At 69.2% G+C, this 115,343-nt stretch carries 93 protein-coding genes (1 of these 93 running past the window's edge); 29 read left to right on the top strand and 64 right to left on the bottom strand.

Going from position 1 to position 115,343, the window contains the following annotated elements; translation table 11 throughout:
- The 10 genes from IT359_21690 to IT359_21645 all read right to left on the bottom strand — a co-directional run.
- Positions 1-2,311, bottom strand: partial view of a serine hydrolase gene (locus IT359_21690; protein ID MCC6931618.1) — the 5' portion only. The gene continues 137 nt to the left of window position 1, outside the view; 2,311 of the gene's 2,448 nt are visible here — the first part of the coding sequence; it begins with the start codon at positions 2,309-2,311; its stop codon lies off the left edge, out of view.
- A gap of 119 nt (positions 2,312-2,430) precedes the next feature.
- The gene (locus IT359_21685) at positions 2,431-3,711 is read right to left on the bottom strand and encodes a RagB/SusD family nutrient uptake outer membrane protein (GenBank protein MCC6931617.1); all 1,281 of its coding nucleotides are present in this window, start codon (positions 3,709-3,711) and stop codon (positions 2,431-2,433) included.
- Between the two features lie 32 nt (positions 3,712-3,743).
- Complete coding sequence (locus IT359_21680) at positions 3,744-6,788, bottom strand: SusC/RagA family TonB-linked outer membrane protein (GenBank protein ID MCC6931616.1); 3,045 nt, start codon at positions 6,786-6,788, stop codon at positions 3,744-3,746.
- A gap of 183 nt (positions 6,789-6,971) precedes the next feature.
- Positions 6,972-8,285, bottom strand: a complete 1,314-nt coding sequence (locus tag IT359_21675) for an amino acid permease (GenBank protein MCC6931615.1) — start codon at positions 8,283-8,285, stop codon at positions 6,972-6,974.
- Between the two features lie 85 nt (positions 8,286-8,370).
- Positions 8,371-8,946: a nucleotidyltransferase family protein gene (locus tag IT359_21670; protein MCC6931614.1), complete on the bottom strand. Its 576-nt coding sequence runs from the start codon at positions 8,944-8,946 to the stop codon at positions 8,371-8,373.
- Positions 8,943-9,338 carry an iron-sulfur cluster assembly scaffold protein gene (locus IT359_21665; GenBank protein ID MCC6931613.1) on the bottom strand — a complete coding sequence of 132 codons (396 nt, stop codon included), beginning with the start codon at positions 9,336-9,338 and terminating at the stop codon, positions 8,943-8,945. Before IT359_21665 ends, IT359_21670 begins: the two co-directional genes overlap by 4 nt.
- 2 nt (positions 9,339-9,340) lie before the next feature.
- Positions 9,341-10,324 carry a hypothetical protein gene (locus tag IT359_21660; protein ID MCC6931612.1) on the bottom strand — a complete coding sequence of 328 codons (984 nt, stop codon included), beginning with the start codon at positions 10,322-10,324 and terminating at the stop codon, positions 9,341-9,343.
- 53 nt (positions 10,325-10,377) lie between these two features.
- Positions 10,378-11,517 (bottom strand): XdhC family protein, encoded by a 1,140-nt coding sequence (locus IT359_21655; protein ID MCC6931611.1) that lies wholly within the window; start codon positions 11,515-11,517, stop codon positions 10,378-10,380.
- Positions 11,518-11,593: 76 nt separating this feature from the next.
- Positions 11,594-12,769, bottom strand: coding sequence for a VWA domain-containing protein (locus IT359_21650; protein ID MCC6931610.1), 1,176 nt, complete (start codon positions 12,767-12,769; stop codon positions 11,594-11,596).
- Positions 12,770-12,777: 8 nt separating this feature from the next.
- Positions 12,778-13,668, bottom strand: a complete 891-nt coding sequence (locus IT359_21645) for a MoxR family ATPase (protein ID MCC6931609.1) — start codon at positions 13,666-13,668, stop codon at positions 12,778-12,780.
- A 250-nt stretch (positions 13,669-13,918) separates the two neighbouring features.
- On the opposite strand from IT359_21645, the gene IT359_21640 reads away from it, so the two are divergent.
- Positions 13,919-15,259, top strand: coding sequence for a porin (locus IT359_21640; protein ID MCC6931608.1), 1,341 nt, complete (start codon positions 13,919-13,921; stop codon positions 15,257-15,259).
- A gap of 190 nt (positions 15,260-15,449) precedes the next feature.
- A complete protein-coding gene (locus IT359_21635) occupies positions 15,450-16,205 on the top strand; it encodes an SRPBCC family protein (GenBank protein MCC6931607.1) in 756 nt (251 codons plus the stop codon).
- A 117-nt stretch (positions 16,206-16,322) separates the two neighbouring features.
- On the opposite strand, the gene IT359_21630 is transcribed toward IT359_21635, so the two are convergent.
- The 8 genes from IT359_21630 to yjjX all read right to left on the bottom strand — a co-directional run bounded on the left by IT359_21630 (position 16,323) and on the right by yjjX (position 25,334).
- Positions 16,323-17,186 (bottom strand): xanthine dehydrogenase family protein subunit M, encoded by an 864-nt coding sequence (locus IT359_21630; GenBank protein ID MCC6931606.1) that lies wholly within the window; start codon positions 17,184-17,186, stop codon positions 16,323-16,325.
- 2 nt (positions 17,187-17,188) lie between these two features.
- The gene (locus tag IT359_21625) at positions 17,189-19,564 is read right to left on the bottom strand and encodes a molybdopterin-dependent oxidoreductase (GenBank protein MCC6931605.1); all 2,376 of its coding nucleotides are present in this window, start codon (positions 19,562-19,564) and stop codon (positions 17,189-17,191) included.
- 9 nt (positions 19,565-19,573) lie between these two features.
- A complete protein-coding gene (locus tag IT359_21620; GenBank protein ID MCC6931604.1) occupies positions 19,574-20,062 on the bottom strand; it encodes a (2Fe-2S)-binding protein in 489 nt (162 codons plus the stop codon).
- A 227-nt stretch (positions 20,063-20,289) separates the two neighbouring features.
- The gene (locus IT359_21615) at positions 20,290-21,951 is read right to left on the bottom strand and encodes a D-aminoacylase (protein MCC6931603.1); all 1,662 of its coding nucleotides are present in this window, start codon (positions 21,949-21,951) and stop codon (positions 20,290-20,292) included.
- Positions 21,952-21,965: 14 nt separating this feature from the next.
- The gene (locus IT359_21610; protein MCC6931602.1) at positions 21,966-22,997 is read right to left on the bottom strand and encodes a hypothetical protein; all 1,032 of its coding nucleotides are present in this window, start codon (positions 22,995-22,997) and stop codon (positions 21,966-21,968) included.
- Positions 22,994-24,256 (bottom strand): 4-hydroxy-3-methylbut-2-enyl diphosphate reductase, encoded by a 1,263-nt coding sequence (locus IT359_21605; GenBank protein MCC6931601.1) that lies wholly within the window; start codon positions 24,254-24,256, stop codon positions 22,994-22,996. The genes IT359_21610 and IT359_21605 overlap by 4 nt, the downstream gene beginning before the upstream one ends.
- A complete protein-coding gene (locus tag IT359_21600) occupies positions 24,253-24,753 on the bottom strand; it encodes an acyl-CoA thioesterase (GenBank protein MCC6931600.1) in 501 nt (166 codons plus the stop codon). The genes IT359_21605 and IT359_21600 overlap by 4 nt, the downstream gene beginning before the upstream one ends.
- Complete coding sequence (gene yjjX / locus IT359_21595; GenBank protein ID MCC6931599.1) at positions 24,750-25,334, bottom strand: inosine/xanthosine triphosphatase; 585 nt, start codon at positions 25,332-25,334, stop codon at positions 24,750-24,752. The genes IT359_21600 and yjjX overlap by 4 nt, the downstream gene beginning before the upstream one ends.
- A 248-nt stretch (positions 25,335-25,582) precedes the next feature.
- Here yjjX and IT359_21590 point away from each other — a divergent pair, with 248 nt between their 5' ends.
- Positions 25,583-26,254: a CGNR zinc finger domain-containing protein gene (locus tag IT359_21590; protein MCC6931598.1), complete on the top strand. Its 672-nt coding sequence runs from the start codon at positions 25,583-25,585 to the stop codon at positions 26,252-26,254.
- Between the two features lie 73 nt (positions 26,255-26,327).
- On the opposite strand, the gene IT359_21585 is transcribed toward IT359_21590, so the two are convergent.
- Complete coding sequence (locus tag IT359_21585) at positions 26,328-26,897, bottom strand: sigma-70 family RNA polymerase sigma factor (protein ID MCC6931597.1); 570 nt, start codon at positions 26,895-26,897, stop codon at positions 26,328-26,330.
- The gene (locus IT359_21580) at positions 26,894-27,490 is read right to left on the bottom strand and encodes a TetR family transcriptional regulator C-terminal domain-containing protein (GenBank protein ID MCC6931596.1); all 597 of its coding nucleotides are present in this window, start codon (positions 27,488-27,490) and stop codon (positions 26,894-26,896) included. The genes IT359_21585 and IT359_21580 overlap by 4 nt, the downstream gene beginning before the upstream one ends.
- A gap of 168 nt (positions 27,491-27,658) precedes the next feature.
- Between IT359_21580 and IT359_21575 the strand changes: the two genes are divergently transcribed.
- Complete coding sequence (locus tag IT359_21575) at positions 27,659-28,198, top strand: GNAT family N-acetyltransferase (protein MCC6931595.1); 540 nt, start codon at positions 27,659-27,661, stop codon at positions 28,196-28,198.
- Positions 28,199-28,211: 13 nt separating this feature from the next.
- Here the strand turns inward: IT359_21575 and IT359_21570 are convergent, their stop codons facing one another.
- From IT359_21570 to IT359_21555, 4 genes are all read right to left on the bottom strand, one after another.
- Complete coding sequence (locus IT359_21570) at positions 28,212-31,091, bottom strand: DEAD/DEAH box helicase (GenBank protein MCC6931594.1); 2,880 nt, start codon at positions 31,089-31,091, stop codon at positions 28,212-28,214.
- A gap of 8 nt (positions 31,092-31,099) precedes the next feature.
- Positions 31,100-31,468 (bottom strand): hypothetical protein, encoded by a 369-nt coding sequence (locus IT359_21565; protein MCC6931593.1) that lies wholly within the window; start codon positions 31,466-31,468, stop codon positions 31,100-31,102.
- Between the two features lie 209 nt (positions 31,469-31,677).
- On the bottom strand, positions 31,678-32,757 hold the full coding sequence (locus IT359_21560) for an ATP-dependent 6-phosphofructokinase (GenBank protein MCC6931592.1): 1,080 nt from the start codon (positions 32,755-32,757) through the stop codon (positions 31,678-31,680).
- Positions 32,758-32,937: 180 nt separating this feature from the next.
- Entirely contained in the window at positions 32,938-33,246 is a 309-nt protein-coding gene (locus IT359_21555) for a hypothetical protein (GenBank protein MCC6931591.1), read from the bottom strand.
- A gap of 289 nt (positions 33,247-33,535) precedes the next feature.
- Between IT359_21555 and IT359_21550 the strand changes: the two genes are divergently transcribed.
- Positions 33,536-33,961 (top strand): type II secretion system protein, encoded by a 426-nt coding sequence (locus tag IT359_21550; protein ID MCC6931590.1) that lies wholly within the window; start codon positions 33,536-33,538, stop codon positions 33,959-33,961.
- Positions 33,962-34,012: 51 nt separating this feature from the next.
- Here IT359_21550 and IT359_21545 read toward each other — a convergent pair whose 3' ends face one another.
- From IT359_21545 to IT359_21535, 3 genes are all read right to left on the bottom strand, one after another.
- Complete coding sequence (locus IT359_21545) at positions 34,013-35,359, bottom strand: DEAD/DEAH box helicase (GenBank protein MCC6931589.1); 1,347 nt, start codon at positions 35,357-35,359, stop codon at positions 34,013-34,015.
- Between the two features lie 67 nt (positions 35,360-35,426).
- Positions 35,427-36,323, bottom strand: a complete 897-nt coding sequence (locus tag IT359_21540; GenBank protein MCC6931588.1) for an alpha/beta hydrolase — start codon at positions 36,321-36,323, stop codon at positions 35,427-35,429.
- Between the two features lie 64 nt (positions 36,324-36,387).
- Positions 36,388-36,879: an Hsp20/alpha crystallin family protein gene (locus IT359_21535; GenBank protein MCC6931587.1), complete on the bottom strand. Its 492-nt coding sequence runs from the start codon at positions 36,877-36,879 to the stop codon at positions 36,388-36,390.
- 447 nt (positions 36,880-37,326) lie between these two features.
- Between IT359_21535 and IT359_21530 the strand changes: the two genes are divergently transcribed.
- The 3 genes from IT359_21530 to IT359_21520 are packed head-to-tail and all read left to right on the top strand — an operon-like array spanning position 37,327 to position 39,019.
- Entirely contained in the window at positions 37,327-38,148 is an 822-nt protein-coding gene (locus IT359_21530) for an alpha/beta hydrolase (GenBank protein MCC6931586.1), read from the top strand.
- Complete coding sequence (locus tag IT359_21525; protein MCC6931585.1) at positions 38,145-38,468, top strand: tetratricopeptide repeat protein; 324 nt, start codon at positions 38,145-38,147, stop codon at positions 38,466-38,468. Before IT359_21530 ends, IT359_21525 begins: the two co-directional genes overlap by 4 nt.
- Positions 38,465-39,019 (top strand): hypothetical protein, encoded by a 555-nt coding sequence (locus IT359_21520; GenBank protein ID MCC6931584.1) that lies wholly within the window; start codon positions 38,465-38,467, stop codon positions 39,017-39,019. Before IT359_21525 ends, IT359_21520 begins: the two co-directional genes overlap by 4 nt.
- A gap of 34 nt (positions 39,020-39,053) precedes the next feature.
- Here IT359_21520 and IT359_21515 read toward each other — a convergent pair whose 3' ends face one another.
- The 3 genes from IT359_21515 to IT359_21505 are packed head-to-tail and all read right to left on the bottom strand — an operon-like array spanning position 39,054 to position 44,931.
- Positions 39,054-40,784 (bottom strand): amidohydrolase, encoded by a 1,731-nt coding sequence (locus tag IT359_21515; protein ID MCC6931583.1) that lies wholly within the window; start codon positions 40,782-40,784, stop codon positions 39,054-39,056.
- Between the two features lie 21 nt (positions 40,785-40,805).
- On the bottom strand, positions 40,806-42,938 hold the full coding sequence (locus IT359_21510) for a protein kinase (protein MCC6931582.1): 2,133 nt from the start codon (positions 42,936-42,938) through the stop codon (positions 40,806-40,808).
- A gap of 55 nt (positions 42,939-42,993) precedes the next feature.
- Complete coding sequence (locus IT359_21505) at positions 42,994-44,931, bottom strand: protein kinase (GenBank protein ID MCC6931581.1); 1,938 nt, start codon at positions 44,929-44,931, stop codon at positions 42,994-42,996.
- A gap of 312 nt (positions 44,932-45,243) precedes the next feature.
- On the opposite strand from IT359_21505, the gene lon reads away from it, so the two are divergent.
- The 4 genes from lon to IT359_21485 all read left to right on the top strand — a co-directional run bounded on the left by lon (position 45,244) and on the right by IT359_21485 (position 51,322).
- Positions 45,244-47,787, top strand: a complete 2,544-nt coding sequence (gene lon / locus IT359_21500; protein ID MCC6931580.1) for an endopeptidase La — start codon at positions 45,244-45,246, stop codon at positions 47,785-47,787.
- A 158-nt stretch (positions 47,788-47,945) separates the two neighbouring features.
- Positions 47,946-49,196: an ABC transporter permease gene (locus IT359_21495; GenBank protein MCC6931579.1), complete on the top strand. Its 1,251-nt coding sequence runs from the start codon at positions 47,946-47,948 to the stop codon at positions 49,194-49,196.
- Positions 49,197-49,387: 191 nt separating this feature from the next.
- Positions 49,388-49,918 carry a PAS domain-containing protein gene (locus tag IT359_21490; GenBank protein MCC6931578.1) on the top strand — a complete coding sequence of 177 codons (531 nt, stop codon included), beginning with the start codon at positions 49,388-49,390 and terminating at the stop codon, positions 49,916-49,918.
- A 54-nt stretch (positions 49,919-49,972) separates the two neighbouring features.
- Positions 49,973-51,322 carry a methyl-accepting chemotaxis protein gene (locus IT359_21485; GenBank protein ID MCC6931577.1) on the top strand — a complete coding sequence of 450 codons (1,350 nt, stop codon included), beginning with the start codon at positions 49,973-49,975 and terminating at the stop codon, positions 51,320-51,322.
- A 73-nt stretch (positions 51,323-51,395) separates the two neighbouring features.
- On the opposite strand, the gene IT359_21480 is transcribed toward IT359_21485, so the two are convergent.
- Complete coding sequence (locus tag IT359_21480) at positions 51,396-53,501, bottom strand: PBP1A family penicillin-binding protein (GenBank protein MCC6931576.1); 2,106 nt, start codon at positions 53,499-53,501, stop codon at positions 51,396-51,398.
- Between the two features lie 136 nt (positions 53,502-53,637).
- Here IT359_21480 and IT359_21475 point away from each other — a divergent pair, with 136 nt between their 5' ends.
- Both IT359_21475 and IT359_21470 read left to right on the top strand, forming a co-directional pair.
- Positions 53,638-55,602: an NAD+ synthase gene (locus tag IT359_21475; protein MCC6931575.1), complete on the top strand. Its 1,965-nt coding sequence runs from the start codon at positions 53,638-53,640 to the stop codon at positions 55,600-55,602.
- Between the two features lie 4 nt (positions 55,603-55,606).
- Positions 55,607-55,981: a hypothetical protein gene (locus IT359_21470; protein MCC6931574.1), complete on the top strand. Its 375-nt coding sequence runs from the start codon at positions 55,607-55,609 to the stop codon at positions 55,979-55,981.
- Here IT359_21470 and IT359_21465 read toward each other — a convergent pair.
- Positions 55,978-57,486, bottom strand: coding sequence for a M56 family metallopeptidase (locus tag IT359_21465; GenBank protein MCC6931573.1), 1,509 nt, complete (start codon positions 57,484-57,486; stop codon positions 55,978-55,980). The two genes, IT359_21470 and IT359_21465, sit on opposite strands and share 4 nt — an antisense overlap.
- On the bottom strand, positions 57,483-57,866 hold the full coding sequence (locus IT359_21460; GenBank protein ID MCC6931572.1) for a BlaI/MecI/CopY family transcriptional regulator: 384 nt from the start codon (positions 57,864-57,866) through the stop codon (positions 57,483-57,485). Before IT359_21460 ends, IT359_21465 begins: the two co-directional genes overlap by 4 nt.
- A gap of 112 nt (positions 57,867-57,978) precedes the next feature.
- Here IT359_21460 and IT359_21455 point away from each other — a divergent pair, with 112 nt between their 5' ends.
- Positions 57,979-58,467 carry a hypothetical protein gene (locus tag IT359_21455; GenBank protein ID MCC6931571.1) on the top strand — a complete coding sequence of 163 codons (489 nt, stop codon included), beginning with the start codon at positions 57,979-57,981 and terminating at the stop codon, positions 58,465-58,467.
- A gap of 90 nt (positions 58,468-58,557) precedes the next feature.
- Here IT359_21455 and IT359_21450 read toward each other — a convergent pair whose 3' ends face one another.
- The 4 genes from IT359_21450 to IT359_21435 form a co-directional block, all read right to left on the bottom strand.
- On the bottom strand, positions 58,558-59,592 hold the full coding sequence (locus tag IT359_21450; protein MCC6931570.1) for an OmpA family protein: 1,035 nt from the start codon (positions 59,590-59,592) through the stop codon (positions 58,558-58,560).
- Positions 59,589-69,011, bottom strand: coding sequence for a DUF11 domain-containing protein (locus tag IT359_21445; GenBank protein ID MCC6931569.1), 9,423 nt, complete (start codon positions 69,009-69,011; stop codon positions 59,589-59,591). The genes IT359_21450 and IT359_21445 overlap by 4 nt, the downstream gene beginning before the upstream one ends.
- A gap of 548 nt (positions 69,012-69,559) precedes the next feature.
- Positions 69,560-69,928, bottom strand: a complete 369-nt coding sequence (locus IT359_21440) for an HNH endonuclease (protein ID MCC6931568.1) — start codon at positions 69,926-69,928, stop codon at positions 69,560-69,562.
- Positions 69,929-70,262: 334 nt separating this feature from the next.
- Complete coding sequence (locus tag IT359_21435) at positions 70,263-70,745, bottom strand: HIT family protein (protein MCC6931567.1); 483 nt, start codon at positions 70,743-70,745, stop codon at positions 70,263-70,265.
- Positions 70,746-71,302: 557 nt separating this feature from the next.
- Here IT359_21435 and IT359_21430 point away from each other — a divergent pair.
- The 3 genes from IT359_21430 (at position 71,303) to IT359_21420 (ending at position 75,349) form a co-directional block, all read left to right on the top strand.
- A complete protein-coding gene (locus IT359_21430; GenBank protein MCC6931566.1) occupies positions 71,303-73,411 on the top strand; it encodes a dehydrogenase E1 component subunit alpha/beta in 2,109 nt (702 codons plus the stop codon).
- A gap of 158 nt (positions 73,412-73,569) precedes the next feature.
- Positions 73,570-74,970, top strand: a complete 1,401-nt coding sequence (locus IT359_21425; GenBank protein ID MCC6931565.1) for an Ig-like domain-containing protein — start codon at positions 73,570-73,572, stop codon at positions 74,968-74,970.
- A gap of 205 nt (positions 74,971-75,175) precedes the next feature.
- Entirely contained in the window at positions 75,176-75,349 is a 174-nt protein-coding gene (locus tag IT359_21420) for a hypothetical protein (GenBank protein ID MCC6931564.1), read from the top strand.
- Positions 75,350-75,498: 149 nt separating this feature from the next.
- Here IT359_21420 and IT359_21415 read toward each other — a convergent pair whose 3' ends face one another.
- The 3 genes from IT359_21415 to IT359_21405 all read right to left on the bottom strand — a co-directional run bounded on the left by IT359_21415 (position 75,499) and on the right by IT359_21405 (position 78,908).
- Positions 75,499-76,545, bottom strand: a complete 1,047-nt coding sequence (locus tag IT359_21415; GenBank protein ID MCC6931563.1) for a DUF4412 domain-containing protein — start codon at positions 76,543-76,545, stop codon at positions 75,499-75,501.
- A gap of 141 nt (positions 76,546-76,686) precedes the next feature.
- Positions 76,687-78,393 (bottom strand): amidohydrolase, encoded by a 1,707-nt coding sequence (locus IT359_21410; GenBank protein ID MCC6931562.1) that lies wholly within the window; start codon positions 78,391-78,393, stop codon positions 76,687-76,689.
- Between the two features lie 185 nt (positions 78,394-78,578).
- Positions 78,579-78,908 carry a hypothetical protein gene (locus tag IT359_21405; GenBank protein ID MCC6931561.1) on the bottom strand — a complete coding sequence of 110 codons (330 nt, stop codon included), beginning with the start codon at positions 78,906-78,908 and terminating at the stop codon, positions 78,579-78,581.
- Between the two features lie 498 nt (positions 78,909-79,406).
- On the opposite strand from IT359_21405, the gene IT359_21400 reads away from it, so the two are divergent.
- A complete protein-coding gene (locus tag IT359_21400) occupies positions 79,407-80,249 on the top strand; it encodes a zinc metalloprotease HtpX (protein ID MCC6931560.1) in 843 nt (280 codons plus the stop codon).
- A 38-nt stretch (positions 80,250-80,287) separates the two neighbouring features.
- On the opposite strand, the gene IT359_21395 is transcribed toward IT359_21400, so the two are convergent.
- Complete coding sequence (locus IT359_21395; protein MCC6931559.1) at positions 80,288-81,394, bottom strand: hypothetical protein; 1,107 nt, start codon at positions 81,392-81,394, stop codon at positions 80,288-80,290.
- 69 nt (positions 81,395-81,463) lie between these two features.
- The gene (locus IT359_21390; protein ID MCC6931558.1) at positions 81,464-81,790 is read right to left on the bottom strand and encodes a (2Fe-2S) ferredoxin domain-containing protein; all 327 of its coding nucleotides are present in this window, start codon (positions 81,788-81,790) and stop codon (positions 81,464-81,466) included.
- A gap of 116 nt (positions 81,791-81,906) precedes the next feature.
- On the opposite strand from IT359_21390, the gene IT359_21385 reads away from it, so the two are divergent.
- Entirely contained in the window at positions 81,907-82,797 is an 891-nt protein-coding gene (locus IT359_21385) for a sulfurtransferase (protein MCC6931557.1), read from the top strand.
- On the top strand, positions 82,794-83,237 hold the full coding sequence (locus tag IT359_21380) for an OsmC family protein (GenBank protein ID MCC6931556.1): 444 nt from the start codon (positions 82,794-82,796) through the stop codon (positions 83,235-83,237). Before IT359_21385 ends, IT359_21380 begins: the two co-directional genes overlap by 4 nt.
- A 288-nt stretch (positions 83,238-83,525) precedes the next feature.
- On the opposite strand, the gene IT359_21375 is transcribed toward IT359_21380, so the two are convergent.
- The 6 genes from IT359_21375 to IT359_21350 all read right to left on the bottom strand — a co-directional run bounded on the left by IT359_21375 (position 83,526) and on the right by IT359_21350 (position 88,037).
- Positions 83,526-83,951 carry a metal-sensitive transcriptional regulator gene (locus IT359_21375; protein MCC6931555.1) on the bottom strand — a complete coding sequence of 142 codons (426 nt, stop codon included), beginning with the start codon at positions 83,949-83,951 and terminating at the stop codon, positions 83,526-83,528.
- A gap of 49 nt (positions 83,952-84,000) precedes the next feature.
- Positions 84,001-86,367 (bottom strand): copper-translocating P-type ATPase, encoded by a 2,367-nt coding sequence (locus IT359_21370; GenBank protein ID MCC6931554.1) that lies wholly within the window; start codon positions 86,365-86,367, stop codon positions 84,001-84,003.
- The gene (locus tag IT359_21365; GenBank protein ID MCC6931553.1) at positions 86,364-86,753 is read right to left on the bottom strand and encodes a cupredoxin domain-containing protein; all 390 of its coding nucleotides are present in this window, start codon (positions 86,751-86,753) and stop codon (positions 86,364-86,366) included. Before IT359_21365 ends, IT359_21370 begins: the two co-directional genes overlap by 4 nt.
- Positions 86,750-86,959, bottom strand: a complete 210-nt coding sequence (locus IT359_21360; GenBank protein ID MCC6931552.1) for a heavy-metal-associated domain-containing protein — start codon at positions 86,957-86,959, stop codon at positions 86,750-86,752. Before IT359_21360 ends, IT359_21365 begins: the two co-directional genes overlap by 4 nt.
- 183 nt (positions 86,960-87,142) lie before the next feature.
- Positions 87,143-87,403: a zf-HC2 domain-containing protein gene (locus IT359_21355; GenBank protein MCC6931551.1), complete on the bottom strand. Its 261-nt coding sequence runs from the start codon at positions 87,401-87,403 to the stop codon at positions 87,143-87,145.
- Positions 87,396-88,037 (bottom strand): sigma-70 family RNA polymerase sigma factor, encoded by a 642-nt coding sequence (locus tag IT359_21350; protein MCC6931550.1) that lies wholly within the window; start codon positions 88,035-88,037, stop codon positions 87,396-87,398. Before IT359_21350 ends, IT359_21355 begins: the two co-directional genes overlap by 8 nt.
- Before the next feature lie 172 nt (positions 88,038-88,209).
- Between IT359_21350 and IT359_21345 the strand changes: the two genes are divergently transcribed.
- Together IT359_21345 and pdxH are read left to right on the top strand one after the other, a co-directional pair.
- Complete coding sequence (locus IT359_21345; GenBank protein ID MCC6931549.1) at positions 88,210-90,174, top strand: PAS domain S-box protein; 1,965 nt, start codon at positions 88,210-88,212, stop codon at positions 90,172-90,174.
- A gap of 37 nt (positions 90,175-90,211) precedes the next feature.
- Positions 90,212-90,847, top strand: a complete 636-nt coding sequence (pdxH, locus tag IT359_21340) for a pyridoxamine 5'-phosphate oxidase (protein ID MCC6931548.1) — start codon at positions 90,212-90,214, stop codon at positions 90,845-90,847.
- Positions 90,848-90,853: 6 nt separating this feature from the next.
- Here the strand turns inward: pdxH and rsgA are convergent, their stop codons facing one another.
- The 10 genes from rsgA to fadI form a co-directional block, all read right to left on the bottom strand.
- Positions 90,854-91,774, bottom strand: a complete 921-nt coding sequence (rsgA, locus tag IT359_21335) for a ribosome small subunit-dependent GTPase A (GenBank protein MCC6931547.1) — start codon at positions 91,772-91,774, stop codon at positions 90,854-90,856.
- Positions 91,774-92,190: a hypothetical protein gene (locus tag IT359_21330; GenBank protein ID MCC6931546.1), complete on the bottom strand. Its 417-nt coding sequence runs from the start codon at positions 92,188-92,190 to the stop codon at positions 91,774-91,776. Before IT359_21330 ends, rsgA begins: the two co-directional genes overlap by 1 nt.
- A gap of 2 nt (positions 92,191-92,192) precedes the next feature.
- Positions 92,193-93,128, bottom strand: coding sequence for a proline dehydrogenase family protein (locus IT359_21325; protein ID MCC6931545.1), 936 nt, complete (start codon positions 93,126-93,128; stop codon positions 92,193-92,195).
- A 133-nt stretch (positions 93,129-93,261) separates the two neighbouring features.
- Complete coding sequence (locus tag IT359_21320) at positions 93,262-93,906, bottom strand: transglutaminase-like cysteine peptidase (GenBank protein ID MCC6931544.1); 645 nt, start codon at positions 93,904-93,906, stop codon at positions 93,262-93,264.
- Complete coding sequence (locus IT359_21315) at positions 93,903-95,000, bottom strand: hypothetical protein (protein ID MCC6931543.1); 1,098 nt, start codon at positions 94,998-95,000, stop codon at positions 93,903-93,905. Before IT359_21315 ends, IT359_21320 begins: the two co-directional genes overlap by 4 nt.
- A 117-nt stretch (positions 95,001-95,117) precedes the next feature.
- A complete protein-coding gene (locus IT359_21310) occupies positions 95,118-95,903 on the bottom strand; it encodes a hypothetical protein (GenBank protein ID MCC6931542.1) in 786 nt (261 codons plus the stop codon).
- 3 nt (positions 95,904-95,906) lie between these two features.
- Positions 95,907-96,530 (bottom strand): glycogen-binding domain-containing protein, encoded by a 624-nt coding sequence (locus IT359_21305; protein MCC6931541.1) that lies wholly within the window; start codon positions 96,528-96,530, stop codon positions 95,907-95,909.
- Complete coding sequence (locus IT359_21300) at positions 96,527-97,042, bottom strand: RNA polymerase sigma factor (protein MCC6931540.1); 516 nt, start codon at positions 97,040-97,042, stop codon at positions 96,527-96,529. Before IT359_21300 ends, IT359_21305 begins: the two co-directional genes overlap by 4 nt.
- Before the next feature lie 381 nt (positions 97,043-97,423).
- Positions 97,424-99,574: a fatty acid oxidation complex subunit alpha FadJ gene (gene fadJ / locus IT359_21295; protein MCC6931539.1), complete on the bottom strand. Its 2,151-nt coding sequence runs from the start codon at positions 99,572-99,574 to the stop codon at positions 97,424-97,426.
- A gap of 19 nt (positions 99,575-99,593) precedes the next feature.
- A complete protein-coding gene (gene fadI, locus IT359_21290; GenBank protein ID MCC6931538.1) occupies positions 99,594-100,886 on the bottom strand; it encodes an acetyl-CoA C-acyltransferase FadI in 1,293 nt (430 codons plus the stop codon).
- A gap of 273 nt (positions 100,887-101,159) precedes the next feature.
- Here fadI and IT359_21285 point away from each other — a divergent pair, with 273 nt between their 5' ends.
- Positions 101,160-102,710 carry a hypothetical protein gene (locus tag IT359_21285; GenBank protein MCC6931537.1) on the top strand — a complete coding sequence of 517 codons (1,551 nt, stop codon included), beginning with the start codon at positions 101,160-101,162 and terminating at the stop codon, positions 102,708-102,710.
- 15 nt (positions 102,711-102,725) lie between these two features.
- Positions 102,726-104,444 carry a glycerol-3-phosphate dehydrogenase/oxidase gene (locus IT359_21280; GenBank protein MCC6931536.1) on the top strand — a complete coding sequence of 573 codons (1,719 nt, stop codon included), beginning with the start codon at positions 102,726-102,728 and terminating at the stop codon, positions 104,442-104,444.
- Positions 104,445-104,467: 23 nt separating this feature from the next.
- On the opposite strand, the gene IT359_21275 is transcribed toward IT359_21280, so the two are convergent.
- From IT359_21275 to IT359_21265, 3 genes are all read right to left on the bottom strand, one after another.
- Positions 104,468-105,106, bottom strand: coding sequence for a hypothetical protein (locus tag IT359_21275; protein MCC6931535.1), 639 nt, complete (start codon positions 105,104-105,106; stop codon positions 104,468-104,470).
- A gap of 150 nt (positions 105,107-105,256) precedes the next feature.
- Complete coding sequence (locus IT359_21270; GenBank protein ID MCC6931534.1) at positions 105,257-105,997, bottom strand: carboxypeptidase regulatory-like domain-containing protein; 741 nt, start codon at positions 105,995-105,997, stop codon at positions 105,257-105,259.
- Between the two features lie 128 nt (positions 105,998-106,125).
- Complete coding sequence (locus tag IT359_21265) at positions 106,126-106,602, bottom strand: GreA/GreB family elongation factor (protein ID MCC6931533.1); 477 nt, start codon at positions 106,600-106,602, stop codon at positions 106,126-106,128.
- 213 nt (positions 106,603-106,815) lie between these two features.
- Between IT359_21265 and IT359_21260 the strand changes: the two genes are divergently transcribed.
- On the top strand, positions 106,816-107,694 hold the full coding sequence (locus IT359_21260) for an MBL fold metallo-hydrolase (GenBank protein ID MCC6931532.1): 879 nt from the start codon (positions 106,816-106,818) through the stop codon (positions 107,692-107,694).
- A gap of 88 nt (positions 107,695-107,782) precedes the next feature.
- On the top strand, positions 107,783-108,241 hold the full coding sequence (locus tag IT359_21255) for a hypothetical protein (GenBank protein ID MCC6931531.1): 459 nt from the start codon (positions 107,783-107,785) through the stop codon (positions 108,239-108,241).
- A 71-nt stretch (positions 108,242-108,312) separates the two neighbouring features.
- On the opposite strand, the gene IT359_21250 is transcribed toward IT359_21255, so the two are convergent.
- Together IT359_21250 and IT359_21245 are read right to left on the bottom strand one after the other, a co-directional pair.
- The gene (locus IT359_21250) at positions 108,313-109,614 is read right to left on the bottom strand and encodes a deoxyhypusine synthase (GenBank protein MCC6931530.1); all 1,302 of its coding nucleotides are present in this window, start codon (positions 109,612-109,614) and stop codon (positions 108,313-108,315) included.
- Positions 109,611-110,531 (bottom strand): TIGR00730 family Rossman fold protein, encoded by a 921-nt coding sequence (locus IT359_21245; GenBank protein ID MCC6931529.1) that lies wholly within the window; start codon positions 110,529-110,531, stop codon positions 109,611-109,613. The genes IT359_21250 and IT359_21245 overlap by 4 nt, the downstream gene beginning before the upstream one ends.
- 247 nt (positions 110,532-110,778) lie before the next feature.
- On the opposite strand from IT359_21245, the gene IT359_21240 reads away from it, so the two are divergent.
- Positions 110,779-112,230, top strand: coding sequence for an alkaline phosphatase family protein (locus tag IT359_21240; protein ID MCC6931528.1), 1,452 nt, complete (start codon positions 110,779-110,781; stop codon positions 112,228-112,230).
- A 113-nt stretch (positions 112,231-112,343) separates the two neighbouring features.
- Positions 112,344-112,781, top strand: a complete 438-nt coding sequence (locus IT359_21235) for a hypothetical protein (GenBank protein MCC6931527.1) — start codon at positions 112,344-112,346, stop codon at positions 112,779-112,781.
- A gap of 188 nt (positions 112,782-112,969) precedes the next feature.
- Here IT359_21235 and IT359_21230 read toward each other — a convergent pair whose 3' ends face one another.
- Positions 112,970-114,982, bottom strand: coding sequence for an Ig-like domain-containing protein (locus IT359_21230; protein MCC6931526.1), 2,013 nt, complete (start codon positions 114,980-114,982; stop codon positions 112,970-112,972).
- Positions 114,983-115,343 lie beyond the last annotated feature (361 nt).

Below are 115,343 nucleotides of genomic sequence, written 5' to 3'. Positions count from 1 at the left end.
GCAGCGCACGCTGCCGGGACGTCCCGCCCGGATACTCGGGATACGAGCGGTCCGACATCTCGTCGTAGCCGCCCGTGGTGACCACCGGCTCCCCCGTGCGCAGGTCGTACATCGTGAGGTCGACCGCACAGCCGCGGTTGTGTCGCGAGCCGCGGCTCGGATCGGCGACGAACTGGTGCTTGTCGACGGGGGTCCCGTCCCAGAACATCTTCGTCACGTACCACGGCCGGTATCCGTCGTGGATCAGGAGGCCGTAGCCTGACGCCTTGAGCCGCTGGTGCGCGCGCGCCAGCGCTTCGGCCGCGGGGCGCTGCAGGAAGGCGCGCGCCTGCGTGTAGACCGGGACGCTCAGGAAGTTGCGGTCGGTCGCATAACGAACGTCGAGCCGGATGGTCGAGTCCAACTGCACGAGCTCCACCAGGTCGCTGGCGCGGAACGTCCCCTGCTCCACCGGCGGCGATGCGGCGAGCGCCGCGGCGCGAAGCTCGTCCACCGGGCGCTCGGGGGTGATGCGGAAGACATCGCCATCCTCACCCACCCACGTCCGGCGCTTGAACGTCACGCTCGCCGCGACCACCTGCGTGGCGCGCCCCTTCGCATCACGCGTGAAGACCAATCGCTCTCCCGCATACAATCCGCTGTTAGGGAGGGCGTACACGTCGTCCGAGATGCGCGTGAGCGGGTACTCGAAGAACCACTCGATCAGCGCCGTGAGGCGCCCGCCCTTCTCGAGAACGTACAGGACGTTGTGGTCCCATCCGTACTCACCCACCAGCCCGCGCCACGCGACCGGCGGCAGCGCGGGAAGTCCCTTCGTCCCTGCACGCCGCGCGTAGGCCACGCCGTCGATCATCAGCGCGCTGCCGCGACGCCAGACGCGCGTCCCATACGACATCCCGTCGTCGGCGATCAGCGTGTCGCCGCGCCACGTCCGCAGCCCCATCGGGTGGTCGATCGCCGTCGACGACAGCGTCACCGTCGAGTCGCGCGACACCACGTCCACCACCGTCGTGCCGCGTGCGTACGTCCCCGCGATGGCCCGCGCCGCCGCCAGCGACGGCTGGCCGTTCACCACGACCGGCGCCAGCGCGCGCTTGTGTCGCATGGCCAGCATCAGCCGCAACGCCTCCTCGGCGATGCGCGTGGTGAGTGCGTTCATCCCGTCCTTGGATGCGCTCACCGCCACGCCGAGCTTCTCGTCAGGCAGCGCCGCGAGCTCCGTTGCAAAACCGTAGATCGCCCCGCCATGGCTCACCATGCGACGCCCCTCGAAGCGGGACAGCTGGAAGCCCAGCCCGGCCCCCTCCCTCGCCCCCGCGCGCGCGAACTGCGGACGCCACATCGACTCCAGCGTCTCGCGGCGCACCACGTCACCCCCGGGACCGCGACCGCCCGCGAACAGGACGCTCATGAAGCGCCCGAGGTCGGGCATCGTGCTGTACATGCTCCCCGCCGGCGACATCCCGAGCTGAAACGTCGGCGCCTCGAACGATCGCTGGTGCAGCGTCCACATCTCGCCCTTCGCCAGGCGCGACACCAGCGCTGGTTCCGGCTCGAACGCGCTCGTGCCGAGCCCGAGTCGCTGCAGCACGTTGGTCTTGAGGTACGTCGCGAACGGCTGGCTCCCCTGGCGCTCCAGCACGTACCCTACCACCGCAATGCCGGCGTTGGAGTGCTTGCGCCTCGTCTCCGGCGGATAGACGAGCGACGTCCCGTTGAGCGAGGCCACCGTCGCCGCCAGCGACGTCCCGCTGTCGTCGAAGTAGTGTCCCGCCGGCGGCTCGCGCACGAGCCCCGAGTAGTGCGACATCAACTGGCGCAGCGTGATGGCCTTGCCTGACGAGTTGCGCGGCGCGAAGTCCGGCACGTAGCGCTGCACCGGCGCGTCGAGGTCGATCGCCCCCCGCTCCACCAGCTGCATCACGCCCAGGTCGGTGAAGAGCTTCGACACCGAGCCCACGCGATACACCGTGTTGGCGTCGGCGGCGCGATGCGTCGCGGGATCCTCCTCCCCGAAACCGGCCGACCAGACGATGCGCTGGTCGTCGACCAGGGCCACGCTGAGCGCACGGATCCCCTTCGCCACGCGCTCGCGTTCGATGAACGCCGACAGGGCGCGCGCCACCGGCTCGTACGACGCCTCCGGCCCGATCGCCGCCGGTCGCGCCACAGGCTGCGCCAGGTCGGCGCGTCCCCCCGCCGTAACGGCGAGCAGCGCCGCGGCCAGCGATGCGGAGCGCCAGTGCCGCGCCGTCCTGCGCGCGTCGCTGCACTCCCTCGTTATGCCCAGCCATTCCCGCACGCAATGCATGACCAACCTCGAGTTCGGGTTCACCCCGGCGAAGTTGCCCGCGCCAGGCGCTCGCAGCCACAAGGGCCCGCACCCGCACGTTCGCGGATGCGAGCCCCTGTCATTCCATCCGGTACGGTTCAGCCGCCGATATTCGGGTTGTTCAGTCGCTCCACGTCGGGCAACGGGAGGCACTTGTTGTTGCCGTACGTGCCACCGCCGTTCGGGAACGCCGCACCAGCCGCCGGCTTGAGCGGAATGTTGAAGCGATTGATATCGAACAGGCGCTGCCCTTCCAGGAACAGCTCGCGACGACGCTCCTCCTGGACCTGCGCCGCGATCGCCGCCGCGTCGGTCGACTGGAACGGCGGGAGGTTCACCCCCGCACGGGCGCGCAACGCGTTGATGATGTTGACCGCCGTTTGGCCACCCGCGGCCTCAGCCTGGATGAGACGGGCCTCGCGCCACGTTGCGATGGGAAGCGGATCGGTGAGCGCCTTGTACTTCTGCTGCGACCACAGGCGCACCGACGGCATCGACGCGCCACGCCCCGCATCCACCACCGGGACGCGCGGATCGGCGACACCGTTCACGGTCTGGTTGCGGAACTGTGAATCGACGGTGACGGTCCCGTTGGTGTTGTTGAATCGGAAGATGCGGTTCTCGGCACGCGTCGCGGCGGCGGTGGTGCGGGCGTTGAAGATGAAGCCGTCAGGGACAAGCGCCGCGTCGGCCGCCGCCTCGGCCTTCTTCCCCTGGTCCAGGCGCGCGCGGGCACGGCCGACCAGCGCCATGTTCTTCACGTCGGACGGAACGCCCGCCGCGTCGATGGCCTTCGTGAACCGCTGTTCCGCCAGCGCGAACACCGCCGCCGGCTGCATCTCCGGGCCAAGGTCGAAGGCCGCCGAACAGAACATCTCCCCCATCATGATGTAGGAGTAGCCGGCGTAGGCCGACGAACGCGCGAGCAGCGCCGCGCGGTCCGTGACCTCGGCGTCCGTCCACTTCTCCAGCAGCTTGATCGCCTGGTCGGCCTGGAAGCGCGCCGTCGACACCGGCGTGTAGGTGCCGAAGCCGTTGCAGCCGCCAGTCGAGTAGAGCGACGTGGACGGGAAGTTCGTGCGACGATCGATGTCCCACGTGGCGGCATTCGCCTGCGAGTCCGAGAACTCGTCACCGAGCGTTGCGCCTGTAAGGATGAAGTTGCCGTACGCGCACTCGAAGTCGGCAATCGCGCCCGCCACCAGCACTGGCGCGTTGGACGGGACAAGGAGCGTCGACTCGAGGATGCGGCTCGGGGCGTCGGCCTCGAGCAGGGTGCTGCACGCAGTCAGGACTCCGCTGCCGAACGAGGCGGCCACCAAGGCCGCGCCGGTCCGGGCGATCCGCCGCGCGCTCGAAAAGGAGCGATGGGTCTTCATGCGATTTCTCCTGGCATGTCGGGCGGAAGGGATCAGAACGTGAGTGAGAGCGAGAACATCACCTGCGCGAGCGGTGGCACCTGCGCCTGTTCGGTGCGGGCAAACTGCTCGAGCGAGAAGAAGTTCTCCGGATCCGTCCCACCGTACGACGTCCACAGCGCCAGGTTGCGCCCCGACAACGTGAGCGTCCCGGTGCGCGCCCCCACCAGTTGCACCCAGCGGGGCGCCATGGTGTAGGCGAGCGAGACTTCGCGCAGGCGCGTGAAGCTCGCGTCCTGGTAGATCCAGTGGCGAAGGATGTTCGACGACTGGATCTGCGCCACGTAGACCGGATCGTACTTGTCCGGCTCGAGGTTGCCGAGACACTGCTGGAACACCTGGCAGCGCGCACGATCGTTGTTGTTCAGGATGCGATTGCCACCCTTGAAGTCGAACTGCGCGTACACGCGCCACGCACGATACAGCGTAAACGTCGAGTTGAACGATCCCTCGAGGCTCGGGTCGGGCCGGCCGATGTAGACGCGCGGCGCGTTAGGCTGTCCCGCCGACGTGAGGCACGCGATGGTGCCACCCTTGCCATCGTCGCACATCATGTTGATCGCGCGCTTTGACACGGGATCGTAGGCGGCCGACACAACCTTGAGGTCGTAGTACGAAGCCACCGGCTTCCCGACAATGTGGCGCTGGGCGCCCACCTGGATGAACTTGTTCCCGTTCTGGTCCAGCGCCAGCGGCAAGTCGCCCAGGTCCGTGACCTGGTTGTCGTTCTTCGAGATGTTGAAGCCGAAGTCGAGATTGAAGCGGTTGCTCGAGTACGCGTTGAAGCGCGACGCAAGCTCGACCCCCTGACTCTGGATCCCGCCAATGTTGATGAAGCGCGACCCCGAGAATCCCGACGATGGCGACACGGACTGCGACAGGATGCCATCGCTCGTGTTGCGACGATAGAACGTGAGGTCGGCGCTGAGGCGCTCGTTGAAGAAGGCGCCGTCGAAGCCGAACTCCACTTCGGTCCCGCGCTCGGGCTTGAGGTTCGGGTTGCCGAGCGACTGCGGCGTCACCGCCGAGCCACCGTCGCCGCCGGTCGTCGCCGAGTAGGTGCGCAGCGCGGAGTTGACCGCCGGCTGCTGCCCCGTCTGGCCGTAGGCGGCGCGCAGCTTGAGCTGGTTGATCCAGCTCACCTTGAACCACGGCTCCTCGTTGATGACCCAGGTCCCGGCAACCTTCGGGTAGGTCGTCCACGAGAAGTCCTCGCCGAACGCCGAGTTGTTGTCGACCCGGAGTGCCGCCGTCACGTACATCCGGTCGTTCAGGTTGAACTGTTCCTGGCCGTAGAAGCCCAGCGTTGAGTTCTCGAAGAAGTCCTCGCCGCCAAACGTCGTGGCCGCGGCGTCGACGAGCGTCAGTCCGCCCGCCGGGAACCCTTCACCGCGCGCTGCCAGTGCGTAGGTCTGGCGCTTGAAGTACTGCGCCCCAAACGACGTCGACGTCTGGAAGCCGAAGAGGACCTTCTTCAGCGTCGCGGCGTAGTCGACCGAGGTGACCGCCAGCTCGCGACGACGAGTAAGCTTGGTCCCGTTCTGGTCGGTGGGGTTGCCGAAGAACTGGCGGAAGAATGGCCCCATCCGCTGCGTCTGGTTGACGTTGTTCTCACCCGTGAAGTCGTTGCCGACGATGAGGCGCTGCGACAGCCACGTCCCGAGGCGATGGTTGAACTGGATCGACCCGGTGGTGCGCTTCACGTCCTGGTACTGCTTGAACGCCCCCCAGAATGCCTCTGGCGGCGCCGAGTAGTAGCCGCGACGCAGCTTCTCGGCGTCGGTCACCGGCGTCTGGCCGAAGTAGAGCGAGAACCATGCGCCACCGCCCGCCTCGAGCGGGACGTTGATGCGCCCCTGCGTCGTGTTGAACGACGCCTGGATGTCCAACGACTTGTACGGCGAGACCGAGATGTTCCCCGCCCCGCTCCATCGCCACAGGTGGTTGGTCGGCTCGATCCCCTTGTCGTTGTCGTAGGTGCCGCTGAAGTTGTAGCGGACGATGTCCGTCCCACCGTTGATCCCGGTGTTGTAGCTCTGCGAGAGGCCCGTGCGGAACAGCTCCTCGCCGCGCGCCGCCTCCACCGCCACCGGATTCCACGCCGAGATCGATCCGTCGGCCAGGCGGCGATACGTCCTGCCGATGCGCCCCTCGGCGCCCTGGAACCAGTTGTTGCCAAGTCGCGTGTTGAGCGACGTCACCGCGCGCCCTGCTTTCCCGCGCTTGGTCACGATCTGGATGACGCCGTTGTTCGCCTCTGTCCCGTACAGCGTGGCCGCCGACGGGCCCTTGATCACCTCGATGCTCTCGATGTTCTCGGGATCGAGGTCGTTGAGGCGCGAGATGACGCCTGACGAGAAGAACTGCGACTGCGGCCCCTGCGACACGTCGTTGGGGACGCGAATGCCGTCGATGTAGATCAGCGGCTGGTCGCTCAGTGACAGCGACGCGGCGCCACGCACGCGAATGCGCGGCCCCGAGCCCACGGCGCCCGATCCGCCCATCAGGACCACGCCCGGCGCACGCCCGTTGATGAGGCCGGAGACGTCCGGTGACGGGGCGATCTGCTGGACCGTCGCGGCGTCGACCTTGGTCACGGAGTTGCCGATCGCGCGCTTCTCGACCGGCTCCGCCGTTCCGGTGATGACCAGCTCGCTCAGCGTCGCCACCTGCTCGGTGATGGTGATGCGCACGTCGGTCTGCCCTACGCGCACCACCTGCGTCGTTGGCTTGTACCCGATGCGTCGCACCGTAAGCGTGACTTGCGCCCCACTGAGCCCGGTGATGCGGAAGCCGCCGCTCGCATCGGTCATCGCGCCCTGGCTCGCGCCTTCGACGGCGAGCTGGACGCCGTCAACGCCGCGCAGCGTGCGGGCGTCGACCACGGTGCCGGCAACCACGCCGGTGGCCTGTGCGCCCAGGACGGGCGGGCGCGCCGGAACGAGCGCGATTGCCGCGATGAGAGCCAGGGTCCAGCGTCGCGCGAAACGCACCCCGGGTGATGGACCGGCCCGCTGCGTCAGACAGTCACGCGTCATGTAGCGCCTCCACAAGCGTTTGGGGGGAATCATCGCCCGAGGGGGTGGTTCCGCGGGCGGGCGTGCAGGTACGCGAAAGTGTATACAAATAAGGACGTCCCAACGTTGAGGACCGGGCGTCGAGCCGTCAACACGATTTTTCCCGGACTCCGCAAAGGGGGCCGGCATCCACCTCCCGGGCCGCTACCGGTTCCCGCCCGGGGAGGCGCCGCGACGCCAGCCGTAGTACGCGGGGACCCCCAGCAGGACCACGCCAATACCGATCGCCGACTGCGTCGGTTGCTCGATGATCGTGTTGAGCACGATGGCGGCTGCGGCCAGGACGAACAAGAGCGGGGTGAACGGATAGCCAGGGACGCGGAAGGGGCGCGGCGCGTTGGGTTGCTTGATGCGTAACGCAATCACGGCGGCCGCCCCCAGCGCGTAGAAAATCCACCCCACGAAGACCACGTACGTGAGCAGCTGCTCGAACGTCCCCGTCAAGGCGAGGATCGCGGCCCAGGCGCAACTCGCGATGATGGCCAGTGCCGGCGTTCCGAAGCGCGGATGCACCTCCGCCAGGCGCTTGAAGAAGAGGCCGTCCTGCGCCATGGCGAAATAGACACGCGGCGCGGTGATCACGGTGGCGTGCGCGGCGCTGTACATCGAGATGATGATCGCCAGCGCGATCGCGCTCCCGGCGGCCGGCCCCAGCACCTGCGCCACCGCTTCACTCGCCACGCGCTCCGACGCCGCCACGCGCTCGGGACCGAGGGCCGCGAGATAGCCGAAGTTCGCCAGCAGGTAGATCGCGATGAGCGCCGTGGTACCCAGGGCAATGGCGCGAGGGAGCGCGCGCTGCGGGTTGGTCGACTCCGCGGCCACGAACGTCACGTACTGCCACCCCTCATAGGCCCAGAGGACCGAGATGATCGACAGGCCGACGGCGCTGAACTGCGGGGTGACCGGAGCCGCCGGCGCTTCGTTCCCGGTTCCCAGGGCGAAGAACAGCGCGCTCATGGCAAGAATGGCGAGCACCTTGATCCCGGTCGCGACGTTCTGCACCGACGCACTCTCGCGCGTCCCGCGCACGTTGATCACTGCCATCATCGCGATGAGCGCGGTCGAGATGACCTTCCTGGCAATGGGCGACAGCTCGGCGAATTGCCCCATGTAGTTCGCCGCCGCCACCGCCAGCGTCGCGATGGTCCCCGTCCCGATCACGAAGAAGAGCGTCCACCCGTACAGGAACGCCGGCAATGGCCCGAAGCCGTCGCGGATGTACGAGTACAGCCCGCCGGAGCCGCGCTCCATCGCTCCCAGTTCGCCGTAGGAGAGGGCGCCGAGCAGCGAGAGGATCCCGCCCACGAGCCAGACCGAGCTGGCAACCGGCACCGACCCGCCGCTCAGCTTGAGGACCGACGACGGGACGAGGAAGATCCCGCTCCCGATGACGTTGCCGATGACGAGCAGCGTGAGGTCGGTGGTGCCTAACGTGCGCTTGAGCGAAGTCGACATGGCGAGCGGGCGATGGATGGGGATGCGAGCGCGGTAGCTTACGGGCGCAACCGGAGGGCGGTAAGGGGCCCCATCCGCGGCGTCGCTATCCGTCGAGCGACTGCAGGTCTTCGGGGGTATCCACGTCGCGCGGCGCGTCGGCATCGACGGGGATGCGCAGCACGCGATCGCCCATGGCGACCAGCAGGTCACGCGCCCCCATGTCACCCTCCAGTGCTTGCAGCCGCCGGCGCATGCTGGCGTCGAACAGGACGGGATTGCCGCGCCCATCGCGATACATCGGCACGACCGCCGCGGCGTTGGAGTCGCGCCACGTCTCGCCCAGCGCGCGCACCACCGCGGCATCGATGAACGGTTGATCGGCGAGCGCGACGACGAAGGCGTCCACCTCGTCGGGGAGCGCGGCAACGCCGAGTGCGAGCGACGCGCTCATTCCGTCCGATGGCGCCGGGTTCACCACGACGTCGGCGTCGGTCCCCGCGAGCGCGGCACGCACGCCGTCGCCCGGCGCTGGGGCGACGACGACGACGCAGGCGACGCCCGCCAGCCGCAAACGGTCCACGACGTGTCGCACGAGGGCGATCCCCCGCACCTCGGCCAGCACCTTGTCGCCACCGAACCGCTCACCGCGCCCCGCCGCCAGCACCACGGCGCCTATCATGCGGCGTCCGGCCCCGGGTGCGCGCGACGGAACAGGTGCACCGCGGCGTGCATCACCGTCAGCGGGAGGCGCACGCAGTTCATGCGCATCTGCGGGATGCGGGCGTCGAGCGATCGCATGATGTCATCGACCACGAGCGTCTCCACTTCATCGAGTGGCGCATTGCGCACGAGTTCCGTCAGCATCGACGCGGACGCGACGCAGATGGCGCAGGCGTTTGCCGTGAACCGGGCATCGCGCACGATTCCCTCCTCGAGCAGCAGCGCGATCCGCACGCGGTCGCCGCAGAGCGGATTGGCCCCCTCCTCGGTGATCGTCGCATTCGACAGGGCTCCCTGGTTGCGGGGATGCCGAAAGTGATCGATGAGGACCGGACCATACGGAGAGCCCATCGCTACTCCACCGCGCCGCGCTGGCGCGCCTGGCGATAGGGAGGGAATCGGAACGCCATGTCCCGCGTAAGAAAGCCGCCGTGCCCCAGCGACGCCAGATCGCGCGCGCCCAGGCGCTCGCCCGCGAGGAAGCGGGGGAGGAGGAGGTCGAAGATCGTCGCCTGGGAGAAGAGCCCGCAGGCGGGCATGCCGATGACGGGGACGTCGCCCACGCGCGCCAACCAGACGAGCGACCCCGGATGCGCGGGGACGCCGTGCCGTTCGATGGTCGCCCCCATGCGCGCGAGCGCCTCGAAGGCCGGATCGAGCGGGTCCATCGGGCGCGAGCCGGCGAGGGCGACCACGCGCGCCCCCGCCGCCAACACCTGCGCGATGCCCGCGGCAATCGCGTCGCTCGCCGCCGCGACGAAGGCCGGCGGCTGCAGGGTGGAACCGAACCAGGCGACCTTCTCGCCCAGCGCCTCCTCGAAGCGTGCCATGGCCCGGGTCCCTAACGACTCCTGCACCACGGCCCCGACCACGGCGGGGAGGAACGGCCGCACGGTGACCACGCCGCCAGCTGCACGCGCCGCCGCCTCGCCGCGCCCGAGCGTGGCGGCATCGATCGCGAAGGGGACGATCTTGGCGCGCGCAACGACTTCCCCATCGTCCACCACCTGCCCATCGAAGAGGGTGTAGACACACAGCCCCTCGACGAGGTTCACGGCATCGAGGGCGTCGCGGTGGACGGCGAGGATGCCGCGATGCGTCGCCTCGAGCGGCCATGCGCCGGCCGCGAGCGCCCCCACGCGCACCCCGCCCCCCGCCGCCGCCCGCGCCAGGCGCCCGCCCGCCTCGCCCTCATGCACATCGTCCGCATCCAGGGCCAGCAGGTGCAACTCCTCCCACGGCAGCCCGGACAGCCGGTCGACTGCAGCGTTGTCGAGTCGGCTCCCCTTGTGGAGCGCGATGCGCCCCTCGGCGTCGCGCACGTCGTGCGCGAGCACACAGCCGCTCGGAGGCGCGCTCCCATCGCGAGCGCGCACATGACGGACGACCCTCACGCGTCGCTGGAACTCCCCGCGTTGCGGCTGGCGGTGTCCGGCGCGACCGCGCCCTCGCCCCCGCCGCCAGACCGCGGCGCGCGGTCGCGCATCGCGCCGCCGCCCCGGCCGCGCTCCACCGCCAGCGCCTCGGCCAGCGCGCTGAGCGCAATCTCCGCCGCACTGCGCGCGCCGATGTCGAGCCCCACGGGAATCCGCACCCGCGAGAGTTGCAGCTGCGGCACCCCCTGTTCGGCCAGGAAGTCCAGCATCGCCTTTCCCCGGCGCACGCTCCCCAGGCAGCCCACGTAGGCGGCGTCGCTCTCCAGCACCGCCCGCAACACCGGGAGATCGTACTTGTAGTCGTGCGACAGGAGTACAACGAAGGAATGCCTGCCGAGCGGGAGGCGGGCGGCGATCTCGGACGGCATGCCCACGATCAGCTCGTCGGCGGTGGGAAAGCGCTCGCGCGTGGCAAAGCGCTCGCGCCCATCGACCACCACGGTGCGCAACCCCAGCACGCGCGCCATCTCCACCAGCGGCATCGCCACGTGCGTGGCCCCGAAGACCACCAGCGTGCCGGGCGGCGCGTGCAACTCGAAGTACAGCCGCGCCGTCCCCGACGGGAGCGTCACGTCGCTCGTTCCCGATCGCCCGCGCGTGAAGTACTCGACGCTTGCCCCCATGGCCGCCGCATCGAGCGCGGGATCGCCCAGTGTCCCGGCGCGCTGCCCGCGCTCGAAGACCACGAGGCGGTCTGCGCTGCCATCGAGCGGCGTCGCGATCACCACGCGGCGCCCAGCCTCCACCTCGTCGCGCGCCACGCGCATGGCACGGGAGATCGAGTCGTCTGAGGCATCGCCGTTGACCGGCTCGATGAGCACCTCGATGGAACCGCCGCACGTCATTCCCAGCGCCCAGGCATCCTCGTCGCCTAACGACATCCGGAGGACGGTCGGCTTTCCCTCCGCCAGGACGCGCGCCGACTCCTCGATGACGCGCGCATCGACGCAGCCCCCGATCGTCACCGCGCCGACGATCGCCCCGGAAGCATCGACCCACATCTTGGCACCGGCCTCCTTGGGCGACGTCCCCTCGGTTGCGATGAGCGTCGCGACCGCCGCCGGGCCAGTCGGGATGGAACGCGAATCAGCCATGGCAACAAGATGACGGCGAATGGCCCGGCGGGCGAGTGGGAATCACTGGCCGGCGCCCGCGCGCGATCGAACCGCCCTACAGCGCCAGGTGACGAATCAGGCGCTGCAGCGCCTCCAGGTTGTGCCCCGGCGCCAGCAGGTCGATGTGCGGGAGCGCCGCCTGCATCCCCCGTGTATCCGGCGTGAAGTCGGCCCCGCCCATCAGCGGGTTGAGCCAGATGACGCGCCCCGAGCGCCGATGCAGCGCCTGCATCGCGTCCGACAACAGCGCCGGGTCGCCCACGTCCCATCCATCGCTGAGGATGACGACGATCGTGCGCCGATCGACCAGCTTGGGATAGCGGTCCAGGAAGCCGCGGATCGACGCCCCGATACGCGTCCCGCCGGAGAAGTCCTGCACCTCGCGCCCAAGGTCGCGCAGCGACTCGCGATAGCGCACGCCGCGCAGGAGCGGCGTCAGGCGGCTGAGCCGTGTGGCGAAGGCAAAGGTCTCCACGCGAGCAAAGGTGTTCTGCAGCGCATGCAGGAACTGCAGCAGGAAACGCGCATACAGCTCCATCGATCCCGAGACGTCGCAGAGCGCAACGAGCGACGTGCGCCGCACCTTGCGCACGCGCCGCTCCAGCGCGATGGGGTTGCCGCCGGTGCGCAGCGACGCGCGCACGGTGCGGCGCAAGTCGATGCGGCGACCGCGACGCGACGCCTTCCAGCGCCGACTGCGCCGGAGCGAGAGCCGGCGCGCGATGCGTCGCGCCAGCGCGCGAAACGCCTCATCGTCCTCGGCGGCGTAGTGCGAGAAGTCGCGAGCCACCAGCGATTCGTTGTCGCTGGCGGCGCGCACGGTGATCGAGTCGCCGGCGTCGCCGTCGGACGGCTTCATCCAGTTCTGCAGCGAGACGGTGGGCGGCCGCGCGGGAGCCGGCGCCGGAGGCTTCACCATCTCGCGTCGCGGACCGGGGAGCGGGATGGGAGCCGGCAGCCCGCGCTCGATGCTCCACACCTCGCGGAATGCCTCGTCGAAGGCGTCGAAGTCCTCGCGCCGGTGAATCAGGACGCTGCGCAGGGCGAGGCGCACCTCGTCGCGATCGGCAATGTCCACTACTCCCAGCGCCCGCACGCCATCGATCGACTCCGCCGGCGTCGCCACGATGCCGCGGTCTCGCAGCGTGCGGCACAGCGTGACGACCGCTGCCAGGAGGTCGGCCGGCGCGGTGTCGCCGGGCGCGTGCGCAACGGCGCGCTCGTCAGGCACCGTGCACCCTAACCGGCGAAAGATGCCATGGCCTGCAGGGCGCCGCCCTGCAGCTCGCGCTCCATGCGCTGGAAGTCGCCGTCGTCCTTGAGGAAGCACCCCATCGTCTCGCGCACGACCTCCTCGTCCAGGTGGTCGGCGTGCAGCGCCACGAGCGCCGCCGCCCAGTCGAGCGATTCGGCGATCCCCGGATGCTTGGTGAGGCGCATCTTGCGCAACGCCTGCACGACTCCCGTGATCTCGCGCGCCAGCTGCTCGCCGAGCCCGGGCACCTTGGTGCGCACGATGCGCAGCTCCTTCTCGAAGGAGGGGTAGTCGATCCAGAGGTACAGACAACGACGGCGCAGCGCCTCGGAAAGCTCGCGCGTGCGGTTCGAGGTGAGCACGACGGTCGGGCGCGCCTCGGCGCGAATGGTCCCCAACTCGGGAATGGTGACCTGGAAGTCGGAGAGGATCTCGAGGAGGAAGGCCTCGAACTCCTCATCGCTGCGGTCCACCTCGTCGATGAGGAGCACCGGCGGCTTGCCATGGTGCGTGATTGCGGCCAGCAGCGGGCGCTTGAGGAGGAATGCCTCGCTGAAGAGCGTCGCCTCCTGCTCGGCCATCGACGCGGTGGACGATTCTCCAAGCTTGATGTGCAGGAGCTGCCGCTGGTAGTTCCATTCGTACAGCGCCGTCGTCGCGTCGAGCCCCTCGTAGCATTGCAGCCGGATGAGGTCTGCGCCCAGCGTCTGCGCCAGCACCTTCGCAATCTCGGTCTTTCCCACGCCGGGATGCCCCTCGACCAGGAGCGGCTTGCCAAGGGCGGTGGCGAGGAAGACCGACGTGGCGATCTGCCGGTCGGTGATGTAGGCCTCGCGCTCCATCACGTCCTGGATCCTGCGAATCTCGTCGTTCACCGCCTCGACTCCCGGCTCAAGCGTTCGCGTGCGCTGACTCGCCCTCGTACACCGTTGGGAACCAACTCCACCGCCGGCGATGGGAAGCACCGGCAGCGCCCGCGCCCAGTACCGCGCAACGTGTAACGAGTGAGTCACGTTCGTCGCGCCGCATTGGTGGCTGCCCTCGCTGTATCACATTTCGACCCGAAGTGTAACGGGATTCTCTCGCTCCCACGCGGTGTTGTCCACCCACGCCGCTCCCCACGCCATGACTCACGACTGCGCCGACATGCTGTCGTTCCGACTCTCCACCGCGATTGCCGCGGCGGTCCTCCAGTTCGCCGTCACGCCGCGCGCCCACGCCCAGGCTGCGTCCGACTCCGGCACCACGTCCGGTGCGCGTCCCGCGCGCGCGGCGGCCGCCGACTCGGTGAAGGGGGCGACGGCGGCGAAGGGGGCGCCTGCGCCAGGCCCCGCGCCCTCGGCACAGGGAGGGCACGCCGCGCCGCGTCCGTGGTACGAACGCCTGTCGCTCCGCGGCTACGCGCAGGTGCGCTACAACCGCCTGCTCGAGACCAACCCGGGATTGAACTGCTCGCAGTGCGATCGCTCCATCGGCAACAACGGGGGGATCTTCCTGCGACGTGGGCGACTCGTCCTCTCGGGCGACATTCACCCACGGCTCTCCATCTACGTCCAGCCCGACTACGGAGCCGATGCCGCGGGCACGCTGCACTACTTGCAGCTGCGCGATGCGTACTTCGACCTCTCCCTCGACACGAAGCGGGAGCACCGCCTGCGCATTGGCCAGAGCAAGGTCCCGTTTGGCTTCGAGAACCTGCAGTCGTCGCAGAACCGCCTCCCGCTCGACCGCAACGACGCGCTCAACAGCGCCCTCCCTAACGAGCGCGACATGGGCGTCACCTACTACTGGGCGAGCACCACGGCGCGCCAGCGATTCAGGATCCTCGTCGACAGCGGCCTCAAGGGAAGTGGCGACTATGGCGTCTTCGGTTTCGGCGTCATGAACGGGCAGACGGCCAATCGCCCCGAGGCCAACAACTCGCTGCACCAGGTCGTGCGGCTGTCGTATCCCTTCCGCCTGCGCAACGGACAGTTCGTCGAGGCGGGGATCCAGGCGTACAACGGGCGCTTCGTGCTCCCCACCAAGTCGGCCAACGTGCGATCGCTCCCCGAGTACCAGGACGATCGCGTGGCGCTCTCGTTCACCTGGTACGCCCAACCGTTCGGCCTCGTGGCCGAGTACAACTGGGGGAAGGGCCCCGAGTTCGTGGCCAGCACGCAGTCGATCGACGACCGGTCGCTGCAGGGCGGCTTTGTGCAGTCTATGTACCGCTGGCGCACGCACGGCCAGGTGATCCAGCCATTCGCGCGGCTGCAGGGCTACCACGGCGGCAAGAAGCTGGAGCAGGACGCGCGTCACTACGAGGTCCACGAGGTCGAGGGAGGGGTCGAATGGCTTCCCTTCGGCAACTTCGAACTCACCGCGCAGTACACCATCTCCGACCGCGTCTTCGAGGACGCCGCCACCATCGGCAACCGGCAGAAAGGGCGCTTTCTCAGGGTGCAGGCGCAGTTCAACTACTAGAGGCGGAGGGGAGTTCAGGCGCGTGAGGTGCGAGGGGGGATGAGCGAGGATAGGTTGTCGACGAGTGATCAGTGCTTCACTCGCCGAGCATCGGCCAAGCATCGACGACCGACGCGCATTCGCGTGGCGCCCAGCGCCGCGCACTCCCGTCCCCCGTCTCCCGTCTCCCGTCTCCCGTCTCGCTCTTCCCATGTCCCTCACTCTCAACGAGACCTTTCGCGTCGCGGCCTCGCCCGATCGCGTCTGGCAGTTCCTGAAGAACCCCGCCGAGGTGGTGACATGCCTCCCGGGCGCCGAGCTGACGGGGACGATCGACGCGCAGAGCTACGCCGGGCGCGTGAAGGTGAAGGTGGGGCCGATCACGGCTGCCTACGCGGGCAAGGCGACGCTCGCCCAGGTCGACGACGCGTTGCGCCGGATGCAGATCATCGCCGAGGGGAAGGAGAGCGGCGGCCCGGGCTCCGCGCGCATGACGATGACGGGTCAGGTCAGCGCGCTCGCCGACGGGACGAGCGAGGTCAGCGTCGATGCGGCCATCGAGATTGCCGGGCGCGTGATGCAGTTTGGCCGCGGGCTCATCGAGTCGGTGAACAAGCAGCTATTCAGGCAGTTTGCCGACTCGGTGCGTTCCAGACTCGAGGCCGCGCACGCGAGTGAGGCGGGCGCGGCGGCAGCGCATCCGCCAGCCGCAACCCGCGAGGGCGCCACCCCCCTCGTCGCCGGCGAGGACGCATTCCCGGGTGAGCCGGTGGACGAACAGGCGGCATCGGCTCCCGCTGCCGGGTCGTCGCGCCCCCTCTCCCGAGCGCCGACCGGGAGTACCCCGATCGTGGCGCCCGCTCCCCCGCCCCCCGCCGTCGCCAAGGGGAACGAGCTGCGAGCGCTGCCGCTGCTCTGGAAAGTCTTCGTGTCCTGGCTGTCGGGGCTGTTCGGCGGGAAGCGTTAGGCAGTCGCGCGATTGCCACGCGTCGCCTCGAGCGAGGCGACGCGCGTGGCTCTCGCCCCTCGGACACCGGCACGCCCCACGAGGGCGCGCCCGGTGACCGCATGTCGACGACGGGTCCTACTGAGCCGAGGCGAGCGCGCGTCTCGCCGCTCGCCTCACAAACACGCAGGCAAGATTCGCCTTGTATGCCGCGGTTCCAAGCGAGTCGTCGACGAACACCAGGCCGTCGGCGCCACGTGCCGCTGCGGCATCGACGGTGGCATTCGTCGCCGCCTTGCCCGTGAGCGCGGCCTCTACTGCCGTCAGGCGCATGGCCCTGGGCCCCAACCCCGTCATGCCGACGCGCGCAGACGACACGCTGCCGCCCCTCACCTGCAACTGCACGGCGATTCCCACGATGGCGTAGCCGGACGCGGGGTCGGGGTGCTTTTCGTAGGCGCCACCGCTCCCCGTGCCCGGTGCGGGGACCCGTACCTGGGTCAGCATCTCCCCGGGACGCATGGCCGTGGAAAAGACATCCGTGAAGAAGTCGTCGGCGGCGATGGTGCGCTCCCCGCGGCTTCCCGTCACCACGAGCGTGGCGCCGAGCGCCAGCATCGCCGCCGGCAGGTCGGCCGCCGGATCGGCATGGGCCAGCGATCCGCCAATCGTCCCCATGTTGCGTATGAGGGGGTCACCAATATGCGATGCCACCTCGGCGAGCAGTGGAGCCTTGGCCCTGATCACCGCCGAGGCTGCGACGTCGGCGTGGCGGGCCGCCGCGCCCACATGCACTTCGCTGCCGGCATCGGTGATGGCCGTGAGCCCAGGGATGCGGGTGATGTCGATGAGGTGCGCCGGTTGGGCGAAGCGGAGCTTCATCACCGGGATGAGGGAGTGCCCGCCGGCGAGAAGCTTCGCATCGTCGCCGTACTGCGCCAGCTTGGCGAGCGCATCCTGGACGCTCGTCGCGGTGTGGTATTCGAAGGATGCCGGATACATGGTCAGTTCCCCCCCTTCGCCGCGTGAATGGCCGACCAGATCTTCGGGGCGGTGAGCGGCATGTCGAGGTGGGTGATGCCGAAGGGTGAGAGGGCGTCGATGACGGCGTTGGCGACGGCGGCGGTGGAGGCGATCGTCCCCGCCTCGCCGGCCCCCTTCACGCCTAACGGGTTCACCGGCGACGGGGTCACGGTGCGATCGGTCTCGAAGTTCGGCAGGAACTCCGCCTTGGGGAGCGCGTAGCTCATCATGGAGCCGGTGAGGAGCTGGCCGCCCGAGTCGTACTGCGCCCCTTCCCACAGCGCCTGCGCCGCCCCCTGCGCGATCCCGCCGTGCAGCTGGCCGTCGACGATCATCGGATTGATGACGTTGCCGAAGTCGTCCACGGCGAGGTAGCGCTCGATGCGGACGCGCCCGGTATCCGGATCCACCTCGACGACCGCGATGTGGACACCGAACGGGAAGACGAAGTTCCCCGGGTTGAAGAAGGTGGTCGCCTCGAGCCCCGGCTCCATGTCGGCCGGGATGTTGTGCGCGAGATAGGCGGCGAGCGCCACCTCGCCGAAGCCCTTGGAGCGCGACGGCGACCCCTTCACGAAGTAGTTGCCGCTGGCGAAGTCGACGTCTTCGGGCGCCGCCTCCAGGAGGTGCGCGGCGATGCGCCGCCCCTTCTCCTTCACCTTCTGCAGCGAGTTGAAGAGCGCCGCGCCGCCAACCGCGCCGGAGCGCGAGCCGTAGGTCCCCATGCCGAAGGGGACGCGCCCGGTGTCGCCGTGCACCACCTCCACGTCGTCGATCGTGCAGCCGAGTTCCTGCGCCACGATCTGGGCGAAGGTCGTCTCGTGTCCCTGTCCGTGCGAGTGCGAGCCGGTGAGGACGGTGACCTTTCCTGTGGGATGAATGCGCACCACGCCCGACTCGTACAGCCCCGCCTGCGCACCTAACGACCCGACGATGTGCGACGGGGCGAGGCCGCAGGCCTCGATGTAGGCGGACATCCCGATCCCGAGGTACGTCCCCTGCCCGCGCGCCGCCGCCTGGCGGGCGCGGAGTCCCTTGTAGTCGGCGAGCTGCAGCGCCTTGTCCAGCGCCGGCTCGTAGTTGCCGCTGTCGTACTGCAGCGCCACCGCCGTCTGGAACGGGAAGCGGTCGGGCGCGACGAGGTTGCGTCGCCGCAACTCGGCCGGGTCGATACCCAGCTGCTGCGCCGCCACGTCCATCGTGCGCTCGAGGAGATAGGTCGCTTCCGGGCGCCCCGCGCCGCGATAGGCGTCGACCGGCGTGGTGTTCGTGTACACCGCCGTGACGTCGACGTGGATGGCGGGGATGTTGTACTGCCCGGAGAGGAGCGTCCCGTAGAGATACGTCGGGACGGCCGGCGCGAAGAGCGTGAGGTAGGCGCCGAGGTTGGCGATCGTCTTCACGCGCAGGGCGACGATCTTGCCCGCGGCATCGAAGGCCATCTCGACGTCGGTGTCGTGGTCGCGGCCGTGGGCGTCGGTCAGGTACGACTCGCTGCGCGTCGCCGTCCACTTGACCGGGCGTTGCAGCTGCCGAGCAGCCCAGGCCACCACGCACTCCTCGGGATAGACGAAGATCTTCGAGCCGAAACCGCCGCCGACGTCCGGGGCGATGACGCGGAACTTGTGCTCCGGCAACCCGAGAATGAACGCCCCCATGATGAGGCGGTGCACGTGCGGGTTCTGCGACGTCACGTACAGCGTGAGTTCGTCGGCCGCGGAATCGTAGCTGGCCAGCGAGGCGCGTGGCTCGATCGCGTTGGCGATCAGGCGTTGGTTCACGAGATGCGTCTTCACCACCGTGGCCGCGCCACCGATCGCGGCGTCCGTGGCCGCCGCATCGCCCAACGCCCACGTGAAGACCACGTTGCCCGGCACATCACCGTGCACCTGCGGCGCCCCCGACTTGAGCGCGGCCACCGCGTCGGCCACCGCGGGATGGTCGGTGTAGTCCACTTGCACCTGGTCGGCCGCGTCGCGCGCCAACTGCGGCGTGTCGGCGATCACCACCGCCACCGCATTCCCCACGTGCGACACCTTCCCCACCGCCAGCGCGCGGAACTCGGCGATCTTGATTCCCGGGTGCAGCCACCCGGGCGGGATCGGGTTCACGCCGCCCTGCTTGAGGTCCTCTCCCGTGAAGACGGCGTACACCCCGGGCATCGCCAGCGCCGCGCTGGCATCGATCGCGCCGATCGTGGCGCAGGCGTGCGGCGAGCGCACGAAGGCGGCGTACACCTGGCCGGGGAGCTTCACGTCATCGGTGTAGCGCCCCTTCCCCGTGATGAAGCGCTGGTCTTCCTTCCGTCGGATGCTCGCGCCAATCAGCGAGCCGCCCGGTTCGGCGGTCGTGGCCATGAATCCTCCTCAGTCCGCGGCGACGGCAGCGTTGCCGGCCATGGTGGACGCCGCCGACTGCACGGCTTTCACGATGTTGTGATAGCCAGTGCACCGGCACAGGTTTCCCTCGAGCGCGTGGCGAATCTCGTGCTCGCTCGGGTTGGGATTCCGCGCGAGCAGGTCGCAGCTCGACATGATCATCCCGGGCGTGCAGAAACCGCACTGGAGGCCGTGTGCCTCGCGAAACGCCGCCTGCAGCGGATGCAACTCGCCGTTAGCAGCGAGCCCCTCGATCGTCGTCACACTCGCGCCGTTGGCCTGCACCGCCAGCACGGTGCACGACTTGACACCGCGACCGTCGAGCAGGACCGTGCACGCGCCACACTGGCTCGTGTCGCAGCCGACGTGCGTGCCGGTGAGCCCGAGCACGTCGCGAAGGAAGTGCACGAGGAGCGTGCGCGGCTCGACCTCGCGCGCATACGCCCGCCCGTTCACCGTGATGGTGATCTCTGCCATGCTGTGACTCCGGAAGGAGAGGTGAATCGACCCGCGCGCGGACCGGTGTGACACGGGACGGCTAGCATGGCGAGCCATCGCGAACGCGTCAAGCAAAGACGCGCAAGGAGTCGTTATGCATCGTGGTATATATCGAACTCGCTGCAGCAGGAACGTGCGATGCATCTCGCACCTCATGCCGTGCGCCGCGAGCGCCTTCCGCCGCGGGCGCCTTGCGCCGCCGGTGCCTACGGCGCCGAGCCGGCCCCGGTCAGTTGGCGCTTGAGGCGCGGCGGCAGCCTGCGCGCGTTGTGCCTGAGCACTCGCCCCGGCCGCGCATCGGTCAGCGCACCGCCCGCGACCACGGCGACGCCATTCACCAGGACGTCACCGATACCGGTGGGATACTGGTGCGGCGAGGTGAACGTCGCGCGATCGGCGACCGTTGCGGCGTCGAACACCACCAGGTTCGCCGTCGCACCGGTGGCCACCACGCCGTATCCGGTGAGCCCGAGGCGTGCCGCCGGCATCGCGGTCATCTTGTGCACCGCCTGCTCCAGCGTGAGGAGCTTGACGTCGCGCACGTAGTGGCCGATGACGCGCGGGAAGGTGCCGTAGGCGCGCGGATGCGCCGCCCCCTCGCCGGGGACGGTCAGCCGACCGTCAGATGCAATCATCGTCTGCGGATGCTGCATGATCCGCTGCACGTCGCCTTCATCGATGACGTGGTAGATCATCGTGGCGCCCCCCTGGAGCACCCCTTCCACCACCAGCGGCGCCGCTCCCTCCGGCGTGGTGGGGACGCCGCGCTCGACGGCCCAGTCGTAGAGCGTCTTCCCTTCCAGCGCCGGCTTCCACTGGACGCGACCGAACTGCACGCGCCGTATGTCGCCGCCGCCGCGATCGTCGAGGAGGAGCGCCACGACGCCGCGCAGGATGCTGTCCTTGAGCACGGGGTCGCGCATGCGGCGGGCCAGCGCGCTATCGCCATCGGCGAGCGCCCAGGGCGGGATGAGGACCGACAGCCCGGTCTGGGACGCGGTATACGGATACTGGTCGATCATCACGTCGATCCCGGCGCGGCGCGCCGTGTCGACCATCGCCAGCGTTCGCACCGACTGCCCCCACATCTGCCGTCCCACCGCCTTGTGGTGCGTGAGGACGATGGGGATACGCGCCTCGCGCCCGATGCGGATCGCCTCGGCGACTCCGTCAAACAGCGCCAGCCCTTCCTCGCGCAGGTGGGAGGTGTAGATCCCACCGCGCGCCGCCGCCACGCGGGCCAGCGCCACCACCTCGTCGGTGCGCGAGTAGTAGCCGGGGATGTAGCGAAGCCCGGTGCTCAGCCCGAAGGCGCCGTCGCGCATCCCCTGGGCAACGAGCGACTGCATGCGGGAGAGCTCATCGGCGGTGGGGGCGCGATTCTCGAGCCCCATCACGCGCTCGCGGATGACGTTGTGCCCCACGAGGTAGGCCACATTGATCCCCAGCCCGGCGCGCTGCGCGCTGTCCATGTACGCCGCCAGCGGCAACGGGCTCCCCCCATCCGGCCCTCCGAGCGCGAGCGTCACGCCCTGCCGAACGGCACTCTCCGCCGACGGGATGCGAAGGAGCGGCTCCAGGTGCGCGTGGAGGTCGATGAAGCCCGGGGCCACGATGCGACCGGTGGCGTCGATGACCTGCTTCGCGCGCGACGGCGGGATCGGGGTGCGCGAGACGCGGACGATCGTCCCCCCGCGCACCGCCACGTCGCCCCGGAAGCGCGGCCGCCCGGTCCCGTCGATGACGGTCCCGCCGCGAATGAGGACGTCGTAGGTGGTCCCGCCCTGCGCGCCGAGCGGTCCGGCAGCCGCAAGGGCTCCCATGATGCTGCAGACCAGGGCGCCGACGGCCATCGACCGGCCGCGGATGCATTGCACGCTCGTCATGGTGCCTCGCTCCTCTGTGCGCCGGCCGCGTCGTCCTTCATCACGCGTCGCGCGCGATACGTCACCGACCATTCCTTCTCGTGCCCGGGCTCGATCCACGCCGCGCTCTTCCAGTCGCCCAGCGCATCGCTCAACGAGTCCGGGGCACCGACGCACGGCGCCAGCGAGAGGTTCTGGTACGGGTCCTCACGGCGGAACGGCGTCCACGCGCGCTTGTTGATCCACAGCCCGACGTGCGTGACCGCGCCGGGGTCGAACGTCATGGCGAGTTCCCACTCGCCCTCGCGCAGCGTCGCCCACCCCTCGGACATGTCGACGAACAGCTTGCACGCATATCGCTTGGCGACGGCGAACGGATGCGCGAAGTCGAAGACCTTGCCGCTGCCGCGCACGAACGGCCAGCGGTGTTCCGACCGTATCTCGCCAAGCTCGATCTCATGCCGGGCAAAGACGCGCAGCCGCGCGCCATCGGGAAGCTCGAGGCGCGTCTCGTCGCTGAGCGGAAACATCGGGTGCGCCGACCAGAGGAAGGGGATGCGCTCGTGGCCGTCGTTGACCAGTGTGTACGTCATGCGGACGGTGCCGTCGGGTGCAACGCACGCCTCGCGCGACAGGAAGTATGGCAGGCGCACGCCGCGCCAGGTGGTGATGGCCCGCTGCCCGTCGGGGGCGGTGCGCACCGCGAGCGTGGGCTCCTGCGACCACAGCTCGCCATGGTCCGGCAGCTCGATGCCACCAAAGGTGCGGACCCACCCCGGCACCCGGCAGGCCGAAACGGTGGGGAAGCACTCGTCGAAGCCGCCCGAGTCGCCGGTTTCGGGATACGACGTCCCATCGATCCCCCGGGCCAGCGGGACCACGTCGCTGGACCACAGCCACTGCCGGCCGCCGATCTCCAACTCGGTGATCTTCCCGCCTAACGACGGCACGATGACCACGCGCGACGTCCCCCCGCGGAGCTCGAGGTAGCCGAAGTCAGACGCCGTCGGGAGCTTGGGGCGCGGACGGGAGAGGAACGGGAGCTTCACCCGATCGCCCCCGCGGTGATCCCGCGCGTGGCAAGGATGCGCGCCACCGCCTCGCCGATCTTGTTGTTCGGCGTGCTCGCCCCGGCGGTGAGCCCCACGCGCACGGTCCCACTCGCCGGCAGCCAGTCGACCGCGTCTGCCTCCACGTGCGTCACGCCGGCCACGCGGTAGTGCAGCGAGCGCGACTCCGGGTCAATCTCCGCGGGGTCCTCGACGTGGTACGTCGGGACGCGCTCCGCGCACAGCGCCGCCAGCGAGATCGTGTTGCTGGAGTTGAAGCCCCCCACGACGATCATGGCGTCGAGCGGTTCGTCGAGCAACGCGGTCACGGCATCCTGGCGATCCTGGGTCGCCGAGCAGATGGTGTCGAAGGTGCGGAAGTGCGTCGCGCGATGGTCGTCGCCGAAGGCACGCGCCATCGCCTCGCCCACCACCTCGCCGATCTCCAGCGACTCGCGCGCCAGCATGGTCGTCTGGTTGGCGACGCCGATTCGCCGGAGATGCACGTCGGGATCGAAGCCGGGCGAGGCCGCCTTGGCAAAGCGGGCCAGGAACGCCTCGCGCGCGGCCGGGTTCGCGGCCCCCGCGCCTAACGAAGCGATGTACGCGCAGACCGCCTCGGCCTCCGCCATGTCGCGCACCACGAGGTAGCGCCCCTCGGGATGCTTCAGGACCTGCGAGGCGGTGGCCCGCGTCTCCTCGTGGTAGTGCTTGCCATGGATGAGCGCCGTGAAGCCGTCGCGTGCATAGACCTCCACGCGCTTCCAGACGTTGAGCACACTCCCGCACGTGGTGTCGACCAACACGCACCCGTGCGCGCGCAGCGCCTGGAAGTCGGCCACGGTGACGCCGAACGCGGGGAGGATCACGACGTCCTCGGGCGCCACAGGCGAGAGGTCGAAGCGCGGCTCGCCGTCGCGCGTCCCTTCGAGCGGCACCATGATCTCCACCCCCATCTGCCGCAGCTTCTCGTTCACGTGCGGGTTGTGGATGATCTCGCCCAGCAGGTGCAAGCGCCGGTCGGGAAACTTGCGCCGCGTCTGGTATGCGTACTCGACCGCCCGGTCCACGCCATAGCAGAAGCCGAACTCCCTGGCCAGGCGCACCGTCACCTCGCCCGCTGTGAGCGTGTAGTCCCGCTCACGGAGGAGGTCGACGAGCCGTCCGGTGTAGTCGGCCGCGAGGTCGTCACGCACGTCGGCGCCGAGTCCGAATCCCTTGCGGAAGTAGGAATCGGGCGGGGTGCCCGGTGTCGTCATCGCCCCTCCTCCCGGCGCGCCGCGCGCGCCTCGTCCCCGCGTGCCACGCGCGCCTCGTCTACGGTGAGCCGCACCGGGGCGAGCGCCTCGAGGAAGGCCGGCGGCCAGCGCTTCACGCGCAGTGCCTCGCCGCGATCGGGGCCATCGTGCACGCAGACGAGGACCAGGAAGCCCTCCATGCGCAGCGCCCCGCCGTCGCCATAGCAGTCCAGGTTCAGGCGCAACGAACTCCCCCCCACCTCCGACACGTAAACGACCAGTTCCAGCAACTCATCCAGGCGCGGCGGCGAGGGATACTCGAGGTGCATGACGCGCCGCGGCAGCGTGATGCCATACTCCGCCGCAAAGCGGGCAAAGGTGAGGCCAACGGAGCGAAACATCTCCGCCTCGCCTACCTCGAAGAAGCGGGAATAGGCGTCGTAGCGAATGATCCCCATCGGGTCGCAGTCGCTCCAACGTACGCGCTCGTGCATGACGAACGGGGCGCGGGCGCTCATGCGTGCCCTGCAGCTGACGGCAGCCCGGCGCCGTCCCAGTAGTCGGCCGCCAGCAGCGGCGAGAAGGCGTACGTCACGAGGATCTCGTAGGCCTGCTGTCGGTCGACCATCCCGCTGGTGAGGATGCCGACGGCGCCAGCGCCGTGCTTGGTGCCGTGGAGCCCGCTCACCGCGTCCATCGCATGCCCGAGTTCCATCCCCTGCCGGATGAGCGTCGCCACGGCGGGGGGTAGCGGCATGGCGAGCGAGCCGCCGGTGAACTCGCGCCCATCGCGCAGCGCGATGGCCGCCCAGGCGCACGTGCGCATTCCGGTCGGCTCGTCGTCCACCACGCCGCCTTCGAGCCCGACGCCGATGTCGGCGTCGGTGGCCTCGCGCGCCGCACGGGCGCGGGCCAGGGCGCCGCGGCGCGTCTCGTCGTCGCCCAGCGGCTGGTCGGGCACACCCGATGGCACGGCGATCGCCTCGATACGCGCCGAGGCGTGCCACTGCCTAACGACAGCGGCCACCGCCGCCACCTTGACGGGATTGCGCGAACCAACCGCGATGCACGGCGAATTGAGGGGAGGACGACGTGTCATGAACCAGCGTGGGTGCGATGAAGCGCGTGCGTGGAGCGCCTGCATGGAGCGCGTGCGTGGAGCGCGTGCGTGGAGCGCGTGCGTGGAGCGCGTGCGCGGACAAGTGCTTGCGAGCCAGCCGTCACGCGCGACCATGGCAGGCGCGTGCGGGAGCGGCATCCCGTATGGCTGCACGATAATCTAAGGGGCGAGCGGGGGGTGCGGCGCTCCTTGCTCCCCCCCGGGGGGCGGGATAAGCTAGGGCGCCGATGCCTTCCCTTCACGCGCTCGTCTCGCTGCACGCCGTGCTCCCCTCGCCGCCATCGCGCGGCTCCGCCTCGCCGTTCACCTTGATCGGCGAGCGCCTCTGGCTCGACTTCGTCAACACCGACGACGTGCGTCGCGGTGCACGCATCGACCTGCTGCGCGACTTCGAGTCGCTGGTGCGATTCCTCGAGGCGGTGGCGATCCTGGATGGGGAGCGCGCGTCCGGCATGCGACGTCGCGTGCAGCAGCAACCCGCCGGCGCCGCCGCGGCGCTCGTCGACGCACGCCGCGTGCGCGCCGCACTCCGCGCCCTCGCCGAGCGCGGCGCCAACTCGGAGAAGATCCGCGGCGATGCGCTGGCGGAGATCAACCGCGTCCTGGGCCGGAGCGCGGGCACCCGCCGCGTGGAGAGCCGCGCCGACGGTTCCTTCACGCGCGCCTTCGTCCCCGTGGGCGATGCCTTCGCCGGACTCATCATCCCGATCGTGGAGTCGGCCGCCGACGCCCTCATTGCCGGCGAACTGGCGCGCGTGCGGCGCTGCAGCGACCCGCGCTGCTCCCGCGTCTTCTACGACGCAACGCGCAACGGGCGGCGGCGCTGGTGCGACATGGCCACCTGCGGCAACCGCGCCAAGGCCGCGCGCTTCCGCGAACGCGAGCGCCACGGCAGCTGACGGTCGCGGGGCCTTGCGCTCGGCGCCAGACGTCGAGCTTCCGCATGGCCCGCCCGGCGCGGGCCGTCCTGCATCAGTCGTTAGGCGACACCGGCGCACGGATGTAGCCCATCTCCGCCGCATACCCGCGCAGCTTGCGCTGCAGGATGCGCCGCCCGCGAAACAGCCGCGACTTCACCGTCCCCTCCGGGACCCCGAGCTCGCTCGCGATCTCCGCATACCGCATCCCCTGCACGTCGCTCAGCATGACCGCCGCGCGGTACTCGTCAGGCAGCGCCTCGATCGCGGCCACCACCTCCTCGTCGATGAACGAGTCGTAGAAGCGCCGCTCCGGATCGGTCTCGCCCACCGGCTCGAAGGCGCCACTCCCGTCCGCATCGTCCGGCGCCATCACCTCGCGCGCGTCGATGCGCCGCTTGCGGCTGACGAACAGGTGGTAGAGGATGGTGAAGAGCCAGGCCCGGGCGTTGGTCCCCAGGCGATACTGCTCCCAGCGCTCGATGGCCCGCAGCACCGTGTCCGACACCAGGTCCTCGGCGTCGTCGCGCGAGCGCGACAGCTTGAGCGCAAAGCTGTACAGCGCATCCAGGTGCAACAGCGCCTCGCGCTCGAACGCGGCGCGGCTCTGGAGGTCGGCCGTCATGTCGGCACCCCTTCACGCATGTGCATGGCGACGAAACGCTTGAGGTCGGCCGCGATGCCGCGCAGCATCTCGGCGTCGCGGCTCACCTTGGACATCATCAGCGCCCCCTCGAGCGTCGCGATGATGAAGCGCGCGAGACGCCCGGTGTCCGCCTCCTCCACCAGATATGGGCGCGCCTCCCACAACAGCGACTGGATCTGCGACGCCCACCGCTCGAACACCAGCGTCAGCCGCTCACGGAAACCCTCGTGCATGTCGGCCATCTCCGACGCAAGATTGCCGAACGGGGAGCCGATGCGGAACCCACGCTCGGTCTGCAACGCGACGAGCGAATCGATGAAGAGGTTGAGCCGCTCGATGGGCTCGATCATCGGCTCACGCAGGATGGCCAACCCGCGTTCGGCAAAACGCTCGAACTGCCGGCTCAGCACCTCGAGCCCGAGCTGGTCCTTCGACTTGAAGTAGTGATAGAAGTGGCTCTTGCCACTCAGCGACGCACGGTCGATGACGTCGTCGATCGAGGTTCGCTTGAACCCACGCTCGGCGATCAGGACGGCGGCCGCGTCGATGATGCGGGATCTGGTTTCGTTCACATCCGGAGTATAGGACCGTCAAGTCCGACGCACAAGGACACCACGCACGCATTCCTATTTTAGTCTCCCAGCGGAAGTTCCAAGTCATTGTTGTGCTTGATGTTATCGACGGGGCCGCCAACAGGCCCCTTTCTCCACGACTCGCTCACGCGGGCTAGCTTGCGACGCATGAGGGTCATCGACGTCGAACGCACCTACCTGCAGCTCACCTCACCGCCCCCGGAGACTCCCTTCCTCGCCGGTGACGCGCCCTGGTCGGCACTGCCCGCCGGCGTGCGGATCGACGAGGTCTGCGATTGCCCGGTCGCGACCTATCGCGAGCTATACGCCGCGGTGGGCGCCGACTACCTGTGGCGCGACCGGCTGGCATGGAGCGACGAGACGCTCGCCGTCCACCTCGCCCGCCGCGACGTGCGCGTGTGGATCCTGTGCGACGCCGAAGGCGAGGGGGGCTACTTCGAGTTGGTGAAGGGGGGCGACGGCGCCGTCGAGATCGCCTATTTCGGGCTCGTGCGCACGCGCCACGGCCGGGGGTTGGGAAAGGCACTCCTGTCGCGGGCGATCGCCGAGTCGTGGGGGTGGGGCGCCACGCGCGTGTGGCTGCACACCTGCACGCTCGACGGCCCGGCGGCGCTCCCCAACTACATCGCCCGCGGTTTCGTGCCGTATCGGCGCGAAACCTACGCCGTGACGCTCCCCGACGACTGAGGGGCTGCGTCGTTCACCCGCGCCGGCGGTCGTCTCGCCCTCGACGAGCGCCTCCACCGCCACCGCCACCGCCTCCACCGCCACCGCCACCGCCACCACCGCGCCCCCCGCGGCCGCCGCGCCCGCGCCGATCATCGCGACGCCCCCCGCCACCACGTCGCTCGCGCGCGAACTCCCCCCGCACGCGTGCCGACTCGCGATTCCGGTGCCGCCGCTCGCGATCCCCCTCTCGCCCGGCCGCGCGCTCGCCCTGGTCACGACGGTACTCGTCAGGCGACCACGGGCGATCGAGCAGCTCCTGCAGCATCTCGAGTGTGGGAGCGCGCACGCTGCCACGCTGCCCGCGATACACCACGAAGCGCAGCGGGCGGTCGAGCACCGGGAGTTCCTCCTGCACGAGCGTGCGGGCGAGCTTTTCCGGAAGGACGAGCCTCGCCACCCCGACAGCCGCAACGCGCGCGTCCGTGGCCCCTGCCGGGACTTCGGCGCTGACCGCGCCGGTGGCCGCGCGCGTCGCCTCCTCCGCTGACGCACTGGCCTGCGCGTCGGTGCGTGGCTCCTCGACGTCGTATTCGATCCCCACCGGCTTGTCGCGCACCTCGACCAGCGACGGAAGCGCGAGCAGTCGCTCGCGTTGGGCGGGATCCACCCAATCCGACAGTGGCAGGCGCAACGGCGCCGCGCGATAGTCGCGGATGCTGCGCGCCTCGCCTAACGCCTCCTCGTACATCGCCACGAGCTCCGCCTCCCCCAGCCGGCGCGTGGTCCCCCCCGAGCGGCGGTACAGCTCGCGCGCCTCCTCGATGACGGGCCGGTTGCGCTTCACCGCCACGTGACGCGACTCGCCGCGCGCCAGCGCCTCGGCAAGGGCGCGACGCGACGCGCCCTCCAGCCCCTCGGGGAAGGCGTCGATGACTTCCTCGTCACGCTCCAGGTCGAAGCCGAAATACGTGAGTCGGCGTTCCACCACCAGCGCGTCGCGCTTCCCGTGCCCGTCGTACGCAACGCGCGTCTCGCCGCGCTGCGCGTACTTCCGCACCAGCCCCATGGGAAGCTGCGTCCCCTCGATGGCGGCGCGCGGGTTGCCGAAGCGGTCGGCGAAGTACCGCAGCGTGCCAGCCACCGCCCCCCACGACCCGCACACGCTGCTCTTCGAGACACGCGCTTCCTGGCCGTCCACCGTCTCCTCGTCGATGACGAGGTCAAACGGCATGATGCGGGCAACGAGGTCGCAGTAGGCGCGCCGCACCTCGTCGGTGACCAGCGGCATGGACACCGGGAGCGGAAGGTCGACACCGCGGTACACCGATGCCATGGCCAGCGCCGTGTCCTCGATGGCCTTCACGAGGACGCCGCGACGTTCCGCCCACCGCCCAATGGACGCCTCGTCGAACAGGTGGCGCGGGAGCCCGTATACTTCCCCCATGCTCCCCGCCCTCGAGAAGGCGTCGGCATAGACGTTGTAGGCCGTGAGGTGGTCGCTCCCCGACACGACGAGCCCGCCCAAGTCGCGTTCGTCGCGCGTCATCCGGTGGAGCGACTCCACGCTGGCCATCACGGCGAGGTATGGCATCAGGGCATCGTCCGCGTGGACGATCAACTCCGCCCATGCGCGCTCCACCGGGAGCTTCTCCACCAGGCGCCCATACCGCGACAGGCGCCCGTTCTCGATCACGCCGCGCTGCTCCAGGTGCTGCACGGCGCGACGGTACGCGCCACGGTCCAGCGCCACGGGGAGCTCCAGCTCATCGGCACGCACGCCGAGGTCGGCGCACGTCAGCGCCACGCGCTCGGAGTCGCCCGCCAGCTGAAAGTCCGGCTCGGTGGGACGCATGGACGGCCAGTGCAGGTCGCGATCGCTGAGGATGAAGACCTTGCCGTCGTCCACGCGCCCGTGCACGCGCCCCGCCATCTGCAAGATCTCGTTGGTCCCCAGGTGCGTTCGCGTCAGGACGTTCTTCCCCCGCTCGACGACATTCGTGAAGCGCGTGTCGTCGATGATCACCGTATCGAGCCCCTTGATGTTCAGCGCGCTTTGTCCAGCGGCGGTCATCGCCAGGAAGAACGGCTTGGCCACCCCCTCCTCGAGGAAGGGGCGAATGACGCGGATGGGCTCCCCACCGTGGTAGAAAGCCGAGGTGATGCGGCGAAAGCGGTCGCCCACGAGCATCGCCACCTGCTCGACGGCGGCGCGCGTCGGCAGGAACATCCCCACTCCTCGCCGCTCCCTGATCACCTGCTGCAGGAACCGGTCGTCGAGGAAGTCGGCCGGATCCTTGCGCACCACGCGCACCTCGGCCGCCTTGCGCGGGTCGAACGCGGTGGACTGGATCACCGTCGACGATCGCAGGTACTCCGCATAGAAGCGCGGGTCGACCGTGGCCGACAGCCAGATGAAGCGACAGCCGACGCGCTTGCCTAACGCGAGGCACAACTCCAGCTCGGCCGACGTCTGGTGGATCTCGTCGATGACCAGCGTGTCGCCCGGGAGGATGTCGCCATCCTGGAACCAGCGGCGCGCGATCCCGGTCGTCACGACGATCACGTTCCACGTCGGCGTCTCGGGCGTCGCCTCGCGCTCGCGGTTGATCACGCCGACACGAAGCTCCCGCGTGCGCAGGATGGCCTGGGCAATGGGGCGCACAGCGAGCGTCTTGCCAGTCCCCGTCCCCGCCACGATGCCGAACCCGTCCCCCGACGCCGCCAGGGCGCGGACCTCGGCCCCGTGCTCGCGCTCGATCACGGTGTCCAGCTCGAGCCCTAACGCGAGCTCGATCGTCTCGCACGCCGCCCGCGTGGGCGCGATGATGATGACACGACCGGTCGGCGGCTCAGCCGCAACGAACGCATCGTGATCGGGAGGGAGCGAACGATCCAGGACGGGGCGAAGCACCTCCTAATCTACTCGCCCGGACGCTTCACCTTGCGCGGCTTCTCCTTCCCCTTCGCCTGCTCGGGCCCCTCGCCCTTCCGCGAACGCGCACCATCCTCGGGGAAAATCACGCGCCCGTTGGACGGACGGTTCTTGATGGCGCTGGCGCAATCGGTGGGCGCGGGCTGCTGCGCCGGCGGCACGTTGTCGATCCAGATCCGGCACATCCCCGCCGGCGGAAGGTGCGATACCGGGACCTCCTCGCGCGCCTCTCCCCTTGGTTTCACCGGGACCAGCGAGCGCACGGGCGGCGTCTGCGCCGACGCCACCACAGGCGCCGACCCAACCAACGCGAGCCCCAGTGCGATCACAGCCGCCTTGCCAAATCGAGAGATCACCGCTGCTCCATGCGAGGAGGTCCTCCGCGATAACGTGCACGGAAAGTGCCTTTCCGGTGTAGCCCGTGGCAAGTGAGTCTAACCGGTTCGTGCACAACGCCTTAGTCAGCCCTACACGCGGCCGGAACGCGGGAACCCGTCCCACTGGGCAGACGATCGGAGAGGACAGCGGGACACCCCGCCCCTCCCCGCTTGGGCTCGCCGCTCGCTCAGTCGCCGAACGAGATCCCGGTCGCCCGCGCCGTCCGCATCAGGTCGTGCGTCAGCTCCACGTGGCGCGGCTGCGAGATCACGTCCACGAAGGGGACGGTCACGATGTGCGGCGACTGCAGCGCCACCATGTGCCCCCACTTCTGCTGCTCGATGGCCTCGATGGCCGCACCGCCAAAGCGGGTGGCAAGCAGGCGGTCGTAGCCCGTGGGACCGCCGCCGCGCTGCAGGTGCCCCAGCACGAGCGACCGCGCCTCCTTCCCCGTGCGGTTCTGGATCTCCCAGGCAATGCGCCCCGCCACTCCTCCCACGCGCTTGGCCTGCCCGGGGAGCGACTCCCCCAGCACCGATTCCTGGCCGCCGACGGGAAACGCCCCTTCGGCGACCACGATGATGGAGAACTGCCGCCCCGCCCGGTCGCGCGCCCGGACCTTGGCGCAGACCTTCTCGATATCGAACGGGATCTCGGGCATGAGGATGACGTCGGCCGTCCCGGCGACCCCGGCGTGGAGCGCGATGAAGCCGGCGTGCCGCCCCATGACCTCCATCACGATCACGCGATCATGCGACTCGGCGGTCGTGTGCAGCTTGTCGATCGCCTCGATGGCGGTGTTGACCGCGGTGTCGAAACCGAACGTCGTGATGGTGTGGCTCACGTCGTTGTCGATGGTCTTCGGCACTCCCACGATCTTCATCCCGCGCTCGAACAGGCGCTGCCCGATCGTGAGCGACCCGTCGCCGCCAATGGTCAGGATGGCGTCGATCCCCAGCCGCTCGGCGTTCTCGAAGATCTCCTGCGACCGGTCGACCTCGATGAAGCTTCCGTCGGCCTGTCGCACGGGAAACTCGAACGGATTCCCGCGGTTGGTGGTCCGGAGGATGGTTCCGCCCAGGTGCGCGATCCCGCGAACGGAGTCGCGGGTGAGGGGGATGATGTCGTCCTCGCCGAGGAGACCGTAGTAGCCGCGGCAGATCCCGAGCACATCCCATCCGCGCGTGACGGCGCAGAGGACGGCGGCGCGAATGACGGCGTTGAGCCCTGGGGCGTCACCGCCACCAGTGGAGATCGCGATGCGCATCTCGTGAAAGTGAGGGAGTGGTACCTGAGGGGGTAACGTGACGAAATGAGCGATGCACGCCAGCCGATCCTTATAAGGTCGGCCGAGTGGTCTCGCGATTGACCGGAAAGTGGAGTGTCGGCGCGCGCGGGGAAAGGTAAACGATTACAGTCCGTTCGCAGCCCGCCGGAGAGGCGTGGATTACCGCGGGACCGGGACCCCAGCGAGATTCGCCAGCGACCGGATCACGGAATCCTGTCGCGCGACCACGGTCTTGAGCGAGTCGATCTGGTCCTGCAGCTCCTGCTGCGTCAGGCGGACGTCGTTGTACGCATCCCCGAGCTGCGCGATGGCCTGCGCGGTCTCGATGTCCTGCTTGGAGGGCGGGGCGCACGCGGCGAGAGCGGTGACGCTGACGGCGACAGCTACGGTGACGGCACGGACGGCGGGGAACCCCCGACGAACGTCATGCCTCGTTCTCGCAATGCGTGACCGCGCGGCGCGTTGCACGGGATTCATGGGGGGAGTATTGCCCCGGACTCGTCGCGGCGGAAGGCAGTGCGCGTGACCGCGGGGGTGGCCGCCGAAAAATGGTACAGAGCGCAACGATTTGGTTGGGACGAATGCGTGCGACGTCGGCATGATGTGCAACGCGCGTGTGCGGCAGCGTCTGCGGCACGGCGCACGAGAGCATGCACGGCAGCATGCACGGCAGCATGCACGGCAGCATGCCCGACATCGTCAACGACCGACCTCCATTCCCGTGAAACGCTCGCGCGAGAACCTGCGCTCCATGTCCATGGCCGCTCGCCGTGGCTTCACCCTGCTCGAACTCACCATCGCGGGGGCGCTCATCGGCATCATCTCGCTCATGGCGCTCCCTACCGTCGCCGCGTTGCGTGACCGCGCCGCGGTGCACGGCGCGACGTCGCTCCTCGTCTCGGCGCTCGCCGATGCACGACACCAGGCGCTGCGCTGGCAGCGCCGAACCGCGGTTCGATTCGATACTACGCAGGCCCGGACCGTGGTGCATGCGGGGAGCGACACGCTCGTTCGCATCCCACTCGATTCGCTGTTTCGCGTCGCGCTGGCAACGACGCGAGACTCGATCGCTTTCTATCCGACTGGGCTGGGTTACGGCGCGGCCAATACGCGACTCATCGTGGCGCGCGGCGCGGCGGCGGAGACGGTCACGGTATCGCGCGCCGGCCGCGTGAAGCGGTGAGTGAGGGGCGCGCCGGCTGTCGGCGCGCCGGCACGCGAGTGCGAGAGCAGCCTAATTCGTCGCAGCGACCGTCCCGAAGTCGAACCCTGGAATCGAGATTCGATCGATCGGTTGCCCCAGGACGCGTTCGATGGTGCGCACCATCGCGATCTCGTCGGGGGCCATGAAGGTGAAGGCATCGCCCGTCGATGCGGCGCGTCCGGTGCGGCCGATCCGGTGCACGTAGTCTTCGGCCTGCGCCGGGACGTCGAAGTTGATGACGTGCGAGATGCCGGAGATGTCGAGACCGCGCTGCGCGATGTCGGTGGCGACGAGGACCTTGATGTCGCCGCCCTTGAACTTCTCGATCGCCTGGGTGCGTTGCGACTGCGTCTTGCCGGCATGCATGGCCGTGGCGTCGATCCCGGCGGCGTGCAGGTCACGCACCACGTGGTCTGCACCGTGCTTGGTTCGCGTGAAGACGAGGACCGAGTCCATCGCCGGGCTGCGCAGCAGCTCGACCAGGAGGTCTTTCTTTCGCCCGCGCGGTACGGGGTAGACGGCGTGGCGCACCGTGCTAGCCGCCGACGAGCGGCGACCGACCTGCACGACTACAGGGCGGCGGAGGTACTTGCGCGCCAGCGCCTCGACTTCGGGCGGCATCGTGGCGCTGAACAGGAGCGTCTGCCGATAGGGCGAGATGCCCCCCACGATGCGCGAGATCTGCGGCGCGAAGCCCATGTCGAGCATGCGGTCCGCCTCATCGAGGACGAGGATCTCGAGGTGCTCGAGCGAGGCGTTGCGCCGGTCCATATGGTCGATGAAACGTCCCGGCGTGGCGACGATCACGTCGACGCCGTCGCGCAGCGCCTTCTCCTGCGGTTCGTAGGCCACGCCACCGTAAATGGGGGCAACGTCGACCCTGGCGAACTTGCCGTACTTCCGGAAGCTCTCCTCGACTTGCTGGCACAGCTCGCGCGTCGGGGTCAGGATCAGGCAGCGAAGCCGCCGTTCTCCTCCCGCGAGGCGATGGATGATCGGGAGGGTGAAGGCGGCGGTCTTCCCGGTGCCGGTCTGCGCGAGCCCCATGACGTCGCGGCCGTGCATCGCCACCGGGATGGCATCCCGCTGGATTGGGGTCGGGGCGCGATAGCCGGCAGCCGCAACGGCCTCCAGGATGGGCGCCGCCAGCCCGAGGTCGGAGAACGACGTGCCTTCCTCGGGGAGCGCCTCCGGCAGCAGCCCTTGTGCGCGCTCAGCGTGCTGCGGCGAATCGGCAGACTCGGCGTCGCGTGTCGCGGTCGTGAGGTGCGGCGCTCCGGGCGCGGGCGCCCCTGAGTGCGCCGACGTCGTGTGTGAACGGTCCGCGGCCGCAGGGGCGGCCTTACGCTTCCTGGGCGCGGGGCGCTTGGTCTTCATTCCGCCTGTTGTCCATGTCGTCTCGAGTGCCGCAAGCTAAGGGAGCACGGGACCCGGGCGCCAGCGCCTAACGACCAACGTTCAGGTGCGGGAGCAGCGCGTCGAGCACGGTCTGGGGCACTTCCTCGGCGAGGACGTGCCCCGCGCGCGGGAGGATGCAGCTGCGCCATCCGGGCAATTCTTGCACCCGTGCCGCGGATTCGCCCGCCCGCACGAGGAGGTCCTGCCCGCCCAGCATGAGGAGGACCGGCGCCGTGACGGCTGCGAGTTCCGCCGGCGTGCGTGGCTCCAGCCGGTAGCGGTGCAGGAGCGTGCGCAGGGCCCAGGCGAAAGCGGGGTCGCGCGTCGGCGCGCGGTACTCGTCCACGTCTCGCATCGCGAAGTCGCCCAGCGTGCCGTTGATCGCCCGCACGGCGAGCGGGATCGTCCACGGGGGCACGGCGTACTGCACCAGCGGCGTCACCGGCGCGGGGGTGGCCAGGCGCGCGAGGAGGAGAAAGCGGACGCTCGCCAGGCCCACCGGCGCCAGGAGCATGAGCGAGGTGAGGCGCGCGCCCTGACGCCGCGCGACGTCGAGCGCGACGCCACCGCCTAACGAATGCGCCACCACGGCCAGGCGCCCCACGCCGAGGGTGTCGATCACCGCTTCCACGTGCGCCGCCATCGCGTCGGCGGTGTACAGCGACTCGTCCCTCGGCTTGTCGGAGCCGCCGTGCCCCCGCAGGTCCATCGCGATCACGCGATAACCGCCCTGCACCACCGCTGGCAGGATCTTGCGGTAGTAGTAGACCGACGCCCCCCACCCGTGGAGAAAGAGCACCGGCGGCGCCTGCACATCGCCCCCCTCCACCACGCGCACCTCCTCCCCCCATGGCAGCTGCAGCATGCGGGCAGTCAGCACCGGCTCGCCGGCCGGGTACAACTCGTCAGGCGCAAGACGCCCGCGAAAGAGGGAGAGCAGCACGCGCGCACAGACCGGTGGGAACGGCCCGAAAGCTGCCGTCCCACCGAGTCGAAGTGAAGGCTCGCTACCCGGTCGCGTTCACCTCGATCTTGCGTCCCTTCGCCATCGCCGCCGCGCTCTTGGGCAGCTTGACCGTGAGGACACCGTCCTTGAACTCCGCGGTGATCCTGGTGGGATCGATCGTGCGCGGCACGACAAACGAGCGGGCGAAGGTGCCATAGAAGCGCTCGAAGAGGTGAAACTTCGCCTCCTCCTTCGCTTCCCCCTTCTCCTCCTTCCGCTCTTCTGTCTTCTCGCCGCGGATGGTGAGCACGTCGTCCTCGAACGTCACGTCGATGTGCTCGCGTGCGATCCCCGGAAGTTCCGCGGTCACCAGGAGCATGTCGGGCTTCTCGACGATCTCCACGGGGGGGACCCACCCCACCGTCTCGGTCGCGAAGAGGTCGCTCGCCGGCCCCTGGTTCCAGAACCGGCGCAGCCGATTCTGCATCTCGTCCATCTCGCGAAACGCGTTCACGAACACCGGCGTCGCGCGAGGCATCGGGAGCTTCGTCATAACTCCTCCTTGCTGGAGTCGCGCCTGCCGAGGTCTTCCCCGGCTGCTGGACGATGCATCAGGGCGCGCGACGCGTCTGTCGGGGGGTGAGGGGAACGATTGCCAGTGAAGCGACTACGCATGAAATGCAGGCGCGAACCCGCGCCGAACGATCCGGAAGACGTGAGGAGGGACGCCGGCCATCGGATCCGTGCGTGAGTCCCCGCGCGACTCCTTCTATCGCACCCGCCAGGGGCCAACTGCGCCGCTGCGCGACGTCATCAGGTCCGCGCGTGGGCCCGATCGCGCCGTTCGGGCGACGTTCGGCGCCGATTTCGGCATCCTCAGCGGCCCGCGCTTGTCACGCTCGGGGACGCCACCCAATTTGCGATTGCACCGCCGCACCGCCCGTACCGCCACACATGTCGCGAAACTCCCGCGCCGCCTACCTGTCGCACCGCGCCTCACGTGCGCGGTGAATTCGTCGACGTGGGTGGAGTCAGGCTCTACTACTACGCCGCCGGTTCACGGGGCATTGGTGAGCCGATCGTCTTCATCCACGGCTTCCCAACGTCGTCCCACCTGTGGGGCGATGTAGTTCCGCTCGTCCCCAAGGGGCACCGGGTGGTCGTCCTGGACCTGCTCGGCTACGGGCGCAGCGACCCGCCGGGTGGCGCCGACCTCTCGCTCCGCGCCCACGCCGAGCGCGTGGTGCTGCTGCTGGACGCGCTCGGGATCAACTACGCGACCATCGTCGGCCACGACATCGGCGGCGGGATCGCGCAGTCGCTAGCCATCCGCCATCCCACCCGCGTCGCCCGGCTCTGCCTGATCAACTCGGTCGCCTTCGGCGCCTGGCCTGGAACCGAGGTCAAGCTCGTCAGGGCCACCATGCCGCTCACGCGTCACTTACCGGCGACGTGGATTCTCTCGGTGTTGCGGGCCGACCTGCTGCGGGGCTACGTCGCGTCGGAGCGGGGGACGCATTCGATCGAGCAGTACGTGCGCCCGTTCGCATCGGAGCCGGGGCGCGATGTGCTCGTCTCGCACCTGGCCGCGCTCGACTCCGGGGAAACCAAAGCGCTGGAACCGCGGTTGAAGGATATCGTGGCCCCGACGGCGATCGTGTGGGGAGGAGAGGACCCTTTTCTCCCGCGAGCGATCGGTCAGCGGCTGGCCGACTCGATTCGCGGTGCCACGCTCGACGTGGTGCCCGATGTCCGCCACTTTACGCCCGAGGAGGCGCCGGAGCGTGTCGCCGCGGCGTTGACTACCCTGCTCTCCCGATGACTGCCCCTCGCCTCGACGCCCTTCGCGCCATGGTTGCCCGGAGCCCGGGCAACGCCCTGGCGCGTTTTGGCCTGGCGAACGAACTGCTCAAGGCGGGGTTGTGGGAGGAAGCCGCGGTGGAGCTGCGCGCCTACCTGGCCGCGCACGACGACGAGGGGAATGCCTACGGGCGGCTGGCCGAGGCGTGCGTGGCGTTAGGCAGGAACGACGAGGCACGGGAGGCGCTGCGACAGGGGATCGCCGCGGCGCAGCGGTTTGGACACCCCGGCATGGCACACGACCTGGCGGGGCGACTCGAAGACCTGGAGGATTCTGCGTGAAGCACTACCTGCGGGGCGCCCGCCACGCGGGCGTCACGATGACGCTCGTCCTCGGAGCAATGGCACTCGATGCGCGCGCGGCGCACGGACAGCGCGTGTCGCCGGTGGCGGCGCAGCCGGTGAGCGTGGGGACGCGCGTTCGCGTCCTGGCGCCGTCCATTCGCCGCGAGCGATTCACGGGTCGGGTCGATTCGCTCGATGCCAGCGAGATGGTGCTCGACACGGCCGGCGTTCGCCGTCGGCTCGGCTTCGAGACGGGGCCGGTGCTGGTCGAGTCGTATCGGCGCGTGAGCGTCCGGACGTCGGCAATCGAGCAGATCGAGGTGAGCGCCGGGCGCACCACGCGCAAGGCGACGCTCAAGGGGATCCTGATTGGCGGGTTGTCGGGTGCGCTCCTGATCGGCTTCGGGCAGCTTCCCGAGGTGAACCCCAAGGCATCTGACTTCCTGAAGGGCGCACCGGTGGGGTTGGCGATTGGCAGCGTCGTGGGTGGGATCGTGGGTTACGCGCTCGGCGGCGAGCGGTGGGTCCCCGGCGAACTACCGCGTTAGGCAGGTCGGCGGGCGCGGGCGCGCTGCCCTCGTTTCACTTCGCCTCGTACACCACCTTTCCGCCCAGCACCGTCATCGCCACGCGGGCCGTGGGAATCTCGCGCTCGGGGATCGTCATGATGTCCTTGGTGAGGACGGCGAGGTCGGCGAGCTTGCCCACCGTGATCGACCCCTTGTCCCGCTCCTCGAAGGCTGCGTAGGCGTTGTTCAGCGTGTAGGCCTGCAGCCCCTGCGCGCGCGTGACGCGTTGCTCGGGGAGGAAGACTGAGCCGTCGGCGACGATGCGCGAGACGCTCCCCCAGAAGCTGGGGATGGGATCGATCTTCTCGACGGGGACGTCGGTCCCGTTGGTGACGATGACCCCCGCGTCCCAGAGGGCGCGCCACAGGTAGGAGGTGCGGCGCGCACGCTCCTCGCCAAGCCGCCGGGGGACCCACGGGCCGTCCGAGATCGTGTGGATTCCCTGCATTGAGGCAATCACCCCTAACGTCCGGAAGCGGGCGATATCGGCGGGGTCGATGTGCTGCGAGTGTTCGTCGCGCCAGCGCAGGTCGCGCTTGTCGGGATTTGCCCTGAACGTGCGCTCGTAGATGTCGAGCACCTCACGGTTGGCGCGGTCGCCGATGGCGTGCGTGTTCACCTGGAAGCCGTGCTTGATGGCCACGCGCGCGGTTTCCTCGATGTCGGCCGGGCTCTCGAGGGCAAGCCCGCTCGAGGTCGGGAGGTCGGCGTACGGCTCGAGCAGCCAGGCACCGCGCGGTCCGAGGGCGCCGTCGATCTGGCGCTTGATGGACCGCACGGTGAGGTAGTGGTTGCCATAGCCCAGCAGGCGATAGCGGGGAAGGAGCGAGTCCATCCGCGCGTTGCTCTCGCGGCGCACCATGACGTACAGGCGTACGGGGAGCTTCCCCTCGTCGGCGAGTTGGCGGTAGGCGTCGATGGTGGCAAAGTCGGCGCCGGCGTCATGGAAGGTAGTGACGCCCTGCCGCAGCGCCTCCTCGCCCGCCAGCTGCACCACGCGACGGAAGCGCGCCGCCCGGTCGGCCGGCGACAAGCGGTCGTCGCGCGTGCGGGCGGCACCAACGATGCGCTGCGCCGTCTCCTTCAGGAACCCCGTCGGCTCGCCCGCGGCGTCCTTCACGAACTCGCCGCCGTCCGGGTTCGGGGTGTCGCGCGTGACGCCTGCCAGCTGCAACGCCCGGGCGTTGGCGAACGCGGCGTGCCCGCTGGCGTGCGTGAGCAGGACCGGATGATCGGCGCTCACGCGATCGAGCGACGCATGCAGCGGCACCCCTTCCACGTTGGGCTGCGGCACGCGATCCCACTTCTCCTGGTGCCACCCGCGGCCGACGATCCACTCCCCGGCGCGCGCCTCCCTCGCCGCGGCGCCCACCATCGCCACGATGTCGTCCCAGTTGCGCGCCGTGGTGAGGTCGAGGACGAGCTTCGACTCGCCAAGCCCCAGGTAGTGCCCGTGCCCCTCGATGAACCCGGGAATGAGGAGGCGCCCGCCGAGATCGATGGTGCGCGTCCCGGGCCCCGCCAAACGGCGGATGGCATCCGTGGTTCCCACCGCGACGATGCGGTCACCGCGCACCGCAACCGCCTGCGCCTCGGGGCGCTGCGAGTCGACGGTGACGACGTGCCCGTTGATGAAGACGAGATCGGCGCGCGGCGGCTGCGCATCGCGGGGACGCGCGACGAGGGCGGTCGCCGCGGCTACCGCGCAGACGGCAACGACGAGGACCACGAGTCGACGGATCATGGCTCTTGGAAGTGGGACGGCCTAACGAACCTGGCGGGCGGCGTCGAGCACGTGCGCGATATCGCGCGACACGGCGCGCGCCTCCTGCGTCGCCGAGGAGACATCGTCGATTGCCGACTGCACGCCGGCCGAGCGCAGGGCGATCATGTCGAGGCGCATGTTCTGCAGCACGAGCGACGCGCTCTCCAGCTGGGTGCGCAGCGTCTCGTGGCGCGACGCGAGGTCGGCCAGCGTGGCGCGTTGCCGCTCGAGGAGGGCCACCTTCTGGTCGCGCTCGCGCGATTCGGGCTGCTCACGCGCTGCTGCGATCCGCTGGTCGAGAGCCTCGAGCGCCGCCGGCTGCACGTCATCCTCCAGGCGGTGCAGCGCCTGGGCCAACGATGCCACGCGCTCGGTGAGCGAGTCGACCGTGGGGGCGACGTCGGGAATCAGGTCCTTGTCGGCCTTGGTGAGCTTGGCGAGCACTTCGTGCACGGCGCGCCGATCGGAGGCCGCGCGGCGCACGTGCTCGCCGTAGGTCCCGGCCAGCACGTCGGGCGGCACCATCGGCTGCGCGGCCTGTGTTGGCGTGGGGAGCACCGCCATCGCGGCGCCCTCCCCATGCGCCTTGAGCGCGCGCGATGCCTCGGCGCCGAAGATGTCGCGCAGCCGAACGCCGTCGGCCCAGAGCGACGCGAAGCGCTGCGCGAGGGGGATGGTCATCGCCAGAGCGGGAAAGATCACCCAGGGAAAGTCGGGGGTGAACATCGCGTTGATGACGCCAAGGAAGCCGACGGTGACGACCGAACTGGCGGCCCTGCGGCGGAAGGCGCGAATGCGATCGACGACGCCGAGCTGCTGAAAGGCGTCCAGGCTCTCCCGGCCGCGGAGCGCGGCGCGCTGCGAGCGGGCGTCGCGCCGGGTCATGCGCGACTGCTCGCGCACCTCGCGCCACGACTCGGGCATCCACGACGGGACGGCGGGCATTGGCTGCATTCCCGGGTTGGGCGCACGGCGCGGCGCCCCCCCCCACCCGGCGTTGGCGGCCTCGATGGCATCGCGCGCCGCCTCGTCGGCCATGCGCTGGGCGTAGCGCGCCTGGTCCGCGACCTGGTGCTCCACACCGCGCACGATGGCGCGCACGCTCGCCGCGAGCCCCGCCCCGTCGGGGGCCCGCGGCGCCGCCTCCCCCTCGCCACCGGCCGTCGGACGAGCCGATGGCCGCGGCGCCGCGTGCTTCCACGCCGACGACAGTCGCGCGTCGCGCGGCGACTCGGCGGGCGCGCGCGTTGCGGCTGGCGGCAGCGACGCCGGCGGGAGCGCGCCCACCCCGCCCTCCACCGCGGCAATGGCGTCGCGAAACGCCCCGGCATCGTCCCAGCGATCCGACGGCCGCTTGGCCATCGCGCGCTCGATCGCCGCCACGAGCAGCGGCGACAGGTCGCGACGGTACTCGCGCAGCGGTCGCGGCGTGTCGCTGATGTGCTTCATCAGCATCGCCGGCGTGTTCCCCGCCTGGAACGGGAGCTCGCCCACCAGCATCTGGTAGGCAACGATCGCCAGCGAGTAGAGATCCGAGCGCCCGTCGATCTCGCGCTCACCCATCGCCTGCTCGGGCGACATGTAGGCCGGCGTTCCGACGGCGATCCCGGTGACGGTGAGTCGCGCATCGCCCTCGGCGGCGCGCGCGATCCCGAAGTCGGTGACCATCGGGCGCCCCGTGGCGCGATCGATGAGGATGTTGTCGGGCTTGACGTCGCGATGGACGATGCCGCGCCCGTGCGCATACGCCAGCGCATCGGCGACGCCGCGCAGGATGCGGCACACCTCGGCCACCGGCGGGCGGGGGTTTGTCGCCAGCCGCAACGCCAGCGGCTCGCCTTCCACCAGCGCCATCACGAAGCAGACGAGCCCGTCGCGCTCCTCGACGGCGTAGATGGGGACGATGTTGGGATGGTTGAGCTGCGCCGCGGTCTGCGCCTCGCGCAGGAAGCGCTGGCGCACGTCGTCACGGAAGGCGAGTTCGGGGGGGAGGACCTTGATGGCGACCGCGCGCCGCAGCTTGCGGTCCATCGCACGGTACACGACGCCCATCCCGCCGCGACCGAGTTCACCCTCGATCTCGTACGTGCCGCCGAGTGCGGCGCCAACGCGTTCGCGGAGGGGATCGGTCATGGTGGAGCGTGGCAACGGTCAAGGCGGCGCGGTCCGTGGACCGCACCGCCGCACGTTACCCCCGTCCTCCTATCTTGAGTTTGGCAACCTCGTCGCGCGCGTACACGACGGCGTCCACCTCGCGCCCGAGCGCAATCGCCTTCTCGGCGACGGAGGTGATGGTCTGGTAGTTCTGCGGCCCGTTCCGCAGGCGCACCACCTCGAGGCGCATGTTCTGGAGCGCGACCTGGCAGCTCTCCAGTTTCTCCCGCGCGGCGGCGAGGCGCCCCCCCAGGTCGGCGACGGCGCGCCGCTGGCGCTTGAGGTACGCCAGCCGGCGCACGCGCTCCTCACTGGCGCGCGTATCCAGCGGGTTCGCCTCTCCCTCGAGGCGCGCAATCTCGGCGTCGAGCTGCGCCGACGACTCCGCGGGGACGTTGCGTTCGAGCTCCGCCACCTGCAACGACAGCGCCTCGATCTTCTGGTACAGCGCGATGGCCGACTGCGGCACGTCGCCCAGGAGCGAGCGCTCCTTCTTGGGGAGCGTCTCGATGAGGCGGAGGATCTCCTCCCGGTTGCGCCGTGCGTCCTGCACGGTGCGCGCGCTCGACGCCGACAGCGCGGCCAGGTCGTTAGGCGACCGCCCCGCCGCAACCGGCACCGGCGAGTCGGCGCGTTCGAACAGCGCGGAGCCCACGCCCTCGCGCAGGCGCTTGCGCTCGCGCATCTCCGAACGCTTGGCCGGATCCCACAGCGCCTTCACGTTGTCGCCCCACTCGGCCACCACGTCGAAGAAGAGACGATCCCTGGGCTCCTTGAGGATGTCGCGCCAGTCGTAGCCATCGGACCACAGCTGCGCGTACTTCCACGCCATGTAGATCGAGTACATCCCCCACAGCCCGGCGAAGTCGGGGCCGCCGAAGGCGGATACGACGATGCTCGCCCCGCCGGCGAACATCCACGGCGCGAGCTTGCGGCGGAACGCCTTCACGTTCGGGGCTCGCCAGCGCACCAGCTCTTCTTCGGTCGGCGCGCCAACCTCGATGTGTTGCGCCATCTGCCCCGGGCGCAGCGACGCCGCCTCGGTGGCCGAGCGCTGGGGGAGCGAGCCTAACGAGAGCGGCCCGCCGTTGCGCGGGACCGGGACGTCGCCGCTCTCCAGCGCCGCGACGAGCGACGCCGCGCTGGGGAAGCGGTTGTCGGGCTCCTTCTCCAGCATCATCATCACCGCGCGCCCCAGGTCGGCCGGGACATCGGGGCGCCGCTGCTGGATCGGAGTGGGGACCTCGGAGATGTGCTTGACGAGGAGCGCCGGCGTGCTCGAGGCGTTGAACGGGAGTTCGCCGGTGATCATCTGATACGCCACGACGCCAAGCGAATAGAGATCGCTGCGCCCGTCCACTTCGCGCTCGCCCATCGACTGCTCGGGCGACATGTAGGCCGGTGTCCCGATCGCCATGCCGGTCGCGGTGAGTCGCGCGTCGCCGTCGCTCACGGCGCGGGCAATCCCGAAATCGGTCACCATCACCCGCCCATCCTCGGCGCTCATGAGGATGTTGTCGGGCTTGATGTCGCGGTGCACGACGCCGCGCTCGTGCGCAAAGTCGAGCGCGCGAGCGACCTCGAGCAGGACGCGCCGCGCCTCGTCAAAGTCGAGTGCACCATGGTGATGGAGACGGGCGGCCAGGTTCTCGCCGTCCACATAGGCCATCACGAAGTAGACCAGCCCCTCGCGCTCGTCGACCGAGTAGATCGGGACGATGTGGGGGTGGCTGAGCTGTGCCGCGGTCTCGGCCTCGCGCAGGAAGCGCGTCCGGATCTCGGACCTGAAGGCGAGTTCCGGGGGGAGGAGCTTGACGGCCACCTGCCGTTTGAGTCGCCGGTCGCGCGCCAGGTAGACGATTCCCATCCCCCCGCGCCCGATCTCCCGGTCCAACTCGTAGTTCGCGCTCAGGACGCGTTCGACATGCGCGCGAAGCTCGGAGTCGGAGGACGAAACGATGGGGTCGGGCACTCGAGGGGGAGCAGTGGAATCTGAGGGCGAAACCAGCGTCGTAGTGTAGCATTGGACCGGAACAGCGTCTAGCGCGGGGACCGGCCGCAACGGCGCACTGCCGGAGCCACTACGTCAGAATGGCCCGCGAAAGTTGCAAACCCCGTCAGCGTGGCGTAATACGGTGAGCCCGGGGCGTGCACAGAGGGGGAGGAGCCGTCGTCGTGCGACTCGCGCCTCTCGGTGCAGGCCGGCAAGGTCCGGTACCGCTCGAGATCGCGTCGCCCGTCGATTCTCATTGCTCTCCCCTCGACCACTCGATTCTCCAGAGCCATGGCCCAGCGACAGACACTCCCCGTCCTCCCCTTGCGAGGGACGGTCACCTTTCCGGGACTCACTTCGCCCATCGCGGCGGGGCGCCCGGGAACGTTGCGCGCAATCGAAGCTGCGCTGAAGAGCGATCGGCTCGTCTTCGCCGTTGCCCAGCGTGACAACACCGACGAACCGTCGGCCGACATCCTCTACTCGATGGGGGTCATTGCCCGCATCGGGCAGATCCAGCGCGGCCTGGGGGGCGTGCAGCTCCTCCTCCAGGGCGAGCAGCGCGCCACGTCGCTGCAGTACGCGCTGAGCGACGGCTACCTGACCGCGGTCGTGATGCCGACCGAGGAGATGGCGCCGCTCAACGACCACGATCCCGCTTTCGAGGCGTTGCACAAGGAGACGCGCGAGCGCGCCCAGGAGCTGGGCGAGAAGCGCGGCCTCCCCGAGGAGGTGGTGCACCAGGTCCTCGACTCGGTCGATGAGCCCGGGCGCTTTGCCGACCTGGTGGCCGGCTACATCGAGCTGACAGTCCCCGAGAAGCAGGGGCTGCTCGAAACACTCAGCGTCGAGGAGCGCCTGCGGCGTGTCCTGGTGCACGTGCAGCGCCAGATCGGCATGCTCGAGGCACAGGAGGAGATCAAGTCGCAGGTCCAGGAGGAGCTGGGCGAGCGGCAGCGCGAGATGTTCCTGCGCGAGCAGCTCAAGGCGATCCAGAAGGAGCTGGGCGACGACGACCAGTCCAAGGAGATCCTCGAGCTTCGCGAGAAGCTGACCAAGCTGGAGCTGCCCAAGGACGCGCGCACCGAGGTGGAGCGCGAACTCGGGCGCCTGGAGCGCTCGGGGCGCGAGTCGATGGAAGCGCAGGTGATTCGCACGTACCTGGAGTGGATCGCCGAGCTGCCGTGGAACAAGCGCTCCGACGACCACCTCGACCTCAAGCGCGCGACCGACATCCTCGACGAGGATCACTACGGGCTGCAGGACGTGAAGGACCGCGTGCTGGAGTTCCTGGCCGTTAGGCAACTGCGCGCGCAGCAGATGGCGGAGGAGGTGGCGAAGACCGGCGAGTTCCCGATCGGGAAGCTCAAGGGGGGCGATGGCGACGTCGTGCCGGGCGGGAATGGCGAGGGCGACGAACGCGCCGTGATCACCGACGCCCGGGAGGCGAAGGCACGCGCCATGGCGCGCGGCCCGATCCTCCTCTTTACCGGTCCGCCGGGGGTGGGCAAGACGTCGATCGCGAAGTCGATCGCGCGGTCGCTGGGGCGCGAGTACGTGCGCGTGGCGTTAGGCGGGGCGCGCGACGAGGCCGACATCCGCGGGCACCGGCGCACCTACGTCGGCGCCATGCCCGGGCGCATCATCCAGGGGATGAAGCAGGCGCAATCGAAGAACCCGGTCTTCCTCCTGGACGAGGTGGACAAGCTCGGGCAGTCGTTCCAGGGCGATCCGTCGAGCGCATTGCTCGAGGTGCTCGACCCGGCGCAGAACGACTCGTTCACCGACCACTACCTGGGCGTCCCGTTCGACCTGAGCGAAGTCCTGTTCATCGCCACGGCGAACTTCATCCAGAACATTCCCGGGCCGCTCCTCGACCGCATGGAGGTGGTGGAGTTTGCGGGCTACACGGAGCGCGAGAAGGCGGAGATCGCGAAGAAGTACCTGATCCCGCGCCAGCTCGAGGAGTCGGGGCTGCAGGACAAGAAGGTGTCGTTTGCCGACGATGCCGTGATGTCGGTCGTGTCGAACTACACGCGGGAGAGCGGCGTGCGCCAGCTCGAGCGCGAGATCGGGCGCGTGTGCCGCAAGGTGGCGCGACAGCTGGCCACGGGCGACACGTCGACGCTGGATGACAGCACGATCGACGCGGCCGAGGTGCGCGAGTTGTTAGGCAGGCCCAAGGTGCACCCGGAGCGCGCGCAGGAGCAACACGAGGTGGGGATCGCCACGGGGATGTACTACACGCCAATGGGGGGCGACATCATGTTCGTGGAGGCGTCGATTCGCCGCAGCGAGGCGCGCGCCGCCACCGCCGACGAGCCCGGCGGGCGCCCGGGGCCCATCTCGCTCATCCTCACCGGACAGCTGGGCGACGTGATGAAGGAGAGCGCGCGCGCCGCCCTCACCTACGCCACGAACAACGCCGCATCGCTCGGGATCCCGGCCGAGCGGATGTCGGCGGCGAGCGAGGCGCACATCCACGTACCGGCAGGCGCAATTCCCAAGGACGGCCCCTCGGCCGGCCTGGCCATCGCCACGGCGCTGGTCTCCGAACTGTCGGGGCGCCCCGTGCGTCGCGACGTCGCCATGACCGGCGAGATCACGCTGCGTGGGCGCGCGCTCCCCATCGGCGGGCTCAAGGAGAAGGTGCTCGGCGCGCACCGCGCGGGGATCAAGCACATCATCATCCCCAGGCAGAACGCCGACGACCTAGAGGACGTGCCGGCCGAGGTGAAGCAGGAGCTGACCTTCCACCCGGTGGAGTCGCTGGCGGAGGTGCTGGCCATCGCGCTCGTCCCCGACGCGAACCGGTCGGAGGTGAAGGCCGCCTGACGTGTCGGCGAAGGCACGACGAGCAAAACGGGCGCCCGCGCGGGCGCCCGTTTCATTTGCAGGGGGATGCGGCGCGAGGCGACGCGCCAGCCGGGCTCGCCCCTGCGGAACTTCTGCCGCACGCCGCCCGTAGGGGCGAGACACCCGACGCGCCCGCCATGATCAGCTCCCTCAGCACCGCCCTCGCCGTCGCCCTCGACCAGTTGCGGGTGAACACGCTCCGCACGATCCTCTCCACGCTGGGGGTCATCATCGGCGTGGGATCGCTGGTGGCCGTCTTGTCGTTAGGCGACGGGTTGGAGCGGTTCTCGCGCAACGAAGTCGAACGGACCACCGACATCCAGTCCGTGTCGCTGTCGTCCCGCACGTCGGAGCGCGTCGATGGCGAGTGGGTGCCGGTGCGCGACTATCCCACGTTCACGCGCGACGACGCCGCGGCCATTGCGCGCGACGTGGAGTTCGTGAAGAACGTCTCGCTCGCCGTGACCTCGGTCATTCCCGTGGAATCGCCACGCAGCGGGGCGCGACGCGAGACGTCGGTGACATCGGCGATGGCCGGCGTGGACCAGTACGCCCACGCGGAGCTGGCCGCCGGCCGCTTCTTCACGCGCGTCGAGGACGAACGCGGCGCCCCCGTCGTCGTCCTCTCACACAAACTCGCGAGCGACCTCGCCGCGCCCCGCGCGCCGGCGCGGCTCCTTGGCGAGATGGTGCGCGTGAACGGGGCACCGCGTGAAGTCATCGGCATCGTCGCCAGCTACAAGGGAGAACGCGGCTGGGCCGCGACCGTCCCGTACTCGTCGGTGGGATTGCTCTCGATTCAGGGAGGGCGGCGACTCCTCCCGTCCATCGCCGTGCGTGCAACCCGCATCGAGGATGTCGATGCGCTCCGGCGATCGGTCGAGGATTGGCTGGGGCGTCGCTATGGAAGTCGATGGGAACGACGCGTGGAGGTGGTGACGATGGAGAAGCGACTGGAGCAGGCCACGCAGGGGGTGCGCATCTTCAAGTGGTTCATGGGTGCCATCGCCGCGATCTCGCTCCTGGTAGGCGGCATCGGGATCATGAACGTCATGCTCGCCTCGGTGACCGAGCGCACCCGCGAGATCGGCGTGCGCAAGGCGATCGGGGCGCGCCCGCGCGACGTCCTCCTGCAATTCCTCTCCGAGTCGGTGGCCATCTCCAGCGTGGGAAGCGCGATCGGTGTCGTGCTCGGCGCCGTGATTGCGTCGCTCGCCATCCTCATCATTCGCGACCAGACCGGGGCCACCGGGCTGGCGCCGAGTCTCTCGGCGTCATCGGTGTTGGTCGCAGCGGGATCGGCGGTCGCCATCGGCCTCGTCTTCGGAACGTATCCGGCGCGGCGCGCGGCGCGGCTGTCTCCCATCGACGCCATTCGCCACGAGTAGCGGCGCGGGGCGCGCCGCGAGGGGCGCGCTGGCCCGGCCCCAAGCGCACGTGAGGGTGCGGCCAACACAGCGGCGCGCGAGAGACAGTCCGGATGTCGGGCAATCCCCGATACAGGAGTAGTGGAGTCGTGCCGACACCATTGCCAGTACATCGTGTCCATCGGCTTCCAGTCCTTCGTCCGCTGACGACCATGAGCATCGCCCGCACGCAGATAGTCCCGTCGGGGCGCGCGCGCACTTTCGGTGAAGACGAGATCATCGTCTCGAAGACCGACCTGCAGGGGAAGATCACGTACGCCAACGACGTGTTCATTCGCGTGTCCGGCTATGAGGAGCACGAGCTGCTTGGTGCGCCGCACTCGATCATCCGTCATCCCGACATGCCACGCGCGGTGTTCAAGCTGCTGTGGGACACGCTGGGCGCCGGCCGTGAGGTCTTTGCCTACGTCAACAACATGGCGCGGAACGGGGACAACTACTGGGTCCTGGCGCACGTGACGCCGTCGTTCGACCGCAACGGGACGATTGTTGGATACCACTCCAACCGTCGCGTGCCGGAGCCGTCCAAGCTGGAGAAGGTGAAGCCGATCTACGGGGCGCTGCTCGACGCCGAGCGTCGCCACTCCGACCGCAAGGACGGCCTCGTGGCCTCGGTCGCCCTGCTCGAGGCCACGCTCGCCACGGCGGGTATCGCCTACGACGAGTGGGTCTGGTCGCTCTGAGTCTCGCCGTTCGTCTCGCATTCCCCGCCATTTCGCCCCTCCTGACAGGTCGCCATGTCTCGCACCTCCACCCCCCGCCGGGCCACCAAGCCGCTCGACCCCCAGCGCGCCGTTGACAGCCAGGGCGCGCGTCCCGCGCGACCGTCAGCGCTCGCGGTATCGGCGCTGCAGGACTCGCTCGAGTCCATTCGTCAGGAGCGGGACGAAGCCGTCGCCGAGCGCGATGCGTTGCGCGCTGAGCTGGCCGAGTATCGGGAAGGGATCGCCCGCATGACCGCGGTCTGCCGCGAGACCGCCGAGGGCGACCTCGAGCACCGTGTGCTGGGCATCCGGCGCGACGGCCCGTTAGGCGACCTGTCGCGCTCGATCAACCACCTGCTGGACCTCACGGACGCCTTTGTGCGCGAGGCCCGCGCCTCGCTGCAGCACGCCAGCGACGAGAAGTACTGGCGCCGGGTGCTGGAGCGCGGGCTGCTGGGCAACTATCGCATGGCGGCGCGACTGATCAACAGCGCCACCGACCAGATGGCGGCGAAGTCGCGGCAGCTGCGCGAGGCGGCAGCGGACCGTTTGCGCCTGGCGGATGAATTCGAGGCGGCCATCAAGGTGGTGGTGGACAACGTGGCCGCAGCGGCCACCGAGGCGCGCGCCACGGCCGAGTCGCTGTCGGGCACGGCGGAGCACACCTCGCAGCAGTCGGTCACGGTGGCCGCCGCTTCGGAGGAGGCCAGCCGCTCGATGGAGTCGGTGGCCGCCGCCGCCGAGGAGATCACGGCAACGGTCGGTCACATCGAGCAGCAGACGCGCGCCTCGCGGGACATGGCGCACGAGGCGGTTCGCGCCGCCGAGCACACGAACGAGATCGTCAACGGGCTCACGAAGGCGTCGGGGCAGATCACGCGCGTGGTCAAGCTCATCACCGACATCGCCAGCCAGACGCGACTCCTGTCGCTGAATGCCGCCATCGAGGCGGCGCGCGCGGGTGAGGTGGGGCGCGGCTTTGCCGTGGTCGCCGCCGAGGTGAAGAACCTCGCCAGCAAGACGGGCGATGCCACGAGCGAGATCGGCGCGCAGGTGATGGCCATCCAGCAGGCGAGCGAGCAGGCCGCGCAGGCCATTGGCGGGATCAGCGGCACCATCTCGCAGATGCACGAACTCACGAGCGCGGTGACCGACGCCGTTCACAACCAGCGCTTTGCCACGGACGAGATCAACCGCAACATCCACGAGGCGGCGCAGGGGACGCAGCAAGTCACGGGAAGCATCTCGCGCGTTTCGGAGTCGGTGAGCGAGACGAGCACCGCCGCCGGCCAGATGCTGCAGGCCTCGGACGAGCTCTCGCGCATGGCCGAGTTGCTGCGCAGCGAGGTGGATCGCTTCCTCAAGACGATTCGCACCGGCTGAGGCAGGCGTCAACGTCGGAACACCGCGCGTGGGCCAGCGCGCCGCACGCTGGAGCGCGCGGCGCGCTTGTTCTTCAGTGCACGATTGGCCCTAAGCGGAGGATGCGCCAGGCGTCCATGCGCAGGATGGGGGGCTCGGTGCCGGGAATGAAGTACTCGGCGTAGCGCCGGTCGGCCGGCGTATCGACGGTAGCGACCTGTCCGGTCACGCGGTCGAGTTCGGCCACCACGAGCCCCTCGGGGGGGAGCCAGGGTACGCCGCCCCGCCCAACGCCGGCCTGCTGCACGAGGCGCCCGAAGATGGGGGCAGCCAGCGAGCCCCCCGCGGCGCCGCGCGCGATCGGGGTCGGCTTGTCGAAGCCCAGCCAGACGCCGGCGACCAGGTCGGGCGTCATCCCGACAAACCAGACGTCGGCGTTGTCGTTGGTGGTCCCGGTCTTTCCCGCCACGGGCACCGACGACGGCACGAAGCGTCGCACCGACGTCGCCGTCCCCCGCTCGACGGCGTCGCGCATCATGTCGCGCACGATGAAGGCGACCTTGGGGTCCAGCGTCTGCTGCCCGGCGTTTGGGCGCTGCTGCCAGACGATCTTCCCGGTGCGGTCCTCGACGCGATCGATGAAGCGCGGCTCCACGCGCCGCCCCAGGTTGGCGAACGTCGCATAGGCGGCCACGAGGTCGAGCGGCTGCACGACCGACGCACCAATGGCGCTGGACGGATACGGCGCGATAAACGACGAAATGCCGAGTGAGCGTGCCATGGCGATCACCGAATCCATTCCCGCCTGCATCGCCAGCTGCACGGCGACCGGGTTGCGTGAGCGCGCCAGCGCCTCGCGCATGGTGAGCGCGCCGAGGAACTCGCCGTCGGCGTTCTCCGGCCGGTAGGGGGAGCGGTTGGGGAGCGGGATCGCCAGCGCGGTGTCGGCCACGATGGTGTTGGCGGGGAGCGAGTCGGCGATGGCGGTGGCGTAGACGACCGGCTTGAAGGCCGACCCCGGCTGCCGCATCCCGTTCACGGCGCGGTTGTACGGCGACTCGATGTAGTCGCGCCCGCCCACGAGCGCGCGCACGTCGCCGGTGAAGGGATCGAGCGCCACGACCGCGCCCTGCAGGTAGTCGGTGCTCCCCTTGGGCCGGTTGGCAAAGGTCGCGTGGCCGTAGCCCGGGCGCGACTCGACATCGGCCAACCCCTGGCGCAGCGCCTCGTCGGCCGCGCGCTGGATGACGGGATCGAGCGTCGTCGTGATGCGAAAGCCGCCGTCGGCCAGCTTGACGCCGGCACGCTCGGCCTGCACGCGCACCACATCCACCACGTAGGGGGCCGCGGCGTCGAGTCCCCCGTCGGGCGCGGTCACCACCGGCTCGCGCTGCGCAGCGTTTGCCTGCGCGGTGGTGATGTACTTCTGCTGCGCCATGAGCGAGAGCACGAGGTCACGGCGCGCGCGCGCACGATCGGGGTGGCGCACGGGATCGTACAGTGCAGGCCCCTTGGGGAGCGCGGCGAGCGTTGCCGCCTCGACCAGCGTGAGGCGCGCGGCCGGCTTTCCGAAGTAGTGACGCGCCGCCGACTCGATCCCGTAGTAGCGCGATCCGAAGTGGATGAAGTTGAGATACGCCTCGAGGATCTGCTCCTTCGAGTAGTGCCGCTCCATCTCCCGGGCCGCCGCCTGCTCGCGCAACTTCCGCATCGGCGTACGATCGGTCCGGTCGATGAGGTCGGGATGCATGTTGCCCACCAGCTGCTGCGTGATGGTGCTCGCGCCGCGCAGCCTTCCACCCAAGGCATCCTTGAGCGCCCCGGCCACGCCCACGAGATCCACTCCGTCGTGCTGGTAGAAACGCTGGTCCTCGACGGCCACGAAGGCCTGCGCCACGTAGCGCGGGAGCGTGCGCAGCGCCACCACCGTGCGCCACTGCCGCCCGATCTCCCCAATGAGCGAGCCGTCGCGCGCCAGCACCTGCGACGACTGCGGCATCGTCACGATCTGCCACGCCTCGCCCGTGGAGTTCTGCACGGCACCCCCCTGCTGCCCGCCCACCGACGCCAGCGGCCACGCCAGCGAGACGACGAGCGGCACGATGAGTCGAGCGCCGGCGCGCCTCATCGTCGCGCGGGCATGCATGACGAGCGGCAATGTGCGAAGGGTCGGGTTCACGGGAGCGAGGACGTGCATCACCGTCAATGGCGCGACTGGCAGGCGAGGGCGGGCGGAAGCTAATACCCCAGCGCGACCAGCTGTTTCGCCTCGTGCTCGGCTGTGCGGCAGGTCACCAGCGTTGCCCTACGCGCCGTTGGCCGCCAGCTTTCGCACCATGCCGCGCACCGTGACCATCGCCGTCGCCCAGTTGCACCCACGCAAGGGCGACTATCAGGGGAACCTCGAGCGCCTCGGCGCCCTGCTCGCCCAACTCGCCGACGCCGACGCGCGACCACAGGTGGTCCACTTCCCCGAGACCGTGCTGTCGGGCTACTTCGTGGAGGGCGGTGTTCGTGATGTGGCGGTGACGGCCGGGACGCTGGCGGCGGATCTCGACCGCGCGTACGGCGCCTCGGTGCGCGGCGCGCTTCGCATCATCGACGTGGTGGTGGGATTCTACGAGCGCTTTCGCGGCACGCTCTACAACTCGGCAGCATACATCCGGCTGGGGGAGGGGGCGCCGCGCGTCCTGCACGTGCACCGCAAGTCCTTCCTCCCGACCTACGGGCTGTTCGACGAGGAGCGATTCGTGGAGCGCGGGCACGAGATCCGCGCCTTCGATACGCCCTGGGGACGCGCGGCAATCCTCATTTGCGAAGACGCCTGGCATTCGCTGGCCGGCACCATCGTGGCCCTCGATGACGCCGAGGTGATCTTCGTGTCGGCGGCCGCGCCGGCGCGTGGCATCCACCCGCGCGACGATGGGCATCCCGGCCCGGCGACGGTGGCGCGGTGGGAGCGCCTCATTCGCGAGATCGCCGAGGAGCATGGCGTGTACGTATCGCTCGCCAACCTCGTGGGAAGCGAAGGGGGGAAGGTGTTCGCCGGCTGCTCGGCGGTGCTTGGTCCGGCCGGCGACCTGCGCGTGCGCGGCCCGGAGTGGGAGGAGGCGGTCCTTCTCACCTCGCTCGACCTGGGGGATATCGGGCGGGCGCGCGCCGACGCGCCGCTGCTGGCCGACCTGCGCACGGTGCTCCCGCACTTGCAGCGGTCGCTGGCGGCGGCGGAGCGCGGCGAGAGAGCGGCGCTGGCGGCGCACGAGAGGGATGAGGGGGGGCGCGGGGCCCCCCCCCCGACAACAAACATTCACCCCACCCCCACCCCCCACCCTCACCATTTCACCGCGGTCCGTATCATTTCCGCGGCAGAGTCGGCGCCCGCGCCCAGTTCCGCCTTCGGCGCTTCCGGCGCTTCCGCGCCCCCCGGCGCTTCCGCGCCCCCCGGCGCCGCCGCTCACCACGGCACAGGCGCGCATGTGGGTGGCGGCCCGCCACCACTCGCCATCAACGCCCCGCTGGTCGAGGCCTGGCTGACCCGCTTCATCCGCGACGAGATGGCGCGCCGCGGCTTCACCAAGGCGGTCGTCGGTGTCTCCGGCGGCGTCGATTCCGCCGTCACCGCCTTTCTGGCCGCCCGCGCGTTAGGCGCCGAGCACGTCCTCGGGCTCCGCCTCCCCTTCCGGACCTCGAGCCCGGAATCGCTGGAGCACGCACAACTCGTCGTCGACGCGCTCGGCATCCCGTCACGCACGCTCGACATCTCCGGCGCGGTAGACGGCTACCTGGCGCTCGAGCCCGACGCCGATGGCACGCGCCGCGGCAACGTGATGGCGCGCGTGCGCATGATCGCCCTCTTCGACCAGTCGGCGGCGTTGCGCGGCGTCCCGTTAGGCACGGGGAACAAGACCGAGCGCCTGTTTGGCTACTTCACCTGGCACGCCGACGACTCACCTCCCATCAACCCGCTCGGCGACCTGTTCAAGACGCAGGTCTGGGCCCTCGCGCGCCACCTCGGCGTCCCCGAGGTCATCATCAGCAAGCCCGCATCGGCCGACCTCATCACGGGGCAGACCGACGAGGGAGATTTCGGCATCAGTTACGCGCGCGCCGACGTGATCCTCAACTGGCTCGTTGCCGGTTACAGCGCGTCGGACCTCGTCGCGCGCGGCTTTGACGAAGTCGAGGTGGCACTCGTGCGCCGACGGCTCGATGGAACGCACTGGAAGCGGAAGCTCCCCACGGTCGCCATGCTCACGCAAACGGCGATTGGCGAGTCATACCTGCGCCCGGTCGACTACTGACGGCGTGCCGACCGGGAACCGCCACGTGACCTTCGTCCTCAAGCTCCGCGACGTCATCGTCGGCCGCTCCGACCTCGCCACGCGCGACGGCACGCACGGCACGATGCGCGGAACCTTCCGCCCCGGGCTCGGCTGGGAGCTCGTCGAGCCGATCTTCGCCCTCCTCCCCGTGGGCGATCACGGGGCCTCGGACGAGCAGCGCGAGCGCTACCGCAAGGCGCGCGACACGCTCGCCCTCGCGCTCTACGCCAGCGACGGTGCGCTGGTCGAGACGTCGCATATCGACATCATGAGCGACGTCGCATCGCCCACCGGACTTGTGCTCGCGGTGCGAGTGGTGGGCGACGCCTTGTTCACGCCCGGTCCGGCCAGCGCCTAACGCTTCGCGGTGAGCCCCTGCCCGGGCTTGAGCGTGATGCGCACCTCGGCGCGCCCCGCTGCTCGATCGGCCGGTGACTTGATCACGTCGACCGTGGCAATCGACGCCTGGTCCACCGGAAGCTTGTCCAGCATCCCGGGCGCGCCCTTCGCATCCGGCGTCGATAGCTGATCGCGGTACAGCTCCTTCCCGTCGCTGTCGCGGATGATCACGAGCATGTCGGTGGTCGGCGCTGTGGCCGTGCGCCTGAACGGCCCCGCCTCACGCTTCAGCACGACCTTGATCAATCCCCCGCGTGCTTCTGGCGGGAGCATCGCCCCCGACTTGATCACGTCGACCGAGGCGATCTGCTCGGCGGGAACCGGAATCGAGTCGAGGATCGTCTTGCCGTTCGCGTCGCGCGCCCCCAGCCGTCCGGAGAGCACGGTGTTTCCGTCGGCATCGTAGACGATCAGCAGCGGATCGTTGGCGTTGCCGTTGAGCGTGGGCGCGGGAACGCGCTCGCGGATCTCGGTGCCCAGTTGTCGCCGGGCCGAGTCGCTGGCGGTGGCGCTGGTTGCCGGGGAAGCGGTCGCCTTCCCATTGGAAACCGAGAACGATGGGACGGGGGCGACCGGTTCTGGGCGCCGCGTCTCGCACGCGGTCACGACGGCCGCGACGGCCACCAGTCCTAACGAGAGTTGGCGCATGGGAGCAAGTGAACGACGGGCATTGGACATGGCACGGATCCTCTTTTCGAGGGGAGAGGGGGCGGCGGCGAACGCCAGGTACGCCGCCAGCCGTGGCGGGCGTCGCGCGGCCGCGACCGTCAGGAGCAACTCGCCATAGGCGCGCACATCGCCGCCCGACGCCAGCACCCGCGCGTCGCAGTCGAGTTCGAGCGCCACTCGCAGGCGGCGCGCAATGAACCAGAGCGCGGGATTCCATGGCAGGAGCGCCACCGCGACGAGCGACGCCAGCAGCAGGTGCGGGTCGCCAGCGAGCACGTGCTCGCGTTCGTGGCGCACCAGCAGCGCGCGACGCGTGGGATCGAGCGACATCAGCGCCTCGGGCATGACGATGCGTGTCGCGCCGAAGCCGAGTGCACCGGGGCCCGTCTCGGCCGTGAGCGCGACGCGCGCGCCATCGACCATGGCGGAGCGAGCGCGCGCAGTGGAGCGCCAGAGCGCGATCGCGCTCGACGCCAGGGAGGCGAGGACGCCGAGTGAAGCCACGGCCCACGCCACGAGGAGCCAGCGGTCCCAATCGATCGTCGCCGCGGCGGGGAGGGCACCAGTGGCGGCGCCTCCAACTGCGGGGAGCAGCAACGCGCCCGAGGGGCCACCGCCAGCAGCAACGGGGCGAATCGCCACCGCCAGCGGGACGAGCAGCGCGGCGGCGAGCGCGGCCAGCCAGGCGGCTCGGCGAGGGAGTCCCCGCGCGGCGGCGAGCGGCTCCAGGGCCAGTGCCGCAGCCGTCGCGCATGCGCCAACCAGGATCGCATACGCCATCCATGCGCCGATCATCGGCCCCCCCCGCTGTCCTTCAGCCGCTCGTTGAGGACTCGCCGGAGCCGCTTGAGTTCGGCCTCGTCGACCTCCCGTTCGCCGACGAGTTGCGCCAGCAGGAGTTCGCGCGACCCACCGAAGATCTTGTCGACGATGCGCCCCAACGCGGAGCGCCCCGCCGCATCGCGCGCCACCTGCGCGGAGTAGCGATGCGCCTTCCCTTCGGGATCGTGCGTCACGTGCCCCTTCGATTCCAGCGTGCGCAGCACGGTGAGGACGGTGGTGTACGCGAGGTCATCGTCAAGGCTGTCGCGCACCTCGGCGACCGTGCTCGGCCCTCGGGCCCACAGCACGGCCATCACGTCCAGTTCGCGTCCCGTGAAGACGATCTCGTCCACGTCAGTCTCCTACTAGAAGTCTCGTAGAAAATGGCGCATGCCGGGCGGACTGTCAACTAGTTCTTTAGTTGTCGCTCAGTGGCGGGGCGGAGCGGCCGCTTGCGATGTATAGTTGTCGCGCGCCTCCCGCGCGCCGGAGCTGCAACCCTTCACGGGCACCGTCTTCATGATTCCTCGCCTTCGCCGTCTCGCCATCACGATCCTCGTTGTTGGCGCCGCCGCCGCCGTGAGCGCTGTTGGATCCATCGCGTCCGCGCAGGCGGCCGCGCCTCGCCGCATCGCTCCCGGGACTTATCAGGTCGTCGCCGACCAGAACTTCTCCGGCGGCATGGACGTCTCGGTGTTCACCGCCCGCTTCGAAGGCGACTCGATCATGGTGATCGAGCAAGGCGGGATGATGATGACGCGCTCGCGCATGGCCTACGAGGGCGAGCACCTGACGTGGAATGACCTGGAGGGGTCGCTCATGTGTCCAGGCACGGCGAAGTACAAGCTCACGATCTCCGACGATGGCAAGACGGTGCGCCTGGCCCCGGTGGAGGATGGCTGTGGCGAGCGATCGGCGATCATGGCGCAGGTGTCGTTCGTGCGCAAGGAATAGCCGAGTGCAGCTGACGAGACGACGAGGCCCCCGCACCCAGTACGGATGCGGGGGCCTCGTCGTCAGGCGGCAATCTCCGCGATGGCTTGCCTACTTCTCGCGGGGGATGACCCGCTTGCGGCGTGCCTCGAGCTGCAGGTCGGAGAGTTCCTCGTCCAGCGGGACCTCGCTCCCGTCGCAGAGCACGTAGCGAAGCTCCACGCGACGGTTGCGGGCGTGGTCGCGTGCGAGCGATCCACCAACCAGCGGCTGCGCCTCGCCCCGCGCCGACGACTCCAGGCGCTCGACCGCGACGCCGCGCGACGCCAGGTAGTCACGCACCGCGTTGACGCGCCGCTCGGAGAGTGCCTGGTTGTACGCCTCGCTGGCTCGCACGTCGGTGTGTCCCGACAGGCGCACGCGGACGCCCGGGTAGGGCGCCAGCGCGGCGGCCGCGCGATCGAGCACCTCGCGCGTGGCCGGCGAGAGGATCGAGCGGTCGAGCGCGAAGTGCACCATCCCGGGAACCCCGGTGAGGCGTTCCGGCCCCTCGCACCGCGCGGCGGGGCGCGGCGGGAGCGGCCGGTCTTCCACCGGAACCGGTGCCGGTCGCTCGGGAACGACCAGCGCCTTTTCCAAACCATCGAGTGCAGCGGTGTACGCGGACACCGGCTCCACGCGACACGCTGCGCCGCCCAGGAAGGCGTGCGACGCGATTGCTGCGACGGGAACGGGGACCGCCGACGACGGCTCGGTGGCTGCCGCGTCGCGTGACAACACGTCGATGTCAGCCCGCGCCCACGCCAGGGCATCGTCGGGAAAGGTCGAGCGATCGTTGCGCTCGTAGGCGGCACGCGCCAGCGCCAGGTACTGGAGCGCGCGCCGCGCCAGGCGGAACCGCGACGGCGACCCCGGCGCGGCCGACGCGAGCGTCAGCACCTGACGCTCGTGCGCGGCGATGGTGGCAAGATCACGGGCGATCGCCTCATCGGTGATGCGTGCCGACACCGGCGTCAACGGTGCAGCTGACGGCAGGCGTGCGCCCGCGGCAGGCGCGTGCGCGCAGGCCGCGAGCGTCGCGCCCACGCTCAGCGCGGCAAGCGCCTGCCACGCCCGAGGCGCACGGCGCAGGTAGGTCATGCTCATTCGTCCTTCCCCCCGGTACGGCAGGCAGTCTCGCACGGCGCGGGAGTCGCGCCGAGCCCGAACAGCGACTCGTCGAACTTGAAGCCGAGTTCGAGGTACGCCCCCTTGCGGGTGGTGCCGAAGGTGTTGAGGTCCTTGTCGGTGAAGCCGAACAGGTTGTAGCCGCCGGCGATGCGAAGGTTCTTCATCACGATGAGGCCCAGCTCCCCACCGAGTCCGTACTGGCGCGACGAGAGACCATCGGTCGCAAGCAGCGAACCGATCACCCCCGCGTCGACACGCTTCGTGAGGTCGAGAATGCCGCGCCCCATGAAGAGCTGCGAGGTGCTCCGCGTCGACGTCACCCCCACCACGTCACGCGCCGACTTGGCCGCATACCGACCGGAGAGCGTCAGGCGATCGGTGGCCTGCAGGTTGACGAGCCCCGCCAGGATGTGCGCCATGGTCTCGTTCTGCGGCGTCGAGGCCAGCGCCCCGTTGTGCTCGAGCTTGTGCTCGTAGCGCATCACCGCGTTCCAGCGATTGCGGTCGGTCTCGCGCCAGGCAAAGCCAACCTGCGACCAGCCGCGAGTCTGGTTGTTCTGCGCGTCGGCCACGTCCCACAGCGTGCGGCCGAGGAACGTCCAGTCACGCGTGAGCTTCCTCGCGTACCCAAACGAGGCGAGCATGTTGTCGCCGGTGTCGGCATTGCGGAACTCGAGGCGCGCGGTGCTCTTCCACAGCGACGGCCTGGTCCACTCGACGCCGCCGGTCACGGCCAGCGCGTCGCCCTGCGTCCCGAGCGCATTGTTCGGCGTCCCGGCAAACAGCGGCGAGACACGCTCGAAGCTCGTGTTGACGATGAGCCCCGGCCCCAACGCCCACCGGTTGCGCAATCCGATCGACGCCTCGGCATCGCGCCCGCTGTACGCATCGCGCGCACGGTACTCGCTGAACATGCGCGTGTTCTTGAGGTAGTCGGCGTCGATGCCGAACACGGTGTACTGCTGCGTGGTGCCAAGGTTGGTGGCGTACGCCCCCTCGACCCCGGTCAGCCACTCGTGGCGCCCATAGAGGCGTGCACGGTTGGACAGGAGGTACTCGCCGCCTAACGCACCGCGGTGCGAGGCGTCGCGCACGTCCTGCTCGTACTCGGCGAACAGCGCGCTCCGCGTCTGCTGCGGCAGCGTCCACGTCAGGCGCCCGCGCAGCGCGCTCACGTCACGGTCCACGGGGACGAGCGCCGACTGCCCCGGCGACACGCTCCCGTCTTCCTTCGCGTAGCGATAGCCGAACTCGGCGCGCCACGCACGGTTGAGCTGGCGCTCGAGCGCGAGGAGCATCCCCTTGCGCGAGGCACCGCGCACCTCGTCCTCGGTGTGCAGCGCCTCGCCCACCAGGCGCGTGGTGCTGTCGAGGCGCGCCGTGAAGCGTCCGCCGAACTCGGTGCGCCCGCCATGGAACGTGGACGAGGCGTTGTTGAATTCCGCGTCGCTGTGCGCCGCGTACGCCCTCCCCTCGATGCGGTCGGACTGATGTCGCAGCTCCATGCGCGAGGCGGTCCCGACGACGTTGGCAACGTCGGTGCGCGCCCACTCGCCCATCAGGTACGTCCCGCTCGCCAGCTTCGCCGTGGCGTTGAGCCCCGCCATCGACGTGAGCTGCAACGGGTTCTCATCGCGGGCATAATTGCCGCCCACCTCGAATCGACTCGTCAGGCGGAGCGAGGCATCGCCGCCGTACACCCAGAACTTCTCACCGGCCGACTCTGTCTCATACGTGACGCGGATGGAGACCGGGTTGAGGTTGGCGTCGGCACTTGGCACCGGGTTGCGGAGGAGGAGGCGTCCGGTGAGCGGCTCGATCGTGTAGTCGGCGAAGCGCGTGAGCGGCGTGCGCGAGAGAATCACCGACGGCTGGTTCCGGTCGCGCACGACGATCTCGACACGCTCGGAGTTCATCAGGCCGTTGGAGCGCGTGAGCGCGTACGGCCCGGAGATCCCGCGCCCGGCGATCTCATCGACCACCTGGCTCCCGCGTCCCTGGCTGGCAAAGAGCGTGGCCCGTCCGCGCGAGCCGTCGAAGTGCTGCACCGCACCGTTGAGGGTGCGATCGTATGCCGACAGCATGCGACGCTCGTCGGCGCGCGCGGTCTGGAAGTCGCCGAACAGCGTATACGACGTCCCGTTGTCGAGGCGCGCGTAGAATCGACGGCGCGACTGCCCGTCAAACTCGCGCAAGCCGCCATCGCCGTATGTCGGATAGAACTCATCCGGGCGGATATCGCGGAAGTACGTGCGTCCGCGATCGCGCTCGGAGTCGTAGGCCAGGGTGAGCAGCTTGTCACCCGCGACGCGCCCCTTGAGGAAGAGCGCCCCGCGCGCACCCGCGCGCACCTTGCCGTCGTTGCGATCCACGCTCCAGTCGCGGAGCGCTTCCTCGAAGCCGTCGGCATCGGCGGCCAGGGCGTTGTCGCCCGAGAGGAGCGCGCGCAGGTCGACGCGGGCGTTGAGCAACCCGGTCATGGTCAGCTGGCGCGCCGAGGGGACAAAGGTGAGCGGAAGCGTCACGTCGCCGAAGTCGGTCGTGACACGCAGCTCTCCGCGCCCCGGTTCACCAGGAGCGGTAAGGAAGAAGGCGCCACGCCCATCCTGCAGCGTGACCTGCAATCCCTGGTTGGCCACCTCGAGGGCGCTGGCATTGATCCAACGTCCAAGCGACGACTCGAGCGTGGCCGCGATCGTCCCCTTCACCGGCTCTCCTGCGGCATCGACCACGCGGACATACACCGGTACCAGCGTCTGTCCGTCGGCCGGGATGGCATCGGGGGTGACGTTCACCTCCAGGCGGCCCGGCGCCGCCGGCGTCGTGGTGCGACGCTCGCGCGCCGCCAGCGCGGTGACCGGGAGCTGCGAGTTGCGATCGGTGAGCGTGCGATTGCCGAGGAGCGGCGAATACGCCCGCGTCTCGCCACCGCTCGGTCCCTTGGGGTGGAGCGGCGACGCGGCATACATCGACGTGCCCTGCAACCCGCGCTCGTTGGCGAGGTCGTAGGCCGCACGTGGTTCGCCGCGCAGCGTGTCGCGCGCGGTGGCCGGCTGCGCCACCGGCAGGACGCTCGCCGCGGGATACGACGACGGCACCGCGCGTTCGCCCGCGTTGTTCACTTCACCGCCGCGACGACGGTCGAGGATCCGTTCCATCACCTCGACGTTCCCCGACGACTCGGCGAAGTCCGCCTTGTGCAACTCGCCGGCCTTCACGTCGGCAAAGCGCGACCAGCCATCGCCCGCGTTGCGATTGCCTAACGGGGTGAGGACGGCGCCCACGGGGAGGGTGGCGCGATCGACCTTCACCACGTGGAGTCGCGAGCTGACGTTGTAGAAGGAGTACTTCCCTTCCACGTCGGTCACCACCGACGACCCGTCCTCCAGGTAGACGCGTACACCCGGGATGCCGATCTCGCCGGCGTCCTGGCGCGCGAACGAGCAGTTGCACTGCGTGTAGACCTTGCCGATGATCGCACCGCGCTCCTGGAAGAGGCCGGCGAGGACGCGCGTCGAGGCGTAACCGGGCTGCGACCTGGTGCCGCCCCCCGGGCTGCTGGCGACGGCGACGTTGGTGTTCACACCGGCTCGCGCCCCCGCGCCCACGCGCACGCGATACGACAGCGTGAGTGACGCGCCACGCGCCAGACGCCCGAGCGTGAAGGTGAGCAGCGGGCCTGGCGAGCCGGCGGGATCGGCAAGGGCCGCATTGCCGAGGCGCCCCGACTTCGCTTCGTAGCGGAAGCCCCCTGGCAGCGTATCGCTCACCACGAGGTCGGTGATGTCACGCCCGCCGGTATTGGTCACGGTCACGGTGTAGTCGACCGCGTCGCCGACCTGCACTTCCGACTTGGACACCTGCTTGACGAGGTCGATGGAAGCCGGGCTGGCGACGGGGACCGTCACGCAACTGCGGTTGTTGAGGCGCGACCCCGACTCGTCAGGCGCCGCGGTGACGGCGCAGTTGGTGACCGACGGAACGGCGAGCGCCGAGACGCTGACGTTGAGGTCGATGTGGCTCGTGGCACCCGGCGCCAGCGAGGTGGAACGCAGGCAGGTGACGACCTGCCCGGCCGCGGCGCACATCCAGTCGTTGGTGCTGGCGGAGAGGAAGGTGAGCCCTGGCGGCAGCGTGTCGACGACGCTGATCGTCGGTGCGGCCGGAGCCGCCCCCACGTTGCGCACGTCGAGCGTGAAGCGCCCCTGCTTCCCGATCTCCAGCGTTCCGACGACATCCTTCACGAGGACGAGGTCGAAGCCGCCGGCGATGCCGGACGAGACGGCATCGCAGTTGTTGGCGCTGTTCGCGTCAGGCGCGTTGGCGACGCAGGCGCGGTTGAGGAGTGGCGAACTCGCCGCAGCCGTGACCAGGGCGGTGATGGTGACCGTTGCCCCCTCGCTCGGCTGCAATGGCGGGTTGGAGCGCGTGCAGGTGACCACCAAGCCGTTGATCGTGCAGCTGAAGCCGCCCCCCGACGCCGACTGGGCGGTGAGCCCCGGCGGCAGCGTGTCGACGAGGGTGATCACCCCCGTCGTGGGGAGCGATCCCACGTTGCGCACGGCGAGCGTGTACGACGCCGACGCGCCAACGGTCACGCTGTCAGGACCGGTCTTGTCCAGCGCGAGGTCGACCGTCCCGCCCACCGGCGTGGTGGCGGAGCCGGTGTCATTCGCATCGTTGGTGTCGCCGGGCGTCGCGACGCTCGCCGTATTGGTTACGGAGGGCGCGGCGGCCGCCGTCGGCCTCACGGTGAGGGTGACGGTGCTGCTGGCCCCGGCGGAAATCGGCCCGGGGTTGGTGCAGGTCACCAGCTGCCCCGCCGCACTGCAGCTCCACCCAGGCCCGGTGGCCGAGACGAACTGCAGCGAGGGCGGCAGGTTGTCGGTGATCGTGATCGTCCCGATCGTGGCACCGGCACCGACGTTGGAGACCGTAAGGTTGTAGCTGGCGGGTTGCCCGATGCTGAACGTCCCTACCGCCACCTTGGCGATGGCGAGATCCGGCGCCGGGGCAACGTCGACGCTCCCGGTGCCGGCGGTGTTGTTCCCGCTGTTGGCGTCGCCGGTGGTGGTCACCGACGCGCTGTTGGCCAGCGAGGTGAGCCCCGGCGCGACGTGCACGGTCAGCTGCAACGTGCTGGTGGCGCCCGGCGCCAGCGGGCCCGGGTTGGTGCACGTCACCAGCTGCCCCGCTGCCTGGCAGCTCCACCCCGCCCCCGCGGCCGAACCGTAGGTGAGCCCCGGCGAGAGGTTGTCCGTGACGGTGATGGGGCCCGTCGTGCTCCCCTGCCCCAGATTGTTGACGGTGATGACAAACGTCGCATTGCTACCGGCCACGATCGTCCCGCTCACGTCCTTGGCGATCGCGAGATCCGGCGCCGGCGTCCCCACTGTCACCGGTCCCACCGTGGCAGTGTTGTTCGGAAGGTTGGAGTCGCCGGGCGTGGACACCGTTGCCGTGTTGGCGATCGCGGTGCCGGCGCTGGCGCTGACGGCAACGGTGAGCACGAGACTCACCGACTGCCCGGGGGCGAGCGAGGTGGCGCGCGTGCACGTCACGAGCTGCCCCGCGGCGCTGCACGAGAAGCCGCTGCCGGTCCCGCTCACGAAGGTGAGGCCACTGGCCAAGTTGTCGCTGACGGTGATGGTCCCCGTCGTGGCCCCGGTCCCCACGTTCCGCACGTCGAGCGTGAAGGTGCCGTTGGTCCCGGTGATGAGCGTCCCGGCCACCTTGCCGATGGCCAGGTCGATCCCCGATGCCACGCTCGTGGAGACGCTGCTGGTGTTGTTGTCCGGGTTGATGTCGCCCGGCGTGGCAACACGCGCCGTGTTGGTCACGGTCGGCAGCGCCGCGCCCTCCACCGCCACGGTGAGCGTGATCCCCACGCTCTGTCCGACCGTCATCGGGCCAGGTGCGGTGCACGTGACGGTCTGCCCGGCAGCCGCGCACGTGAAGCCGGTGCCCGCTGCGGAGACGTAGGTCAACCCCGCGGGGAGGATGTCGGTGACGGTGATAGTCCCGGTCGTGCTGCCAGGGCCGAGGTTCGTCACGTCGAGGAGGTAGCGGGCGTTCTGCCCCACCGTCATCGGCGACGTACTGGTCTTGGAGATCGCGAGGTCGACGCCGCTGGCGATCGTGGTCGGATCGGACGACGTGTTGTTGCCGGCATTCGCATCGCCCGGCGTGCCCACGGTCGCCGTGTTGGTGACGGACGACGGCGCCGACGGCGCGATGGCTACCGACAGGGCAATGGTGCTCGATGCCCCGGCGGCGATGGGGCCGCCGTTGGTGCAGCTGACGGCCTGGCCGGCGGCGGAACAGCTCCAGCCGCTCCCGCTCCCCGAGATGAACGACAGCCCGGCCGGGAGGTTGTCGCTGACGGTGATCGCACCGGTGGTGGCAATCGTCCCGACATTGCGCACCAGCAGGGTGTAGCTGCCGGTGCCGCCAAGGACGAAGTTCCCGACGTGCGACTTGGTGATGGCAAGGTCGATCACGGGCGCGACGCCGACCGGCGTGGTCACGCTCGCGTTGTTGTTGCCGGCGTCGATGTCATTGGGCGTGGCAACGCTCGCCGAGTTCACGACGCTGGGCTGCGCGCCGGCGCCCACCGTGACGGTGAGGGTGATGGTCGGGAGCGAGGCCGCCGCGGCCACCGGCCCCGGCGTGGTGCAGCTGACGGTGCCCGCAGCGAAGGAACAGCTCCATCCCGTCCCGCTGGCGGAGACGTAGGTGAGCCCGGCGGGGATGACGTCCGTGACGGTGATCGCCCCGGTCGTGCTTCCCGTCCCCACGTTGGACACGTCGAGGGTGTAGCTCGCATTGCTCCCGACCACGAACGCCCCACCGGCCGCCTTGGCAATCGTGAGGTCGGGCGCGACCACGGTCAGCGGATCGCTCGCCGTGTCGTTGGTCGCATTCGCATCGCCGGCGGTGGCCACGTGCGCGGTGTTGGTCACCGCGGGCGCCGCCGCCGCCCCCACACCCACCGTGAGGGCAATCGACACCGACGCGCCGGGCGCCATGGTCCCGCCGCTGGTGCAGCTGACGGCCTGGCCGATCGCACTGCAGCCCCAGCCTGCGGCATTCCCCGAGACAAAGGTCAGCCCGGCCGGGAGGTTGTCGGTCACGCTGATCGCCCCGGTCGTCGAGGCGGTGCCGACGTTGGTCACCTGGATGGTGAAGAGCTGGCTCCCCCCAACCGACGGCGTGCCGACGTGGCTCTTGGTGATGGCCAGGTCGACAACCGGTGCCGGCGATACCGCCGTGTTCACCGTTGCGCTGTTGTTGGCGCTGTTCACATCGCCCGGCGTCGAGACGCTCGCGGTGTTGCTGACACTCGGCAGCGCCGCCGCCGCCACCGCAACGGTGAGCGTGATCGACGGGAGCGAGGCAGCACCCGCCAGCGGCCCCGGAGTGGTGCAGCTGACGGTGCCGGCCGCGTTGGCGCAGCTCCACCCCGTCCCCGCAGCGGAGACGAAGGTGAGCCCCGCGGGCAGGACGTCGCTCACCGTGATGGTCCCCGTCGTCGCCGTGGACGAGACGTTCGAGACCGTGAGCGAGTACGTCGCATTCGCGCCCACCGTCAGCGCCGATGTCGCGCTCTTGGCAATCGCCAGATCAGGAGCGACGACGCTGACCGGGTCCGACGCGCTGTTGTTGGCGTTGTTCCCGTCACCCGGGACCGCAACCGTTGCCGTATTGGTGACGCCCGGGAGCGCCGCCGCCGTCACGTTGACGACGAGCGTGATGGTCGCGACCTCGGCGATCGCGATCGGCGTCGTGCGCGTGCAGCTGACCGTCCCCGCCGCATGCGCGCACGTGAACGTGCCTGACGAGGCCGAGGCGAAGGTGAGGCCGGCGGGGAGCACGTCGGTCACGGTCGTGGTCGCGGCCGTGGCGAGGTTCCCCGCGTTGGTGATGGTGAGCGTGAAGCTCCCCGTGCTCCCGACAGCGAAACTCCCGCTGTGGCTCTTGGCAATCGAGAGGTCGGGCGTGGGAACGGCGACAGGATTGGTCGCCGTCGACGTGTTGTTGGCGGGATCGGCGTCGGGCACCGTCGTGCCGACAGTTGCCGTGTTGGCGACCGACGGCGCAGCGCCCGCGCCAACCGCAACGGTCAGCGTGATGGCGTTGAGCGACGAACCTCCCGCGAGCGGCCCGGGCGCGGTACACGTCAGCGTCCCGGCCGCGAAGGCGCACGACCACCCCGTGCCGTTGGCCGAGACGTATGTGAGGCCGGCGGGGAGCACGTCGGTGACGGTGATGACCCCCGTCGTGGCATAGCTCGAGACGTTGCTGACGTTGAGCGTATACGTCGCATTGCTCCCGACGGAGAACGTCGCGGGCGACGACGACTTCGCGATCGCCAGGTCGATCGGCGGATCGGCGATGGCGGTCGGGTCGGACGCGCTGTTGTTGCCGGTGTTGGTCTCACCGCCGCCGGATGTGGTAGCGGTGTTGGTCAGGTTGGCGGCGGCATTGGCCGCGACGTTCACGGAAAGCGTGACCGCCGGGAGTGAGGCTCCGTTCGCCACGGGTCCGGGGTGCGTGCAGCTGACGGTCTGCGCGACTACCGTGCAGCTCCAGCCGGCGCCGGCGGCGGCGGTGGGCGTGAGGCCGGCCGGGAGGACGTCGCTGAACGAGATGGCCGCCGTCGTCGGCGCCGTCCCGACGTTACTGACTGTAAGCGTGTATTGCGCCGGCTGCCCACGATAGAAGGTCCCGGCGTGCGTCTTGGCGATGGAGAGATCCGGAGTGCCAACGGTTATCGTGGTCGGCTCACCCAACGGGTCTCCGCCCGGCGGGCGCGAGTGCACCTCCCGCACGACTGAGGTGATCGGGTCGAGATAGACCACCGACGCCTCGTTGGAGATGACCGTCCCGGGCGCGGTCCCCGCATTGATGCGCGTCCGGAAACGCACCGACGTCGCGTCACCCACCTGCATCGTCCCCCCCGCCGCCGATGTGGCACCGGTGGCGAGCATGATCCTCACCCGCTTCAGCCCTGAGTCCCAGATCCCCTGATCGTCACCGCTAGCGTCGGTCTTGGCCCCCGCATTTGCGCCCGACAGCACCACCATCGAGCCCGCGACGTAGGTCGTCCCGGTCGGCATGAAATCACGAAAAACCACGCCACGCAGACTGTCAGGGCCAGTATTGGCCACCGTGATCGTGTACTCCAGGACGTCGCCGGCAAGGACGTTCCCGCCATTGAGATCGCTCACCGTCTTGATGACGTTGCCGGCGATCCCCGCGAAGAAGGCGCTCCCGGCCCGCGCGGCGCTGGTCGTGGCGTCGCTCTTGGCGCCGCTCGCGGCGCCGGCGGCGAGGGTTCGCGAAACCACAGCGTTCGCCGGGCGTCCGATCGCGTAGCCGGTTGACGCGCGCATCGCGCCACGCGACGACGGCAGCGCTCCCCAGCCACCATCAGCGCCTTGCGCCTTCGCCGGGAGGATTGGGCTCGTCGCCGCGAGAGCCACAGCGGACGACAGCATGAAAACCCGCCCGAAGGCGAGGGAATTTGCGTTCAGGCGCATACAAGGATTGCTCGGAGAGACACCACAACTGCGTCGCCGGAGAGGAAGTCCCGTGCCATCTGAACCGGGCGCGCGCGGAAAGACGCTCGCGAGACGATGCTCGGCGCCGAAAGCGGCAGACGAGCATCACTTGCGACCTGCGTCACAGTTCCAGGGCCCTCAGGTCAGGACTTCTTCCGACACGAACTGGGTGATATCGCCATATCATCGCGTCCAGAATCGAGACCCGACGCTGGACCAGGCACCCGGCACTGCCCTGCCGACCTCGCGCCCTCGCGCGAGAGGCCCCCGAAGGTGGGCGCGACTGCGACATCACTGTGTGGCGCGCGCGCCGTGCCATTCGCACGACGTTGCGCAGGTGCAACGATCGTCGCCTTAGCCGGCTGGCGCTTCAGGGTGCATCATGCCGCGTACGCCAGGCTCACCGCCCGTCGCGCACCGCGCTTGAGCGCCCGGTGCACCGCTCGCGCGTACCGCACAAAGTTGGCCCCCGCCCAGGGATGCCGGGCGAAGAACTCGTGCGGCAGCATGTCTCCCTTGAGCCGGTTGCAACGCGCGCAAGCCGTGACGACGTTGCCAGGCGCATGGTTGCCGCCGCGGGCGAGAGGATAGACGTGGTCCAGCGTGGCCGCCTCGAGGGCGAGCCGGTCGGCGCAGTACACGCACCGCCGACCGCAATCGCGCATCGCCGCGTGCTTGAGCGCGCGCTTGGCATCGCGGAAGTGAAGCTGGCGCGCACGCGCGTCGTCGGGGCGACGGCCGCGCGGCACTCGAGGATGAACCACCCGGAGCATTCCACGTCGAGACATTGCACCTCGCCGGAAAAGACGACACCCCGCCCGGGAATGTCCGGGGCGGGGTGTCGCGTGTGTGGGGGAGGCGATGCGTGGCGCCGCGAACAGCGTCGCGGCACAGTGGGTTCGCAGAGAGCGTGGTCGCGAACTCGCGGCATTCCCCTCCCGTTATGCAGCGGGTCGGGCGACCCGCGTCACGATACTATTGGTGCATAACGATTCATTGCGCAAGTGGGAGCAGCGGACGCCGAGCGCTCGCGCAGTCGTCACGCATCGGTCACGCACCAGTCGCGGCCGCCCCGTCCACTCGTCACACCCGAATCGACGAAAGCCGCCGGGCAATCTGCTGGCGCACCGGGTCGCGCAGCTCGGCGATGATCCGTGCCGCCATCGCGTCGAGAAGCGTGCGGTCGGGCATCGTCGAGCCGGCAAACGGCAGCGGAATGTCGAAGCCATCGCCCACCGTGCGTGGAATCAGGTGCACGTGGTAGTGAAAGACGTTCTGTCCCGCGGCGCCTCCGGAGTTCACCACGAGGTTGAGGTCGTCGCTCCCGTGCAGCCGCCGCACCACGGGCGACAAGCGAAGCGCAACGTCGAACAGGTGCATCGCCAATTCGGGCGGGATGTCACTCAGCGACTCGTAATGCTCGCGCGGCACGACGAGCACATGGCCGAGGTTCACGGGCTGGACATCCATGAAGGCGATCGCCCGGGAGTCCTCGTAGCACATCGAGACTTCTCCCGCCCCATTGATCAGGTCGCAGAAGATGCAGGACTTGGTTGGGAGAGACATGGCAGGCGCTCCTGAGGTGACGCGCGCGTATTGAGCAGGAGAAGTGCCATCAACTAAACGGGCAATTCAGCGCGTTTCCCCACCCGGTTGGATGGGCAAGCACCCCTGGAACGAGGCGAGCGCGCCCCACTTGGCGCGCCCGCGCGACGTCGCTCTCCGCTGCACTCCGCCGGCGCCTACCATATCACCAGCTCGACACGACAGTTGTGTTGACGTCCCTCGGGCGTGTCGCTCGTGTCGGCCGGCTCGGTGGCGCCAAGTCCCTTCGCGCTCCGGCGACACGCCTCGATCCCCTGCCCTCGAGGCTCTGACCCGACGCCGGCGCCGTCACGGTGAGCGCGGCCAAGACGCTGAAGGAAAAGAGCTTGCAGAACCGCCTCGTGGGGCCCTCGCGGCAGTGATGAACGCGACGAAACTTCGGACGAGTGCGCATCGCCGCACCGGCGATTCTGGCCGCCGCCGTGCGGGCGCCAACGGTGGACACACCCAGTCTTCGTTGTCCGCGCAGCCGACGTAGATTACGGCGATTGCCGCACCCTCCATCTCACGCGAGTCCCATGGCTACTTCGACCAGAACGGAGCGGACGCACGCCTCTGGCCTTTCGCGCGAACAGCTTCAGCAGGCCTTCCGGGTCATGCTCCTGTCGCGCCGGATCGACGACAAGGAGATCCAGCTCAAGCGACAGAACAAGATCTTCTTCCAGATCTCCGGCGCCGGGCACGAAGCGGTGCTTGCCGCCGCGGGGTTCCTGTTGCGTCCCGCGTACGACTGGTTCTACACGTACTATCGCGATCGCGCCCTGGTGCTCAGCCTGGGGATGACACCCGCGGAGATGCTGTACGAAGCGGTGGGGGCAGCCATCGACCCCAACTCGGGCGGACGGCAGATGCCCTCGCACTTCGGGCACAAGGCGCTCAACGTCGTGAGCAACTCGTCGCCCACGGGGACGCAGTTCCTGCAAGCCGTAGGTTGTGCCGAGGGGATCAGGCGCCTCACCGACCTCGGCCTCACCGACGGGGTGCACGGCGACGAGATCGTGTATGTCTCCTCGGGCGACGGGACCACGAGCGAGGGCGAGTTCTGGGAGAGCCTCAACACGGCGACCAACCTCAAGCTCCCCATCATCTATTGCATTCAGGACAACCAGTACGCGATCTCGGTCCCGGTCGAGGTGAACACCGCCGGCGGCTCGATCTCGAAGCTGGTGCGCTCCTTCCCCGACCTCTACGTGCAGGAGGTCGATGGCTGTGACTTCTTCGCCAGCTACGAGGTGATGCAGCGCGCGGTGCAGCACGTCCGCGATCGCAAGGGGCCGGCCTTCGTGCACGCGCACGTCATTCGCCCGTACTCGCACTCGCTGTCGGACGACGAGGTGCTGTATCGTCCCCCCGAGGAGCGGGCCGCCGACGCGGCGCGCGACCCCGTCACGCACTTCCCGCGCTGGCTGGTCGACAACGGCTTCGCCACGGAAGAAGAGATCCAGGCCATCCGCGACGATGTCGACGCGCAGGTCCTCGCCGCCACCGACGACGCACTGGGCCAGCCACAACCCGACGCGAGCACGGTCCACTACGCCGTGTACTCGCCCGACGTCGATCCCACGAGCGAGTCGTTCGATACGGAGGACGATCCGCAGTTCTCTGGGAACGCGACGACGATGGTCGACCTCCTCAACGCCTGCATGAAGGACGAGATGCGGCGCGATCCGCGCATCGTCGTCTTTGGCGAGGACGTGGCGGATGTCTCACGCGAAGCCTACATGGGGAAGGTCAAGGGGAAGGGGGGCGTCTTCAAGGTCACGCACGGGCTGCAGCAGGAGTTTGGCTCGACGCGCGTCTACAACTCCCCGCTCGCCGAGGCCAACATCGTGGGCCGGGCCATTGGTCTGGCGGCGCGCGGCTTCAAGCCGGTGGTGGAGATCCAGTTCTTCGACTACATCTGGCCTGCCTTCATGCAGATTCGCGACGAACTCGCGACAATGCGCTGGCGGTCCAACAACGCCTTCACTGCGCCGGTGGTCATCCGCACCACCTACGGCGGCTACATCCGTGGCGCGATCTATCATTCGCAAACGGGGGCGTCGCTCTTCACGCACAACCCCGGGCTGCGCGTGGTGTGTCCCGCCACCGCGCTCGACGCCAACGGGCTGCTGCGCACCGCCATTCGCTGCGACGACCCGGTCATCTTCCTCGAGCACAAGCACCTCTACCGCCAGACCTACAACAAGGCAGCGTATCCCGGGCCGAACTTCATGATCCCGTTCGGCAAGGCGAAGATCGTGCGCCCCGGCTCGGACGTGACGCTGGTCACGTATGGTGCCACGCTGCAACGCGCCCTGGCCGCCGCCAACCAGATCGCCGAGGAAGGGATCTCGGTCGAGGTGATCGACCTGCGCACGCTGTCGCCGTGGGACGAGGAGACGGTCTACGCCTCGGTGAAGAAGACCAACCGCGTGATCGTCTCCCACGAGGACTCGCTCTCGTGGGGCTACGGCGCCGAGATCGCCGCGCGCATTGCCGACGAATGCTTTGCCTGGCTCGACGCGCCGGTGAAGCGCGTGGCCAGCACCGACACCTTCGTGGGATACGCCCCGCAGCTCGAGGACGCCATCCTCCCGCAGATCGACGACTTCTCGCGCGCCTATCGCGACGTCATGAACTACTGAAGCACGGCGCACAGCAGGCGCGGCGGGCCGGTTCCCTCGGGGAAGCCGGCCCGCTTTGCGCGTGACGGTCACGAGCAGCGGCGTGACGTTTAGTTCCCGTACCGGAGTTGCCGACACTCCCGGGCAGGAAGCAGTCATCGTGTCCGCTGGGGGAACTCATGTCCAAGTCTGTGTCGGTAGTCGGAAGTGCGCTGCGGGAAAAGGCGTCGCGGGTGATGGGCACCTGCGCACTTGTCGCGTTGGCCGGGTGCGCCGCCGAGGGGGGCAACGCCCTCTCGCCGGACGACATCAATGACCGCGTTGCGACGCTGGCCATCCAGCCGGTGACGATGACCGTCTACGCCGGCGATACGGTGCAGCTGGCGGTGGATGCCCGGGACGGCGCCGGCCGCTCCGTGGACGGGGCGACCATCACCTGGACCAGCGGCAACGAGGCGCTGGCCACCTTTGCGCCTGGCGGGCGGCTCGTCGGCCAGGGACATGGCACGGTGACGGTGACCGCCACCGCCGGCATCGCCCGCGCCTCGGCCAAGCTGCCGGTACGCCTCACCGCCGAGTCGCGCCGCTTTGCCTACGCCTGGGTGCACGACGCATCAACGAGCAACAGCTACGCCCCCACATCGGCGTACCAGCACAACGAGACGGGCGGCGGCATTCGCGTGGCACACCTCGCCACCGGGCATTACGTGGTCTCGTTCGAACGGATGGCCAAGGTCGACAGCACCTTCCGCGAGACGGTGCTGGTGACCCCCAACGGCTCCGCCGGCGAACGCTGCAACCTGAACGGCTGGGGCAACAACGCCAACGGACGCGACCTCGATGTCTCGGTGTCGTGCTACACCTTTGGCGGCGCCGACGCCGACGTGCGTTTCTCCGTGCTCGTGGTCGGGTCGCACTCGCTCCCGTCTCACCTCGGCTTCACCGTCTCGGGCGACGCGGCCGCGCACTACGCGCCCGAACCCGGCAACACCTACTCCTCCTTCGACAGCGCTGTCGGCATCTCGCGCTCGACGGCGGGGAGCTACCTGGTGCAGCTCAACGGGCAGGCCGATCCCACGCCGCAGAGCTACTTCGTCTCGACCTACGGCGGTGCGTCGGACCTGTGCAAGGTCTCGTCCTGGAATGGCGACGTGTGGGCGAGCGTGATCTGCTACGCGCCGAGCGGCGCCCTGGCCGACGCGCGCTTCTCACTCCTCATGCTGGAGAACGGACGCGCGGGGAAACGCTTTGCCTTCGCCTGGTCGAACGAACCCGCCACCGCCCTTGGCGGGACGTACACGCCGAGCCTCGAACACCAGCGCACCTCGTCGGGGCAGCCGGTGCGCATCACCCATGCGGCCACCGGAAGCTACGTCGTCTCCTTCCCGGGGCTGGCCAAGATCGGGAATGCATCGGAGACCGTTCACGTCTCGCCATACGGCGGCGGCCTGTTCACCTGTCAGGTTTCGGGTTGGGCTAACGGAGGGAATGGCTCATCGCTCGACGCAACGGTGCGGTGCTGGAACCGCGGCGACGGCGCGCCGGCCGACACGTACTTCACCATCCTGGTGCTCGAGTAGCGGGGAGCAACGTCGCCACCGTCCCGGGGGCGTTGGTGACGCGGCTCACGCTTTGCAATGAAGGTGAGTGACTCCTCGCCTCGGGGTGCCCCGAGTGTACAGGTCGGCCGGGGAGTCGTTCCTTCCAAGTAGTTATCGGGAAAGCGCTTCGGCCTTGGTGGCCCGCGCGAAGTACGGACCTCGGAGCCCTCACAGTGGAGGGGCCATGCAGCAGATCTCCCACATCGAAGTGCGGCGCCATCCCATCTGGCAGCGGGAAGTGCACAACGAGCACCTCGTCGCACGGCCCAACGGGGCTATCTCGCCGCGCGGACGCCTGATTCTGGCGACCGTGATCGGCGTGGCCCTCGTGGCGACTATCCTGATCCTGAACGGATAGGTCGCACCCACGCGGGGGAACCCGCTGCCGAGAGGCGCCCGGAGGCGCCGGATCGCACAGGGTATCACGGAAAAGGCGCGGGGCTCCCGATTGGGAGCCCCGCGCTTTCGTTGGCACGCCGGTGGCGCGCGATGTTCAGGTCTTCTTGCTCACGGCTTCTTGAAGATCCCGCGAAGCGCCTTCTTGGCGGCGTCCTTGGGCTTCATCTTCGCCGTCGAGTCGCTCCCCTCGCCCGCCGCGGTGCACTTCTCGCTCCCCTTGCCATTCTTGGCTTCGCACTCGGCCTTGGCCTTTTCCATCTCGGCGTCGAACCCCGCCATCTGCGCCTTCATGTCGGTGACTTCGTAGCCCTTGGGGACCTCGAACAGCGAGGCATCCAAGGAGGTCTTGGCCAGCTCGGTCATCTCCATCGTCGTCTTCGACGTGGTGGCGTTCCCCTTGTCGTCGGTATCGGTGGACTGCATGACCTGCTTGACGACGATCCCCTGGATCTGGTTCGCCGCCTCCGCCTCCATGAGCTTCTTGAAGGCATCGCCGGTGGCGGCGCCAAAGCCCTTGGTGAAGTTCTTCGCCCAGGCCTCGAAGGCCCGGTCGTCGATGAAGCGATCCGCGACCCACGACTCGGTGGTCGAGTTGTGCGTCGTGCTGTTCTTGCGCCCCATGACCGACACGGTGAGGACGTAGCTGCGCGTCGTGCGATAGCGCGTGGTGGCATAGCCGAGGATCTTCTCCCCGCTGCCCAGCTTCTCGACCGACACCTTGACGTCCTTCACGTCCATCTTGACCAGCCCGGTGGCGCCGATGGCGTTCATCGCGCCGCTGAGGGCCGACGGATCCATGATGACCGCCTTCTTCTCCTTGGGGTCGACCATGATCATGGCGCCGTTCTCGGCATCGAGGATCATGTAGCCTCCCTTCTTCATCATCCCTTGCTGCTGCGCGTTGGTCTCGCCCTCGTAGTCGACGCGGGCCTTGCCCGGGATGAGGGAGACCTGCATGGACGGCTGGGCGGCCGAGCGCTCCTTCTTGTCCGATTCGACCGTGACCTTCCAGTGGAAGCGCCAGCCGTCAGCCGCAACCGGTGCGATCGTGGTCGCGTGGGGGGCCGGCGTGCGGGGCGGAAGGAGGCGCCCGGCGGGGGCGGCGACGAGGGCGAGCGACACCAGCGGCATCGCCAACAGCATCGAAGGCATCATGGGGATTCTCCGGCGTGCGAACGTAGCGACTGCGGGAAACTCTCGCTCAAGACGATTCTACGCGGGCGCGAGCCACGAAATAACTGGGGGAACCCCCAAGCTCGGCGCCACAGGTCCTGTCGTACACCAGTGGCAGGCGATTCACGGCCGTACGAAGACCGACTTCCCTCCCACGTAGGTGCGCATCACGCGCGCGTCGCGGATTGTTTCCGGGGGGATCCGCGTGATGTCGCGATCGATGATGACGAAGTCGGCCAGCTTGCCGGGCTGCAGCGTGCCCAGCTCCTGGTCATCGAACGAGGAATACGCGCTCCCCGCGGTGTAGGCGCGCAGCGCCTCCTCGACCGTGATCTTCTGCTCGGGGACCCACCCCTCCGGCCGCTTGTCGTCGAGCGTGCGGCGGGTGACCGCGGCGTAGATCCCTTCCAGCGGGGTGGGCGGGGCCACGAACCAGTCGGAGCCGAAGGCGAGCGTGGCCTTGGCATCGAGGAGCGAGCGGAAGGCGTAGGTCCCCTTGGCGCGCTCGGTCCCAATGACCCGGTCGGCCCATCGCCCATCGTCGATGGCGTGATACGGCTGCATCGACGCAATCACCCCTAACTCGGCGAAGCGCGGGAAATCGCCGGGGGCCACGTGCTGCGCGTGCTCGATGCGCCAGCGGCGGTCGCGCGGACCGTTCTCCTTCGCCACGCGCGCGAAGATGTCGAGCTGCGTGGCAATGGCGCGGTCGCCGATGGCGTGGACCGCCACGTGCAACCCGGCCTTGTCGGCCCCCGAGATCCAGGCGTAGAGCGAGTCCGGCGAGTTGAGGAAGAAGCCCGAGTCGTTGGGCGCATCGGTGAAGGGCTCGCGCATTGCCGCGGTGTGCGACCCTAACGAGCCGTCGACGAAGCCCTTCAGCCCGCCGATCCTGAGCCACGCGTCGCCGCGCCCGTTGGCCGCCACGGTATCGCGCAGCATCTGCCACGTGGAGAGCGGGACGAGCGAGTAGATACGCGTGCGCAGCTTCCCCGCCTGCCTGGCCCGGCTGAAGACCACGAGGTCGTTCCACGAGCCGGACTTGGCGTTCGCCGAACCGACGTTGTGCACCATCGTCACCCCGTGGGAGGCGACGTAGGTCATCGCGGTGTCGAGCGCGCGATCCTCGAGGGCCGCCGGCGCATCGGGGACCTTCGCGTCGATCAGGTCCATCGCGTTGTCCTTGAAAACACCCGCCGGCTCTCCGTTGGCGAGGCGAACGATCGTCCCGCCACTCACGTCCTTCGTCGCCGAGCCAACCCCGGCCGCCGCGAGCGCCGCGCTGTTGGCGAGCTTCATGTGCCCATCGAGGCGATTCACCCACACCGGGTGATCGGGTGTCACCGAATCGACCCAGGCGCGCGTGGGGAGCTCCCCGCCCCACAGCTCGTGATCCCAGTCGCCCCCCTGGATCCACGTCCCCTTGGGAACGGTCGCCGCAAAGGCCTTGATGCGCGCGACAAACTCCTGAGGCGTCTTCGCGTCGCGCAGCTGCACCGACGACAGGCGAAAGCCGCCATCAATGAAGTGGACGTGGGCGTCGATGAAGCCCGGGACGACCATCTGTCCCTGAGCATCGATCACTTCGGCGGCCTTCGCGAGCTTGCGGATCTCGGCGCTGGAGCCGACCGCGGCGATGCGCTCGCCGCGCACGGCGATGGCGTCGGCCCAGGGGCGCTTGCTATCGCCCGTCCAGACCTTGGCGTTGACGACAGCGAGGGTGACGGGGGCGCCGGCGCTTGAACCAGCCGCGCTGGAGTCGTCGGACTTCATGGTGCAGGCGGTGGAGAGTGAGGCGAGGGCGGCGAGGGCGGCTAGCATGGAGCGCATGGGAGCTGGGCCGTGGGTCGGGAGACGGGAGACGACGGGAGATGGGAGTGCGCGCGGCTTCGCCGCGCGCGGTGCTGCGGTCAGGCGAGAATGCGCAGCGGGTCCGCGGGGCGGTGGTGGGTTTGGCTGGCGCGCATCTCGCGCCGGCATTCCCGTCTCCCGTCCACCGTCTCCCGTCCGCTCTCCTACCGCCGCTCCATCGCGTCGCGCACGTCGAGCAGAATCTCGAAGTAGAGCTGCTCGCGTCGATAGGCGAAGTCGAGCGACGCCATCTGCGATTCGTCGCCGGTGGCCTTGGCGCGTTCGAAGGCCTCGCGGTACATGTCGTCGAGGTTGGCGAGGATGCGGTCGCGGGAGCGGGACATGCGGGTTCTCTCTATGGCTCGGGGAGTCAGGCGAGGGGCCTCGTCGACGGCGGGAGGGCGGCGGGCATCGTCACTCGTCTCCAGCGCATCGAGGAAGTACTTCTTGGCAGCGCCCATGAACATGCGGCGCGGGTTGAACGGATCGGTCATGCCGGGCGATGCGGTCGGGCGCGGGTTCGGAGGGCGAGCCGGGGCCACCGAGGGGAAGCACGGCGCGGGCGGAAACTAGCCCCCGGCGCCCCCGGTCGGGAACCTCCACTCCCCTTCGCGGGTTCTTAACCGCAGAAGGGGAGTAGCCACGCGGGAGCATGAAAACCCGCGCGACCGAATCGTCAGGACTGCCGGCGGACAAGGACTCGCACGCCAGGCACGGTTCGGTCGGGGTCCGATCAGGATCAGGCGAGACTTTCGGGTTCCGGGCGCATGCGCGTCGGGAGTTCGCGAGTCCGCCATTTTTCTTTTGGAAGACGAGAAGACGAGAAGACGAGAGGACGAGGGGCCGGCCCCAGCGAAGGCTGGGGAGGAGATGGGGTCGCTGTGGCTCCGTAGTCCTTTCTCGGCTCCTCGCACGCGACGCATCACCGCGCGCTTCCCAGCCTCGTCTTCTCGTCTTCTCGTCCTCTCGTCTTCTCGTCCTCTCGTCCTCTCATGAACAACGTCAAAGTGTTCGTCCTGATGGCCGGCATGACCGCCCTCTTCATGGCCATCGGGGGCGCCGTGGGCGGTCAGTCGGGGATGGTGCTCGCCTTGCTCCTGGCGGGGGCCATGAACCTCTTCATGTACTGGAACTCGGGGACGATGGTGCTGCGCGCCTATGGTGCGCGCGTCGTCACCCCCGCCGAAGCGCCCGAGCTGTACGCGATGGTCGACGGGCTGCGGCAGCGCGCCGGCTTGCCGATGCCGACGCTGGCCGTGGCGCCGCACGCGCAACCCAACGCCTTCGCCACCGGGCGCGACCCGGAGCACGCCGTGGTGTGCGTGACCGAGGGAATCGTGCAGCTGGTGAACCGCGAGGAACTCGAGGGCGTCATCGCCCACGAACTGGCGCACATCAAGAACCGCGACATGCTGTTGCAGACGCTCACGGCGACGATGGCCGCGGCAATCTCCAACCTGGCGATGGTGGTGCAGTGGGGCGCCTTGATGGGCGGACGCGATGAAGACGGCGACTCGCCGATCGGCGCCCTCGCAATGGCGCTCATCGCCCCGATCGCGGCGTCGCTGATCCAGTTCGCGATCTCTCGCCAGCGCGAGTTCAAGGCCGACGCGGTGGGCGCCGAGATCAGCGGGCGACCGCTGGCACTGGCGAGCGCGCTCACCAAGCTGGATCGCGCCGCGCATCGCATCCCGATGCAGGTGGCCCCCGCCGTCGCCCCGCTGGCGCAGGTAAACCCGCTCTCGGCGTTCAACGGCCGCGGCGTGCTGTCGCTCTTCTCGACGCACCCGTCGACCGAGGAACGCGTGGCGCGGCTGCACGCGCTGGCGGCATAGCGCCGCCGACAGGTGCAAGCGGTCGTCAGGCATCGTCATCAGCGCACCATCGCCATCACGATCTCGGCGACGATCAGGACCACGATCGCCACTTCCAGCGCCTCCGCGCGCGCCGCCTGCGCCTCGGCGTTCAGCATCTCGTACGTGTCGCGCACCAGCGTGAGCTTGCGGTCCACGCCGGCGCGCCACGCCCGCCCGCGAAAGATCTCCAGCGCCGCCGAGTAGATGCGCGCCAGGTACATGTCATCCGTCACCTTGATGGCGTTCTCCGCCCGCTCCACCAACTCGTTGCTGTCGGCAAAGAGGCGTTGCATGTCGCCCAGCAGGTTGGAGAATCGGCGCGAGAAGAGACGCAGCCGGCTGCCACGCGCCGCCTCGATACGGTCGTAGAGCTTGGGCAACTCGGCGTCGAGGATGGCGTCGTAGTAGCGCAGCTCCAGCAGCTGCGCGTTGGCAAACTCGAGGATGAACTCGACGTCGGTCACGCCCTCGGCGGGATCGAGGATCAGCGCGTTGTCCCACGTGAGGAGCGCGAGGTCGTCGGTGTGATACGAGAAGCGGTGCTGCAGCAGGTCGTCACGCGTGCGCGGCGACAGGGGCCGCCGCTCGTTGAGGAGGAGCGGCGCCACGTCGACCCGCTGCAGCAGTGCATCGCTCGCCAGCTGCACGCCGTCGTCGCCGCGCACCTCATGCAGCCGGAAGACGACGTAGTCCTCGCGCACCGGCGCCAGGCTCGGGCGCTCGATCGCCGGCGAAATGCGACGGAAGAGCAGCTGCGCGTGGTGCTCGAGCAACTCGGGAATGCCGGTGTCGGCGTCGATCGCGCTGCCGAACGCCGCGAAATCGTCCCACGAGAGCGCGCGCGGCGCCTGTAGCCGGAGGCACAGCGATACCACGCCGAAGTCGAAGATGCGCGCCGACACCTCGGCGTCCAACGCGCTGCCTGCCACCGTCACGCGTTCACCGCCAACGATGACCGAGACCGGCGGGTTGGCGATCTGCAGCGCCGCCGCCTCCCCGCGCACCGGGCGCACGCGCTCCGGCGCACTCGAGGCGAGCAGGTCGAGCGCCGCATCCAACGAGATCGAGTACCCGACGTCGAGCAATCGATACGCGTGCGCGGTGCCGCGCGTGATCACCGTCATGGAAGCTCCCGGTCTGTAGCCGCATGCGACACGCGGGGGACCGCACGCCGCGAGGTCGCCAAGGAGCCGTCAGTCCTCGTCGACCAGCTTGTTGTCGCCGGGCGGCGCCGTGTAGCGCAACGACTCGACGACACGTCCCTGCACGAGGTGCTGCTGCACGATCCGACGCCCGGCGTCCTCGTCGACACCGGCGTACCAGGTGTCCTCGGGATAGATGACGACCATCGGACCGTGGCCACACTGATTCATGCATCCCGCCTTGTTGATGCGAACCGTGTCGCCCAGCGTCGTGTCGCGCACCGCGCGCTTCATCGCCTGGAAGACCGCGACGCCGCCGGCCTTCTCGCACGTTTTCCCGAACGAGCAGACAAAGACGTGATGACGGTACTGTCCCATGTCCGGGAAGCTACGCCCCCGTCCCGCCGGGCGGAACGCCGGGTACATTGCGGGTATTCACTGGGGGTCACCTCAGGACCGTTCGCGATTCCCCCAGGCTGACTTCAGGACCTGCCATGACGTCGATTCCCGTCGCCGCATCGATCGCGGCCAAGGGCTATGCCCACCCCGAGGCGCTCGTCAGCACCGAGTGGCTCGCCGAGCATCTGTACGATGCCAACCTCCGCATCCTCGAGAGCGATGAGGACGTGCTGCTGTACGACCTGGGGCACATCCCTAACGCGCAGAAGATTGATTGGCATTCCGATCTCAACGACCAGGTGGTGCGCGACTATGTCACGCGCGATGCCTTCCAGTCGCTGCTGCGCGAGCGAGGGATCGACGAGAGCACGACCGTGATCTTCTACGGTGACAAGAACAACTGGTGGGCATGCTACGCGTTCTGGGTCTTCCAGCTCTTCGGCTTCACCAACACCCGCATCCTCGACGGTGGGCGCAACAAGTGGGAGATCGAGGGGCGCGAGATGTCGACGGTGGTCCCGGCCTTCCGCGCCACGCACTACGTCGCGCCAGAGCGAAGCGACGGGCGCATTCGCGCCTTCATCCACGAGGTGCGCGCGCACGCCGAGGCGGGGAAGCCGATGGTCGACGTTCGCTCGACCCCCGAGTACACGGGAGAACGGACGCACATGCCCGAGTATCCGCAGGAAGGGACGCTGCGCGGCGGGCACATCCCGGGGGCGAAGTCGGTCCCGTGGGCACGCGCTGCGTACGCCGACGGCTCCTTCAAGTCGGCCGATGACCTGCGCGCGATCTACGAGCAGGAGCAAGGACTGCGGCCGCAGGACGACGTCATCGCCTATTGCCGCATCGGCGAGCGATCCTCGCACACCTGGTTCGTCCTGACCTACTTGTTAGGCTACCAGGGCGTGCGCAACTACGACGGCAGCTGGACCGAATGGGGGAACGCCGTGCGCGCCCCGATCCGCATGGGAGGACAACCGTGAGTTCGATTGCAACCATCCCCGGCGTCGAGGTGAAGTCGGCCAACCGGGTGCACGTGACATGGACCGGTGGGCAGAGCTTCGAGGCCGGGCGCCCCGGTGGCGTCACCCACCGCATCGACGGCGACGCGCAGGCGGGGCCCAGTCCCGTCGATTCCCTGCTCAACGCGCTCGCCGCCTGCACCTCAATCGACGTGGTGGAGATCCTCGCCAAGCGTCGCACGCCGGTGCAGACGCTCACCGTCGACGTCGAGGGAGCACGCGCGCAGGCGACGCCGGCCCGGCTGGTCGGGATCCATTGCGCCTTCCGCATCGCCGGTGCCGGGATCGAGCGCGTGCATGCGGAGCGCGCGATCGAGTTGTCGGTGACCAAGTACTGCTCGGTGCGCGACTCGCTGGATCCCAACATCCCGATCAACTGGTCGCTCGAGCTCGAGGGCTGACGCGGGGGGGGGGTAAGCAGCACGCGGATTTGAGGCCGCCCTAAACTTGGGGTCAGAGTCACCGAACCAAATTCTCGCTGACTCTGACCCCAAGTTCGGGGGGCGCGGCGCACGATCCCAATACCCTTATCAAGGGTTCGCTCGCGCTCGAGGCATAGCCTGGAGGGCGTGTGGGGCCGCCGCGCCTCGTCAAATTGAGGTCGCCCTAAAATTGGGGTCAGAGTCAGCGAACCAAATTCTCGCTGACTCTGACCCCAATTTTCCCTGACCCCAATTTTCTTTCGGGCCTCAGCGCGCGTGACGGTACATCAACTCGATCAGCTCGTCGTACGCCGCCTCGGCCCCCTCCGGCCCCGACGCAACCGCGGCCGTGACGCAGTGGCGCAGGTGGTTTCGCATCAGCTCGCGCCCCGTGGAGCGCAGCGCCTCGTGCACAGAGGAGATCTGCGTCAGGATCTCGGGACAGTAGCGATCCTCCTCCACCATGCGCTGCAGGCCGCGCACCTGTCCCTCGATGCGGCGCAGTCGCTTGAGGTTGCGCTCCTTGATGGCCGGGTCGACGCCGACGGCCTTGCGCCCCCCCCCCACCGCCCCCCCCGGCGTCACCCCACAGCCACATCCGCACGCCGCCGTCGACTCGGCGCCCCTTTCACCACCCGTCCCTCCGCTCGCCTCCTCGCCAGCTCCGCCGCCCGCCCCGGCGCCGGGCGCCATTGCGCCGTGCGCCATTGCGCCGTGCGCCAAGGCCTCGTGCCCGTTCGCGTCATGCATGGGTCGTCCTCCCCTCTGGGTCGCGCCATGAGCGCAGGCGCAACGAGTTGCTCACCACCGAGACCGAACTCATCGCCATCGCCGCGCTCGCGAGGATGGGGCTGAGCAGGATGCGAAGGAACGGATACAGCGCCCCCGCCGCCACCGGGATCCCGATGGAATTGTAGACGAAGGCCCAAAACAGGTTCTGCCGCATGATGCGAAGCGAGGCGCGCGCCAGCGCCAGCGCATCGACCACCGACATCGGGTCGCCGCGCATCAAGGTGATGTCGCTTGCCTCGATGGCGATGTCGGTCCCCGTGCCGATCGCGATCCCCACATCGGCCTGGGCCAGCGATGGGGCGTCGTTGATCCCATCGCCCACCATCGCCACCACGCCCCCCGAGCGTTGCAGCCGGCGGATCTCCTCCACCTTCCCCTCGGGACGCACATCGGCCACGACACGCGCAATGCCCGCCTCCCGCGCGATCGCCTCGCCGGTCAGCCACGTGTCGCCGGTCAGCATCACGACCTCGAGCCCCATCCCCCGCAACGCCGACACGGCGCGCGCCGACGTGGCCTTGATCGGGTCGGCCACCGCCAGCGCGCCCGCCAGTGCGCCATCGATCGCCACGTACACCGGGGTGCGCCCGTTGGCCGACCAATCATCCACAGCAACTCGCAGCGGCGCCACATCGATGGCGTAGTCGGCCATCAGCGCCGCGTTCCCCACCGCCATGGCCCGGCCGTCGACCACCCCCACCACCCCCTTCCCCGTCACCGAATCGAAGGCCTCGGCGCGCGCGAGCGTGCTCCCCCGCGCCACGGCCGCCGCCGCGATCGCCTCGCCTAACGGGTGCTCCGACGACTGCTCGAGCGACGCCACCAGGCGCAACATCCCGGTCTCGCTCACCGCGTCGCCGATGTGCCGCACATCGGTCACCACCGGCCGCCCCTCGGTGACGGTCCCGGTCTTGTCGAAGACGACGGTCGTCACGCGCGACGCGCGCTCCAGCGCCTCGCCCCCCTTGATGAGGACGCCCAGTTGCGCGCCCCGCCCCGTGGCCACCATCACGGCGGTGGGGACGGCAAGCCCCATTGCGCACGGGCAGGCGATGATGAGCACGGCCACCGCCGCCGCAAAGGCGCGGACAAACGGCGCCGTGTCGCTGGCAATGAACCACACGACGAACGTCGCCACGGCGATCGAGAGGACGATGGGGACAAAGATCCCGCTGATGCGGTCTGCCTGGCGCTGAATGGGGGCCCGCGACCCCTGCGCATCGCGCATGAGCGTCACGATCCGCGACAGGACGGAGTCCGCGCCTAACGTGGTGGCCGAGAGGCGGAAGGCCCCGGTGCGATTCACCGAGCCGCCAATCACGCGGTCACCGACACGCTTGGGGACCGGGATCGACTCACCGGTCAGCATCGATTCGTCGACGGCGCTCTCGCCGCTCACGACGGTCCCGTCCACCGGAACACGCTCGCCGGGGCGCACGGCCAGGACGTCGCCGCTCCGCACCGCGTCCAGCGGCACCTCGACCTCCTGCTCATCGCGCACGAGCCGCGCGGTCCTCGGCTGCAGGTCGATCAGCTTCCGCAACGCCGACGACGTCTCCCCCTTGGCCCGCGCCTCGAGCGCATTGCCGACGAGGATGAGGGCGATGATGATGATCACGGCCTCGTAGTACACGTCGGGCGCCACGCCGCGGCTCACGAAGAACCCCGGCGCCAGCGTCGCCACCGCCGAGAAGGTGAAGGCGGCCCCGGTCCCGATGGCGATGAGCGTGTTCATGTCGGCGGAGCGGTGCGTGAAGGCCTGCCACGCCCGCGTGTAGAAGTGGCGCCCCGCCCACGCCATGATGATTGCCGTCAGGAGCAACAGGGCGTGGCTCAGCACCGACGCCGGGATCGCGTACACCCACGGCATCACCCGCCGCAGCGCCGGATCGAGCACGTGCATCGCCCAGCGCATGAACGGATCGCTCGTCTCCCCCATCCCGAGATGCGCATTGGCCGCCATCAGCGGCATGGAGACGATCATCGCCACGAGGCCGGCGCCAGCAGCCACGACGGCCTTGTGCCGCAACTCGACAAACTCCGCGCTGCGTGCCTTGTCCTGCGCCTCCTGCTCCTCCGCCGCGCTCCGCCCCGGCACGGGAAGCTCCGCCCCGTAGCCCGTGTCGCGAATGCGGTCCACGATCGCCTGCGCCGTCAGCTGCGACGGGTCGAACGAGACCGTCGCGCTGTTGGTCATCAGGTTGACGTTGGCCTCGACGACCCCCGCCGTCTTCCCCAGCGTGCGCTGCACCCTCCCCTGGCACGCCGCACACGTCATCCCGCTCACGGGAATGACGACGCGTTCCGTGGCTGTCATGTCGCTGAGTCCTCCACCACCAGGGTCCCGCGCAGCATGCTCATCCCGCAGGTGAAGCCGTAACTCCCCGCCTTGTTCGGGGTGAGCTCGACGACCGTCTTCTCGTGGGCCGGGAGAAAGCGGCGCACCCCGAAATCGGGAAAGACCACCTCCTCGGAGCAACTCGACTCCTCCTGCCGGTCGAAGACGAGGCGCACGCGCGCACCGCGAGGCACGCGCACCGTGGCCGGGGAGTAGCCCCCCTTCACCACGATCGGGACCTCGGCAACTCCGGTCGACGCCACCGCCGCCACCGCTCCTTCACCCGTTGAGAAGAAGAAGTACCAGTTGATCAGGACGATGAGGGTCATGCCGCCCAGCAGCACCCCCCACTCCGCCCCGTTCACGTCACCGGCGCCGCATCGTAGCCGGCATCCTGCACCGCATCGATGAGCGCCCCCAGGCTCGTCTTCTCCGCGTCGAAGGCGACAACGGCCCGCCCAATCTGCACGCTCTCCGCGACCGCCCCGTCGACGCCGGCAAGCGCCGTCTGTACCGCCTTGACGCAGTGACCGCACGACATCCCGTCGACCTTCAGCGTGACCCGTTCCATAACATCCTCCGATGGAGTGACCGGGAGGTCGTATACCCCCCACTGGTATGCAGACTAGATACGGGTGGGGGGTATGTCAATAGGGCGAGTCGCCAGGGGGTCGTGCCTGCTCGACCAGCGCCAACGACAGCGGGCCGGCGCGCGCGGCACCGGCCCGTGTGAGATCGTGAGGACTGATTGTCGTCAACTCAGCGTGAGCCCCGCCTCGCGGAGCCTGGCCATCACCTTGGCGCGCACCTCGTATGGGCAGTTGCAGTCGATCCGCGTCTCGTGCAGCGCGTGCAGGAATCGCTCGGCGAACTCGGCGTGGGGGAGGCAGTGCGAGCACTCCGTCAGGTGGCGCTTGACCGCCGCCATCCGGTCGGGGGTCAGCTCGCAGTCCACGTAGTCCCACAGCTCCTTCATGGCCGACGTGCAATCGGTGCGGTGCGTCTGGTCAGGCATCGTCGTGCTCCCGTGCGGAGGTCCCGGCCGACGCGAAGCCGGCATCGCGGGCATACTCCCGCAGTTTGTCTTGCAGCTGCCGGCGTCCCCTGAAGAGGCGCGAGCGTACGGTTCCCACCGGAACACCCAGCACCTCCGACGCCGAGTCGTAGGACTGGTCCTCCACATCGACAAGGATCACCGTGGAACGGAAGGGCTCCGGGAGTTCGTCGAGGGCGCGCGTGAGCGCGGGCGCGAGATCCACGCGCGAGAGGATCTCGTCCGATCCGTCGCGACGCATCTCGGACTGCGACTGGACGGCGGCGATGGTCTCCGCGCTGCCATCTTCCACGTCGACCTCATGGCGCAGCTTCTCGCGTGAACGGAGGAAGGCGTTGCGGCAGATGGTGAACAGCCAGCGGCGGGCATCGCTCCCCGGCTGAAAGGTGTGCCAGGACTTGTAGGCGCGCAGGAAGGTCTCCTGCACCAGGTCCTCCGCGTCGGCGGTGTTGCGCGTCAGCGAGTAGGCGAAGCGATACACGTCATCCATGTAGGGGAGCGCGTCGCGCGCGAACTCGGCGTCGCGCCGGACACGTGCGCCCTCACCCTCCCGTGAGGGATCGGGAGCGCCGGGTCGTGCCTGGTTCTCGTCCATGTGTCTGCACCTAGCCGTGAACGGGGCGTCGGGTTCCGCGTCAGGTTCCGCGTCAGGTCCATCGGACGATAACCACTGGCAGACGAGGGGGCGAGCCGGACACCGCCGCGATGAACGCGGATGTAGATTGGCCGCGTTCGGGTCGCCCCCCCGTCACCACTGGTGCCCAGGCATGTCCCCGCCGAACGTCACCCCCGCCGCGCACACCTCCGACAGCACGACGGGGAGCGCGCCGCCGCGCCTTCCGTCGTGGAGCGACGAGGCGCTGACCGCCGAACTCCCGCTCGTCCTGATGCGCATCGACCGGGATGGGCGCCTCGTCTACCTGAGCCCGTCGTGGGAGGTGCAGAGCGGCTTCACGATCGCCGAGTCGCTGGGGCGGTCGTATCTCTCGTTCGTGGATGCGGGCGATCACGCCGCGTGCCGTGCCACCGAGGCGTGTCTCTACGCGGGGCACCAGGGTTCAGGTGGGGGGCGCCTCAAGATGTACCGGAAGGACGGGACCTTTCGCGTGGCCGAGGTGCACTTCTTCGCGATGTTCGACCGCGCGGGGATGCCGGCGGGCGTGGGTGGCGTGATCGTCGACGTGACGGGGAGGCGTCACGACACGCGCCAGCAGGTGGATGCCCTGCGGATGTCGGCCGGGCGCACGCGTCTCCTCATCGAGCGCGCGACGTTCGGCGTCTTTGGCTGCACGCCGGGCGGGGCACTGGTCGACGCGAACCCCGCCATGGCCGCGATGCTCGGCTACGCCGACGCCACGGCGCTCCTGGGCGCGAACGTCTTCGACACGCTGTGCCCGGCGGGCGAGGTGCGCACGCGCTGCATGGCGTCGTTGGGGGATGGGGCGCGCGAGGTCACGTACGACCAACCCTGTCGCTGCGCCGACGGGCAGGTGGTGAAGTTGCGGCTGACGATGTCGGCGGAGCGCGATGCGGGGGGGCACATCCGCTTCCTGCAGGGGCTGGCGGAGAACATCACCGAACGCGAGCGCCGGGAGGAGATCGTGCGGCGGGGCGAGCGAATGGCGTCGCTGGGGCGCACGCTGGCTGGCGTGGCGCACGAGATCAACAACCCGCTGGCGGCCATCACCGGCTACACGCAGATCCTCCTCAAGAAGGACCAGTCGTCCGACGACCGCCAGGCGCTGGAGACGGTGCTGCGCGAGGCGCGGCGCGCCGCGCGCATCGTGAAGGACCTGCTCACCATCGCCCGCCGCGAGGAAGGCGGTTCCCGCGTGCGCGTGGACCTTCATGCGATCGTGCGGTACATCCTGGACACGCAGCACTACGCGATGGAAACGCGCGGCATCACGCTCGATGTGCAGCTGGCGGAGGGGGCGCCGCACGTGATGGCCGACCCGGCGCAGCTGGAGCAGGTGGTGCTGAACCTGGTCGTGAACGCGCGGCAGGCGCTGCAGTCGCGCCTCGACAGCGGCGCCGCGCCAGGGCCCTGGCAGCCGCAGCTCGAGGTGGACACGCACATCGTGGATGGCACGGTCACCCTCTCGGTGTCCGACAACGGCCCGGGTATCCCGGTGCACGACCTGCCGCACATCTGGGATCCGTTCTGGAGCACGCGCGGGGAAGGTGAAGGGACGGGACTCGGCCTCTCGGTGGTGCACAGCATCGTCGTGTCGCATGGCGGGACGATCGAGGTGTCGAGCGTTCCCGCGAGCTGCACGCGATTCGTCATTACCCTCCCCCTGGCGGCGGAGGTCACGCCGCCCGACATCCGCCCGGGCCGCGCCGCTCCCGGACGCCGCGTCGCCGCGCGCCCGCTCGACCTCCTCGTGGTGGACGACGAAGGGGTGATTCGCGACCTCCTCTCGCGCTTCTTCGCCACGCGCGGCCACGCCGTGATGACGGCCAGCGACGGGGCGCAGGCGTTGCGGCTGGCGGTACAGAGCTCCTTCGACGTCGTCATCAGCGACCTCCGCATGCCGGGGATGAACGGCCTCGAGCTCATCCGCCAGCTGCGCGAACTGCCGTCCTGCGCCAACACCCGCTTCATGATCTCCACCGGCGATGCCACCGCGCTCCCGCAAAATGGCGACGATGCCGCGATGGCGGGGGTCGTGGTGGTCAACAAGCCGTATGACGTCGACGCCCTCTGCGACCTGGTCGAAGTGGGATGACGGCGCCCTCCCGACTCACCCCTGCGTAACGGTCCCCATGAGCCTTGCCGACCTGCGACGCGAATACACCCTGGCCTCGCTCGACCTCAGCGACGTCGACGCCGACCCCGTTGCCCAGTTCACCCGCTGGTTCGACGAGGCGCGGCGCGCCGAGGTCCTCGAGCCGAACGCCATGACGCTGGCCACCGCCGACGCCCAGGGGCGCCCCTCGGCGCGCGTGGTCCTGCTCAAGGATGTCACCCGCCGCGGCTTCGTCTTCTTCACCGACTATCGCTCGCGCAAGGGGCAGCAGCTGGCGGCCAACCCACAGGGGGCGCTCTGTTTCTTCTGGAAGGAGCTGGAACGCCAGGTGCGGATTGCCGGCGCGGTGGAGCGCATCGCGGCGGAGGAATCGGTCGCCTACTTCACCTCGCGGCCGCTCGGGTCACGCATTGGCGCGTGGGCCTCGGTGCAGAGCGCGGTGATCCCGGGACGCGACTGGCTCGAGGCCGAGGTGGAGCGCGTGGGCGCGGCGTATCCCGACGGCGACGTCCCGCTGCCGCCGCACTGGGGCGGGTTCCGCGTCATCCCCGACGAATTCGAGTTCTGGCAAGGGCGCGAGAGCCGGTTGCACGACCGGGTGCGCTACACCCCAAACGGCGGCAGCTGGCGCATCGAGCGCCTGTCGCCCTGAGGCGCGTCAGCGCGTGCGCTGTGCCTGCTCCAGCTCCTCGCGCAGCTTGAGGTAGGACTCGTAGCGCCCGATGGCGATGCGCCCCTCGGCGAGCGCGGTGCGCACCCCGCACTCCGGCTCGGCCAGGTGGCGGCAGTCGGCAAATCGGCACAGTTCGAGGGTGGGGACAAACTCCGGGAAGCAATGGTCGAGGGCGCGCGCCTCGATCCCCCACAGCCCCACCTCGCGCAGCCCCGGCGTGTCCACCACGTAGCCGCCGTCGGGGAGGGGGTGCATGCGCGCTCCCACCGTGGTGTGACGCCCCTTGTTGACCGACTCGCTGATGGCGCCGACGCGCAGGTCGACGCCGGGATAGAGGGCATTCAGCAGCGACGACTTCCCCACGCCGGAGGGCCCGCTGAGGGCGGAGGTGCGCCCGCGCAGCGCCTCGTGCAGCGCCGCCAGCCCTTCGCCCGTCACGGTGCTCGTCAGATGCAACGGATAGCCCAACGCGGCGTACGGAGCAAAGCGCGCCGCCGCATCGCCCCGCGCGCCCAGGTCGGCCTTGTTGATCACGATCCGCGCCGCGATGTCGTTGGCCTCGGCAATCACCAGGAAGCGGTCGAGCATCTTCTCGTTCGGCGCGGGCTTCACCATCGCGAAGACCACCACGACCTGGTCCACGTTGGCCACCACCACGCGCTCGCCATGCCCCGACGGCGAGCGACGCACGAGCTGCGAGCGACGCGGGAGGATCTCGCGAATCGCCCACGCATCGCTCGCGGCGTCGTGCGTGAGCGCCACCTCGTCGCCGACGGCAAGCTTGTTCCCCGCCGCATGCTTCACGCGACCGCGCAGCGCGGCGATACGCGTCGACCCGTCGGCCAGCCGCACCTGCCACTGTCCCCCCGTTCCCTGCAGCACTGTCCCGGGGACGCCGTCGGCCATCAAGCGTCGTCCTGCACGTCGTCCTGCACGTCGTCCTGCATCACGTCCCACCAGCGGCGCCCCGCCGTGCCGCCGCCGACCGCGGCGATGGACTGTTCCAGCACCGCGCGCACCTCCGACAACGGCCAGCCACCCAGCGCCTCGCACGCCTCGCGCTCCGTGGTGCCCCAGGCGAGGCACTCGCTCTCCAGGTGCCCATCGACCCCTTGCTCGCCAATGCGGCGCCAGCGCAGGAAGAGGAAATACGCGCCGAAGGGACGCGCGGGATCGCCCGTGGCATCGCCCTCGATGGCGACGGAATACGACAGGCCGTCCGATCCCTCGAAGGCGGCGGGCCGAGCGTGCACGCGCATGTAGCCGCCGATGGTGTTGGCGTCGCCGAGCGCGTGGTCGGGCTGCCGCCACTGGCCGCCCATGCCTAACGCCTCGCGCTCATGCTTTCCTTGAGGATGCTCCCAGTCATGAAGGCCAGGTTGGCCGGGCGCTCGGCCAGGCGGCGCATGAGGTACGGATACCACTGCGTGCCGTACGGCACGTACACGCGCATGCGGTATCCCTCGCGCACGATCTGGTCCTGCAGGTCGCGGCGCACGCCATAGAGCATCTGGAACTCGAAGCGGTCGGGGGCGATCCCTTCTTCCCTTGCGTAGGCCTTGGCCGCGGCAATGATCGCCTCGTCGTGCGTGGCGATTCCCGGGTACTTCCCCGACGTCATGAGCCGCTTCATGCAGGCCACGTAGTTGCTGTCGACGTCACGCTTGTCGGGAAAGGCGACGGTCGGCGGCTCCTTGTACGCGCCCTTGCACAGGCGCACGCGGCACTGGATGTCGATCGCATTCGAGACGTCGGCCGCCGTGCGCTTGAGATAGCTCTGGAGCACGATCCCGACCTCCTCCGGATACCGCGGAAAGAGCTGCTCCTCGAACAGGAGCAGGGTGCGTTCCGTGTAGGCACTCGACTCCATGTCGAGTCGCACGAAAGATCGGTGCTGGCGCGCGCGCTCGAGGACGCGGGAGATGTTCTCGATGCACAGCGAGTCGGCGATATCCTGCCCCATCGCCGTGAGCTTGACCGAGACGTTGGAGTCGAGCCCCTCGGCGGCGATGCGGTCGAGGAGTTCGAGGTAGTGATCGGCGGTGGCGCGGGCTTCGGCGGCATTGGTGACGCTTTCGCCCAGCAGGTCGAGCGTTGCCGAGATGCGCTTGGCGTTGAGTGCGCGGACGGCGGCGATCGCGTCGTCGATGGTCTCACCCGCCACGAAGCGCGAGGCAAAGCGACGGGCGACGCCGTTGTTGCGAACGAAGCGGAAGATCCCTTGCCGGTGGGAGAGCCAGAGGAACGTCTGACGGAGCATGTGCCGTGAAGGAGTGCGGTGCCTGGCGGCGTGTTCCGCGCGGATGGGGCGGAGTCCGGTCGGCGGGCGAAATATACCGAATGCTCTTGCGGGAACGGCGTTCGGCGCGTGCCCCCTCTCTACGCACCGCGCCTCATCGGCGCTCGACACCAGGGCGCAGGCGGAGCTGTCGCCCCCACGCTTCGCGGTAGAGCCCTGCATAGACGAAGCGGTCCCCCCTTTCGCCGGCGCCAACCTGCGGCTCGTACAGGTCGCGGACCTCGTCGAGCGGGCGGATCATGCGGTGGATCGACCGTTCGACGCCGTCGAGGAGGAAGTCCCGGCCGTCGTCGCGGTAGGTGACCCAGGCGTGGCGACCGGTGGTGGCGTTAGGCATGCGGCGCATCCCGACCACGAAGGCGGCGCGGTATCCCGACTCCAGCAACTGCCGCCATGCCCAGAGCGAGAAGTCCTCGCAGTCGCCGGCGCGCAGCAGCTCGAACGTCGCCGGGTGCAACCAGTGGTCCACCTCGTCGAGCAGGTGGGCATCCTCGGCGTAGCGGCAGGCGAGCAGCCATTCGCCGACGGCGACGGGGGTGGTGCAGCGCACGCGGCACTCGCCCCCCAGGAAGTCGGCGAAGTCCCGCGCCCCTGGTCCAAAGGTTCGCAGCGGCGGGACGAGGTCGACGCGTTGCCACGGGTCGTGCGCACCGAGCCGGATCCGCTCCGCCTGCGCCAGCCCGGAGGCCTCGCGCACCCAGCGCACGATGGCCGCGAAGAGGCCCGTCCCGGTGCTCATCGGACGATGATGAGCCCCACGTCGCCGGTGAACTCGTCCTTCACGCGCGCCAGGTTGACCGGAACATCGAGCTCGGTGCGCTCGAGGCGCAGGTTGATGCGGTGAACGCCGGGGGTCACGTGGTAGTAGCCGCGCCACTCGCCGTTGGGCTGGCGAATGAGCGGAACGGGGATCCACTCGGTGAAGTCGCCGAGGAGTTCGACCGTCCTGACACCCGGCGCCCATACGCGCACCTCGCGCAGGCCGAGCGAGTCGAGCGACGGGCCGATGACGAGCGACAGGCGTTCGGTGATGGGGAGGTTGGGGCGCTCCGGGGGAGGGGGAGGGGGGAGGCGGCGCGGGGCACGCAGCGCGGCGAGTCCACCGGAGGGGAGTCGCATCCCGAGGGCGACGTAGCGTCCGCCGGGAAGCCCCTGGATGAGGTCGATGGGATAGCTCCCCACGCCCGCCGTGGCGAGGGCGCCGGCGCGCAGCGGCCAGGTGGCGTTGACGGCGCCCCACGAGTCGGTCCCGCGCAGCGCCTCGCCCAGGCGCAGCCCAAACGAAGCATCCCAGGTCACGCGGCCGCGGCTGAACGAGATGGCGGCCTCCTGGTCGGCCAGGACGTCGCCGTATTGCAGCTGCATGGGTGTGGCGGTGTAGGAAACGATGGCGCCGCGGACGCGTGCCCACCCCCCCGCGTCGCCCATCACGGTGGTGCGCCAGGCGAAGCCGTCGAAGGCGCGGGTGAGGGCGGCGCCGCCGCGCAGGGCGTAGGCGTCGGCGATGAGGTGCACGCGGGCCTGCCCCAGCAGCTGCAACGTGGGCATGAAGCCCTGCTGGAGCGTGCTGGTGGAGTTGAGCGAGACTTCGCCACGCACGGTGCGGAACCACGGCCGCAGCGGCCCGCCAGCGGCAATCGGCGCGGAGAAGCGCGAGCCGGTGATCCCACCCTGCATGGACCAGCGCCCGTCGTGGAAGAGGGAGACGAGCCCGGTGGCAAACAGCGACCCGTTGGGGCGGTCGACGGCGACGGTCTCGGTAAGGGAGAGCGCGCCTAACGTCAGCCCGTTGCTGTAGTCGACGGTGGCAAAGCCGACGTCACGCGTGCGCACCGGGGCCTGGGCACCCAGCGACGAATACGCGGACGTCAGCAGGCACAAAAGCAGTCGCGCGGCGGGGCAGAGCGCCCCGCCGCGCACGAGATGACGCGGAATACGGCGTGGGGTTGGTTACGGGCGCTTTTTCGGCTTCCCGCGCGGCGCCGCCGGTGCTTCGGCTGCACCAGAGACGTTGTTGGCCCCCTGCACGGCCCCGACCGCAGTCGGGTTGAGTGCCGGATCGGCAACGCGGGTGGTACCGCGAACCGAAGGTAACGCGCTCCCCGGAGCCCCGCCATTGGCGGCATTCGAGGCCGCCGCCACCTGCTGCTCCAGCCCCAGCCCGCGCAGCGACGCCGCCGTCGATGCCGCCATCCCACCCGAGATGTCGCGCTCCACATCCTGCCGCAACTTGGCGAACTGATCCTCCGTCGCCGAGGCGAGGACGAGGTTCACTATGACGGGCGAGATCGTATCGACCGGGACTCCGCGGTTGACGAGGTAGTTCATCACGTCGAGCGCCATGGCGTAACGCACGCCCGACTTGGTGCCGCGCAGGCGTTCCAGCTGCCGCACGTCGATCCCGTTGCGCAGCGCGTGCGCCCCGGCGACGATCTCGGCGTCGGGCGAAGCGGGGCCGAGGGCCTGGCGTGCCTTGCGCAGGTCGTCGGCCCAGCCGCGCACGACGGAGACGATCTGCGCGCCCGGTGCCCGCTTGCTCGCCCCTTCCAGCGCGCGGTCGACCAGCGGCTCGGTGGGGACCCCCGCCTTGCGGGCGTTCTCGATGATGGCATCGACCGCATCGCGCGTCTGCGCGTCGAGGCGGTTCGTTAGGCGCGGGTCACTCGCCTGCCAGTTGAAGGCGTTGAGCGAGAGCGCGCCGGTCGCGACGAGGGCAAGGCGGAAAAGGGAGCGCATGGCTCAGTTCCTCGCCTCGACCGTGACGACCGAATTGGCCGAGCCGAAGTCGCTCGACGTCTGCGGGCGCGTGGGATCGGTGATGCGCAGCTTGCCGTCGACCTCGAACTGGTACTCATAACGCCCCGGCGCCAGCGGGACGGTGATCACCCAGGCCCCTTCCGGCGAGACGCGCTCCATCGCGAAGCGCGTGGCATCCCAGTCGGAGAAATCGCCGACGAGCGCCACCGTGGACGCTTCGGGTGCGACGAGGATGAACTGCATGGGGACGGGCGCGTTGGGATCGCGGGTGACCTTGGCCACCGGTTGCATCGCCAGCTCGCCGCCAGGAGCAACGGTCACCGGCGACGGCGCCTGGTGCCCGGACTTCATGGCCTGCATCGACACGACACCGACCAGCGCGGCGGCCGCCGCCATCCCCGCGACCTGCGACACCGAGAAGGAGAAGGTGCGACGATACCACGGCCGCGCCGTGCCGTTGGAGCGGTACACCGTGATCGGGATGACCGCCGGCTCGATTGCCGACATGACGCGCTGGTCAAACCGCGCGTCGATCCCGACCGGGGCCTTGAGCTCCCGGGCGATCTCGGCAATGAATGGGTCGAAGTCGTCGTCGTGTACCATCACCGTTGCACCTCCTGCAACAGCGCCCGTAGGCGTTCGCAGGCTCGCTTGACTCGCATCTTGAGCGCGGATACACCGACTCCGGTGAGTTCCGCCATTTCCTCGTAGCCCAGCTCCTCCACATGCTTGAGCAGGAATGCCTCGCGCTGGTCGTCCTCGAGCATCATCAGCGCCCGATGGATCTCCTCACGCCACGCATTCTGCGCTTCCGGGTGCTCCTCCGCGGCATCGAGCAGCGCCACCTCATCCCGCACGAACGTCCGTTCGCGCCGCCCCCGCCGCGTCCCTGCCGTCCGACAGCGATTGGCCAGGATGCGAAAGAGCCACGAGCCAAACCGCGCCGGGTCATCGCACTTGGCCAACGACCGGTAGGCCCGGAGCAAGGCATCCTGCAACGCCTCCTCCGCATCCTCCCGATTCCCGAGCATTCGCGTCGCATAGCGCGCGAACTGTGCCCGGTAGCGTCCGACGAGGATGGCGTAGGCCGCGGTATCACCCGCGAGAACCCGTGCCACGACCTCGGCGTCGCCGTCGTCGCTCTGTAATGGAAGACCCTGCGAAATCGCCATTGGTCAATATCACGTAACAAGTCGCCGGACCCGACCGTACAACTACCAGTCCCCCAACGATTTACACAGCCTCATCGGCTTCGGAATCGAGGGGCGTCCGGCGCCGATCCCCGGTGGGGTGCCGCCGCTCGGAGTGTGCATTCGGCAGGGGGCGCCCAGACAATCTGACGACTCGCCTTCCCAAGTGCGAGGGTACACCACAGCGCGCCATCGGGTCGTTAGGCGTTTGTGCGCACCGTCACATCGCGCCTCACGCACAGCGCACGTTTCGTCGGCCAACTGTCGCACAAACACCAAGCGCGCTCGTCGGTGCGCCGATCATCGACCTCAGGCGCTACGAACTCCCTGCGGGTGAAAGCGCTCGCCCTTGCGCGCCATGTGCACCAGCGACTCGGCCGGGACAAATCGCCCACTAAAGCGGGAATTCAGCTCCTCCAGCCGATCGACGACGTGCCCGGCCCCCACGGCATCGATGTAACGGAAGGGGCCGCCGCGGAACGGTGGAAAGCCGATCCCGAAGACCGCGCCGATGTCGCCGTCGCGCGGCGAACGGATGATCTCCTCCTCCAGGCAGCGCACCGCTTCGTTCACCATGGACAGGACGCAGCGATCCTGGATTTCCCGCGCCGGGACCGCGACGCGTTGCGCACCGCCGGGTGTGAAGGCGTAGACCGACTCGTCCACGCCCCCCTTCTTCCCTTCCGCATCGTAGAGGTAGAAGCCCTTTCGCCCTTTGCGGCCCAGTCGCCCGGACTCGACCACCTTGCGCAGCGTCGACGACGGGGCGAGTCGCTCGCCAAAGGCCTCGATGAAGATCGCCCCCGACTTGCCGGCGATGTCGAGCCCGACCTCATCCAGCAGGGTGATCGGGCCAACGGGGAAGCCGAAGTCGAGGATCGCGTTGTCCACCGCATCGATGGCGGCGCCGCCGTCGACCAGCCGTCCACCTTCATTGAGGTAGGGGGCAAGGATGCGGTTGACGTAGAAGCCCGGCGCATCCTGCACGACGATGACGGTCTTTCCCAGCATCTTCCCGTATGCCACCGCCGTTGCCGTCACGTCGCGCGCCGTTCGCGGCGTCACGATGACCTCGAGGAGCGGCATCTTGTGCACGGGGGAGAAGAAGTGCATCCCGAGGACGCGCTCCGGGCGCTGCGACGCCTCGGCAATGCGGGCGATGGGGATCGTGCTGGTGTTCGACGCCACGATCGCGTGCGGCGGGATCACGGCCTCCACCTCGCGCACCACCTGCTGCTTGACGTGCAGGTCCTCGAAGACGGCCTCGATCACCAGGTCTACATTGCCAAAGCCGGAATAGTCGAGCGTTCCTCCCGCCAGGAGCAACTGGTGTTCCATCTGCAGGCGCGTGATGCGCTTCTTCGCGACGCCGTCCCGCAACACCTCGCGAATGGCGGCCAGCCCCTTCCCCACGCGCGCCAGGTCGGCGTCCTTGAGGCGCACCAGCGTCCCCTGCTGCACGGCAACAGTCGCAATGCCGGCCCCCATGAAGCCGGCGCCGAGGATGCCGAGCTTGCGGACCGGCTGCGTCGCCACGGGTGCATCGCCCACGCCACTGTCCTTCTTGAGGGCGGTGGAGGCGAAGAAGATCCCGATCAGCTCGCGCGACACCGGCGTCATCGCCATCTCGCCAAAGAGGCGCGCTTCCTCGCGATACCCCTTCTCCCGGTAGTGGAAGCCTGCGGCGACCGCCTCCAGCGCAGCGAGCGGCGCCGGGTAGTTCCCGCGCGTCTTCGCCATCGTCATCTCGCGCGCCTGGCGAAAGACGATGGCGCGCCCGACCGCGTTGTCGTCGAGGAGGAGCGCCTTGGCGTCGTGCTTGCGCGACGGCGGGTTGCGATCGCGCGTGCCATTGGCGATCTCGCGCGCGCGCTGCACGGCGATGCGCCGCAGGATGGACGGATGCACCATCTCGTGCACCAATCCCATCTGCAGCGCCTTGCGGGCGCGGATGTTCTTCCCCGAGAGGATCATGTCGAGCGCCGCTTGCAACCCCACCGTGCGCGGAAGGCGTTGCGTGCCGCCGGCGCCGGGAAAGATCCCCAGCTGCACTTCGGGCAGCGCCAGCACCGTCTTCGGGTGATCGGAGACGATGCGATAGGCACAGGCGAGCGCCGCTTCCAACCCGCCCCCCATGCACGCGCCGTGAATCGCCGCAACGACGGGGATACGCAGCTGCTCCAGCGTTTCCAGCAGGGCGTGACCATCGCGCGAGGCCTGCTCGGCCTGCGCCGCCGTGCTCCATGAGAGGAACTCGCCGATGTCCGCACCGGCAATGAACGAATCGGGCTTCCCCGAGAGGAGGACGGCGCCGACGATCGACTGATCGCGCTCCAACTGTCCGAAGACAACGCGGAACTCGTCCTTCACCGCCTGGGAGAACTTGTTGACGGGTTCGTCCGGGCGGTCGAAGGTGATGGTGGCGATGGCATCCTCGACGCTCAGCGATAGCGCGCTCATGATTCGTCTGGTCCTCTGTTCACGGCCGTTCCACGACCATGGCGAAGCCCAACCCGCCGGCGGCGCAGACGGTCATCAGGCCGAACTGACCATCGCGGCGGGCGAGTTCGTGGCACAGCGTCGTGGTGATGCGAGCACCGGTGGCGCCAAAGGGGTGGCCAATGGCAATGGAGCCGCCCATGACGTTGAGGCGCGACTCGTCGACGTCGCCGGTGGGCTCGGAGAAGCCGGCGCGCGCCGCCCACTCGCGCGAGGCAAGTCCCTGGATGTTCGACAGGACCTGCGCCGCAAAGGCCTCGTGCATCTCGATGAGGTCCATGTCGCGCAGCGTCAGGCCGGCGCGCGCGAGCGCGATGGGGGCAGCGAGCACCGGGGCCATGAGGAGCTGCTCCCCCGGATCCACCGCGGCGTACGCATACGAGCGAATGAAGGCGATCGGTTCGTAGCCTGTCGCCCTCGCGTGCTCCTCGCTCATGAGGAGGACCGCGGCGGCACCGTCGGTGAGCGGTGAGGCGTTCCCCGCCGTCACGCTCCCGTAGCGCTTGTCGAACACCGGATTGAGTGCGGCCAGCGCCTCGAGCGACGAATCCTCACGAATCCCGTTGTCGCTGGCGAGCGACTGCTCGAAGCGCGGCGGGATCCAGACGGGAGCAATCTCACTCGTCAGGCGCCCATCCTTCGTCCCGCGATGCGCATTGCGGTGCGAGCGCAGCGCCAGCGCGTCCTGTGCCTCACGCGGGATGGCGTTGATCTTGGCCATCTTCTCCGCACTCTGCCCCATCGTCTCGCCGGTGGAGGGCTCGGCGATGGCCGGTGTGACGGGGATCAGGTCGCGGGGGCGGATCCTGGCCAGCGCCTGCACGCGCGATACCAATGACTTGGCGCGCGACGCGGCGACGAGTGCGTCGGAGAAGCCGCGCGAGTGGAGGATGGGGACGTTGGAGAGTGACTCGGCGCCGCCGGCAATGACGACGTCGGCGTGGCCTAACGCGATCTGGTCGGCGGCGTCGGTGATGGCCTGGTTGGCGCTGGCGCAGGCACGGCTCACCGAGTATGCCTGCACTCCCTTGGGGAGGTGCGGGATGAGCGAGACCTCGCGGGCGATGTTGGGGGCGAGGACCGACGGGACGACAGTACCGAACACGAGCGCGTCGACCGCGTCGCCGGAGAGATTGGTCCGCTGAATCAACTCGGCCACCGAGAGGCGGCCCAGGTCGATGGCCGAGAGCGACTTGAGGACCGTCCCCGATCGGGCAAAGGGGGTGCGCACGCCGGCGACGATGGCGACACGGCGGCCGATGGGAGGGGGCATACTGCGGACGGGAGACGGGAGACGGGGGACGGGAGTGCCGGCGAGGCGCGGTCCGACCTCTGGCAATATCGCGCGCAGGGGGGATTCGCGCAGTACGTTGGGCTGCGGCGCGGAGGCGGGAGTGTTCGGTCAGCGAAGGGGGGGCGGCTCTGCGTTGAGAGGCATACCGGGGCGAGTGGCGTTCCGGTCGATGCGACGGTTTCTCCAACACCTTGGCGTGCGATGCAATCAACTCGGGTTCGGCGTGCGGTACCTGCAGTCTTCATTCTGTCGTTGATGGGGGCTGCGCCCCTTCTCCCTGCGCAGCAGCGTCCCCCGCAGGGCGGGACGCCCGAGCGCCAGGGGGCGCCAGCCGCGCAGGCGGGGGCGCAGGGGGCGGCCGCGACGCCGCGCCCCCCCGCCGATCCGGCCGGGGTGCGCATCTATGCGGACACGTCCTTTCGTTCGGCCGATACGGTCAGCATCAAGGGGAAGGCCGTTCCGTACCGCGTGACGGTCGGGACGCAGCCGGTGTGGGACGACAAGGGGGCGGTGATCGCCTCCATGTTCTACACGTACTACGAGCGCACCGACGTCGCGAACCGCGACGCGCGCCCACTGGTGATCTCGTTCAACGGCGGGCCGGGGTCGGCGTCGGTGTGGATGCACATCGCCTACACCGGGCCCAAGCAGCTGCGCATCGACGACGAGGGGTATCCGTTGCAGCCGTACGGCGTGCAGGACAATCCCAACTCGATCCTCGACGTCGCCGACATCGTCTACATCGACCCGGTGAACACGGGCTTCTCGCGCATCATCGGCGATGCCAGGCGCGAGCAGTTCTTCGGGGTGAACGAGGACATCAGTTACCTGGCGCGCTGGGTCGATGCCTTCGTCACGCGCAAGGGGCGGTGGACGTCGCCCAAGTACCTCATCGGCGAGAGCTACGGGACGACGCGCGTGGCCGGCCTCGTGGCGCGGCTGCAATCGTCGCACTGGATGTTCTTCAACGGGGTGATCCTGGTCTCGCCCACCGGGCTGGGTGTGGAGCGCGATGGGCCGGCGTCGGCGGCGTTGCGGCTGCCGTACTTCGCCGCCACGGCGTGGTACCACAAGGCGCTGCCTAACGACCTGCAGTCGCGCGACCTGGAGCAGCTCCTCCCCGAAGTCGAGACGTTCACGATCGACAAGCTCCTCCCGGGCATTGCACGTGGCGGATCGCTCCCGGCGGCGCAGCGCGCGGAGCTGGTCAAGCAGTTCGCCCGCTATAGCGGACTGTCGGAGAAGGTCGTGGGCGAGTACGCGATGAACGTCCCGACGCAGTTCTTCTGGAAGGAGTTGCTGCGCGGGCGCGGCGTGACAGTTGGGCGCCTCGACTCGCGCTATCAGGGGCTGGACCGCACCGATGCGGGGAGCGCTCCCGACTTCGACCCCGCGCTCACCGCCTGGAACCACGCCTTCGCCCCGGCCATCAACCACTACCTGCGCGAGGAACTCAAGTTCAAGACCGACCTGCAGTACTGGCTCTTTGGCCCGGTGAACCCGTGGAACCGCAGCGGCGAGCAGACGGGGGAACAGCTGCGGCAGGCGCTGTCGGAGAATCCATACCTCAACCTGATGGTGCAGTCGGGCTACTACGACGGCGGCACCGACTACTTCAACGCGAAGTACTCGATGTGGAACCTCGATCCGGCGGGGCGCGTGCAGGACCGGATGATGTGGAAGGGATATCGGTCGGGACACATGATGTACCTGCGGCGGGAAGACCTGGCGACGTCGAACGAGGACATTCGCCAGTTCATCGCCCGCACGACGCCGAGGCCCGGGCAGCCGGCAAAGCGTTAGGCAATGACCGACGCCATGGCGGCCGCGTTGCCGTTCGCCTGGCGGTCGCGCGCGCTCGGCGCCCTCGCGGCGTCGAGCGCGCGGTCCAATGCCCACACCAGTGCGCAAGCATTCGACCTGTTGGTCATTGGCGGCGGGATCGTGGGGTGCGGGGTGGCGCGCGACGCGGCGCTGCGCGGGCTCCGCGTGGCATTGGTGGAGAAGGGCGACTTTGCCAGCGGGACGTCGAGCCGTTCGTCGCGCCTGGTGCACGGCGGGGTGCGCTACCTGGAGCACGGGCACCTGCACCTCGTCTTCGAGTCGAGCCGTGAGCGGCGGCGCCTGTTGCGGCTGGCGCCGCACCTGGTGCGGCCGCTGTCGTTCACCTGGCCGGTGTACGAGGGGGCGCGGGTGGCGCAGTGGAAGCTCCTGGCGGGGCTCACGCTGTACGACGCGCTGGCGCTTTTTCGCAACGTCGGCAATCATCGTCGCCTCACGCGCGAGGCGGTGATGGCGCGGGAACCGGCGCTCACCACGGTGGGGCTCGTGGGCGGCGCCACCTATTGGGACGCGTCGACCGACGACTCGCGCCTAACGCTGGCCAACGCGCTGGGCGCGGTGGCGGCCGGCGCCGCGGTGGTCAACTACACCGCCGTCACCGCACTCCTGCACGGCACCGGACGCGTGACCGGCGCCATCGTACGCGACCTCGTGGGCGGGGGCGACGTGACGGTGCGGGCACGATGCATCGTGAGCGCGGCGGGGCCGTGGACCGATGCGTTGCAGCGGCTGGAGTTGCCAGGGCCAACGGGGCGTGCGGCCACGACGCCGTCCGATGCCGACGACGCACCGTCGCGTGCAATTCTCGGTTCGGCCGGCACGCACATCGCCGTGGCGCGCGAGCGCATCGGGAACGAGTCGGCAATCACCCTCGTGGCGCCGAGCGACGGTCGCGTGATGTTCGTCCTCCCGGCGGGGGAGCAGGCGATTGTCGGGACGACGGAGACGCCGGCGAAGGCAGGCCCCGACGAGATCCGCGCCACGCGCGAGGAGGTGCGCTACCTGCTCGACGCGTGCAACGCGAACTTTCCCGCCGCCATGCTGCGGGACGTCGACGTCATCTCGGCGTGGGCCGGGATTCGCCCGCTGGCCGCATCGCTTGCCGACCACGAGGCGGGGAGCGCGTCGCGCGAGCACACGATTGCGGAGGGGGCGGAAGGGGTGCTGTGGGTCACCGGCGGCAAGCTCACGACGTACCGCGCCATGGCCGAGGACGTGGTCGACCGCGCCTGCCAACAGTTAGGGCTCGAGGACCGCCCCGGGCGCCCCAACCGCGAGGTGGTGCTCCCGGGCGGGGCGATGCAATCGCTCTCGGCGACCGAAGCGGATGCGAGGGTCGGCGTGGGCGACGAGGCGATCGCCATGCGGCTGGCGGCGGCGTACGGGTGCGACTGGCGCCACGTCTGGCAGCTCACGCGCGAGGATCCCTGGTTGCGCGAGCGGATGGACGACGCGCACCCGTACACGCTCGCCGAAGCCGCCTATGCCTTCTCGCACGAGATGGCAATGACGTTAGGCGACGTGCTGCTGCGGCGCACGCACCTCGCGTTCGAGCTGCGCGACCATGGCGTGGCCGCCGCCGGCCGGCTGGCAACGCGACTTGCGCCGCGTCTCGGATGGGACGCGGCGCAGGTGACGGCGGAGCTGGTACGCTACGAGCGCGAGGTCGCGCGGATCTTCTCGATTGGCAGCTGACGGCGAGTCCGGCGCGCGCGCCGTCACGACCTGCGCAGGTGCGCGCGCACGGCCCCCACAAAGCGCGCGGCATCGGCGGGGTGGAACGACTCGAGGATGGGGCGCTTGTCGAGCTTCATGTCGGTGAAGGTCCAGGTGGGCTCCTTCACGTAGTCGAACTCGATGGCGCCGTCCTTGTACCGCACGTCGCTGAGCGACGAGACCTGGAAGCCGCGCGCCTTGTTGAGGATCTCGCCCAGCCCGACGGTGACCGACTTCTGCACCACACCCTTGATCAGGTCGGCCACCGCGCCCTCGTCCTTGTCGCGCGCATCCTCCTTCATCGACTTGTCGATCTCGGCCTTCACGCTGTTGCGCACCGAATCGGAGAAGGCGACCACCACGGAATCGTGGCGCAGCGACATGACGACGGCGCCGTCGGTGGACGTCATCGACACGGAGCCGTCACTGGCCTCGGTGAAGCTCGGCCCGGCGGCACGCACCGTTTTGTCCGTGCCCAGCGTGGCATCGACGCTGATGCCGGAGTCGCTCGAGACGGCGAGACCAACCGACGACTCCGCGTCCCGGCTTGCTGCCTCGTGATCCTTGCGCCCCGACCAACAGGCGGCGACGGCGAGGAGCGTGGCGAGCGGGAGGGCGGCGAAAGCGCGCTGGGAGGACATGGCGGGACTCCGGTCGGGACGGGTTGCGCCCCCCTACGGAAAACGCGCGCCGGAGGTTGCAGCTCCGGCGCGCGTGGTGGTGCAGGGACCAGCGGTATGCTGGCGGTGTCCGCACGGACCGCGCACGGAGCGCGAGCGGTGCGTCGGCCATCAGCGCACCGTGAAGCGGCGGGTGTAGACCAGGACCGCGCCGTAGCGCGAGTTGTCCATGTTGCCGCGTGTGGTGGCGGCCACACCGAGCTCCATGTCGCGCAACGCGACTATGGCCTCGATGTCGCTGGCCGAGATGGCGTCGACGCGAACGAAGACCGGGAGCCCGTCGAGGAAGATCTGCGCGCACCCCGAGGAGCCGGAAAAGCGGAGGCATCCACTGGGTGGGTTGTACCACTGGAGCCCCGCCAGGCGCCCGTCGCGAATGAGATCGCCGAGGGAGAAGGCGCGGGAGCGCATCTCCTCGATGTCGTCGGGTCCAAGGAAGCGCTGCATCCCGGCCCCGGAGACGGAGTTGAAGACGCGCCGCACGTCGTGCGCGATCGCGTCGCGCACGCTCGTTTCGGCGGCCTTGCCGGTGATGTAGATGGTGTCGCGCCGCGTCTCGTCCTTGAGGAGGTCGAAGTCGTCGGTGAGCACGGGATAGTATCCCTTGCGCCTGACGAGGAGCATGTACTTCCCCGGCTTCTTCGCGGTGAAGGTGAAGCCGCCGAAGACGTCGGTGGTGATGGTGTCGAGGACGTTCTGGCGCCGGTCGAGGAGGGCGACCTTGGTGGTGGCCACGGGGCGCTTGTCGGCACCAACGACGATGATCCCATCGATGGTCTGCGCCGACGCGGCGCCTCCCACCGTCACGAGCGCCGTACCTGCCAGAAGGGAAATGCGAACGAGGGCGTGCATGGTCTTCCTGACGAGAGGGTCCTGTCGCCTTCTACCCGCGTAATGGTCGCGGGTGCCATGCGGTGAATTGCGCCACGAAGGTGGTGCGAGACGACACCCCGCGAGAGTGGCGGCGTGTCGCCTCGACCCTACAGCTCCTCGGCCTGATGGATCGTGATCAACTCGATGATCTTGAGCTTGCGCGTGCGCGCCGGGAGCTTGAGGAAGGCAACCTCGCCCACCGCCTTGTTGATGAGCGCACGCCCGATGGGCGACGACATGGTCACGTGCCCGTCGTCGAAGTGATCGGCGTCGCCGAAGACGAGGGTGTACGACTCGGTGACCTGCGTGTCCTGGCACACGACCTTGACCCTGGAGCCCAGGCCGACGCGATCGGCCGGGATCATCGACATGTCGACCTGCGCGAGCTTGCTCAGGCGCTGGCGCAGCTGTCCCAGGCGCGCCTGCACGAACTGCTGGCGCTCGAGCGCCGCCTTGTACTCGGAGTTCTCGCGCAGGTCCCCCAGCTCGACCGCTTTGCGAATCTCGTTGGGGAGCGTGACGTTGAGCTCGTGCTGGAGCTTCTCGACTTCGGCGCCGAGTTTGTGCTTGAGGGCTTCGAGCATGGGACCCTACCGGCAATAAAAGGGTGCGCCCGGCCGTCTGAGGGTGGCCGGGCGCGTCGCTGGATGAAACCTAAGCGCGTCGTGTACCGATTTCAATTCTCGGGCGACGGGGCGCGGGGGGCGGGGTGGAGATGGGGACGCACGCATCGACTCGCGCACCGCCGCAACGCACCGCCGCACGCACCTCCGCAACGCACCCGCTACACTTCGCGCATGATCCGCATACACCGCCACGACGATGTCGTGCGACTCGAGATGTCGACTCGTCGCTCACGCACGGTGGGGGTCGCGGTGAGTGCCTTCCTGGTGCGCGGCGTGATGATCGACACCGGCTTCCCCGGAATAGGGGACGACGTCGAGCGCCTGTTGTCCAGCGAGCGGTTGCAGGGGGTGATGGTCACGCACTGGCACGAGGACCACGCCGGAAACCTCGACCGAGTGGTGCGCCGCGGTATTCCGGTCGCGGCCCACGCCGATACGCTGGCCCGCTCACGTGCCGCCGAGCGGATACCGGTGTACCGGCGGTGGACCTGGGGGCAGCCTCTTCCCTTCTCCGCTCTCATTACCCCGCTCGACGTCGACGGGTTGGAGCTGATTGCGACGCCCGGGCACTCGGCGGATCATCATGTCGTGTGGGATAGGACGACCGGGTCGCTCTTCGCGGGCGACTTGTTCATTGGCGTGAAGGTGCGCGTGGCGCATCACGACGAGTCGCCGCGCGCGCTCGTGGCGTCGCTGCGGCGCGTGCTGGCGTTGCAGCCGGCGCGCGTCTTCGATGCGCACCGCGGGCTCCTTCCCGATGCACTCGCAGCGCTGCGTGCCAAGGCGGACTGGACCGAGGAGATCATTGCGCGGGTGACCTCGATGGCGCGCGAGGGGGCGCCGCCGTCGCGCATCGAGCGCGAGGTGCTGGGCGCGCGCGAATCGACCGACTATGTATCGTTTGGAGAGTACTCGCGCGCCTCGCTGGTGCGCGCCATCCTGCACGAGTCGTCGCACCTGGCGGCCACAGCCGACGTGGCGGACGCACCGGCCGCGCGCGCCGAGAGTGGCGCTGGCGGCGGCGACGCTGACCGCGACGCTGGCGCCTAACGATCTGGCGGCGGCAGCCCCGGGGTTGCCGCAAGAAAGCCGGGCCACTTGCTTGTTCTTTGTACCCCGAGACCGGAACTCCACTTCGATGCCGTCCTTCCATCGCGCCCTGTTCGTCCCATCCGTCGCCCTGGCTGCTTTCGCCGCCGCCTTTGCCGCTGCCTGCGGCGGGAGCCTCGACGCCACGTCACCCGAGCCGGTGACCGGTACCGGGGAGGTCTATGCGCTGGCGACCACCGACGACATCAACATCCCCGCGAGCTTCATTTCCGAGGGGCGGACAGTCGAGGTGCGGAAGGGGGCGCTGACACTCGGCCCCGACTCGACCTTCATCTTCTCGCTCGCGCTACGCAGCTCGGCAAACGGGACGCAGCCGGCCAACGGAACGGTGACCATTCGCGGCGCCTTCCACCGCAGCGGGACGGCGCTGGCCCTGGTGCAGCAGGCGTCGGACACGCTCTTTGCCGGGACGTACACGACCAGCCTGGTGTCGCTGTTGCGCGGGAAGGCGTCGGTCGTGGGCGATCGCTACACCTTTTCTCGTTAGGGCCGCCGAGCGGGGCGCAGACGACCACGGGGGAGCCCATCGGCTCCCCCGTCGCACGTTGGGCGGTGCGGCTACCTGGTCTTCTCGTACTCGCTGCGCAGGCGCGCCATCATCGCCTCGCGCTGGTCATACAGGCGGCGCAGCGGGCGTTTGGCCTTCTTTGCCAACGCGTACGACGTGAGGAGCGGGAGCGCGACCGTCGAGTCGAGGTAGCAGACCACGGCGTCGGGGAGGCGATCGGGGTCGATCTTTCCCCAGCTCACCGCCTCGGCCGGCGTTGCACCTGACAGCCCCCCGGTGTCGGGGCGCGCGTCGGTGATTTGCAGGAAGTAGTCGTGCCCCTTCTCGTCGATGCCCAACACTTCCTGGATCTGCGGCTCCGTCTGCAACGCGAAGTTCTTGGGCGAACCGCCACCCAGGATGCAGACCGCGCTCTTTCCCCCGGTACGCTTGGCGTTGAGGACGATCGACGCCGTCTCGTTCACGTCGAGGTTGGGGTCGATGGTGCACTTGTTCCCGTCGAGCGAGAGCGCCGCGATGTTCATCCCGATCGACGAATCACCGGGTGACGAGGTGTAGATCGGGACGCCGCACTTGTAGGCGGCGCTCAGCAGCGACTTCTGCCCGATTCCGAGCTTGCGCTCGCGCTCGCGCACGTACTTTCCGCACAGCCAATGGAACTCGGCGCTCGACATGGCGCGCTGGAACTCCGGCCCCTGCACCACAGCGCGGAAGAAGGCGTCGGTGGAGAGGAGGACGTCGTAGTCGAAGAAGATGTCGTAGATGCGCACGACCCCTTCCTCGCGCAGCATCACGTCCGAGGTCTGCGGGTTGCCGCGATGCATGGCGAGCCCGAGCCCGAAGTGCGTGTCGTGGTAGAGATTCGCACCGGTGGAGATGATCCAGTCGACGAAACCCGCCTCGATGAGCGGGATCACCGCCGCCATCCCCAGCCCGGCCGGCGTGAGCGCACCGGTCATGGTGAGGCCGATGGTGACGGAGGGGTCGATCATCTTCTCGGTGAAGAGCTGGCACGCCTCGCGGAGCCGCCCGCCGTTGTAGGCGAGGTACGTCCCGTCGATGAGGTCGACGACCTTCTCCTTCCCGTTGATCCTGCGCGGATCGATGCGCCCGCCGCGCAGGAAGCGCGACGCCGCCCCCGCCGTGTGCGCCTTCCCCGACTTCTCCCGCGCCTCGGCCGCCTTCTTCTGCGAAGACTTGGGCCCCGACGCAGAGGCGCGCTTCACCGTCGCCCCGATGCGCGACGCCTTGTGCCCGAGGCTGCGCCCCTCGGCTGCATGGGCCCCGGCTTTCGCTGGGGCGCTCGCTACGCTCTTGTCTTCTCGTCTTCTCGTCTTCTGCGTCTTGATCAAGGTTCCTCCAATCGCGCGCGCGCCGCGCTGAGTTGCGCCCCATATGCGGCAATCACTGCCTGCGCCGCTTCCTCGGGGTCGTCGGTGACGAGTAGCAGGTCCATGTCGCCGGGCGAGATCTTCTTCTCCACCAGGACTCGCGAGTTGAGCCAGCGAATGAGCCCGGCCCAGTAGTGTGTCCCGAACAGGATCACGGGGAACTGGTAGATCTTCCCCGTCTGGATCAGGGTGAGTGCCTCGAACAGCTCATCCAGCGTCCCGAAGCCGCCGGGGAAGATGACGAAGGCGTTCGAGTACTTGATGAACATCGTCTTCCGCACGAAGAAGTAGCGGAAGTTGATGAGCGTATCGACGTACGGGTTGGCTCCCTGCTCGAACGGGAGCTCGATGTTGCAGCCGATGGAGGGGGCGCCCGAGAGCTTGGCTCCCTTGTTGGCCGCCTCCATGATCCCCGGGCCGGCGCCGGTGAGGATGGCGAAGCCCGCCTCGGCGAGGAGGCGCGCCGTTTCCAGCGCCGCCTGGTATTGCGGATCGTCGGGGCCGGTGCGCGCCGAGCCGAAGATGGTGACCCCCTTCGTCACCTTGGCCAGCGTGTCGAAGCCCTCGACGAACTCGCTCTGGATGCGCATCACGCGCCACGGGTCGGAGCGCGTGAACGACTCGCCCGAGACCACGGGCTGGAGGAGCTTGGCGTCCTCGGTGAGCGGGAGCGGGTCGCGGATGGTGTCGTCAATGACGCGGTGCGCGCCGCTGGTGCGGGCGGGGGACGACTCCGACGGCGGGCGCCGCCCCGCGGCCCGGTGGCCAATCTCGGTGCGCTCCTTCAATCCCTCCAGCGCTTCCTTGCCGGCGTCGGCCAGTCGCTCGGGATCGATGGATTGGGCGCCGCGGCGCCGCTGTTGCTTACGCTGGGCCATCTCGCGGTTAAGATCGTGAGCAGTTGGGCGCGCCATGCGCGCAACACGCGCAGGAGCTTAGCGTATCACACGATGGGGCGGAATCGTTCTCCCGCACCCAGGCGTTGATCGTACGCCCTGATCGTGGAAGTTGATCGCAAGCCCTGATGGCAGGCGTTGCCCGAGCGGCGATACGTATCGTTCGCAACAACCGTCGGTCTCCCTCCCCCCCTCCCCCTCTCCACAGCCTTCGCGCTCGTCACTCGCTGTGCCCGTCATCATTCTCGTCGCCGATGGTGCCCGTCCCGATACGCTGCGCGCGTTAATGGACGACGGCACGCTGCCGCATCTCAGTGCCCTGCGGAGCGACGGCGGAATGCACACGGTGACGACCGCCTGGCCGTCGGTGACCGGCGTGGCGTACACGCCCTTCCTCATGGGACGCTTTCCCGGCGGGGTGGGCCTTCCCGGGCTGCGGTGGTACGATCGGACCCGCCGCATTGCGCCGTGGATGGCGCATGCGCGGAGCTACGTGGGGTTGGGGATGCGCCACGTGGACCGCGACCTCGACCCCGGCGCCCCCACCCTGTTCGAGTACGCCGACTCGTCGCTGGGGGCGCTGACGGTGATTGGGCGCGGGTTGCCGAACGTGCACCGGCTGGGGCGCGGCGCGCGTTTCGTGGCGCGCGCAGCCCGCACGCACTTTCTGGGCGACGTGCGAGGCTGGCTGGCGATCGACCGCGACATTGGCGCCGAAGTGGTGCGGCGCGTGCGCCGCGACGAGCCGGACTTTGTCTTCGCGGCCTTCACGGGAATCGACAAGGCGTCGCATGCAGGAGGGCACGACACCGCGGTGGTGCGCCGCGCCATGGGGAACCTGGACGCCGTGGTGGCGGCGCTGCGCCACGATGCCGAGCGCGCCGGGCGCTGGGAGTCGTTGCACCTGTGGATCGTGAGCGATCACGGACACTCGCCCGTGCACCGGCACGACGACCTCGCCGTGCTGTTTGCGGAGCGGTGGGGGTTCCGCACGCTGGCGCACCCGTGGACGCTGGGGACTGGACACGAGGTGGCGGTGATGGTGAGCGGGAACGCGATGGCGCACGTGTACCTGGAACTCTCGCGCAGCGAGCGCCCGTACTGGCCGGCGCTGGAGGGGCGTTGGCGGGGGGTGGCGGAGGCGCTGCTGGCGCGCGAGTCGGTGGACCTGCTCATTCTCCCGCACGCGCCGGGGCTGGCGGAGGTGCGCTCGCGCACCGGGGGGCGGGCGATGGTGTCGATGGAGCCGGGGGAGGAGGGGGAGCGCTACGGGTATCACCCGCTGGAGGGGAACCCGTTAGGCATCGCGCCGCTGGACGGCGCCACGGCGCGCGAGGCGTTCGACGCGACGATCGACGGCGACCACCCCGACAGCGTCGTACAGATTGCCCACCTGGCCACGGCGGCGCGCGCCGGCGACCTGCTGGTGTCGGCGGCGCCGGGGTGGGACTTCCGCGACCGCTACGAGCCCATCCCGCATCGATCGTCGCACGGCGCGCTGCACCGCGACCACATGCTGGTCCCGCTGCTCACGAACCACCCGGTGGCGCAGCCGCCGCGCCGCACGGTGGATGTGATGCCCAGTGCGCTGGCGGCGCTTGGGGTCCCCGCGCCGGCCGGACTCGACGGTGAGTCGTTTGTCGCCGAGGGGCGGAGCCTTGCGTTGAGCGCACTGGGGTGAGAGCGTAGAGGCCATAGCAGGTGTGGGATGGCTTCCAGCCGACTTGCAGCCGTCACCGGAGTGTGCGCGCAGCGCCACGCCGCCGGCCGACTCCAACGAACGAGGATATGACGATGCGACGCGGCACCCTCCTGCTCGGCGCGGCACTGTTGGGCGTAGCGTGTGGTGGCGGTGGCGGAAGCGCGGCCGGGTCGGTGTCAGGCGGCGGCCCGAAGACAACGGCCGGCTCCCCCGCGCGCGGGAGCGCCAACGTGATCCTCAGCGATGAGATCGAGGCGTCGGGGGCGACCAATGCGCTCGATGCCATCCAGCGCCTGCGGCCGGCGATGCTACGCGGGCGCGGCGCGGTGACGCTCGAAGCGTCTGCCGGCGGCCCGGTGGCGATCATGCTGCGTGTGGATGACATCCTGGTCGGGACGATAGACCAGGCGACGAACATCGCCGCGCTCTCGATCAAGGAGATTCGCTTCCTGAGCCCCCCCGACGCCACGACGCGCTTCGGCACCGGCTATCCCAAGGGGGCAGTGCTGATCACGACGAAGCGGAGATAGTCCGGCGGGTCCCCAGCTTTCGCTGGGGGCAGGCTTCTCGTCCCCAGCTTTCGCCGGGGCTGCTTCTCGTCCCCAGCCTTCGCTGGGGCAGGCATCTCGTCTTCTCCAGCAATCGCAAACGCCCGGCCGGAAGCTCCCTCCCGACCGGGCGTTCTCCTTTCTCACGTAGCAGAAGGCGTCCTCTCGTACTACGGCACAACCTGCGCCTTCGGCTCGATGCGCACGATCCAAAGCCCATTGTACATGTCGTTGACGTAGGCGAGGCCGTTCTTCACGACGACGCCCCAGGTCATGGCCGTGTTCTTCACGCGCCCATCCATGTCGGCGGTGTTGAGGTGGCCGATCTCGCGCCCCTGGGCGCGCAGGTCACCGCGCAGCTCGCCCGAGATATCGAAGGCGCGGAAGCCGCCGTTGTAGGCGCCCATGTAGAGCGTGTCGCCGGCGACCCAGACGTTGTGCACGCCGCCGAACTCCGGCTCGTAGTAGGCGACCGAGCGCGGCTTGGCCATGTCGCTCACGTCGATGACCTGCAGTCTCCCATACGCACGCCCGGCCGAGGCATCCTTGGCCCCCTTCACCCCTTCACTGGGGAAGACCTCGTCGGCAATGAAGACATAGTTCTTGTGGCGCCACGCGGTGTGCGTCCCGCGGATGAAGCCGGGGCCTCCGCTCGCCTCCACGTCGCGGTAGAGGAAGTTGAGGTCGTACTTGTACTGCGACACCAACTGCGGATTGCTGGGCGTGCCCCCCTTCATTCCGTTGCCAACGTCGAGGATCACCAGCCCGTCGTTCCAGTACGAGGCGTAGAGGAGCCCGCCCTGCACGTCGATGTCGTGCAGCGTGCGCCCGGCATCGCCGAACGAGCGCGGGGTGCGCCACTGCGCCACTTCTTTCGGCTTGTAGGGGTCGTTGATGTCGATGACGTGCAGCGCGCCGGTGCCGTCGTTGGTGAGGTAGATGTGCGTCCCGTACTTCTCCTGCTGGAAGATGAAGGCGGAGTGAACGCCGGCGGTCACACCCTCGGTGAACTCGGAGATGACCTTGGGGTGCAGCGGGTCTTCGAGCGAGCAGATCACGATCCCGTTCTTGCGGTCGCTGGCCCCTTCGCGCGTGAAGACGAGGAACTTCCCGTCGGGGGTCGTCATCACGTCGTTGACTCGGCGCGTGTTGCTGACGATGGAGTCGGTGATGACGGGCTTGGACGGGTCGGAGATGTCAATGGCCACCATGACGTCTCCGCCGCCGCCGGAGCCGAGGTAGGCGACCTTTCCGTTGGGATGGAGCCAGACTTCCTCGGTGGTGAAGCGCATGCGCGGGAGTCGCCCAACGACGGTGAGCGCTCGGCGGACCTCGCGCGCGCCGACGCGCACGACCGCCTGTGCGGTGCGCGCCCCCTGCACGGCGGTGATGACGTACTCACCCGGTGTGTAGGCCGTGAAGGTCCCGTCCTGTTCGATGGAGCCTTCGCCCGGCGAGAACGACCATGAGGTCGAGAGCCCGGCAACGGTGTTGCCCCGCGCGTCCCTGGCGGTGGCGCGGAAGCGCTGCACGTCTCCCTGCCGCGCATCGACGCGCGCGGGGAGGAGTTCGAGCGACGCGACCTGTGCGCCGACGACCTCGACGGGGACCTTGACCGTGGCGGCGCCGGCCTTTCCCGTGAGCGTCGCCTTTCCCGCGGCGGCGCCGGTGACCATCCCATCCTGGTCGACGCGGGCCACGTTAGGCGCGGACGAGCTCCACGCGACCTGGTCCTGCGCGCGGAGGTCGTTGGTCTTGGAGAAGACCTGCGCGCCGAGCCGCAGCCGTTGTCCCAGGGCAAGCTTGAGCGCGCCGTGCGACGGCGTGATCGAAGCCGCGGGGCCGGCGACCATGCGCACCTCGAAGCGTTCGACCTTGGGACGCGCACCGGGAATGATCGCCACCGCCACGACGGGGAGCGTCCCCGTCGCGCCCGACTCGACGAGTCCCAGCGTATCTACCGTCCCCTCGAAGCGCCCGCCTTGCGCCTGGAATCGTATGCGCACGCCGGGGACCGGCTGGCCACTCGCATCCAGCGCCTGGGCGCTCAGCCGCAACGTGTCGCCGGCGACCATGGTGGGTTTCGTCGGGGCGACGACGATCTTCGCGACCTCGGGAGCCTGGGCGCCGAGGGGCGCGGCGCTGGCGAGAGTGATGAGGAGGAGGGTATGGGCTGGTCGCATGGGGAGACTGGGACGTGGTCGAGAGGGCGTATGGTCAATGAAGTTCAACTACTCAAACCTTTGAACACGGAGGACACACGGAGGCACGGAGGACCACGGAGAACAGCAGTGCCAAGGTCTTCCCCGTGTACCTCCGTTCCTCCGTGTGTCCTCCGTGTTGAAAGCACTTGGAAACACCAGCATCGCAACGACTGCCAGGATTGCTGCGAATCATCGTGGAATGGTCTTGTAGCTGGGCGGAAAGACAAGCGCGCGAAAGCGCTGGTACGGCGAGCGGTCAACGAAGTTCAACTACTCAAACCCTTGAACACGGAGGACGCACGGAGGCACGGAGGACCACGGAGAACAACAGTGCCAAGGT

It is taken from the genome of Gemmatimonadaceae bacterium, from assembly GCA_020852815.1.
GTDB lineage: Bacteria > Gemmatimonadota > Gemmatimonadetes > Gemmatimonadales > Gemmatimonadaceae > SCN-70-22.
The sequence above is the reverse complement of the archived record's forward strand: the minus strand, read 5'-3'. Positions and strand labels throughout refer to the sequence as shown.

Excerpts from the sequence above, each read along its gene's own strand:
- IT359_21535 (MCC6931587.1), bottom strand. The coding sequence starts at position 36,879 with ATGACGAAGCTCCCGATGCCTCGCGCGACGCCGGTGTTCGTGAACGCG.
- IT359_21640 (MCC6931608.1), top strand. The coding sequence starts at position 13,919 with ATGACTCACGACTGCGCCGACATGCTGTCGTTCCGACTCTCCACCGCG.
- IT359_21425 (MCC6931565.1), top strand. The coding sequence starts at position 73,570 with ATGTCCAAGTCTGTGTCGGTAGTCGGAAGTGCGCTGCGGGAAAAGGCG.
- IT359_21430 (MCC6931566.1), top strand. The coding sequence starts at position 71,303 with ATGGCTACTTCGACCAGAACGGAGCGGACGCACGCCTCTGGCCTTTCG.
- IT359_21400 (MCC6931560.1), top strand. The coding sequence starts at position 79,407 with ATGAACAACGTCAAAGTGTTCGTCCTGATGGCCGGCATGACCGCCCTC.
- IT359_21345 (MCC6931549.1), top strand. The coding sequence starts at position 88,210 with ATGTCCCCGCCGAACGTCACCCCCGCCGCGCACACCTCCGACAGCACG.
- IT359_21405 (MCC6931561.1), bottom strand. The coding sequence starts at position 78,908 with ATGACCGATCCGTTCAACCCGCGCCGCATGTTCATGGGCGCTGCCAAG.
- IT359_21320 (MCC6931544.1), bottom strand. The coding sequence starts at position 93,906 with ATGAGCACCGGGACGGGCCTCTTCGCGGCCATCGTGCGCTGGGTGCGC.
- IT359_21385 (MCC6931557.1), top strand. The coding sequence starts at position 81,907 with ATGACGTCGATTCCCGTCGCCGCATCGATCGCGGCCAAGGGCTATGCC.
- IT359_21465 (MCC6931573.1), bottom strand. The coding sequence starts at position 57,486 with ATGATCGGCGCATGGATGGCGTATGCGATCCTGGTTGGCGCATGCGCG.
- IT359_21245 (MCC6931529.1), bottom strand. The coding sequence starts at position 110,531 with ATGGCCCAGCGTAAGCAACAGCGGCGCCGCGGCGCCCAATCCATCGAT.
- IT359_21445 (MCC6931569.1), bottom strand. The coding sequence starts at position 69,011 with ATGCGCGCGTCAACCGGCTACGCGATCGGACGCCCGGCGAACGCTGTG.
- IT359_21670 (MCC6931614.1), bottom strand. The coding sequence starts at position 8,946 with ATGATAGGCGCCGTGGTGCTGGCGGCGGGGCGCGGTGAGCGGTTCGGT.
- IT359_21590 (MCC6931598.1), top strand. The coding sequence starts at position 25,583 with ATGCCTTCCCTTCACGCGCTCGTCTCGCTGCACGCCGTGCTCCCCTCG.
- IT359_21420 (MCC6931564.1), top strand. The coding sequence starts at position 75,176 with ATGCAGCAGATCTCCCACATCGAAGTGCGGCGCCATCCCATCTGGCAG.
- IT359_21525 (MCC6931585.1), top strand. The coding sequence starts at position 38,145 with ATGACTGCCCCTCGCCTCGACGCCCTTCGCGCCATGGTTGCCCGGAGC.
- IT359_21435 (MCC6931567.1), bottom strand. The coding sequence starts at position 70,745 with ATGTCTCTCCCAACCAAGTCCTGCATCTTCTGCGACCTGATCAATGGG.
- IT359_21560 (MCC6931592.1), bottom strand. The coding sequence starts at position 32,757 with ATGCGCATCGCGATCTCCACTGGTGGCGGTGACGCCCCAGGGCTCAAC.
- IT359_21630 (MCC6931606.1), bottom strand. The coding sequence starts at position 17,186 with ATGTATCCGGCATCCTTCGAATACCACACCGCGACGAGCGTCCAGGAT.
- IT359_21545 (MCC6931589.1), bottom strand. The coding sequence starts at position 35,359 with ATGAAGACCAAGCGCCCCGCGCCCAGGAAGCGTAAGGCCGCCCCTGCG.
- IT359_21270 (MCC6931534.1), bottom strand. The coding sequence starts at position 105,997 with ATGCACGCCCTCGTTCGCATTTCCCTTCTGGCAGGTACGGCGCTCGTG.
- IT359_21600 (MCC6931600.1), bottom strand. The coding sequence starts at position 24,753 with ATGAGCGCCCGCGCCCCGTTCGTCATGCACGAGCGCGTACGTTGGAGC.
- yjjX (MCC6931599.1), bottom strand. The coding sequence starts at position 25,334 with ATGACACGTCGTCCTCCCCTCAATTCGCCGTGCATCGCGGTTGGTTCG.
- IT359_21260 (MCC6931532.1), top strand. The coding sequence starts at position 106,816 with ATGATCCGCATACACCGCCACGACGATGTCGTGCGACTCGAGATGTCG.
- IT359_21310 (MCC6931542.1), bottom strand. The coding sequence starts at position 95,903 with ATGCGCTCCCTTTTCCGCCTTGCCCTCGTCGCGACCGGCGCGCTCTCG.
- IT359_21680 (MCC6931616.1), bottom strand. The coding sequence starts at position 6,788 with ATGACGCGTGACTGTCTGACGCAGCGGGCCGGTCCATCACCCGGGGTG.
- IT359_21685 (MCC6931617.1), bottom strand. The coding sequence starts at position 3,711 with ATGAAGACCCATCGCTCCTTTTCGAGCGCGCGGCGGATCGCCCGGACC.
- IT359_21230 (MCC6931526.1), bottom strand. The coding sequence starts at position 114,982 with ATGCGACCAGCCCATACCCTCCTCCTCATCACTCTCGCCAGCGCCGCG.
- IT359_21390 (MCC6931558.1), bottom strand. The coding sequence starts at position 81,790 with ATGGGACAGTACCGTCATCACGTCTTTGTCTGCTCGTTCGGGAAAACG.
- IT359_21510 (MCC6931582.1), bottom strand. The coding sequence starts at position 42,938 with ATGACCGATCCCCTCCGCGAACGCGTTGGCGCCGCACTCGGCGGCACG.
- IT359_21255 (MCC6931531.1), top strand. The coding sequence starts at position 107,783 with ATGCCGTCCTTCCATCGCGCCCTGTTCGTCCCATCCGTCGCCCTGGCT.
- IT359_21265 (MCC6931533.1), bottom strand. The coding sequence starts at position 106,602 with ATGCTCGAAGCCCTCAAGCACAAACTCGGCGCCGAAGTCGAGAAGCTC.
- IT359_21355 (MCC6931551.1), bottom strand. The coding sequence starts at position 87,403 with ATGCCTGACCAGACGCACCGCACCGATTGCACGTCGGCCATGAAGGAG.
- IT359_21375 (MCC6931555.1), bottom strand. The coding sequence starts at position 83,951 with ATGGCGCCCGGCGCCGGGGCGGGCGGCGGAGCTGGCGAGGAGGCGAGC.
- IT359_21360 (MCC6931552.1), bottom strand. The coding sequence starts at position 86,959 with ATGGAACGGGTCACGCTGAAGGTCGACGGGATGTCGTGCGGTCACTGC.
- IT359_21655 (MCC6931611.1), bottom strand. The coding sequence starts at position 11,517 with ATGGCTGATTCGCGTTCCATCCCGACTGGCCCGGCGGCGGTCGCGACG.
- IT359_21550 (MCC6931590.1), top strand. The coding sequence starts at position 33,536 with ATGGCCGCTCGCCGTGGCTTCACCCTGCTCGAACTCACCATCGCGGGG.
- IT359_21495 (MCC6931579.1), top strand. The coding sequence starts at position 47,946 with ATGATCAGCTCCCTCAGCACCGCCCTCGCCGTCGCCCTCGACCAGTTG.
- IT359_21490 (MCC6931578.1), top strand. The coding sequence starts at position 49,388 with ATGAGCATCGCCCGCACGCAGATAGTCCCGTCGGGGCGCGCGCGCACT.
- IT359_21410 (MCC6931562.1), bottom strand. The coding sequence starts at position 78,393 with ATGCGCTCCATGCTAGCCGCCCTCGCCGCCCTCGCCTCACTCTCCACC.
- IT359_21280 (MCC6931536.1), top strand. The coding sequence starts at position 102,726 with ATGGCGGCCGCGTTGCCGTTCGCCTGGCGGTCGCGCGCGCTCGGCGCC.
- IT359_21350 (MCC6931550.1), bottom strand. The coding sequence starts at position 88,037 with ATGGACGAGAACCAGGCACGACCCGGCGCTCCCGATCCCTCACGGGAG.
- IT359_21485 (MCC6931577.1), top strand. The coding sequence starts at position 49,973 with ATGTCTCGCACCTCCACCCCCCGCCGGGCCACCAAGCCGCTCGACCCC.
- IT359_21515 (MCC6931583.1), bottom strand. The coding sequence starts at position 40,784 with ATGATCCGTCGACTCGTGGTCCTCGTCGTTGCCGTCTGCGCGGTAGCC.
- pdxH (MCC6931548.1), top strand. The coding sequence starts at position 90,212 with ATGAGCCTTGCCGACCTGCGACGCGAATACACCCTGGCCTCGCTCGAC.
- lon (MCC6931580.1), top strand. The coding sequence starts at position 45,244 with ATGGCCCAGCGACAGACACTCCCCGTCCTCCCCTTGCGAGGGACGGTC.
- fadI (MCC6931538.1), bottom strand. The coding sequence starts at position 100,886 with ATGCCCCCTCCCATCGGCCGCCGTGTCGCCATCGTCGCCGGCGTGCGC.
- IT359_21235 (MCC6931527.1), top strand. The coding sequence starts at position 112,344 with ATGCGACGCGGCACCCTCCTGCTCGGCGCGGCACTGTTGGGCGTAGCG.
- IT359_21575 (MCC6931595.1), top strand. The coding sequence starts at position 27,659 with ATGAGGGTCATCGACGTCGAACGCACCTACCTGCAGCTCACCTCACCG.
- IT359_21675 (MCC6931615.1), bottom strand. The coding sequence starts at position 8,285 with ATGTCGACTTCGCTCAAGCGCACGTTAGGCACCACCGACCTCACGCTG.
- IT359_21395 (MCC6931559.1), bottom strand. The coding sequence starts at position 81,394 with ATGACGGTGATCACGCGCGGCACCGCGCACGCGTATCGATTGCTCGAC.
- IT359_21620 (MCC6931604.1), bottom strand. The coding sequence starts at position 20,062 with ATGGCAGAGATCACCATCACGGTGAACGGGCGGGCGTATGCGCGCGAG.
- IT359_21585 (MCC6931597.1), bottom strand. The coding sequence starts at position 26,897 with ATGACGGCCGACCTCCAGAGCCGCGCCGCGTTCGAGCGCGAGGCGCTG.
- IT359_21325 (MCC6931545.1), bottom strand. The coding sequence starts at position 93,128 with ATGCTCCGTCAGACGTTCCTCTGGCTCTCCCACCGGCAAGGGATCTTC.
- IT359_21450 (MCC6931570.1), bottom strand. The coding sequence starts at position 59,592 with ATGAGCATGACCTACCTGCGCCGTGCGCCTCGGGCGTGGCAGGCGCTT.
- IT359_21475 (MCC6931575.1), top strand. The coding sequence starts at position 53,638 with ATGCCGCGCACCGTGACCATCGCCGTCGCCCAGTTGCACCCACGCAAG.
- IT359_21665 (MCC6931613.1), bottom strand. The coding sequence starts at position 9,338 with ATGGGCTCTCCGTATGGTCCGGTCCTCATCGATCACTTTCGGCATCCC.
- fadJ (MCC6931539.1), bottom strand. The coding sequence starts at position 99,574 with ATGAGCGCGCTATCGCTGAGCGTCGAGGATGCCATCGCCACCATCACC.
- rsgA (MCC6931547.1), bottom strand. The coding sequence starts at position 91,774 with ATGGCCGACGGCGTCCCCGGGACAGTGCTGCAGGGAACGGGGGGACAG.
- IT359_21625 (MCC6931605.1), bottom strand. The coding sequence starts at position 19,564 with ATGGCCACGACCGCCGAACCGGGCGGCTCGCTGATTGGCGCGAGCATC.
- IT359_21415 (MCC6931563.1), bottom strand. The coding sequence starts at position 76,545 with ATGATGCCTTCGATGCTGTTGGCGATGCCGCTGGTGTCGCTCGCCCTC.
- IT359_21275 (MCC6931535.1), bottom strand. The coding sequence starts at position 105,106 with ATGTCCTCCCAGCGCGCTTTCGCCGCCCTCCCGCTCGCCACGCTCCTC.
- IT359_21635 (MCC6931607.1), top strand. The coding sequence starts at position 15,450 with ATGTCCCTCACTCTCAACGAGACCTTTCGCGTCGCGGCCTCGCCCGAT.
- IT359_21370 (MCC6931554.1), bottom strand. The coding sequence starts at position 86,367 with ATGACAGCCACGGAACGCGTCGTCATTCCCGTGAGCGGGATGACGTGT.
- IT359_21605 (MCC6931601.1), bottom strand. The coding sequence starts at position 24,256 with ATGACGACACCGGGCACCCCGCCCGATTCCTACTTCCGCAAGGGATTC.
- IT359_21330 (MCC6931546.1), bottom strand. The coding sequence starts at position 92,190 with ATGGGCGGCCAGTGGCGGCAGCCCGACCACGCGCTCGGCGACGCCAAC.